Genomic DNA, 115,343 nt, shown 5'->3' on the forward strand with positions numbered 1-115,343 from the left:
GTGCGCATTCTACAGCCCTCAGGAAAACTGTCAACGACCAATTTTCAATTATTTTCCCGGACTTCGGTTTCCACCTATTCGACCGGTCAAATACCGATCAGTTCGTTCAAAAACCGTACTGGAAACACCCTGTCCCACCGGGAACTCGAAGCATCACCTACACAGGGGCGGTCAATCACACCTCTACTGTTATAGCAGCGGCTGCGTTCCGCGCCTTCGCCCTCGCCTCTTCTACCGTTTCGCCCCGGGCCAACGCCACACCCATGCGGCGCCTTCCTTTCAGTTCCGGCTTACCGAACAGGCGCAACTGGGTATCCGGCTCGGTCAGCGCCGACTGGAGATTCGAGTACGCCACCTCACCCGAATCTCCCTCAGGGAGAATCACCGCCGATGCGCTTGGGCCATTCTGGCGGATAGCCGGAATCGGCAGGCCGAGGATTGCCCGTGCGTGGAGCGCGAATTCCGACAGGTCCTGGGAAACCAGGGTTACCAGGCCGGTGTCATGGGGGCGGGGCGACACTTCGGAGAACCAGACATCATCGCCATTAACAAACAACTCGACGCCGTAAATTCCAAAACCTCCGAGGTCTTCAACCACCGCAGCAGCAATCTCCCGGGAACGTTCCAGCGCCCTGGCCGACATGGGCTGGGGTTGCCAGGACTCACGGTAGTCACCATCTTCCTGGCGATGCCCGATGGGGTCACAGAAGGAAACACCATCGCGATGCCGCACAGTCAGCAAGGTGATTTCATAATCAAAGTCTACGAATCCCTCAACGATGACTCGCCCCTTACCGGCACGACCACCGGTCTGGGCATACTCCCAGGCCGCTTCAATATCATCCTCCGTCCTGACCGTGCTCTGCCCCTTGCCAGAGGAACTCATGACGGGTTTGACCACCAGTGGCAGACCAACCTCCTTTACAGCGGCCAGGTACTCCTCCCGGCTACCGGCAAAGCGATAGGGAGACGTGGGCAGGCCGAGTTCTTCTGCAGCCAGGCGACGAATCCCTTCCCGGTTCATGGTCAGGTTCACCGCCCGGGCTGTCGGGATTACCCGATAACCCTCTTGCTCCAGCTTCACCAGCTCCGGGGTGGCAATCGCCTCTATTTCCGGAACAACCAGGTCCGGCTTTTCCTGCTCAATCACTGAGCGCAGAGCCGAAGCGTCAAGCATGTCGATCACGTGGGCGCGGTGGGCCACCTGCATCGCCGGTGCGTTGGCATAGCGATCGACGGCGATGACTTCCACGCCGTATCGCTGCAACTCGATGACCACTTCCTTACCAAGTTCACCGGAGCCGCAGAACAACACCTTGAAGGCGTTGCCCTTTAAAGGAGTACCGATGCGAACGGTGTTGTTTTCTGTCATATCAGAGCGCCACCTTTTCTTCTCTTTTTGCCACTTTGCGCAAGACTTCCCGTCGTTCATCATTACTCAACTGGGTCCAGCGCAGGATCTCGTCTCCGGTACGATGACATCCTATACAGACGTCGTTCTCGTCCAGGGCACATACACTCACGCAGGGTGAGCGGACTTTATCGGATACGTTCATTTATCGGGTTCGCAGGGTGTCAGTTGTTCAATATACCGGGCGCCATTTTCGACGTAATGGGCCGCGCTCATCTCCAGCATCTTCTTCTGGCTGTCATTGAGCTCACGTTTGATCTTTCCGGGCGAGCCCACCACCATGGATCCATCCGGAATCTCCATCCCTTCAGGAATCAGGGTATTGGCACCGATCAGGCAATGCTTGCCGATTTTGGCACCGTTCAGAACAACAGCATTGATTCCGATAAGAGAATAGTCCCCGATCTCGCATCCGTGCAGCATGACCTTGTGGCCAACCGTCACTCCCCGGCCAAGAGTGAGGGGAATCCCCGGATCGGTATGAAGCACAGAGCCGTCCTGGACGTTGGTTTCCGGGCCAATGGTGATCAGCTCGTTATCTCCGCGGATGACCACGTTGTACCAGACACTGCTCTTCTCCATCAGCTTCACATTACCGATCACGGTCGCATTGTGGGCAACAAACTGGTTATCGCCGTCCAGCTGCGGCCTGCGATCTCCAAGCTCGTAAAACATGTCAGCCTCCTACAGGGGGTTCCAGTAAATCAATCCGGGCATCGTACACTGCGTTCAGGAAGTCAACCAGAACCACGGCGGACAGGCCCCAGATCTGGTAACGCTCCCAGCGGTAGCACGGAACGTAAAAGGTGTTATTGAGAAAACTGAGAGCATCGGTGCGTTCCCGGCGATCTTCCAGAAAAAATGACAGGGGAACCCGGAACACACTCTCGATCTCGGCCGGATTGGGCTCAAGGGAGTGATCAGCGGGCACCACACCAACGTAAGGAGTAACCAGGATGCCATAGCGGGACATGACCTGGCTCAGCGGTGCAATCACTTCCACCTGCTCCGGTGGCAGGCCGATTTCCTCGTGGGTTTCCCGCAGCGCCGTCGCTACCAGGGACGGATCCCCGGGATCACGCTTTCCGCCGGGGTAAGCCACCTGTCCCCTGTGGGTACTCAGATTGGACGAGCGAAGCGTGAACACCATTTCCGGGTTGTGGGGATCGTCAGTAACCGGCACCAGGATCCCGGCTTCAGGATAGTCAAGGGCCAACTGCCTCGGTGCATAGTCAGCCAGTCGGTCTGTGAGGAAATCTCGCAAATCTGGTCTCCCGGGAACTTCTTTATGTTAGGTGAGACAGCAGCAGTCGGTATCGTTAAACTGACTACAAAACCAATTTCAGTATACGGGGCAAAACATGAAGTACTGCAGCACATGCGGCCATCCGGTGGAGCAACGCATCCCCGAGGGCGACAACCGGCACCGCTATGTCTGTGTCAGCTGCGAAACCATACATTACCAGAACCCACGGATTATCGCCGGCACCGTTCCGGTCTGGGAAGGAAAGATCCTGCTCTGCAAGCGCGCCATCGAACCCCGGTACGGCTACTGGACTCTGCCTGCGGGGTTCATGGAGAACGCCGAAACCACCATTGAAGCTGCGGCGCGTGAAACCCGTGAAGAGGCCCTCGCCGAGGTGACTATCGAGGGCCTGTTCTCAATCATCGATGTTCCGCACATCAACCAGGTACACATGTTTTACCGCGCCAACCTCATCGGAGGCCAATTCGGCGCCGGCGAGGAGTCCCTGGAGTCGAAGCTGTTTGCGGTCGAGGAGATTCCCTGGGACGAACTCTCCTTCCCCACGGTTCGCAAAACCCTGGAACTGTTCCTCGAGGATATGAAAACGGAGAACTACCAGGTCCACCTCAAAGACATCCGGCGACCGATGTCCGCCACGGGCAGGGCCTGATCAGAAATCCTCGATACGGAAAATCTCGTAGGCAGGTTCTTCGTAAGGATGGGCCTGCTTCAGCGCCTTCAGCGCGTCGCCAATGAGATTATCCTCGCACACCAGCTCCACCTTGAACTCATCCACCACCTCGACTTCTCCCTGGGAGCCCAGGTAGGGATCACTTCCCTCCAGCGGACGGAACTGCCCCTGGCCCCTGCACTGCCAGGCGCAACTATCGTAATCACCGATCCTGCCCGCTCCGGCAGCGAACAATGCCTGCTTGGTTTGCTCAAGGTGAGATTCCGGAACGAAATAGCACATCTTGTACATGAAAGCCCCCTGAGATATCGGATATTTTTTGTACAGATTAATGGCTTAGGAACTTACCCACAGAATCTGTGGATAACTCTGGGGAAAGTTTTTGGGAACATGCCCCGAACCCCCGTGATTACTGCACTTACCTCAAATTGGCGACAAATTGGCCCAACCCAACAACTCCAATATTTTCAAATAGTTATGAAGTTCGCCTAATTATTGAACCAATTTCCCGGGTTTTGTGCACAGATCGCACAGCGAAGCACCGGGAGTGTGCATAAAATAATTCAGTCAAGGAAATTTTTGCAAAATTCGGCGTATTTTCCCCTTGAAAATCGCCCCGAAAAGGAGCAAGCACTGAAACAAAAAAGCCGGCGCCGGAAAATGCTCTCCAGGAGCATCTCCGACGCCGGCTTCCGGTTCACGACAGTTTAGCCGAACCAGCGCCTCGCGTTACGGAACATCCGCAGCCACGGACCATCTTCCTGCCATCCTTCCGGACGCCACGAGTGCTGAACCGCACGGAAGACCCGTTCCGGGTGAGGCATCATGATGGTGACACGTCCGTCACGGGAGGTAACACCGGTGATTCCTCCCTCCGAACCGTTGGGATTATACGGATACCGGGTAGTCTCCTGGCCCCGATTATCGACATAGCGCAAGGCAACCAGCTCGTTCTCGGACAACGCCGCGGCAGAGGCGCCCGACGCGAACTCGACCCGCCCCTCGCCATGAGCGACGGCGATGGGCATCCTGGAGCCGGCCATTCCGTCGAGGAACGCGGACGGCGAGGGAGCAACCTCAACCATCACCAGACGGGCCTCGAACTGCTCGGACTGATTGCGCACGAAGCGCGGCCAGCCTTCACTGCCCGGAATCAGCTCATGGAGGTTGGACAGCATCTGGCAGCCGTTGCAGACACCAAGCGCCAGGGTATCCTGGCGATTGAAGAAGTGCGCGAACTGATCACGGACCCGGTCACTGAACAGGATCGACTTCGCCCAACCCTCGCCGGCACCCAGAACATCGCCATAGGAGAAACCACCACAGGCCACCAGGCTGTTGAACCGGTCCAGCGTCACACGGCCCGCCAGCAGATCACTCATGTGCACGTCCACGGCCTCGAAACCGGCTCGATCGAATGCCGCTGCCATCTCCACCTGGCCGTTCACGCCCTGCTCACGCATCACCGCCACTTTCGGGCGCGCTCCGGTGTTGATGTAGGGCGCGGCAACGTCCTCGTTAAGGTCAAAGCCGAGATCCACATGCAGGCCCGGATCTTCTGCATCCAGCAGGTTATCGAACTCCTCCCGGGCACAGTCGGCATTGTCCCTGAGGGACTGAATCCTGTAGCTGGTCTCTGCCCACAGGCGCTGGAGTTCCATACGGGACTCGTCCACAACTGTCTCGCCCTCGAAGCTCAGGCGAAGCCGATCTTCCTCATTCAGCGTGCCGATCACACTGGTGTGATCCCCCAGCCCGGCACCGGAGAATTGCTGAAGTACGAACCCGGTGTCCTCACGGCGAACCTGGATGACCGCACCCAGTTCCTCGTTAAACAGTTCGCGGGCAAACTGGGACGCATCCTCAGCGAGTCCATCAAGCTTGATATCCACGCCGGTATGGCCGGCAAAACACATCTCCGCCAACGTAACGAACAAGCCACCATCAGAACGATCGTGGTACGCAAGCAGTTTGCCATCTGCGTTCAGGCCCTGAATAACCGCAAAGAATGCCTTGACGTCTTCCGGGTCGTCCAGATCCGGTGCCACAGCACCGACGTGACGATACACCTGAGCCAACGCAGAGCCGCCCAGGCGGTTCTGGCCGGCGGCAAGATCAATCAGGATCAGATCGGTTTCACCGGAATCCGTCGCCAGCTGCGGCGTCAGTGTGCGAGCAACGTCTGTCACCGGCGCAAAACCGCTGATGATCAGGGACAACGGCGCCGTCACACTTTTCTGCTCGCCGCTTTCCTCCTCCCAGGTGGTCTTCATGGACATCGAGTCCTTACCCACCGGAATCGTGATACCGAGGGCCGGACACAGCTCCATACCGACCGCTCGCACGGTTTCATAGAGATTCTCGTCCTCGCCCGGGTGGCCGGCTGCGGCCATCCAGTTCGCGGACAGGCGGATATCGGACAGATTGGCAATCGGTGCGGCAGCCAGGTTTGTGATCACTTCACCCACCGCCATACGACCAGATGCCGGCGCGTCAATCACGGCTACCGGCGTGCGCTCGCCCATGGCCATAGCTTCACCGGTGCGTACATCGAAGGAGCTTGCGGTAACCGCCACGTCGCTCACCGGCACCTGCCAGGGGCCGACCATCTGGTCGCGCGCGACAAGGCCGGTAATGGTGCGGTCACCGATGGTGATCAGGAAGCTCTTGGACCCCACCGAGGGCAAGCGGAGTACCCGGCGGATCGCATCGTTCACATCGATTTTGGTGGAATCGAAAATCGGCTTGGTGAACGATGAACGGCTGATGCTCCGGTGCATGCGAGGAGGCTTGCCGAACAGCACTTCCATCGGCAGGTCCACCGGTTTGTCATCAAAATAGGAGTCGCCGAGCTCAAGGTGATGCTCTTCGGTGGCCTCACCAATGACGGCATACGGGCAACGTTCCCGACGGCACAGGGCATCAAACAGCTCCAGATTCTCCGGCGCAACCGCCATCACGTAGCGTTCCTGGGATTCGTTGCACCAGATTTCCAGTGGCGACATGCCCGGCTCATCGCTGGGAATATCACGAAGCTCGAATTTGCCCCCCCGGCCACCGTCCTTGACCAGCTCAGGCATGGCATTGGAAAGACCGCCTGCGCCGACATCGTGGATAAAGCAGATCGGGTTTTGATCACCCATTTGCCAGCAACGATCAATCACCTCCTGGCACCGGCGCTCCATCTCGGGGTTGTCCCGCTGGACAGAGGCAAAATCCAGGTTCTCGTTACTGGAACCGGAATCCATGGACGAAGCAGCACCACCGCCAAGGCCGATCAACATCGAGGGGCCACCCAGCACGATCAGCTTGGCCCCAACCGGAATGTTGCCCTTCTCCACGTGCTGTTCACGAATGTTGCCCAGGCCGCCGGCAATCATGATCGGCTTGTGATAGCCACGCACTTCCTCACCGGCCGGGCCCGGCACCTTTTCCTCAAAGGTACGGAAATAGCCCGCCAGGTTCGGGCGGCCGAATTCGTTGTTGAACGAGGCGCCACCGATCGGGCCTTCGATCATTATATCCAGAGCCGAGGCGATGCGGTCCGGTTTACCGTAACCGATTTCCCAGGGCTGGGGATCATCCGGCAGATTCAGGTTGGAGACGGTGAACCCGGTCAGGCCCGCCTTCGGCTTGGAGCCACGGCCGGTGGCGCCCTCGTCACGGATCTCGCCGCCGGAGCCGGTGGCAGAACCCTCGGCCGGTGCTATGGCTGTCGGATGGTTGTGGGTCTCCACCTTCATCAGAATGTGGATGTCTTCCTCGTTGTAACCGTAGACACCGGTTTCAGGGTCCGGGAAGAAACGGCCACCACGGCTGCCACGGATAACGGATGCGTTGTCCTTGTAGGCAGACAGCACGCCCTCGCTGTTCATTTCGTAGGTATTGCGGATCATCGCAAACAGCGATTTTTCCTGGCCTTCACCGTCGATATCCCACGACGCGTTGAAAATCTTGTGGCGACAATGCTCGGAGTTGGCCTGAGCGAACATCATCAGCTCGACGTCGGTCGGATCACGCTGAAGATCGGTAAAAGACTTCACCAGGTAATCGATTTCATCGTCCGCAAGCGCGAGGCCAAGATTACGGTTTGCCTTCACCAGGGCGTCACGCCCGCCCGCCAGCACCGGCACCCGGCCGAGAGTCCGTGGCTCCTCGTGACTGAACAGCAGTTCTGCGCCGCCCATCTCGTGGAAGACTTTCTGGGTCATCCGGTCGTGCAGAAGTGATGCGATCTTTTCGCGCTGATCCAGACCAAGCTTCCTGGAGGCACGAATGTAATAGGCGATGCCCCGCTCAATGCGGTGGATCTGGCGCAGTCCGCAATTGCGTGCGATATCCGTGGCCTTGCTCGACCACGGAGACAGGGTGCCGGGCCGCGGAACCACCAGAAACAGAATTCCGTCGGGCTCCTCTACAGGGACACTGGGACCATAGACCAGAAGGCGGTCGAGGATAGCCTGCTCGGAATCCGAGAGGTCAAACTCCAGGTCCACAAAGTGCATGAACTCTGCATAGACGTGTTCGACTTCAGGAACAATGTCCTGAATCCGGGAATGCAGCTTGCGGGAGCGGAAAGGCGAGAGCGCTGGTGCGCCGCGAAGTTCAAGCATGATATCAACCTGTATCGCGCGAAAGAGGAAATCCGGGTGCTATTTGAAAGGCCGCAATGATACTTGAAAGCGGAACGAGGATACAGCGCCGCTGCGGTTATTCCGGACCTGTAAAATTGACATTATTTTGCACATTAATTGAGCAGTTTTATTGACCATCCGCTGCGAGGCGGGGATCATGGTGAGTGTGGCAATGGACGCTACGCACAGCATGACAAAGGAATACGCTCGCTTTTTCTGAGCGTATCTGGCTACACAGCTGCGACGGAGTTCAGGGATTTGTCCAGATTTTTCAATCACCTCTGCGCCTCCCCGGCGCATTTTGCGTTTCTCCTAGGAGCCATTGTGGCTCTGACGGGTTGCTCGCGCCCGAGCACCGTGCAGGAGATCCAGAACGAGGGTGTTCTCCACGTCATTACCCGCGTTGCGCCCTCCATTTATTTTGAAGGTCGAGAGGGAGCAACCGGCTACGACTACGAACTCGCGAAGCGTTTCGCCGACGAACTGGGCGTTGAACTCAAAGTCCGCGTCGCCGAGGACAACACCGAGATCCTGTCGGTCCTGGAGCGCAATTATGCCCATATCGGCATAGCGGGCGTATCACAACAACCCGACTTCAAGGATAAGTATCAGTCCATCTCTACGGGGATCGAGGCCCAGTCGGTGGTGGTGTACCACCGGGATATGGAGCATCCCGAATCTCTGGAAGCCCTGAATGGACAAACCCTCCACCTGGTTGCTGACAGTGATCACGAGCACCTGCTGGGAACGTTGGCGGCTGATGCCGGCATTTCCTGGGAGGTTCACGCAGGACTGGACGCACCCGGCGTTCTGGCACGGGTGGAAAGCGGCGAATTCCCGTTCGCGGTCGTGTCTTCCAATGAACTTGAGCTCAACCATGTGTTCTACCCCCATGTGAAAGAGGCATTCGGCCTTGGCGAACCCAGGGAACTGGTATGGCTCTTTCCAAAGAAACAGGACGGCACGCTGGCGCAGGCTGCCGGCGACTACCTGCAACGCCTGGAGGATGAAGGTGTACTCGCGCAACTTTCCGAACGGTTTTACGGGCATCTGGACCGACTGAACTATGTGGGTGCGCGCACGTTCATGCACCATGTCGAGAACCGGTTGCCGAAATACGAGAAGCTGTTCCGGGAATATGCCAGAGACTTCAACATGGACTGGCGCCTGCTCGCGGCCATCGGGTACCAGGAGTCACACTGGCGGCCGAACGCGGTCTCGCCGACCGGTGTTCGCGGCCTGATGATGCTGACCCGCAACACGGCAAGTCATGTCGGCATCAACAACCGGCTGGATGCAGAGGAAAGCATCCAGGGGGGGGCCAAATACTTCCAGATGGTTCACGAAAAAATACCGGACCGAATTCCGGAACCGGATCGCACCTGGTTTGCGCTGGCCTCCTATAACGTCGGTTTCGGCCACCTGGAGGATGCCCGCAGACTCACCGAAAGCGCAGGCAAGAACCCGGACCGGTGGATGGATGTGAAAGAATTCCTGCCGCTGCTCGCCCAGAAGGAGTACTACACCAAGACACGGTATGGTTTTGCGCGCGGGCAGGAACCCGTGATCTACGTGCAGAATATCCGTCGCTACTACGACGTGCTGGCGCGTGTGATTACTCCCGCGACTCCCGACAAACCGGAGGAACCACAGATTGTAGGTCTGGAGCCTGAAACAGGTTCTGATTCGGACAAAGACCAGAAAGAGCCGGCAGCGTCGGCGCTCAGAGCCAGCCTGCCAAACGATCTGGGGCTGATTCCCCCCACCCTCTGAATACTCCATTGAATCAGTCCTCCGGCGGCTCCAGAGCGTCCAGAGCCCGCTCGACCTGAGCCGCCGAGAAGCCGCGACGGTTCAGAAATCTGGCCTGCCGCATTTTCTCATCCCAGTCCTCTCCCAGATCAGACAGGCCGAACCGCCGCTCCCGCAGCCGGATGGCAACGGCACACCATGCCTCATCGGTCATCTCATCAAGGCACTCCGGTGTCTGGTGAACACCCCGTTGCTGTAGCTCACCGAGAATTCTCAGCGGCCCGTAACCGAGATCCATCCTCTGGCGGGCATAGACATCCGCAAAGCGATGGTCGTCAAGCCAGCCCTGTTCCTCGTATTCGTCCAGTACCGTCTCGATGAGACTACTCTCGAAGCGGCGCTGTCTAAGCTTCATGGACAATTCCAGACGGCTATGTTCACGGCGGGCCAGCAATCTGAGGGCGGCCGCCCGTGCTTTGTATTCCTGATCGTCCTGATTTTCCTGTTTTGCCATTCAGACCCTTTCCGCGAACACATCCAAGACGCTAGACTAGCCACCGATTTTCAAAGCATGGCGCGGGAGCCAGGGGAAAACTGACCGATTCCGCGCTATGCCTGCGCCCGGCCCGAGAGGGCCGATGGACGGTGACGGCGCACTTTGCCGGACACCGAGGACTGGTTTCAATCCCAAAGGACACCTTCATGGCCGCATTTATCCAGAAACTGTTCAAATCCCGCAAGTCACCGGAGACTGCCGGAAAATCCCGCAAGGAAATCGCCGAACAGCCCAGGGTACCTCAGGAGGATTTGCGTGCCGATCAGAGGGAGAGCCAACTACAGTTACTCAAAGGCTCACCATCCCAGGAACAACTGGGCCAACTCGCCGTCGAGGGCGTCACGGCCGATATCCGTCTGTCAGCCGCCAAGGGCCTGAACGACCCCGAACAACTGCAAAAGGTCCAGAAACAGGCCAAGGGCCGGGACAAGGGTGTCTACCAGACCGTCAAACAGGCGTTGCAGACCCACCGCGAGGAGCTGGAACGACAGGAGAGCATTGCCCGCTCCATCGCCACGCTCATCAGCAATGCCCGGGAGCAGGCCCGCAGCGAAGACACCAAGCTTTTCCAGGCGCGGTTGGAAGCGCTGACCAACCAGTGGAAGGAACTGGAAAGCCAGGCCACCGCCGAACAGATCCAGCAATTCCTGGAGGCCATTCACCGCTGCCGGGAGCGTCTGCAGGATATTGAGGCTGCGCGTGCGGAAGAAAAACGCCACAGCGAGCAGCGCCGCCAGCGCGAAGAAACCCTTGAGCTACTCACAGGCACTCTGGAAGATCTCAAAGCCGGCTCCAGCGATGCCCTTCCCTCGCTGTCCTCCCTGGATGCGCTTCAGAGAACCCAGGAAAACCGTTGGCTCGAAGCGACCCGGGACACCGAAGTGTCGCGGCAGGAGCAAAAGGCCTACGAAAGTTCCATGCAAGCCCTGAAAAACCATCTGTCCGCGCTCCGACGTTTGACCCAGGAACGCGACCGAATCCAGGAACTCACGGGACTCCTGGATTCCGATCAGGCTATCACAACCGGACAGCAGGACCAGGCCAAGGCTCTTATCCGGGAAATCGACTGGCCCGCGGACTTCCCGAAGCCCGCACTGCTTGATCGGTTGCGCAAACTGGCAGGCAAGCGCCCGGAAAAGCCCGTGCAGAGTGAAGACAAGGGCGATCAGAAAGCACGTACCGAGCAGCTGAAAACCACCCTGGGCAAACTTGAGGCCGCACTGGAAGCCAAGCTGTTCAAAGAGTCCCGGCAACTGCTCAAAACTGCTCAGAACCAGTTCCGGGAACTGGACCAGCGCCACGCCAAACCCTTCCAGGCCCGCATGCAGCTGCTCATGGGCCAGTTCCGGGAGCTCAGCGACTGGCAGGGCTTTGCCACAGAGCCCAAGCAGATCACTCTTTGCGAACAAATGGAATACCTCGCCGAGCAGCCCATGGAGCCGGAAGCGAAGGCAGAACGCATCAAGGAACTGCAAACAGAGTGGCGAAAGTTGGGCGGTTCCTCCGACCGGACCCTGTGGACCCGCTTCAAGTCGGCCTCCGACCGTGCTTTCGAGCCCTGCAAGGCCTATTTCGAGGCGAAATCCGGACTCAAACAGGCCAACCTGGAAAAACGCCAGGCCATTTGTGACGAGCTACAGACCTTCCTTGAGCAGGCTGACTGGGACAACATCGACTGGAAAGGCGCCGAACGCATCCACCAGACCGCGCGCCAGGAATGGAAAGCGGCCTGGCCGGTAGAGTTCCGTGACAACCGGCAGGTGCAAAAACGGTTCGACGAGCTGCTGAAGCGTCTTGAATCGCCACTGGACGAGGAGCGCCGGAAGAACGAAGGTCTTAAGCAGGCCATCGTGAACAGGGCCGAGACGCTGATCGAACATGAACCCCTGCAGGAGGCGATGAACGAGGCCAAGGCCCTGCAATCCGAATGGAAAGCCATCGGCATCACCCGCCACCGCGAGGATCGCAAGCTCTGGCAAGCCTTCCGCAAAGCCTGTGACCAGATTTTCGCCCGCCGCGACGCTCAACGAAACGCTCGCCAGGAGGCGACCGAAGCCGCTGACCGGAAAGCCTCCGAGCTTCTTGGGCAACTTGCCGGCGTCACACAGGAAAGCCCTGAAGAGACCCTCCGGGACGCTCTGGAAAAGCTTCGGGAGGTGAAAGGCAATGCCCTCTCCTCCGATATGAGGGATCGGATCCAGGCCACCAGGCTGCAACTCCAGCAAGCACTCGACAACAGTCTCCTTCAGGAAAAAGTCGCCCGATGGCAGGAACTGGTCAGGGTGCGGGGCAACGGTGGCGTGGATCCGTCCGATCTGCCAGATCACTGGCGCACGCTGGCGACGGAGCAGGCCGACCTCCCGGAGCGGGAACTGGTCATCCGGGCCGAAATACTCGCGGGCACGGAATCGCCGGCGGAAGACCAGCAACTCCGAATGGAAATCCAGGTGCAGCGGCTGGCCGAGGGCATGGGCAACACCGAGCAGTCCGATGACCGTCTCGCAGAACTCGAGAAGCTCGTCGCGCAGTGGTGCCTGCAATCCTCCGAGAGCACCGCGGAACCTGCGCTCTCGGAGCGGCTCAACCTTGCTCTCGCGGGCATCACCCGCCAGTAAAACCGCCTGGCGGCGTTGCCAACCGACGGCACCCTGAGCAATTTCGCCAATGGGATTGGCAGCCCGCGTCATTACCCACCCTGCCCTGCAGGGGCTATGGTTAGTCGACTGATTATGACAATCCGACACAACCATCAGAGGAAAGGTAATGACCACCGAGGCGTATATCTTTGACGCAGTCCGCACCCCACGGGGTCGCGGCAAAAAAGACGGTTCGCTGCACAGCGTCAAACCGATCACCCTGCTGACCACCGTGCTCACATCGCTGCAGGGGCGCAACAGCCTTGATACCGCTCAGGTGGACGACATCGTGATGGGCTGTGTCACCGCCGTCGGCGATCAGGGCGCGGACATCGCCAAGACTGCAGCCCTCGCGGCAGACTGGGACGAGAAAGTCGCCGGGGTCACCCTCAACCGATTCTGCGCCTCCGGCCTGGAGGCCGTGAACCTCGCCGCCATGAAAGTGCGCTCCGGCTGGGAAGACCTGGTGGTCGCCGGGGGTGTGGAAGCCATGTCCCGAGTCCCCATGGGATCCGACGGCGGCGCCTGGGCCACCGACCCGGAAACCAACCTTCACACCGGCTTTATGCCCCAGGGCATCGGTGCCGACCTGATCGCAACCATTGAAGGCTTCAGTCGCGAGGATGTAGACGGCTTCGCAGTCCGATCCCAGCAGAAAGCCGCCAACGCCTGGGAAAAGGGTTATTTCAGCAAATCCATCATTCCCGTCACCGACCAGAACGGCGTGGTCATACTCGACCGTGACGAGCACGTGCGTGGCAACACCACCCTGGAATCGCTGGCCGGCCTCAAACCTTCCTTCCAGATGATGGGGGAAATGGGCTTTGACGGCGTCGCCCGGGAAAAATACCACTACGTGGAAAAGATCAACCATGTGCACCACGCCGGCAACTCCTCCGGCATCGTGGACGGCGCGACCGCCATGCTCATCGGCAGCGAAGCCAAGGGCAAAGCGCTGGGCCTGACGCCGCGGGCCCGCATTGTTGCTACCGCAGTCACCAGCACCGACCCGACCATCATGCTGACCGGCCCTGCCCCGGCGGCCCGAAAGGCACTGGAAAAAGCCGGCATGACTGCAGATCAGATTGACCTGTTTGAAGTGAATGAAGCCTTCGCCTCAGTGGTGATGCGCTTCCAGAGGGAACTCTCGGTTCCGGACGAGAAAGTGAACGTGAACGGTGGCGCCATTGCGATGGGCCACCCCCTGGGCGCGACTGGCGCCATCATCCTCGGCACCCTGCTGGATGAGCTGGAACGCCGTGAATTGCGCTATGGCCTCGCCACCCTCTGTGTCGGCGGCGGCATGGGCATAGCCACCATCATCGAGCGCGTTTGAACCCACGTTCCAGAACAGGAGAACCGAACATGAGTGCCATCAAATATGAACTGGGTTCAGATCAGATCCTGACCCTCACCATCGACATGCAGGGCCAGTCTGCCAATACCATGAACGCGGAGTTCCGCGCCGGGCTGTCTGAGACTGTCAGCCGGGTAAAGGCAGACCTCGACAACATCCGCGGCATCATCATCACCTCTGGCAAGAAAACCTTCTTTGCCGGCGGCGATCTCAAGGAGCTGCACAGCGTCACCCGGGACCAGGCCAAAGAATTCGAAGACATGGTCAATGGCCTCAAGGCCGACCTGCGCTTCCTGGAAACCACCGGCAAGCCCCTGGTGGCAGCCATCAACGGTACTGCCCTCGGCGGCGGTCTGGAAATTGCCCTCGCCTGTCATCACCGTATCGCCCTGGATGACGACAGCATTCAACTGGGTCTGCCGGAAGTCACCCTGGGCCTGTTACCCGGAGGCGGCGGTACCCAGCGACTGCCCCGGATGATTGGTCTGGAAGCCGCCTTCCCCTTCCTGATGGAAGGCAAGAAGGTGAACCCCGAGGCGGCTCTGAAAGCCGGCATCGTGGATGAACTGGTCAGCGCGCCGGAAGAATTGCTGAGCACCGCCCGGGCCTTTATCGAGGCACATTCGGAAAAGCAGCAGCCGTGGGACCAGAAGGGCTTCAAGTTTCCCGGCGGCGCACCACATCACCCGGCCATGGCCCAGAAGCTCGCCATTGCTCCAGCCATGCTCAAGCAGAAAACCAGGGGCTGTTATCCGGCGCCCGAGCGCATCCTGTCTGCCGCCGTCGAGGGTGCGCAGGTGGATTTCGACAATGGCAGCCTGATCGAGACCCGTTACTTCACCGAACTCGTGACCGGCCAGGTAGCCAAGAACATGACCGGCACTTTCTGGTTCCAGCTCAATGCCATCAAGGCGGGGGGCAGCCGGCCGGAAGGCGTTGATAAGGCAACCTTCAGCAAGGTCGGTGTGCTGGGTGCTGGCATGATGGGTGCCGGCATCGCCTATGCCACAGCCGTCCGCGGTATCGACGTGGTTCTGAAGGATGTGTCTGTGGCAAATGCGGAGAAAGGCAAAGGCTACTCCGAGCAGTTGCTGGACAAGAAGGTCAGCCGCGGCCGTATGACCGATGAACAGAAAGTCAGCATCCTGGATCGTATCCGAGCCACCGATTCTGCCGAAGATCTGGACGGTTGCGACCTGATTATCGAGGCCGTGTTCGAGGACAGCGACCTGAAAGGCAAGGTAACCCGCGAAGCAGAGCCAAAAATGGTGGCTAACGGTATCTTCGCCTCCAACACCTCCACCATTCCCATTACCCAGCTGGCCGAGGCATCCGGCAAGCCCGAAAACTTCATCGGCCTGCACTTCTTCTCGCCGGTGGACAAGATGCAACTCGTGGAGATCATCGTGGGCGCGAAAACTTCCGATGACACCCTGGCCCGGGCGTTCGATTACGTCCAGCAGATCGGCAAGATTCCGATCGTGGTGAACGACAGCCGGGGCTTCTTCACCTCCCGCGTGTTCGGGACCTTCGTGAACGAAGGCATTGCCATGCTGGGCGAAGGCATTCATCCCTCAAGCATCGAGAATGCCGGCCTGTTGGCGGGCATGCCGGTAGGACCACTGGCTATTTCCGACGAAGTCAGCATGACACTCATGCAACACATCCGGGATCAGAGCAGGAAGGACACCGAGGCAGCCGGAGGCACCTGGAACGCCCACCCCGCCGAGGCAATCATCGATGCCATGGTCAACGAGCATGACCGCAAGGGCAAGGCCGCCGGCGCCGGTTTCTATGAGTATCCGGACAAGGGGCGGAAATACCTCTGGCCCGGGCTTGAGAACCTGTTCGTGGACGAGGCCAAGGCCCGCAGTACGGCACTGCAGGACCTCAAGGACCGAATTCTGTTCATCCAGGCCATCGAAACGGTGCGCTGCCTCGAGGAAGGCGTGTTGAGGACCGTCGAAGACGCCAATATCGGCAGCATCTTTGGCATCGGTTATGCACCCTGGACCGGCGGTGCCATCCAGTTCATCAACCAGTACGGCGTGCGCGCCTTCACCGAACGCGCCCGGGAACTGGAAGCGCAGTACGGCGAGCGATTTGCGCCGCCCCGCCTGCTCCTGGAGAAGGCAGAAGCCTGCACCGACTTCGCCTGATCCCGACCGGCCAGCGGGTGTTGTTCATCCGCTGGCCGCCTTATCCCGTCGTTTGCCCGTTCCCGTTACCAACCTGACCATTTCATGGACAGATTGTCACGAACCGATACTCCCTGCCTATGGCAACAGGGGTAGCGCTTGCCTACAATAAATTTATCGCTCACGGGTTCAACGCCGCCAGGATCTGGCTGCGGATGACCCAGCACCGTCAGGTAAGTATTTATGACCATCGCGGAAAATATCATGTCCCGTCGCCGTTCATTCACTGGTCGAGGAAAGGGCTTGTGCCGTGCTCTGGCAGTCGCATTGCTGGTCTCAACACCGTTGGGACTGCAGGCGAAGATGGACGAGAGCCAGGTATACGAGCCGGTGGCCCCGACCATCGATCAGGCCCGGGCCAATATCCTGATCGCCCGCCAGTTGCAGTTCACCCATTTCCGCGACCTGGGGATCAGCGACGAGCTTTCCGGAGACGTCTTCGATGCCTACCTGGAGTATCTCGACGGACAGAGGATCTACCTGACCCGCGAGGACATCCAACGGTTTGACCGGGTAAAACCCCAGCTTGGCTCGGCCCTGAAGACCGGCCAGCTCCAGCCCGGCTTCGACATCTACAACCTGGTTCAGCAGCGCATCATCGAACGCCTCCAGTTTGCCCTGAAAACGATCAACCAGGGCATTGGCAGCCTGGATTTCTCCACCGACGAAACCATCCTGCTCGACCGCACGGAGGCTGACTGGGCGGAGAATACGGCTGCCCTGAATGAACTCTGGACCCGACGCATCAAGAATGCAGTTTTGGCTCAGCGTTTGAACGGCACCGACGACGAAAAGATCGAGGAAAACCTGCGCCAGCGCTATGAAGGCCAGCTGAAGCGTGCCTACCAGGCTCGCAGCGAAGACGCGTTCCAGGCCTACATGAATGCCTTCACCGGCATGTGGGATCCTCATACCTCCTATTTCTCACCGCGCACCTCCGAGAACTTCAACATCAACATGAGCCTTTCTCTGGAAGGGATTGGTGCGGTTCTGCAATCCGATAACGAGTTCACCAAGGTTGTTCGGCTCGTGCCGGGTGGTCCGGCTTCCAAGCAGGGACAGCTGCAGCCAGCCGACCGGATTGTTGCTGTCGGCCAGGAGGGCAAAAAAACCGTGAATGTGATTGGCTGGCGCCTCGATGAGGTGGTGGATCTTATCCGCGGCCCGCGGGATTCCGTGGTGACCCTGGAAGTGATTCCCGCCAACGCCTCGGACGAAACCGTTACCAAGACCATCGCCATCAAACGGGATGAAGTGAAGCTGGAGGAGCAGAGCGCCAGCAAGGACGTTATCGAGCTGGAACGTGGTGGTGAAGACTACAAGGTCGGCGTGATTACCATCCCGACGTTCTACGCCGATTTCCAGGCCATGCAGGCCGGCGATCCGAACTACAAGAGCACCACGCGGGATGTACGGGAGCTGATCCGGGAATTACAGCAGGACGGCATCGACGGCCTGGTGGTTGACCTGCGCAATAACGGCGGCGGCGCCCTGCACGAGGCCAACGATCTGGTCGGCCTGTTTATTGACCAGGGCCCGACAGTACAAATCCGCAATGCCAACAACGATGTGCAGGTCCTGAATGACGGCGACCCGTCCGTTGCCTACGACGGCCCGCTGGTGGTTCTGGTGAATCGCATGAGCGCTTCGGCATCGGAAATCTTTGCCGGCGCAATCCAGGATTATGGCCGTGGTCTGGTGGTCGGCTCCCAGACTTTCGGCAAAGGCACCGTACAGGCGGTCCGGCCTCTGAACCATGGTCAGCTGAAAATCACCCAGTCCAAGTTCTATCGGGTTTCCGGCGGCTCAACCCAGCACAAGGGCGTGATTCCCGACATCGAGATTCCTTCCCGGATCGACAAGACCCGCATCGGTGAGGATGCCCTCGACCATGCCCTGCCCTGGGACCAGATCGAAGCGGTACCCCACACCCGCTACTTCGATTTCAGCGGCATCATCGGTGAACTGCGCAAGCGCCACGAATCCCGGTTTGACACCAATCCAGAATTCAAACTGCTCCAACGGGAAATCGAATTCCTCGAGAAACAGCGGCAGCTGGAGACCGTCAGCCTGAACTTTGACAAACGCAAGGCGCAGCATGAGCAGATCGAGCGTACCCGGCTGACCATTGCCAATGCCCGCAGGGAACTTCGGGGAGAGGAACCGTTTGATTCTCTGGAGGCTCTCGAAGAATGGCAGGATGCCCAGGCGGCCGACCTGGACACCACCGATGAGGAGCTGGACTTCGTGATCCGTGAGGGTGGCCACATCATGGCCGACATGTTGGAGCTGGATCAGCAGATGGCTTCCATCCTCCAGCTCCGACACTTCGCTGTGCAGGCACCTGCCCAGTAAGTCAGTGCTCCAGAATGACCTCCAGGAAGGAAGCGCCGAAAAGCAGCCAGCAGAATGCCCGAGAGATCCGGGACATGCTGCTGGATGCGCTCCACGCCATGAAGTCGATGGAAAAAGTGGAAGCCATCGAGAAGTCCGGCACCACGGCAAAAGCGCCTGAGAGCCTCGTCGACCGAATCTACCAGCTCACCGGATCCGCCCTTCGCTTCGGCGCCCGCGCCACCGACACGTCTCTCCGTTTCGGCCGCGCCCTGATCAACTCCCAGGACCAGCTCCGGGCCATGCTACTCGCCGGCCAGTCCCTGAAGGACAGCCGTGAGGTTGCCGGCCTCACGCTGACGGAGATGAGCGAGGCGCTCAATCTGAAGGACAAATCGGTACTGGAAGCCATCGAAAATGGCACCGCCACCCTGTCCTTCGAACTGATCCTGCGTCTGGCGGCGCTGATTGCCCGCAACGATCCAATCCCGTTCATAATGCGCACTACCCGGAACTACAACCCCGAAGTGTGGAAGCTACTGAACGATTGGGGTGTTGGAAGGCTGCCCCTGCAGTTTGAACGGGAGCGGGAATTCATCAACATATTCCGCCGCCACGATGACGCCCGAAATCTGTCCGATGAGGGGTTCCGGCGGGTACTGGAATTCACCCGCCAGAGCTTCGAGATGTCTCTCCACTTCGTGGAGGAACAGGAGCAGGAGGTCCGCAGACTGAAAGACCACTACGAGGGCGGAGATGACACCTCAACCGAATAGTGCACGCATGCCGGTAATGTTCGGGTTGTGGATGACACCCTTTTCCGTGACGATGGCGTCGATCAGACTGGCCGGGGTCACATCGAACACCGGGTTGAAGACCCTTATGCCCGGCGGTGACAGAGGAATCCCACGGATTTCACGCACTTCATTGCCTTCCCGCTCCTCGATCGGTATGTCACGGCCGGAGGCGAGCGACATATCCACCGTACTGGACGGTGCCACCACCATAAATCCCACCTTGTGGTGACGGGCCAGCACCGCCAGGCTGTAGGTTCCGATCTTGTTGGCCACATCGCCGTTGGCGGTGATGCGGTCTGCCCCCACCACAATCCATTTCACCTTGCCGCTCGCCAGAATGGCCGCAGCCGCGCCATCGGCATTCAACGTGACCGGGATACCATCCCGGGACAGCTCCCAGGCGGTCAGCCGGCTGCCCTGCAACCACGGCCGGGTTTCATCGGCGTAGACCCGTCGCAACAGTTTTTTCTCGTACAGCCGGCGAATCACGCCCAGTGCAGTGCCATAACCGCCCGTGGCCAGGGCCCCGGTGTTGCAATGAGTCAGCACCGAAATCGGCTTCTCCGGATTCATGAATTCCAGCGCATGATCCGCCATGGCGAAATTGGCTTCCAGATCCTCGTGGTGAATGATCCTGGCTTCGGCGGCCAGACGCTTCTCGGCCTCGTCCAGGGAATGACACTCGTGGAAAACCTTTTCCATGCGTTGCAACGCCCAGAACAGATTGACCGCCGTCGGACGGGACTCTGCCAACTCGCGTATGGCCTGCCGGATTTCTGCCTTCCAGTCGCCACCACCTGCATGGCGGGCCGCCAACGCGACGCCGTAGGCCGCGCTGATGCCGATCGCCGGTGCGCCCCGCACCACCATGTCCCGGATGCACTGGGCGACACCGGAAGCCCCCTCCGAGGTTATCCAGTGCTCTTCCGTTGGCAGCAATCGCTGATCCAGTAACTCCAGGGAGTGCCCATGCCAACGCATGGCCACGGTACCGATGTTGCGTTCATCCGGACGGGATTCATTCGCCATAAAGCTGCTCCGTGTCAGTCCTTCAAAAGCCCGCAGTATAGCGGCGATGGTGAGGGAAGCACCCTGAAAATTCGCCCTTACCCATTACGTTGGTGCCATCCAGCACATTAAACAAGCCCCCGGGTAGTCCTTGTCGCGGCCACTGGTTATACTTTCGGGCTACATTTCATTCCGGAGCGCACACGCTGCGTCCAGCGCTGTAAGGCAGGTCCATGACGGCAGAAATCATCACCACCGCGGCTGATATCCGAATCAATGCCAGATGGGTGATCCCCATCGAACCCGCCGGAGTCATCCTGGAAAACCACGCCATCATCCTGCAGGGATCGCGGATTCTTGCCCTGTTACCACAGGAGGAGGCCGACCGTGACTACCGGGCCCGTGAAACCATTGACCTGACCGAACACGTGGTCATGCCCGGCCTGATCAACATGCACGGCCATGCTGCCATGTCCCTCTTCCGGGGCATGGCTGACGATCTGCCACTGATGACCTGGCTGAATGACCACATCTGGCCAGCCGAGCACCAGTTCATTGGCGAACAGTTCATTGCCGACGGCACCCAGCTGGCCATGGCCGAGATGCTGCGCACCGGCACCACGACATTCTCGGACATGTATTTCTTCCCGGAGCTGGTCGCCCAGGCCGCCCACGATGTCGGCATGCGGGCACAGGTGTGTTTCCCGCTTATCGACTTCCCCACCGCCTGGGGTTCAGGGCCCGAGGAATACCTGAGAAAAGGGGCGGAGCTGATCGAGGCCTGGAAACATGACGAATACATCACGCCGGCCATCGGACCCCATGCGCCCTACACCGTATCTGACGGACCACTGGCCGATGCCCTGTCGCTCTCCAAGGCGACCGGCGCGAGGATCCAGATCCACCTGCACGAGACCGCCTTCGAGGTGACAGACGCGGTCGAGAAGTTCGGACAACGGCCGACAGGGCGCATCGACGAAAAAGGGCTGCTGGGGCCGCATACCCAGTGCGTGCACATGACCCAGATCGACGACTCCGACATTGAACGGCTGACCATCAGCGGCGCACACGTGATTCACTGCCCCGAGTCCAACCTCAAGCTGGCCAGCGGTTTCTGCCCGGTGCAGAAACTTATCGACCACGGCGTCAATGTCGCCATCGGCACCGACGGCGCAGCCAGCAACAATGATCTCGATCTCTTTGGTGAACTACGCAGTGCCGCCATGGTCGCCAAAGCCGTCGCCGGAGACGCCGCCGCAGTGTCCGCCCACCAGGCACTGGCCATGGCCACGATCAATGGTGCCCGGGCATTGGGCCGCGAGCACGATCTTGGCTCCCTGGTACCCGGCAAACTGGCTGACATCATCGCCATCGACCTGAGCGACCCATTCCTGCAACCGGTCTACGACCCCGCGTCCCACCTGGTGTACAGCAACCATGCCCGGGCGGTAAGCCATAGCTGGATTCACGGCGTACCTCAGTTACAGGATGGCAAACTGACCCGGATCGACGTGGCCGACCTCATGCTAAGGGTCAATGACTGGCGCGACCGTATCCGGCAATATCAGGCCCAATAACCGATTTCAGACGTTTCCCAGGCAGAGACCGACATGACCAATCAGAACGTAGACCGGAATGAAATTGCCAAATTCGAGGCTCTGGCCAGCCGCTGGTGGGATCCCTCCAGCGAGTTCAAGCCACTGCACGACATCAACCCGCTCCGCCTCAACTACATTGACGAGCGGGTTTCTCTCGCCGGCAAGAAAGTACTCGACGTCGGTTGCGGTGGCGGCTTGCTGTCCGAGGGTATGGCCCAGCGAGGGGCCCACGTGACCGGCATCGACATGGGCGAGGCTCCGTTGTCCGTGGCCAGGCTCCATGGTATGGAGAGCGGTATCAAAGTGGACTACCGTCAAACCACCGTCGAAGACCTCGCGCGGGACGCGGAGCAGGCCGGTCAGTACGACGTGGTGACCTGTCTGGAGATGCTCGAGCATGTGCCGGATCCGGCCTCGGTGATCAAGGCCTGCGCCGCCATGCTCAAGCCTGGCGGCCACCTGTTCGTATCCACCATCAACCGGAACCCGAAATCTTTCCTGTTCGCGATTGTTGGCGCCGAGTATGTGCTGAACATGCTGCCCAAAGGTACGCACGAGTGGAAAAAGTTTATCCGCCCTTCGGAGATGTCAGACCATCTGCGCCACGCGGGCCTGGAAGTGCAGGAGCTGACAGGCATGACCTACAACCCGATTACCAAGGTCTACAAACTGGGCCGGGATGTCGATGTGAATTACCTGATGCATGCCAGGGATTCCCGTGACGACTGACCCGACGCCTTCTGTGGTGCTGTTCGATCTGGACGGCACCCTGATCGACACCGCACCGGATTTCATCCGTTGCCTGAACCAGCTGCGGGACCAACACGGTCTGGCGCCCCTGCCTCCGGAACAGATCCGCCGCTCCGTTTCCAACGGCGCGCGGGCCATGATCCGCGTGGGTTTCGGGCTGGAACCGGAACATCCGGATTACACCGAAAAACACACGGCTTTCCTGGACCTTTATGAAGCCGGTGTCGCCGTCGAAACCTCCCTGTTCGAAGGAATGGATGCCATCTTGCAGAGCCTTGAAGAGTGCGGCATTCCCTGGGGCATCGTCACCAACAAACCCGCGCGTTTTGCCGCGCCACTGGTCGAGGCACTGGGCCTGGCTGAGCGCTGCGCCGCCGTGGTGTGCCCGGACCATGTGGCCCGGCGAAAACCCCACCCGGAAGCGCTGTTCCTGGCCTGTACACAAATTGGTGTACAGCCGGAGACCGCCATCTACGTAGGTGACCACGAACGGGATATCGAAGCTGGCCGCAACGCCGGCATGAGGACCATTGCGGTGCGCTATGGCTATATCGAGGAGCCGGAAACGGTTGATTTATGGCAAGCCGACCTCATAGCCGATACCGTCAGCGACCTCGCAAAGCTGTTACAATATCGCCGCGATTGATTCCGTATCCGGCAAACCGACCGGCCACAACCTGAAACGGAGACAGGTTATGCAAGATTACCAAGCACCCGCCGATCTTCTGCAGGACCGCATCGTGATGGTGACGGGTGCCGGCAGCGGCATCGGCCGAGCAGCGGCCAAGGCTTACGCCGCCCACGGAGCCACTGTGATACTGATGGGCCGCACGGTGTCGAAGCTCGAGGAAGTCTACGACGAAATCGAAGCCGCCGGGCACCCCAAGCCGGCCATCGTGCCGATGAATTTCGAAGGTGCGGCGGTGAAAGAATACGAAGAGCTGGCGATGACCATCGAGGACAACTTTGGCCGACTGGATGGTCTGTTGCATAACGCTGCCATTCTGGGCAACCGAAGCCCGGTGGAGCTGTACGATCCGGAGATGTGGAACAAGGTCATGCATGTGAACGCGACGGCACCGTTCCTGCTGAGCCGCGCCATGATCCCCCTGCTCCGCAAGTCGGACCAGGCCTCGGTGATTTTCACGTCTTCCGGAGTGGGCCGCAAAGCCAAAGCCTACTGGGGTGCTTACGCCGTTTCCAAGTTCGCTGTGGAGGGGTTGAGCCAGCTGCTGGCCGATGAGCTGGATGACGAGCGCCATAATATTCGCGTCAACAGCCTGAATCCCGGCGCTACCCGGACCAACATGCGGGCCAGGGCCTACCCGGCTGAAAACCCCCAGCAGAACCCGGCGCCGGAAGACCTGATGCCCGTCTACCTGTACCTGATGGGCAAAGACAGCCAGGACGTCAACGGCCAACAACTGGACGCGCAGCCCAAGAAATAATGGAACTCTATTTCTACACAACATCCCAGTGCCACCTGTGCGAACTGGCAGAAGCCCTGCTGGTGAACACCCCCATGCCGGAACCGATCCCGGTGGACGTGGTGGACATTGCCCAGTCTGAAGAGCTGGTCGAACGTTACGGTACCCGCATTCCGGTACTGCGCCGTAACGACACCGGTGCGGAGCTGGACTGGCCGTTTACCAGGGACCAGTTACTGACCTTTCTGCAATGAGGATTTCCTGACATGTTGATGGTTATCTCCCCTGCCAAGACGCTGGACTACGAGAGCCCGCTGGCAACGGAAAGCTACACCCAGCCGGACTTCCTGGACGATGCCTGTGAACTGGTCGACCAGCTCAAGGAACTGGAGCCACACCAGATCAGCAACCTCATGAGCATCAGCGACAAGCTGGGCCAGCTTAACGCCGAGCGGTTCCGCACCTGGCACACGCCATTCACACCGGAGAATGCCCGCCAGGCCGTTCTCGCGTTCAAGGGCGATGTGTATACCGGGCTGGACGCCGAGAGCTTCAGCGAAGAGGACTTTGCCTTCGCCCAAGAGCACCTGCGCATGCTTTCGGGCCTCTATGGTATCCTCCGGCCGCTCGATCTGATGCAGCCCTATCGGCTGGAGATGGGGACAAAGTTCGAGAACACTCGGGGCAAGGATCTCTACGCTTTCTGGGGCAGCAAGATCACGGATGAGATCAATCGTTTGCTGGCCAAGGATGATGGCGTCCTGGTGAACCTGGCCTCCAACGAGTATTTCAAGAGTGTGAAAAAGAAACAGCTCGATGGAAGGCTTATTACACCCCAGTTCAAGGACTGGAAGAACGGCCAGTACAAGATGATCAGTTTTTACGCCAAGAAAGCCCGGGGGCTGATGTGCCGCTATGCGGTCCAGAACCGCATCACCCAGGCCGACGACCTCAAGGGCTTCAACCTCGAAGGCTACTATTTCAGCGAAGACCAGTCCGACAAGAACAACTGGGTTTTCCTGCGCGACGAACAGTAATTTCAGTTGTTATCGGAGTCATAAATGAACGAAGCAGTCTTTTCCCAGATCGCCATGCTGGTGTTTCTGACCGGCCTTATTGTCTGGATGGGTTTCATTGTGTGGGATCTCGCCAAGAAATCCGACGCCGGTCGATTTGGCACCATCGCCCTGTTCACCGTGCTTGGAGCCGGCGTGGTCGGCTTCATCGTCAAGACGGTGCTGGTCGAGATCATGCAAATATAGCGTGATACCCGTCACTTTACGGCCGCCATCCGGTGGCCGTATCATCCCTCCCCCCTTTTCGAACCATCACCGATTCAAATCAAGAGCAAGGACCGAACCTGATGTGGTTTCGTAACGCCCGTGTATTCCGTTTCACCAAGCCGTTCGACATTTCCGCCGAAGAACTGGAAGAGAAGCTGCAGGCCGATGCATTCAAACCCTGTGGTCCCCAGGAAACCAGCCGCCAGGGTTGGGTACCGCCGCTGGGCAAGCACGGTGAGCAACTGGTGCACAGCGCCAACGGCTACCACCTGATCTCCCTGCGTAAGGAGGAAAAGATCCTGCCTGGCCCGGTGGTCAAGGAAGCCGTGGAAGAGCGGGCCGAGGCTATCGAGATCGAACAGAGCCGGAAGGTGCGCCGCAAGGAAAAGGACGAAATCAAGGAACAGGTGATGCTGGAAATGCTGCCCCAGGCCTTTTCCAAAAACCGGCGCTGTTATGCCTACCTGGCGCCCCAGGATGGCGTTCTGGTGGTGGATGCCGGGTCTGCCAAGCAGGCCGAGGATCTGGCCTCGACCTTGCGTAAAAGCGTGGGATCTCTGCCGGTTCGTCCGCCTGCGGTGGAGCAGTCTCCCGCCTTCACGTTTACCGGTTGGCTGAACGAAACCATCGACCTGCCGGCCAGTATTGCCCTGGGCAGTGAGTGTGAACTCAAGGATCCCTCCGAGGATGGCGGCGTGGTGCGCTGCAAGGGGCTGGACCTGAAAGCCGACGAAATCCGGAACCACCTGGAAGCCGGCATGCAGGTCACCAAGCTTGCCGTAACCTGGGACGACAACGTCTCTTTCGTACTGGACGAGGAACTGGGCATCCGCCGCCTGAAATTCGGCGAGACGCTGCAGGAGCAGCTGGATGATGTGGACGCCGACGACGCCGTGGCGAAGTTTGATGCCGCCTTCAGCCTGATGACGCTGGAGCTGTCGCGGATGATTCCGGGGCTGCTGGAGGCGCTCGGCGGCGAGGATCGCTCGGCGATTGTCGAAGAGTGAACGTGACACCTGAAATTGGGGTCAGATGAAGGCATTCATCTGACCCCGTCTTAGGGCGTGACCGCGGGGTGGGACTTGAAAATGGGGTCACGGCACAGGGGTCTGAAGAACCCGTTCTTCTGACCCCATCTTGGCGGCCCCGCTCCGCTGCCGCCTACAAATGCGCCCCGCGCTTCTTCAACCGCTCCTTCTGCCAATCCTTCTCCGGCTCGTTCAACACCAGCCGTAGATCCATCACCTCTTCCTCGGTGTTGTACTTGATCTCGAATCCCAGGTGCTCGGCCAGCTGCAGCATCGGGCGGTTCTCCGGCAGCACGTTGCCGATCATCTCCATGGTGCCCCGCGCACGGCAGTAGTCGATCATTTTCTGCATCAGCGCCACACCCAGGCCCTCGCCTTTCATCTTGTCATCCACCATCACCGCGAACTCGCAGCGCAGGTTATCGGCGTCGGTCCAGGTGCGGACAGTGCCCAGGGTTTCCTCGCCCTCGCCATCCTCGCGCGGGGCGTTGGCGATGAACACCATCTCCCGGTCGTAGTCGATCTGCACCATTTGCGCGACGTCTTCCCGGGAAAAGTGTTTGCGGTACTGGAAGAACCGGTAGCGGATGGATTCCGGTGACTGGTGCTCGTGAAACTCCCGGTGGGCGGGCTCATCTTCCGCCAGCACCGGCCGGATAATGACCCGACGGCCGGACTTGGGCAGCACGATCCACTCTTCCAGTTCACGGGGATACGGCTGAATGATCGGCCGGGTCGGCGTGTCATCCAGATTGATGGCAATGTTGACCGCTACCGCCCCGCTTTCGTTGAACAACAGCGGCGAGATCTCCAGCCCCTTGATCTCGGGGATGTCGATCACGATCTGCGACAGGGTGACCAGGGTTTCGGAGACTGCCCGGATGTCCTCCTCCGGCTTGAGGCTGTGCTCCTTGAGGAGCTTGTACATGTAGGTCCGGCGCAGCAACTCCCGGGCCAGCACCATGTTCAGCGGCGGCAGGGCGATCTGCCGGTCGGTCATCACATTGATCTGGGCGCCCGAGGCCCCGCAGACCACCAGCGGCCCGAATTCGGAATCGCGGGTAATACCGACACTGAATTCCACCCCGCCTACATGCTGGTAGGAGCGCTGGACGGCAAAGCCGAGGAAGCCGCTGTTGGGAAAATGCTCCTGGTACTCCTCCATCAGGAAGCGACAGGAATCCATGATCGCCGCTTCGCTGTTGAGCTTTTTCACGGTGCCCTTGTAGCGACGCTGGGTGGGGCTCAGATCCAGAAACGGGTGGCACGCCTGCTCATGCACGATGGTGATGTCCACCGGCCGGCGCTCCACCGCGAACGCCTCCAGCACTTCCTCGATATCATCGCAGTAGATGGTCTCGATGGTATTGATGCCGTAATCCCGGATCACATCCCGCGCTTCCCGGTTGGACAGATGGCGTCGTCCGGAACGCAATGCGTTTGCCACCAGTCGGCGCGGCCGGGCGCGGTCGGCAAAATGATCGGTGAAGGATTCCGGTGTCTCGGTCAGCAGGCGCTGGACCCGCTGGTGCCGGACATGCTGCATGAACGCCATCACCGCCTTCTCCGGATTGAAGAAAGAGGGAATGCCGGCCCGGTAGAATTCCTCCCGGGACTCCATCACCGTGCTCTGGCCGAGCCAGCAGGTGAACACGTTCAGGCGTGTCCCCTTCGAGGCCTGCACGACCGCATCGGCGATCTGAAGGCTGTCCTCGGTCAGACTCGGGGCATACATCACCAGCACATTGGCCACCTCCGGATCCTTGGCCAGGATCTTGATGGCCTGGGCGTAGAGCTCCGGAGAGGCGTCGTAGTTCAGGTCGATCGGATTTTTTCGGGTCCAGTACGGAGGCAGTAACTCAGCCAGGGATTCGACGGTCTGCTCCGACAGCTCGGCCAGCTCCCCTCCCAGATCTGCCAGCCGGTCCACCGCCAGCACACCCGGGCCGACACCATTGGCCATGATGGCAAGGGACTCCCGACGTAACGGCCGCATGCGGGTCAGGGTTTCCAGGGCATCAAACATCTGGCCCAGACCGTCTACCCGCAACACACCGGCCCGCTGGAGCATGGCGTCATAGATGGGATCACTGCGCTTGATACCGGCAGGCAACTCGTGACGGAACCATTCCGACTCCGGCACCCGGCCGGACTTGACCGCGATCACCGGCTTGGTGCGCGACGCCACCCGCACCGCCGACATGAAACGCCGGGGGTTGGGCACATTCTCGATGTGCAGGAGAATCGCCCGGGTCTGGGTGTCCTGGGCCAGGTAATCGATCAGGTCATCGTGATCGATGTCCATGCCGTCACCCAGGGTCAGGAAGTATGAAAAGCCGACGCCGCGGGCAAACGCCCAGTCCAGTACCGAACTGGCAATGGTGCCGCTCTGGCCCACAAAGGCCACGCGCCCGGGAATGGCGCCCATATGGGCATAGGTGGCGTTCAGGCTTCGGGCCGGCACCATCAGACCGATGGTGTTCGGCCCCAGCACCCGGATACCGGTCTCCTTGGCGGCCTCCCGTACAGAGTACATCAGGGGCTGACCGGTCTTGCTGTGGGTCCGGGACATACCGCCGGTCATCACAATGGCGGTCCTCACCCCGGCCTCACCCAGGCGCTTGATGGTTTTCGCAACGGTATCGGGCGGGGTACAGATAATGGCCAGATCCGGGGTGAAGTCCATCTTCGCCACTTTCGGCACGCACGGCACACCGTGGACGTTCTCGTAACCGCTCTGGTTGATCACCAGCAGCTTTTCCGTGGGGTAGCCACCACCGAGCAGGTTCCGCAGCACCATGCCGCCCAGGTTGTCGGCGCGCTCGGAGGCACCAATCACAACAATGGAACTGGGATTGAAAAGACTTTCCAGATAACGGGTGCTCAAGGCGGTCTCCTCAGAACAGGCCCCGCCGGGCCGGTTCGGGTGATAACGTCAATAAAACAGAATACTTATCAATGTATATCCTATCTTAGGCTTTCCGGTATTGATGTAAAACGGCTATCGGCCCATAAGACCAAAGAAATACGACGGACTGCGGTTTTCCCTGATAACATTGATGAAAATACAAGCATATTCGGGACAATCAGAGACGTATGACCACGGCATTCTTTTCCCACGACGACTGCATGAAGCACAACATGGGCCCGGACCATCCGGAATGCCCGGAACGTATCTCCACGATCCTCGCCTATCTGGCGGACACACACCTGGAACAGGATCTGGACTGGGTTCGTCCGGAAGAGATCACCCGTGACCAGCTGTTGGCCGTACACCCCGAGAAATACCTGCAACAGCTCGAGCTGATGGAGCCCACCCGGGGCCGTGTGTTTACCGACCCGGACACCGCGATGATGCCTGATACCCTGCGAGCCGCCCGTCTGGCTGCCGGCGCCAACGTTCAGGCGGTGGACATGGTCATGAGCAGCCAGGTCACCAACGCCTTTATCTGTGCCCGCCCCCCGGGGCACCACGCCGAACGCGCCAAGTCCATGGGCTTCTGCTTCTACAACAACGTGGCACTGGCCGCCATGCGGGCGCTGAACTTCCATCATCTGGACCGGGTGGCCATCGTGGATTTCGATGTGCACCAGGGTAATGGCACCGCGGACATCGTCGGCGGTGACGAGCGCATTCTCATGTGCTCCAGTTTCCAGCACCCGTTCTACCCGCACTCCCACGTTCACCGGCAGGCCCCGAATATCGTGAACGCGCCGATCGAAGCGGGCTGTTCGTCGGCCGAATACCGGAAGACCGTCGAGGCGGTCTGGCTCAAGAAGCTGCAGGATTTCAAACCGCAGGTCATCCTGATCTCCGCCGGATTTGATGCCCACAAACTGGATCCGATGGCGGAGCTGAACCTCGAGACCGACGACTTCCGCTGGCTCACCGAAATGATTACCAGCGTCGCCAACGACTATTCCAATGACCGGATCATCTCCACCCTCGAAGGGGGTTATCACCTCCGGGCACTGGCCGAAAGCGTGGCAACCCACCTCGAAGTGCTGGACTCCGTCTACTGATCAGGCCGTTCTCCGGGAGGGTGAGCAACAAGGCTGTTCACCTTCTGATATAATTCGGCAAATTTTCAGGCCTCCCGGAAAACATTCATGACAGAACAGCTGACCATCACCCGCCCGGACGACTGGCACCTGCACGTCCGCGACGGGGATATTCTCAAGGACGTGGTCCCGGCCACCGCCGCCTGCTTCGGCCGCGCCATCATCATGCCCAATCTGGTGCCGCCTGTAGTCACCGCAGCCGACGCCACCGCCTACCGCGAGCGCATTCTGGCGGCGGCCAAAGGCACCGATTTCGAACCCCTGATGACCCTGTACCTGACCGAAGCCACCACACCGGAGATGATCCGGGAAGCCAAGGCCGCCGGCGTCATCGCCGCCAAGCTGTACCCGGCCGGTGCCACCACCAATTCCGCCTCCGGCGTAAAGGATATCCGCAATATTTACCCGGTGCTCGATGCCATGGCCGACTGTGGCATGCTGTTGCTGGTACACGGCGAAGTTACCGATGCCGACATCGATATCTTCGACCGGGAGAAAGTCTTTCTGGAACGGGTCCTGGCACCCACGCTGGAGGCCTTCCCCGGCCTGAAAGTGGTGCTTGAACACATCACCACCGCCGATTCCGCAAATTTTGTCCGTGACTACGACGGTGACAACCTCGGCGCGACCCTGACGCCCCAACACCTGATGTACAACCGCAACCACATGCTGGTTGGTGGCATCCGTCCCCACCTGTACTGCCTGCCTATCCTGAAGCGCAATCTTCACCAGCAGGCTCTTCGGGAGGCGGTAGCCAGCGGCGACAAGCGCTTCTTCCTGGGCACCGATTCCGCCCCTCACGCCAAAGACAAGAAAGAAGCCGCGTGCGGCTGTGCCGGCTGCTACTCTGCCTTCGGCGCCATTGGCCTGTATGCGGAAATCTTCGAGGAGCTGGGCATCCTCGACAAGCTCGAGGCCTTCGCCAGCCACAACGGTGCCGACTTCTATGGCCTGCCCCGCAACCAGGACACCATTACCTTGGTGCGCAAGCCCTGGACCATGCCCGAGCAACTGCCCCTGGCGGACGGCTCCATTGTGCCCCTGAAAGCCGGTGAAACTGTTAACTGGCAACTGGCGTAATCTGTTACGCCGAGTACACACACTGTCGACAACCGGAGTTCGAGTGACAGACGAAAACAAAGAACCGCATCCCCTCTCCAAACGCTTCCGCGGCTTTCTGCCAGTGGTGGTCGATGTGGAAACCGCCGGCTTCAATCCGGAGCGGGATGCCCTGCTGGAGATCGCCGCGGTGCTCCTGACCATGGATGACGAAGGCTGGTTACGCCGGGGCGAAACCCACGTTCAGCAGATTGACCCGTTCGAAGGCGCCAACCTGGAACAGTCTGCCCTGGACTTTACCGGCATCGACCCCTGGGATCCCAGCCGCGAAGCGGTGCCCGAGCGCGAAGGCCTGAGCGAGATTTTCAGTCCGATCCGCAAGGCGGTAAAAGCCCATGACTGCAAGCGAGCGGTTCTGGTGGGCCACAACGCCACCTTCGATCACAACTTCGTGTTTGCCGCCGCCATGCGCGCGGACATCAAACGCAACCCGTTCCATCCGTTTTCGACCTTTGACACCGCGACACTCGCCGGCCTGGCCTATGGCCACACGGTGCTGGCCCAGGCCTGCAAGCTGGCGGGTATCCCCTTCAGCAACAAGGAAGCCCACTCGGCCGCCTACGACGCCGAGAAAACCGCCGACCTGTTCTGTGGCATCGTCAATCGCTGGAAGGAGCTGGGCGGTTTTCCACCCCCGCCGGTGGAGATTCCCGAGCAGTAACCGCAAACGTTGTCCATAAAAAAACCCGCCGAAGCGGGTTTTTTTATGGAAGGGGGAACGACTGTTACCAGTAGATGCCCCGCATGATCGCCGCAAAGGCCACCTGCTCGGTGGATACCTTCGGCTTCTCACCGGACTTGCTGCCGGCGGCCGCCGGCGAATCCGGGAACATCCGGTAGCCGGTGTTCATGATGATCTCACCCATCTTCGGCGCCAGGGCATGCAGCACCTGGGCGAAGATTCCCAGGCGTGTGGCGATCCGCTTGGGCCGGTAGACGATGGCATCCGCCACCATGTCCGCGGCCTCGTCCGGGGTCAGGGTCGGCACCTGATCGTAGATCTTGGTCGGTGCAATCATCGGCGTTTTCACCAGCGGCATGTTGATGGTGGTGAAGGTCACATTCCGATCGGACCACTCGGCCGCGGCACAACGGCTGAAGGCATCCAGGGCCGATTTGGACGCCACGTAGGCCGAGAACCTCGGAGCATTCGTGAGCACCCCGATGGAAGAAATGTTCACCACATGGCCTCGACGACGCTCCAGCATGGTCGGGGCGAAGCCCATGATCAGGCGCACGGAGCCGAAGTAGTTCAGCTGCATGGTTCGCTCGAAATCGTGGAAACGGTCGAAAGACAGGTCCAGCGAGCGGCGGATGGAACGGCCTGCGTTATTTACCAGGACATCCACGTGGCCGTGGTTGTCCAGGACGGTCTTGATGAACTCGTCACAGGCATCCATGTCCGAAAAATCGCACTGGTAGGCATGGACGCTGGCTCCCCGGGACTCAAGTTCCGCAGCCACCTCCTTCAGTCGCTCGGGCTTGCGTGCGCCGATGACCAGGATTGCACCCGCGTCCGCCAGCTTCTGGGCGGTCGCCAGACCGATACCGGAGGTCGCACCCGTCACCACGCAGACCCGGCCTTCAACCGTACCCCGGAGAGTGCGATCCTTGAACAGATCAGGATCCAGGTTCCGCTCCCAGTAATCCCAGATCACCGGGGCGTAGTCCGGCAGACGCGGGACTTCGATTCCCGTGCCCTTCAACGCGCGCTCCGTCTCCCGGGCATCGAACCGGGTGGGATAGTTGATGAAGGACATCACCGAGGGCGGAATACCCATGTCATCCAGCACCGCGCTGGTAATTCGCTTCACCGGGGGCAGGTTCTTGACGCTCTGGCGGATAAACGGCGGGATGAACCCGAACATCCGGGAATCAATGCGCATGCCCATCTTCGGGGCATGGCCAGCCTCGCTGAAGATATTGAGAATCTCCCCGACCTTGTAGGGATCGGAATCCACCAGATGGAAGCAGTTGCCATCTTCACCCTCGAGATGGGCGATGTGGTCGAGCGCGTCTACGACGAAATCCACCGGCACAATGTTCAGCCGGCCGCCCTCGATGCCGATGGTCGGCACCCATTGAGGCAGTGCGTGGCGGATCTTCTGGATCATCTTGAAGAAGTAATAGGGGCCATCCACCTTGTCCATTTCACCGGTTACGGAGTGGCCGATGACCATACCCGGACGGTAGATGCGGAACGGAACCTTGCACTCTTCCCGCACGACCTTTTCGGACTCGTGCTTGGTCAGCAGGTAAGGATGGTCAAGTTTTTCCGCCTCCTCGAACATGTCTTCCCGGAAGGTGCCCTTGAAAAGGCCCGCCGCTGCAATGGAAGAGACATGGTGGAAATGCTTCGCACCCATCGCCTCTGCCGCCTGCACGGCCGCTCGCGTGCCATCGATGTTGGCAGCCTGCTGGCTCTCTTCGTCCGCGCCCATGTCATAGACGGCAGCAAGATGGAAGAAATGATCGATATTACCCTTCAGGGATGCCATGGTGTCGGCATCGATACCAAGATTCGGGCTGGTCAGGTCACCGATCACCGCCTTGACCTGAGTGTCATCCGCACCCCAGCGCTCCCGGAGTGTCTGGAGCTTGTCCTGGCTCTGTTCGCGCACCAGTACGTGAACGGTGCCGCCCCGCGCCAGAAGCTTCTCAACGAGAAAACGGCCAATAAAACCGGTACCACCAGTAAGGAAGTAGTTCATCAAATTCCACCCTGCCTGTTGCTCTGTTTTTGTCTATCCATGCCGGGAACCATTCGACTAAAGTCGTAGTCTCCCGAAAACGCCGGCATTGTACTTAATTGCAACGTTCATGTATCGAACTTTTTTAGAGCATTTACTCTTTAAGCTATTGTTTTTCATAGAGCCTTTACTCTAAACAGCCAGGCGCGCACTTGAGCTGCCTGGCAACTTTTCCGACACATTGTCTCTGAGACTAGCACAGGGCGCGTGAATTGCCGGCCTTGAAATCCACCGGACAGAAAGCCATGAAACCCTCGGCCGGCAATGCCATAATCAGGAACTTATTGCGCTTTCCGGCGTCATTTCATGTCACAGTCAACAAGGTTCCCTGAAAACCATCCTTATGCAGAAAGACAACCCGAACACTGAACGCTATATCGCCATCGCCCGGGCCTGCCTGAAGGCCATTAACGATACCGCCGCCAATTCCGGCTCCCGGGAAGAAAAAATACAGGCGGTGTACGAGGCCATCGATCAGGCCTTCCAGGCCGAGTTCGCCGAGTACCGCCAGTCCGTGGCCATCATGGCCACCGTGCTTGAACGCATTGCCTCGGGCCAGCTGGACAGTGAGAAAGCGGCCGATCTGGCGCGTAAAACCCTGGACCAGCAGCCAGAGGCCACCCGCAACGCCCTGATGCACTGAATCGACCGAACCCGCAGACCGCAGAGGCCCTATGACCCACGGAAAACTGATCCGCCAATACGTTCATGTGTTGACCTGCCTGGCGCTGTTCCTGTTCAGCAGCCTGGCACTGGCCGCCGCCGATATCCGCAAGAGCCCGAACGACGATAACCAGTACCGATACCTGGCACTGGAGAATGGTCTCAGGGCGATTCTGGTTTCCGATCCGGACGCGGACAAAGCGGCAGCCTCACTGAACGTTGCCGTGGGCAGCGGCGATGATCCGAAAGAACGCGAGGGCCTCGCCCACTTCCTGGAACACATGCTGTTCCTGGGCACCGAGAAATACCCGGAACCAGGCGAATACCAGCAGTTCATCAAGAGCCATGGCGGCAGTCACAACGCCTTCACCGCCTTCCAGGACACCAATTATTTCTTTGACGTTCAGGCGCAGTTCCTGGAGCCCGCCCTGGACCGGTTCGCCCAGCAGTTTTCCGCTCCGCTTTTTACCCCCGAGCTGGTGGAGCGCGAGCGCAACGCTGTGCATTCGGAATTCAGTGCCAAGCAGAAAGAGGATGGCCGCCGCTTTTACTCTGTGAAGAAGGCTGTCGCCAATCCGGAGCATACATTCAGCCAGTTCGCCGTGGGTAATCTGAACACACTGGAGAATACTGACGATAATCCCCTGCGCCCGGACCTGATCGAGTTCTGGAGGAACCATTACTCTGCCAACCTGATGACGCTCTCGGTTTACGGCCCCCAGTCACTGGATGAGCTCGAGGCCATGATCCGGCCGAGATTCAGTGTCATCGAGAACCGCAACCTTGAGCAGAAAAAGCACCCGGAACCGCTGTTCCGGAGCGAGGATCTACCGGCCAGGGTTACCGCCGATGCCATCAAGGATGTCCGCAGACTGACCCTGAGCTTCCCGATTCCTTCCCAGCAGGAAAACTACCGGACCAAACCGGCGAGCTATATCGCCAACCTCCTGGGCCATGAAGGCCCCGGCAGTCTGTTCGATGTACTCAAGCGTGCCGGATTGGCGGACAGTCTCTCCGCAGGGCTGGGCATGGACACCGGCGACAATGCGACGCTGGAAATCAGCATGGCGCTGACGCCCGAGGGTCTCGAACGCCAGGACGAGATCCTGCCACTGGTGTTCGACTACATCGAGCGGATTCGCCAATCCGGCATCGGTGAAGATCGCTTCCGGGAAATGCAGCAACTGGCCACCATCGATTTCCGCTTCCGGGAGCAGGGAGAGCCGCTGCACGAAGCCATGCGCCTCGCCGGCCAGCTCCAGCATTATCCGGCTGAAGATATCCTGAGCGCCCCCTGGCTGATGGAACGTTACGCCCCCGAGCAATACCGGGACATCCTCGACCGGCTGACTCCGGACAACCTGATGGTCTTCGTGCTGGCCCCCGAGCCGGAACTCCAAGAGCCGAACACCACCCGGTGGTACGACGCTGCCTGGCAGATGACCAGCCTCTCGCCATCGGATATCACCACGGACGCGCCGGAACAGCTGACTGCCCAACTGGCATTGCCCCAGCCGAACCCCTTTGTACCGGAGAATCTCGGGTTGGTTTCCGGCGACACCATGGCGCACCCGGTGCAGCTTGGCCGCCAAGACGGTTTGGAAATCTGGTTTGCCCGGGATACCCGGTTTGGCACCCCCAAGGCCAACGTGTTCGTCAGCCTGCGTACGCCAGCCGCCCGCGCCAGTGCCCGCAGTGCCGTCCTGACCAAAGTTCTGGTGGATGCCGTCAACAGCAACCTGAACGCCTCGTCCTATGCCGCCAGCCTTGCGGGCCTGGATTACAGCGTCTACTCCCACTTGCGGGGCATCACAATCCGCGTGGGTGGCTACAACGACAAACTCCACACCCTGCTTAACCGGATTCTGCTCCAGGTGGGGGATCCGCTGCTGACCGAGCAGCGGTTCCGGATCGCCCGTCAGAACCTGATCGAGAACCTGATGAACCAGGCCAAGGATCGCCCGGTGGAACAGACCTCCGAGTTCGTCCAGACGGCCCTGATCGAAGGCGTCTGGAGCACCGATGAGAAACTGGCCGCCGCCCGGGAGATCACCCTGGACGAGCTACGCTCTTTCGCCCGGAATCTGCTGACCGAGGTTGATCCGGTCATGCTGGCCCATGGCAACGTTACCGAAGCCTACGCACTGAATATGGCGAGGCAGGTGGAAGCGATCGTGCTGGATGACAGCCGACTTGCCGAGGTACCCCGCAGCCAGGTGCGCCAATTGCCCGAGAAAGAGACCGAGGTTTCCCTGGCCGTGGACCACCCGGATACCGGCTACACCCTGTACATGCAGGGAGCTAACACCAGTTTCGAGGAGCGGGCCCGCTACCGGCTACTGGGGCAGATCATCAGTAGCCCCTTCTACGAGGAGATTCGCACCAACCGGCAACTGGGCTACATCGTGTATGCCACGCCGTTTGAAATGCTGGAAACCCCGGCGCTGGGCTTTGTGGTGCAATCACCCTCGGCATCGCAAACCGAGATCGATCACGCGATACGGGAGTTTTCCCAGGGCTTCGAGGACGTGCTGTCCGGCCTGACCGAGGAACGACTGGACCGCGAAAAACAGGCCGTGATCAGCAAGCTGCTGGAACAGGATCGGCAGTTGGGCGACATCTCCAGTCGCTACTGGCGGGAAATCGACCGCGGCATGGCAAGCTTTGACTCAAGAGAGCAACTTGCCGGGGCGGTAAAGAATGTCACGAAGCAGGACCTCCTGGACGTATTCCGCAAGTCCGTACTGGAACGAGGCCAGACGCTGCGGGTAGTGACAGGCGGCAACGGTCTGGAGGCCGATCGCGCCCTGGGTACGCTCACGGAACTGCCGCCGGTGCCCGCCGGCTGACAGCATCAGCAATTACTGAGGAAGCGGGCCCAGTCCTCGGGCTCGTCCACATCCCAGCGGGGTTCCAGCAGGAAGTAGCGGAGCCCCGCCTGCTTCAGGCGCTCACAGGTCTGACCCAGCACTTCCGGCGTGCCCCACTCGATATCATCCAGCATGCCCTCGACTACCCGGGACGCACCGATCAGGACATACCCGCCATCGTCTGAGGGGCCCAGTACCACGTCATGATCCGCAAGGCACGCCACCGCATGCCGGGCATAATCCGGATCCACCGAAGGACAATCGCTGCCAACGATCAAAGCCCGGTCATACTCACACAAGGATTGACCCAGCGCAGCCTCCATTCGTTCACCGAGACTGCCGCCCTGCTGCACCATCTGAACCAGGCCCGCGCCTTCCACCTCTTCGAGAACGGGCAAGGCCTCGTCGGTTGGTTCGTCCACCTCCCGATCCCACCAGAACTCGACCGGATAACCGGTGGCACACAGATTGTCCAGCACGTTCAGGGTCAGCCGGATGTGAGCTTCGAGCGCGCCGACAGGCCCGAGTTCCGGCATGAGTCGGGTCTTGACCCGGCCCGCCTCGGGCCACTTGGCAAACTGGAGAAAGACAGCGGAGGGAAGATTACTCTGAGGCATTTCGCACGTCCGTTCGATAGGCCTGCGCCAGGGATTCCGGCGAATCGCCCCGCCAGTAACGCCAGCGCAATCGCCACATCAGCAGGATAGTACGCCAGGGGCCGTTCTGTTCCCAGCGCCGGCTGTCGGTTACCACCGGATCGGCGATGCAAAAGGGGCGGGACACCAGGCGCAGCCGCCGGGAAAGCTCCACGTCTTCCATCAAGGGAATTTCATGGAACCCGCCAAGGGCCTCGAACACATCCTGCCGAACAAAAATGGCCTGATCGCCCGTGCAGATCCCGGTCAGGCGGGACCGGCGGTTCATGAACCAGGCAATGACGCGAAAGAGTGGCCGGCGCCCGCTCAGGGTTACGTCGAAACGCCCCCAGCCACACCGGCTCTGGCGAAACCGCTCAAGCTCGACGAGCGCCGATCCGGGCAATCGGGTATCGGCATGGAGAAACAGCAGCACATTTCCCTGCGCCACCGAGGCACCGGCATTCATCTGCACCGCTCTTCCCTTGCCGGAGGCCACGACCCGGTCACACCAGGCGTGGGCGAGCTCGGCAGTTGCATCCGGGCTGCCGGCATCCACCACAATCACTTCATGGCCGGAGTCGCGCAGCGGCTGAAGCGCCTGCAAGGTTTTGACGATGGTACCGGCCTCTTGCCAGACCGGAACAATCACGCTTAACGACAACGGCTCGGACAAAATCGAACTCCCGGAATAGTCGCGTCCCGCCTGGTCAGCGGGACAACACCTTGAGCCACAAGCTCTTGCCCGCTATCATACCGGCCTTCTCGCAGATTTGCCCCCGTAGCTCATCTGGATAGAGCGGCCCCCTCCTAAGGGGCAGGTAGCAGGTTCGAGTCCTGCCGGGGGTACCAGCCTCACTTCCACCAAGCTCCACGGAATGCTTTAACCAACCGTTTTTAAAGGAATTATCTTTTACAGCAAGTCCATCAGCATCCACGAAAGTCCACCCTTATCTATAACTCTTGGGGGTACATTCAGGGGTGCAAACTAAGATCGCGCCCGCTATAGTTTCTTTTATACCCCCAAGCCAAGCAGGAAACTATCAATGGCTACGGACAAGCTGACTGACAAGCAGGTCAAATCCGCAAACTTCGCCAAATATGGTAAACGCAAAAAGCTCTCTGACGGCGGAGGGATGTACCTGGATATTCAACCATCGGGCAAGTACTGGCGAATGAAGTATCGATTCGATGGCAAAGAAAAAACACTTGCTTTGGGCGTATACCCGGACGTTTCCTTGAAGCTGGCTCGCCAGAAGCGCGCTGAGGCACGAGCTCAACTTGCTGAGGGTGTGGATCCAAATGAAAGCAAAAGGCAGGCGAAAGCCACTCAGAAAGAAAGAAGCGACACGTTCAGGATCGTCGCTGAAGATTGGCTCAAACTGAAAAAGGGGGAGCTTGCAGACAGCACACTGGAAGTAGCTCGAAAAAGGCTGGAGACATGGGCTTACCCTAAGCTAGGCCACCTTCCTATCGCCCATATCAAGCCAGCCCAAGTTCTTGAAACGCTTCGCGAGATTGAAGCCCAGGGCAAACACGAAACAGCCCACCGCATCAGGCAACGAATTGGAGAAATCTACCGGTATGCTGTTGCAGAAGGCCGCGCTGAAACAGATCCCACATCGACGTTGAAGGGGCTACTTAAAACCGTCCCTACGAGACACAGAGCCGCCATTACGTCTGAGGAAAAGCTAGGCACACTGCTAAGGGCTATGGATGCCTATGGCGGCCATGCCTCTACCAGAGCGGCCTTAAAACTCGCGCCCCTGCTATTCTTGCGCCCCGGTGAATTGCGTAACGCCGAATGGACTGAAATTGATCTCCAATCCAGAACGTGGGTCGTGCCCGGAAAGCGCATGAAGGGGACTCTAAAAGCAAAACGGGCGGGGCAAGTACCAGACCATATTGTTCCATTGTCTAAGCAAGCGGTCCTGATTCTTAAGGAGCTCTACGCACTTACTGGCCACCAGCACCTAGTATTTGAATCTGTAAGATCTGGAAGACCACTTTCAGAAAACACGATCAATGTCGCGTTAAAATCTATGGGGTTTGATGGCACCACAATGGTCGGGCACGGATTTCGCGCCACCGCCTCAACCCTTCTTCATGAACAAGGATGGCAACCGGAAGTTATTGAACTTCAGCTTGCCCACAAGCAGCGCAACCAAGTTGCCGCTACTTATAATCGCTCTGCTCGACTCAAGGAACGAACAAAAATGATGCAAGCTTGGGCAGACTACTTATTCGACCTCAAAACTGACAAGTAGCCTTATACACGAAACCATATGCCAACTTTTAAACTCAAAACTTTCGTAGCGCATCACTTACCAGCTTATCCACTACCTCTCCACCGCTTTTGAGTCCGTATTGGTCTCTTAATACTTTTATACCCGATTTAGTTTCCGGAAGAACTAAAACATTAGACTGAACTCTATCTTTGCTTTTTTGCCTACCTCGCGACTTCCAATCTGATTTCAATTTGTCAATAAATAATTTTTTTAAATCCAATGGCAGCATTACCTGATCCATCATGCACTTAAACTTAACTACTCTCTCTTTTGAGTCTATCGGATCATTAACTTTCCCATATAAAGAGGTTGGAAAATTAGCTTTCCTTCCCCTCTCTAACAGCCAAAAACTCAAATCCTCGTCGTCATTTTTTATCCAGGCATAATGAACGTCAAACTCCAAAATCGATGACCATTGATTGCGAAGACGCCCCATTATCTCTCTCTTTTCGCTAAGTGATCGGGGATCATAGTCAACTGCAGCCAACAGTACCTGCCGATCATTCAAACCACCCATAGGCCATTCAGGCTTAAACTCAAAATCAAAATGATGACCAAAAGAAAAATAGAGCCAACTTATAAGTCGACTACTTGCAACGGAGATCAACGAAACCTCATCCTTGGTCAACATTGAATATTGCCTAGCAACTCTTACTTGTTCAAAAAAGAAATCATCAGCATTTACGAGCAATCTCGACACTTCCGTTGCTATTGCCTCATTATTACGAAGCAGTGCTTCATTTAAAGGATACCCCAAATTAACCATATAGTTCCAAAGCCACACAAGATCTCGATCGCCAAAGTCGGATAACGCCTTTGGTAATTTTTTCTGAAACCCAAACTTCAATGCCAAACCACACCTCAATAACTCTGCATTCGTTCCCAAAATACCGATTCTTTGAACTGAACTAGATCAAGAATAGACCAATACTAGCATTTTTTTAACCTTTTAATAGACTAAATATAGCTTTTTTCTAACCCTATTCTAGACAACCTATTGTACCATGAATACTCGAAAAAACAGCCACTTAATAGCATTATCAGTAAGCTTAATCTAGATGAGAACAGTCCAAGATCAAAGTCTCTTCATGGCACACCAACTCTCCAGAACCTTATGGGCGCGGAATTCATGCGCCAGAACGAGCCTCATTATTCATTATCTAGTTTGCCTAAAAAGAAATTAAAGCAATAAAAATTTATGTACCAACACAGATCTTCTGAGATGAAAAATGCAGGAGATCAATAATGCGAATTCTAAGACTCAAAGAGGTAACTAAAAAAACAGGCCTCGCGCGCTCAACTATCTACAAATATGTCGACGCCGGGACATTCCCAAAACCGATTGAACTTGGAGGAAGGTCCGTTGGCTGGGTTGACTCAGAAATCAATGATTGGATTTTGGGAAAAATTCAAGAAAGAGATATGACTAAGTTAGATTTAAAGTAGCCTGAAATTCACTCCCTTAATTTTTTTTGCAGACTGACAAATCCTCGACGTAATCAATAAAAACATTACCTCTCGGTTCAAAAGGCGTAGATTCCTAAAATTATGTGTAGGTTTTAAATACTATTAAACCCCAAGAAAAATACTCATACAAAAGACTCATACCACTAGAAGGAGCACAAACTCCCATGAGTGATAACAACATCAACAGACACCTGAAAAATTCCAACCTAATACTTACTCAGGAGGCAGAGTTTAATGACAAGCAACTCATACCTCGACACCATCCATTCATCGTTAACTACCTTCAAAGAATCGAAGAAACGATTGACGATGTTCTAAACGAGCACCTCCATGCCATTGCAATTCGGGTAGACTTGAGACTCCCTCAAAACTTTAACTGGGAAAACCCAAAAGGTCGCCCACTTTTTAATAGATTCATTGATTCACTAAAGGCAAGGATAGATTCCTACGGCCACTCGTTAAAACGAAACGGAAAGAGGTTTCACCCTACCAGTATACGGTTTCTCTGGTGTCGGGAGTTTGGCGAGAGCGGTCACCCGCATTACCACTGTATTTTGTTTTTCAACAAGCAAACTTTCCGAGGTCTTGGCCGACTGGGAGTCGATAGCACAGGGCTTTATGGGATGATAAGTAAGGCGTGGTGTAGTGCATTGGGCTGCACTCAGATGGAGGGCGATGGGCTGATTTTCGTACCACAAAATCATCTCTATCACCTCCGCAGAGGCGAGCCCTGCACAGACTTGTTCAGACGAGCCAGCTACTTGGCAAAATATCGATCCAAGGTGTGGGGCTTGAGGAGCCACAACTTTGGGGCAAGCAGGCGGGGACTAGCAGATTCAAAGGCTATATGACTTAAGATCAAAGGATTGAGAACCAACTAATAGCACCCTCTTTCAAACAGTAAGTGACTCGTGACATTTATCAATCATCGATTTAGACTCAAGCTGATAGCGGTTGATCAGGTTACGATATGCTGAATGCCGAACCTATAAAAACAAGAGTGATGGTACGCACCTCTCAGACGGGAGAGGTCCTGCCGTTCATCGACAGCTTTGACATCAAAGCATCTAGCCATGGAGCCCCGTGGGACGACCTTCTTGCGGTTGAACATGATCTTCTGCCGGCATCAGAAATGAAGGGTGGGTACATAGAGCGCACAACCATCGTTCAACCCTTAGTTAAATATGACGTCCCCGCTTTTCGCCTTGAGGATCAACGGCATACTCAGCCAACCTCATTGAGGAATGTCATTCACATCGATCCCTCCGGCTCATTAACAGGCGCACGATGGACCAAACCGGCAAACGTTCTGTTCCTGATGCCCTCAGACACTGTTTTTGAGCGTGTCATCGAGGATATGGCAAAAACGCCATCGCGACTGGAATTAACCAGGGCAAGCTTCATTCAGGACATTCACATACAACAGATTGGCAATGCAATTTTGACGGAGTGTCAGGAAGGTTTCCCGTCGGGAAGGCTTTATGGCGAATCGCTTGCTATGGCATTAACTGCCAGACTGGTTAACAACTATTCCGTTCGCCACCTTCACACAAATGACACAGGTCTCGGGCTCCCCTCGTGGAGACTGAGGAAAGTGATCGACTTCATCGAAAGAAACATCGATGCCGACCTCGGCCTTGAAGACCTTGCCAACCTCGCCGGTTTCAGTGAGTTCCACTTCAGCAGGATGTTCAAAAAAAGTACCGGATTCACACCTCACAGGTATGTCACTGAACGTCGTATAGCTCGTGCCAAAGAGCTCCTCCTGCGGACCCAGATGCCAATCAAAGACATCAGCAATCAGCTCGGGTTCGGGGACCAGGCCCACCTCTCAACCGTCTTCAAACGGTTGACTGGAACTACCCCCAAGCGTTTTAGAGAGCAGAATAAATAATCTCTCGTCTATACCCAGTTTTGTAAAACAGCACTCGCCCCAAGCGATTCCTGTTCCGCTCCCCTGAATAAAATTCCCTCGACTCGGCCAACATTTAGCAGGAATCTAAAAGGCCAGCATAAATCCACAAGAAAGCCTCCCCTCCCCCAAATAACCTGTCGACATAGCGTCTCGGCCCTTTTGGTCACGAGACCATACCTAAAACAAACATAAAAACATGTCGTTTCAGGAGAGTCCGATGTCAAATCTTCCATCAGTATCTCGCCGCGCCTACTACAAGGAAATCGAGAAAAACAACCTCTCCCCTTTGTGGGAATCGCTTCATTCCCTCGTCCCGGAATCGCCCCAACCAAAAGCGGTTCCCGCAATCTGGAAGTACGATCAGCTTAAAGACCTGATCATGGAGGCAGGGTCCCTCATTAGTGCCGCCGAGGCGATCCGGCGTGTTCTAGTGCTTGAGAATCCAGGCCTCCCCGGACAGTCGAGCATCGCTTCCAATCTTTATGCGGGTCTACAGCTGATCCTTCCGGGCGAAATTGCACCCAGCCATCGACACACGCAATCCGCACTCAGATTCGTTGTTGAGGGCCGGGGCGCTTGGACCGCCGTCGATGGCGAGCGCACAACCATGGAGCCAGGTGATTTTATTATCACGCCTTCCTGGACCTGGCATGACCACGGTAACCCGGAGGAAGAAGCGGGCGGCGAATCCGTTGTCTGGCTCGATGGCCTCGACATACCCTTGATCCAGCAACTAGACGCTGGTTTCGCGGAACCCTATCCGGAAGAGACCCAACCACTGAGTCGCGCCGAAGGGGACAGTTTTGCTCGCTATGGCTACAACATGTTACCGGTCGATCACACGGTTAAAAACAAAAATTCTCCCATCTTCAACTACCCGTATACGCGAAGCAGAGAAGCCCTCGAAAAGCTGAGCCGGAATAGTGAAGCAGACCCGTTCGACGGTTTCAAACTGCGCTACGTCAATCCGGCCACGGGCGGCTATCCGATGCCGACCATGGCTACCTTCATGCAGCTCTTGCCCAAAGGCTTCGTCGGAAAGAACTACCGGAGTACGGAATCCACGGTTTTTAGTGTGGTCGAGGGCACCGGTACTGCCCAGATTGGTGATCAGAGCTTCAGGTTTTCACCGAGAGATCTGTTTGTAGTGCCGTCCTGGTTGCCGGTATCGCTGAGCGCCGACCAAGACGCCGTACTGTTCAGTTATTCCAATCGTCCTGTGCTCGCAGCCCTTGATCTGCTGCGTGAGGCTCGCGACTAAGTCGCACCCTGAATTTCCCTATACCCCAGATAGAAAGTGAGGAACTTATGGCCTTTGTGTTCAAGCCCGAAGCCCCTGTGGCAGCCCCTGTTTTTGGAAGTGATGACGCCGTAGCGATACGACGCGTCTACTGTGTGGGCCGCAACTATGCCGCCCACGCCAGAGAGATGGGATTCGACCCGGATCGGGAACCGCCCTTTTTCTTTATGAAGCCAAACAATGCGATCGTCTCCGTTAACTATGAATCACCACTCACCCTCGAGTACCCGGCTGAAACAGAGAATTACCACTACGAAGCCGAGCTGGTTGCAGTTGTGGGTAAAGGTGGCTCCAACATCCCGGTTGAGAGTGCGCTGGAGCATGTCTGGGGTTACGCAGTAGGTCTGGACATGACTCGTCGTGACCTACAGGTAAAAATGCGGGAAATGGGTCGTCCGTGGGAAGTCGGCAAAGCTTTTGACAAATCCGCACCCATGGGGCCGATCCACCCCGCAGAGACAGTGGGCCATCTAGAGGATGCAGCCATCTGGCTCACAGTAAACGGTGAAACCAAGCAGAAAAGCAGTCTGGACCATCTTATCTGGTCCGTCGCTGAAACCGTTGCCTACCTTTCTAAATTCTTTGATCTGGAACCCGGCGACCTGATCTTCACAGGCACTCCGGAGGGCGTTGGCCCCGTTGTAGCTGGAGATTCAATCAAGGTAGGCGTGGAGTCTCTCGGTGAATTAACCGTCGATATCGTCTGATTCCTTCTCAAGCTACAGGGTACTGAAGTGGATTTATACAGCTTCTTCAACAGTTCAACGTCTTACCGTGTGCGCATAGCACTGGCACTCAAAGGTGTGGACACCGAGTATCACGGCGTGAACATCCGTACGGGCGAACACTGTGTCCCCGAATACGTTGCAGAAACCAACCCGTCGGCCTGCGTTCCGGCCATTGTTGAAAAGGGATTCAGCCTGGGTCAGTCACTCGCCATCATCGACTGGTTGGATTCGGCTTATCCCGAGCCCAGACTGATTCCGATGGATCCGGTACGTCGCGCCAGGGTGCTGGAGTTCTCACAAGTGATCGCCAGCGATATACATCCAGTCAATAACCTTCGGGTTCTGAAATACCTGCAGGACGCGTTGAAAGTCACCCCAGAACAGAAGCAAGCGTGGTACCAGCACTGGGTCGACGAGGGCATGAACTCAGTCGAGCGGCTCTTACTGCGGAGCGCAAAAGAATACGCCGGCCCGTGGACGTTCGGGGACAGTCCATCCCTCGCGGATTGCTGCCTGATCCCACAAATTGCTAACGCCCTGAGGATGAACTGCAACTTGAGCAAATATCCGGAGGCGATGAGGGTCTATGAACATGCAACGAGTCACCCGGCATTTGTGAAGGCAGAGCCAAGCAACCAACCAGATTATATCTCTCCCTGAGATTTGCCTCCTCAACCCAAAACAAAGGGACACGAACAATGACAAAAACCATCAATGTAGATGTTTTGATAGCAGGCGCAGGCCCGGCAGGTGCGTCCACCGCCGTTTTCCTGGGCAAACAGGGAATCAACACCATGATGATTTCCCGTAACCGGGGGCCTGCAGACACCCCACGGGCACATATTGTGAACCAGCGAACCATGGAAGTGTTTCGCGATGCGGGTCTGGAGGAAGACTGCCGGGAAGTCGCGTCGTCTGCAGAAAGCCTCGCCAATACATTTTTCGTACGTGGCTTTGCCGGGGAAGAACTGGCTCGCCAGTGGGCCTGGGGCAACAACCCTGAACGTATGGGTGATGTACTGACGGCAAGCCCTTGCAGCTTCGTGGATCTCCCCCAGCACAAGATGGAACCCATCCTCCTTTCCGAGGCTACGCGCCTGGGCGTTCATGTGCGGTTTGACACGAAACTGTTATCCCTGACCCAGGACGAGGAAGGTGTTACGGCAAGGATTCTGGACTGTCTGACCGAAACTGAATACGACGTTCGGGCCAAATACCTTGTGGGGGCCGATGGCGCCAACAGTACCGTGGTGAAGGAACTGGGCCTTCCTTTGGCCGGCGAGGGTGGCCTCGGATCCGCCTACAACATCTTTTGCGATATGGATCTCTCCGCCTACACAACCCACAGGCAAGGGTCTCTCTATCTGATACTTCAATCCGGCGTGGCCGAGTGGTCTGGAGTCGTTGTATTCCGCATGGTTCGTCCCTGGAATCAATGGCTGGTCTCGATCTATATCCCACCGCATTATGATGGACCGGATGCAACAGAGGAGCAGCTTGTCTGGCGCATCCGTGAGGCGATTGCAGACCCCGCTGCCGCCGATCTGGATATCAAGATTCGCTCCGTATCGAAGTGGTCTATCAACGATATCCACGCCGAAAAAATCTCCTCTGGTCGGGTCCACTGCATGGGTGACGCAGTGCACCGACATCCCCCGGCGGCGGCGCTTGGCTCCAATACTTGCATCCAGGATGGTTTCAACCTCGCATGGAAACTCGCGCTGGTCCTACAAGGTAAAGCGCACCCACGGTTACTCGACAGTTTCAACGACGAGCGCCAGCCCGTTGCAAAACAGATCGTGCAGCGTGCAAACGCCAGCATGTGGCAAGCAAACGGCTTTGCAGACTATCTGGGCGCCTGCCTTTTTAACGTCTACAGCGACGAAGAAGTCGATGCCAAGCTGGCAACGCCAGAAGGGCGAGATGGGTACAAGGAGCAACTGCTCGATACGCGATACAACGGTGAAGCCCATGGCGTCGAGCTTACCCGACGCTACCGCTCCGTCGCTGTTATGGACGACGGCTCACCAGAGCCGCAAGCGCCTCAGGACCCCGAGCTCTATTATCAGCCCTCGACTCACCCCGGCTCCGCCCTGCCTCACGGCTGGCTGAGTACTCGTAAACCCGGTCCGGTGAAATCAACCCTTGATGTCGCAGGTAAGGGCAAATTCCACATTTTCTCATCCCATGGCGGTGAGAAATGGAAAGAGGCCGCAAAGAAAGTTACGGAACAGACCTGCGTTGCGATTGGCGTCTCACTCATTGGCACCGGCCTGGATTACGAAGATCCCTATCTTGATTGGGAAAAAATTCGCGGTGTTGAAGAGAACGGCTGCGTGCTCGTTCGCCCTGACCTCATCGTCGCATGGCGATCCGACAAACTCCCCGGCAACCCAGAAAAAACCTTGCTGCAGGCCATGAACAGTCTGCTTGGTTGGGATTAATTAAAAAACGTCTGAACTTGACCCCGATTTAAGAGGATTTGTCATGAGCAATTCAAATCTGATTACCCATCTCCGCCATGTTGGTTTCGCAATGCCTCAGATAGAAGAGCAGAGAGCATTTTACAGCAAAGAATGGGGACTGACAGAAGTCGCCGAGCAAGACGGCGTGTACTTCTTTGCAGCAGAGGGCTCACCGGAACCTTACGTCATTCGGCTTCGCAAAGACGAAAAGAAACGCGCAGATGTCATCAGCTTTGGCACCGGCAGCCGTGCAAATGTCGATTCGCTTGCCGAGCAACTGCTGCGTGATGACGTCGAGTTGATCCACGAACCCAAAGAGCTATCCACTCCAGGCGGTGGTTACGGCGTCCGCTTTTTCGATTTAGACGGGCGAGTCATTGAGGTTTCAGCCGACGTCGAGCCTAGGACATATCGTGAACTTGAGCCTGGAGAATCCATTCCGGAAAAGATCTCCCATTGTGTCGTCAATTCACCAACCCCTGAGGCAACAGTGGAGTGGTATGAAAAATACCTCGGATTCCGAGTTGTCGAAACACTGCACGCACATGAACGGAAACTCATGTGGTTCATGCGTTGTGCTAACCCGCAACACCATGTGTTCGCAGTGGGGAGTGCCCCGCACGTCGCGATGCACCATGTGTCGTTTGAAATGAGAGGCGTAGACGAATTCCTGCGGGGCGTCGGACGCCTCCAGCGCGACGGGCATGAGCTTATTTGGGGACCCGGCCGGCACAAAACCGGTGACAACGCCTACGGCTACTTCTCGGACGCTGTCGGAAACACCGTCGAATACACCGTGGGCATGAGTGATGTCGAGGATAACTGGGAAGTGAATAACGACGATGTGACAGACCCTGAAGTACTTGATACCTGGGGCGTATCCAATGCCTGGGGCGAGCACGTGGTCCAAAAGCATTTCAACACACCGGATGAGGGGCTGTTTGTTGCCCCCCCGCTTTGAGGAGACGACCCATGAAAACGCTGATTAAGAATGCTCAGATTTTTGATGGAACCGGCAGTCCTCGATACCCATCCGACGTGCTGATCGAGGGCAAACGAATCGTTCAGATAGCCCATGCAATCGACAGCTCCGTTGCTGAAGCCGACGCGGTTATCGATGCGACCGGTGCCACGTTGATGCCCGGACTGATTGATGGCCACACTCACCTCGGCCTCGGTTCGACAGTAGAGTACCGCTCGCCGCGGACAGAACCTGAAGAAACCCAGGTCATGATCATTGGCCATAATGCAAGGGTCATGCTTGATCATGGCTATACCAGCATCTACTCGGGCGGTAATCGGCGTCCGAAAGTTGAGGTCGCGCTTCGAGATGCCGTCAAAGATGGCTGGATGCCAGGCCCGCGTATTCGGGCCGCCTCCTGGGAAGTAAGTGCGGATACCATGAAAGCCCCTTCTGCGACGCTTAACCCGGGGTCACCAAACGAACACCGGGGGGCGTATGACCGGCCGGCCATCACTCAAAAGGTCCGCGACTTCGTGCATGAGATGGCTGACGTTGGAGTAGATATCGTCAAAATGCCTCTCACCGGTGAAAGTGCCCTTGTGGAGTACACCTCCCGCATCCTCGAATTCCAGGAAGAGGAAGTGGCTGCGGCGGGTATAGCGGCGCGTGAAAGGGGCATCTGGCTGACAGCTCACGCCCATTCCTCCGAGGGTATTCAGATGGCCCTTCGCCATGGTTTCCGAGTGATCTATCACGTCAGCTACATGGACGACGAAACCATTGAAATGGCTGCACGCCTTGCGGAACCAGTATTTATCGCGCCCTCCCCTGGAAGTCTGTGGATGATGGGCAATATGGACAAGCCGCCCACGCCGGGTATGGAAGTTGAAGAAGCAACACAGAGCCTGCGGCAGGTCGTGCCGAAACTGGTCAAGGCAGGCATCCACGTTGTACCGGGTAGTGATTACGGATTCGGATTCAACCCGATCGGCCTCAATGCCAAAGATCTTGAGCTATTTGTTGACTGGTTCGGAATGACGCCCTCGGAATCCCTGCGCTGCGCCACTGAAGTGGGCGGGCACCTTATGGGCATGAGTGAGGAACTTGGTCTGGTGAAAGAAGGTTACCTGGCAGACCTGCTGATCGTTGAAGGTGACCCGACCGATGATGTTTCGATCCTTCAGGATAAAGCCAACCTTTCGATGATCATGAAGGACGGAGAACTGTACAAGTTGGCGGGCCATCGGAGTCCGACCAGACATCGGGGTGCAGTGGCCGTATGAGATCAGAATCTTACTCCATCGAGAGCGCGCCGTTCGTGCTTATTAATACCAACGATGGCTGGGTTCTTGGCCAGAACAGCATGGGAGTGAGAACCTTCAAGGGTATCCCCTACGCTGCGCCGCCGGTTGGTGAGCTGCGGTGGCGACCACCGCAGCCACCAAAAAAATGGAATGGCATCCGCCCCGCACTGCAATTTGGTCCAGCGCCCTTACAGGCTCTGCCCCCATCGTCGAGCCTGATCTACAGGATGAACAATCACGACGCCCATGCTCTGGTTATGAGCGAGGATTGTCTCTACCTAAATGTCTGGACGCCTGCGGAGTCTTCGGGCACGAACCTTCCCGTTCTGGTCTGGATTCATGGAGGTGGTAACAAATCCGGCCACGGAGGCCAGGATTTGTTTGACGGCCATTATCTCGCCACAAAAGGCGTTGTTGTCGTTACGATCAACATGCGACTCGGCGCGCTTGGTTTTTTTTCGCATCCAGAATTGATTGAAGAAGACGATCTGAACGCATCAGGTAATTATGGTCTGCAGGACGTCGTCGCTGCATTGCGATGGGTACAGGCAAACATCACTAATTTTGGTGGCGACGAGAAAAGAGTGACATTGGCCGGCAATTCGGCCGGCGCTGCAAGCATCACGCATCTGATGGCTGCGCCAGCGGCAAAAGGGCTATTCCAGCAGGCCATCGGCCAAAGCGCTTCCGGGGTGTTTCGACCCGAAGGCCGAATGACAGACCAATTGGAGGCCAGCAAAGCAGGCGCCCAGTCTGTCTCAGAGCTGGGAGGTTGCCTGGACCAACTCAGAAAGATGGACGCAACCCATTTTCTGAAAATCCCGCCTCAGGGAATCATTGTTGATGGCCGCCTTCTTTTCGAAGATACGACTGGCGTTTTCCTTGAAGGTAGGCAGGCCGACATCCCCCTTATGGTGGGCTGGAATTCCGACGAAGGGACACTCTTCAACTCACCCACCGCAGTTGAAGCGCTCAGACCAAGCCAGAGCACGCCAGAGCAACTCGCGGTACTGGCGGGCACCTATCCAGCGGTATTCTCTGAGAATGGAATAGGTGCCGAACGGGAATTTGTCGGTGACAGGAAGTTCGTTTACCCAGTCTGGAAATGGGCTGAGACCCATGCAAAAACATCGACGTCCCAAACTTGGGTGTATGAATTCAATCATTCGCTGCCACTGCCTTCTGACATCCCTTCCCCGGCTGATGGCCAGAGTCATTACGGGACCTTCCATACCGCAGAACTGCCCTACGTCTGGGGCAATCTGTGGGCTCGCCGGTGGGACTGGACCGATCAGGACCATGCCCTGGCCGCTCAACTCTCAGGAGCCTGGGTTCAGTTCATCAAAACCGGAGAGCCGGTTCTGGAGAACGCGCCCAAATGGCCGGCTCTCGATCCGTCAGCCCCTCGACAGTTAATGGAACTGGGGGGATCCCCCAAGCCAAAGACCGTGGCGCGTCTGGCCGCATTCAAGGTTTTTGACGAAATGTATTCCCGATAAAAAGCACCCAGCATTTCCACACGGCAATGAGGAAATAATCATGGTATTCGATAAGACATCCCCCGAAAATTTCGTTTCTTACCAACAGAGTAATGTGCTCAACGCCCTGCCCTTCGATCCGTTTGCAGCAATTATCGGGCCCCGCCCGATTGGCTGGATGGGCACGCAATCTGAAGAAGGTATCGCCAACCTTTCACCCTACAGTTTCTTTAATGCCTTGAACCATGACCCGGCACTTCTGGGATTTGCGAGCATTGGCTACAAGGACACTGTAAAAAACATCGAGCGCAGCGGAGAATTCACCTGGAATCTCGCCTCACGAGACCTGGCAACACAAATGAACGAATCCAGCGTCCCGGCCCCGAGCGATATTGATGAATTTGAGCTGGTCGGGCTCACCAAAGCACCGAGTGAAATGATCAAGGCACCGAGGGTCGCGGAATCACCGGTCAGCCTCGAGTGCCGTCTGTCGCAAATCATTCAGCTGCAGGATTCAAATGGCAACAAGACAGACACCTGGTTTGTATACGGCGAAGTGATCTACGCGCATATCAGAAAAGACATGTTGAATGACGGAATTTACGACACTGTGAAAGCCGCACCAATACTTCGTGGGGGCGGTCTGTCAGATTATTTCGAAATCATCGAAGAATCCCGTTTCGGAATGACGAAACCCAGCGGATATACCCCGAAATAAGACAGTAACCTCTCCGGGGCCAGCTCCACCAGTAGGGCACCTACACCTTCAACTGAATGATGGATTATTTTGCAGTGCCCCACCTTGCCTCTGATCGATGCCGGAATTGATCAGAGGCCTTTTTGTCATAGTGACGAGGAAGGTAAAAGTGATAAGAAAAATTGCAGCGGTATCAATGGCGGTATCGTTTTTGGCAGTGGCAACCAGCGGAATGATGATGTTCGTTATAGAAGAACCATCATTTACTATTCAAATGCATCCCGTGCACAAACTCTTCGGCCTGCTGATGGTCGTCGCAGCCGTCATACACATTTCATTTAACTACCTGGCCCTCATCAATCACCTGAAATCAAAGTCCATATCCATCTATGGCGGCGCACTCGTCGTTTGCCTGGTTCTGCTTTACGGTGCGGCAATCAACAATAAGGTACCCGCCGACTTGGCTAAACAAATGGATTCAGCGGCGGCAGAACTCGATTCCAGGGACTGAATAGCAAACAAAGCTCACTCTATTATTACAGTTCCCTACCAACCGTCTCAGGGTGCCAGAGCGGCCAGATCCTGGCTGATGTTCCCCATGTAGTAGGCAGTAATACCTGGCACCCACTTCTGCGAATGGTCCAGTAGCCGCGGTCGAACAAAGGCATATTGATTGGCCAAACGTTCGACCGAGTCGGTCAGCCCGGGAGCATCCTCAATAATCTTACTGAAACCCTTAGTAATCGAGGCATCCAGATCCTTGAAGGCGTTTTCGTCCATTTCCACTGCAAACACGCCAAGGGTACCGATTCCAAAAGTACGGGTTTGGTAGAGAAGTAAAAGTTTGCTGAGTTTCAGATTAAGCTCATGCTGTTTCGCCACGTTCCCAGCCACAGCCTGCATTTGATAGCGCTGATCCGCTAAACGGTCCAGCGCAGCATGAGCCTTTAGCATCGGATTAAACCAGTGGGCATAAAGGTAGGCCGGCGTTTCGCCGGCCTCTGCCTCAAACTCGGCCAGGTACTGCAAGAGATTTTCCAAGGCCTCGCGCAATTCGCCCTGCGCAGGAACCACCTGTATTAGCTGAGCCCGGGCCGCCTGATAGCGATCTTGAAACCGAGGATCTACACCATCGCTGTTGGGATTGTAGTAAGCCAGCAGGTTATTGATCAGCGCAAAGCCCTGCAGGCGAATCTGTTGTAGTTCTGCTGCCTGATTACTGGCCTGAGCGGGCATACTCAGGCAGCCGATTAAGATAAAGAGTAGTCTTGCTGTTTTCATTTAACGTCCTTTAGTTTGCCTGTCGGCTGTGCAATCAATCGGAACACACCGCCTTGTATTGCAACTGACTGGCACTTTCTCGCCTTCGCTGCTGATTTGGGTTGTCATTCACATCTTTTGCCACTTGTGGCGATGCCGACTCTGTGGGCAACACCTGCGGTTTGAGCAGGAAGCGCGCCAGCGCCGGTAGCAGGATCAGGGCCGCCAGCATGTTGCCGATGAACATGAAGGCCAGCATCAGGCCCATGTCGGCCTGGAACTTGATCGGGCTGAAGGTCCAGGTCACCACGCCGATGGCCAGGGTGGCACCGATCAGCATCACCACCTTGCCGGTCAGCAACAGCGCCCGGTAATAGGCTTCGGACAGGCTGCGGCCATCCCGCAACTGGTTCAGAGTGACCGACAGGATGTACAGGGCGTAGTCCACGCCGATACCCACACCCAGGGCAATCACCGGCAGGGTGGCCACCTTGACGCCAATACCCAACGCCACCATCAGTGCCTCGGCGAGGAGGGACACCAGGAACAGGGGCAACATTGCCACCAGAACCGCGCGCCAGGATCGGAAGGTCAACAGGCACAGCAGGAATACCGCACCGTAGACCAGCAGTGTCATCTTGTCCCAGGCATCGCCGACAACGATGTTGGTCGCGGCCTCGATGCCTGCGGTACCGGCGGCCAGCAGGAACTTTACATCGTCGGTGTTGTTGGCCTGGGCGAAGGCCTGTACATGGTCGACCACACGGTTCAGGGTCTCCGCTTCGTGATCACTGAGGTAAACGTACAAGGTCAACAGCGAACAGGCGTCGTTATAAAGCCCCCGGGGTGCACTGGAAGTCACCAGGTTGAGCATCTGCTGGTTGCGATTGAACTCGTACCATTTGGGGTTGCCCTCGTTGAGGCCCGCCAGCATGCGGCGGTTGAGCAGGGACAACGTATTTGTACCCTCCACGCCTTTGAGCTGGCGCAGCTCCCACTCCAGCGCATCCACCTTGTTCAGGGTCTCGTAGTCGGCACAGTAACCCGCCGGCGTTTCCACCATAACCGCCATGACATCGCTGGACGCACCGTAAACACCATTCATGAATGCGATGTCCTTGTTGTAGGCGCTGCTGGCCCGCAACTCCGGCGCGCCCGGATCCAGATCGCCCACCTTCAGCTGGGTAGAGACACCATAGGCGCCAACCGCCAGCACGAGGGCGCAGGCAATCGCGCCCACCGCCCAACGGCGGGTCGTGAACAGGTCCAGGAACCGCCAGACCGGGTGACGGGTCTCTCCCGCCTCGTCCGCTTGTTCGGCTTTCAGGCTACGGGACGCTGCATTGGGGCTGACGCCGATGTAACTCAGCAGCACCGGCAACAGGATCAGATTGGAGAAGATCAGCAGTCCCACACCCAGAGAGGCCGCCAAAGCCAGCTGTTGGATGGCACCGATGTCGATCACCAGCAGTACGGCGAAGCCCACGGCATCAGACAGCAGCGCGGTCACACCTACCAGGAACAACCGGCGGAACGTTAATCGTGCGGCCACCAACTTGTGCATGCCTCGACCCACGTCCTGCATGATGCCGTTCATCTTCTGAGAACCGTGGCTCAGGCCGATGGCAAACACCAGGAACGGCACCAGGATGGAATAGGGATCCAGCACATAGCCCAGCGTTGGCAGCAGGCCCAGAAGCCAGGTCACCGCCACCAGGGATACCAGTACCACCAGCGAAGTCGAGCGCCAGCAACGGGTGAACCAGAAAATGAACAGTGAGGCGGTCACGATGGTAATGGCAAAGAACACCATCACCGAGCTGACCCCTTCGATCAGGTCGCTGACCAGCTTGGCAAAACCGGTAATGTGAATTTCCACACCCTGCTGTTCGTACTTGTTACGCAATTCATCCAGTTTTTGACCCAATGCACCGTAGTCCAGGGGCTGGCCATCGGAGGTTTCCGCCAGCAGGGGCACGAAGATGATGCTTGAGCGATAGTCCTCGGCCACGATCTGGCCCACTTCCCCGGACCGGGCAATGTTGGCCCTGAGCTGACCGAGGCTACGCTCGGAACCATCGTAGCCGTCAGGAATGACCGGGCCGCCTTCCAGGCCATACTCGGTGACACCGGTCCAGCGGGTGTTGGGCGTCCACAGTGATTTCATCTGACTGCGGTTGACGCCCGGAATCAGGAATACCTCATCGTTGAGCTGACGCAGGGTTTCCAGATAGTCGGCGTCATAGATGGTGCCATCGGGATTCTCCACCGCAATGCGCACAACATCGCCCAGACCCATCAGGTCATTCTGGTGCTTGTTGAAGTTCTGAATGTAGGGGTGCTCCTGGGGAATCATCTTCTCGAAGCTGGCCCCCAGTTCCAGCTTGGTTGCCTGGTAGCCCAGCAACACTGTTGCCAGGGCGCAGAGTGCGAGCACCAGCCAGCGGTGATTGAAGATCACGCGCTCCAGTACCGACCCGCTTTTCAGGTCAAACTCGTGCAGGCTTTTGTCAGAGTCGTGTGTTGTTTTTGTCATCTTCGCTCACCTTGCTTAGCGGTCTGTCGCGGCCAGCCGGATACCTTCCATCGTCAGAACGACGAGTCGGTCTCCGGCTGGAACAAAGGTATTGATCGGCGAGAAACGCTGTTCATTGGCTGGCACCAGCCGGCCCCCATTCAACTTCAGCAGCAGGCCTGCCTGATTGCCCAGCATCACATCACCTGAAGGCAGCAGCCTGGAACTGGTGATGGAGGCATCGATCTGGCTGGGAAGGGGTTCCCAGAGACCACCGCTGTTTTCGCTGTACCAGATATTGCCCTTGAGTCCGGCGGCCAGGATGTCCTTGCCGGAGGGCAACTCGACCGTAAAGAAACTGCCGTTATAGGGCGTAACGATCTGTTCCCAGGTCACGCCATTGTCATCGGACAGCGTCACGAGGCCCCGCTCCCCCACGGCAACCACGCGGCTGCCACGCTGACGAATGGCGTAGAAATGGGACATTTCAGGGTTGGCCATGCGATCCATGATCGGTTGCCAGGACTCGCCGCCATCCCGGGTTTCAAAAGCCAGGCCGTAGGCGCCGACGACAATGGCCCGCTCCGGGCTCTGAAGCAGAACATCCAGAAACGGTTTGTCCGGCCCTTCATCTACCAGTCGTCTGGCTTCCCATATCGCACGCTCGTCACCACGCTTCTCGGCCGCGGCAAGCGCGAGCTCGGCGGCACGGCGGCCGTCAAGCAGCAATTGCCAGGTCTCACCCCCGTCGGAGGTGCCGAGTACGACACCCGCATGACCGACCGCCATGCCTTCCTTTGCATTGGCGAAGCGGACAGCCGTGAGACCGGTGCTGACCGGCACCGCTCCCTGGCGCCAGCTCTGGCCGTTGTCGTCGGAAAGCAGCGCCAGGCCCCGCTCACCCACGGCAACGATGGTTGATCCGGCCTTGGCGGCGCCGATCATGAACGCTCCCTGCGGGTTGCGGATTTCAATCGCCGACCGCTCCAGAGGCTCGACAACCGGCTCAGCACCCAGGGCAATCGGGGCGGCACCGGCCAGCAACAAGCCAGTCGCCGCTAGTACGCTCCTGAGGTTTCTGCTATCCCGACTCATACCAACGACTCCTTACCGGAAGCTATTACCAGCCATGGATGAAGGACTGAATTCCACTGGCGAACGCCTCTCTAGAAATTCAAATTGCTCCTCTTCTTCGTTGTACAGGTTGGCAATAAAGGCGCTGCCATCCAGGTGATCAAATGCTCCATAAGCGCCGATAAGCGTGGCGGGCCGATCAGGTGCCACAAACGTTTGACTCCAGACCGTCTTCCATAATTGGCCGTCATCACCCCAACGATCCCCCAGAACACACAACCAAGTGTCTTCATCACAGTAGTAACGACTACGCGCTACCTGGTGGCGCTCACCATCACGACGTGTTGCATCGACCACCCATACGCGGTGTTTTTCCCAGCGCATGTGGTCTGGATCCCAGTGGTGATCATTCAGCACTTCAGCATCGGATGTCGGTTGCAGGAAATTGTTGGCGTTATAAGGGATGTACATTTCCTTCTTGCCAACCAGCTCCCAGTCAAACCGATCGAGCGTGCCAACCCAGGTGTACAGTTCATCGAAGAACAGTTCCCCCGCTGCAGCCGGTGTTGGCGTATCGCAGCAGGCATTAGGCAGGCGACGTACCCGGCGTTGTCCAGTAAGGTAAACCCAGGTCTGCAATTTGCTCTGATCCAGGTATTCGTGGGCCAATACCGCCTGACCGGCCCGAATGGGCGGACCATAATTTCGGTAAATCAGCTTCCAGAACAGCCCATCTTCCTCCTGAAACTCTTCCAGGTTGCTGTCTTCAAAGTAATAGGGAACCTGCTCATCAGTCACACCATCACTGATCAGCACCCGACGGCCATCTGGTAACAACTGATACCAGTTTCCCCCATGGCTGAAATCCTCGCCGCCCCGCCAGCGCAGCATATGGTTCCACATCACCTCAGCTCCGGTTTTGGCTAACGGAAAAGGGACGCCCCCATACACATTTTCCGGCACGTTATTGACCATGGTCCCCCGGGTGGCGTTGGCATAGGTGTTGTCATACACCCACTGCGGCGCGGCTGCCGTACGATGCGTCGGATAGACATCAATTCGGAACGTATCCGGATACCGCTCCATGAGAAGTTTGGTGCCTTCGGTCAACATATCTGCATGCTCTTCCATATTGTCGACACTGACCGAAAACAACGGCTGTTCATCTGCAAAAGGATCACCTCTACGACCGCCCGGCTCGTCTCCAGGAATATCCTTGGTATAGCCACCGGTCCATTCCGGAATACTACCGTCGGCGTTGCCAGCGCGCTCAGCACCAAACGGGGTCAGCTCACCCTTCAGGCGCCCGGCCTCCTGGGCCGATACAGCTGCTAAAGCACCATTGCTCAGGGCGAAAGCAGAAATCATGGCAATCAATGCGTGTTTTCTTGTCGTCATCATGATCGTTCTCCGTTGTTGTTATCAGAAGCGGCGGCTGACAGTGAAGGATGCAAAATCACGGTCTTTACGGGCCTGCTGGTAACTAAAGGTGGGCCCGGGATCACCCGGTCGCTGGACCAGAAAGGCGTCGGTTTTTCCGAAGAAGTGGGTATAAGCTAAGTTGATCTGCCAGCTATTCAGATAAGTGCCGTTCAACCCGATGGTGGCGTCGCCGCCGTTCTCTGGCGGATAAGCCAGACTGAAGCCAGAGCGGGAGCCTTTCGGGGAATAGCCGACACCAACGGGTACGCCCAGATCCAGGCCGGTGACAACTTGCCGATACACAGGTTCGAAGACGAAGCGCATGGCCAAAGCATCGCGGGAAGCATTCGGAGCAGCGGCATCGCAACTCTCGCTGCAACTCAGCACCCTATTCCAGGCAAGCTCGCCAGTGAAAGTCGCTTCGTTCCAGAGGGTGCCAGGGTCGAGCAACCAAATTGTGGATAAGTTGATGTGCGCCGTATCGCCTACGGCGTATGCGGGGTTCTCGTTATTATCGCTCGGAGGTGCCGGGGTAAAGGCGGAAATGTCAGCTGCGCCCGGTGACACCAATGCCTGATCCTTCCTGATCGAGGCCTCAGCCGCGAGATTAACAGAACCAAAGCTGTGGCTGGCACTGACACCATAGGCCGTTGTGTCTTCGTGATAGGTCAGATAGTAGCTTTCTGGCCCGACCGGCTCACTCAACGGCGTATCGAACCCAATATTAATGACTTGCTGGTAGTTCTTGTCGTGAAAGCGCACTGCATAGAAGCCAAGATCGGTGTAACCCAGGCGCCACCGCAACTGAAAACCGAACTGTCCATCGTCATCAGCTTCTTCAACACCCGTCAGGGGAACCGACAGATAGGGCCCCACCCACAAGTTGGTGGCACCTCGAACCCCAGCATCTTGGGTCGAAAAGTAGCTACCCACAGGAGAGAGACGGTTCGGTTCATAACCGAACTGGTAATAGGCCGCGAAAGTCACATCCTGATTCAACTGGAAATCAACGCCGATCTGAGGTACCGGCAGCACGAACTCCTTGGCTTCAGACGTTGGATCCCGCACCAGGCGATCGATATCAAAGGCATTCTGAGCGCCAGAAATGGCATTGTCGGCGAAGAAAAGACTCTCGCCCCAGACCGAGGCGTACTGTCCAGCGCGGAATCGCAGCATCGAATTACCAATGCCGGCTCGACCAAAAACAAATGCATCCCTGAGCTCAGCGTCTTTGCCCTGCGCTTCCTTAGTTTCGTCAGTAAACTCATCGGCGTCATAGCCGGAAGGAATGTGATTAGGAATGGCGTTGCCGGCTGGAGGGAAACCCGAATTATCATTGCTTCGGTTGTAAACGTCATCGTACCAGGCAATGCCGCTTACTCGAGCCCCCCAGCCATTATCAAAGACCAGGTCTAACTCACTGAGAAGCTCAATGCGATTAGAGACAAGGCCAGTTTCGAAGTTGGCGTTACCATCATCCACGTTGGCACTCATGTCGTTGTAGTCGTTATACAGAAGCTCGGCATCTGGGTCCTGTAACCGATAAAGCAGGTTGTACTGGATATTGTTGGTCCAATTGACTCTGGGCTTGGTAAACCCCTCCAGGACAGACGCCTGAGTCAAACCAGAACTAACCGTCATAGCCGCCATGACCAGTGACAGGGGTACCGCACTGCGCCTGACCTCTTTGCCTTTTTGTTTCATCTGACACCTCTCTTATTTTTGTGTTTGTCCAATTTCATTTCGCACAATCATGCGGTGGGGAAACAACTAACGTTATTGCAGGGCTCGCAAAGAACCCATTTGCACATATAAAGGCCCCTCCAATGAGGAGCCGTGAGAAACACGGAAGAGCTCATCACTCGGTGAGCTACTGGTAAGCGTCCAGTTCGAGGCTTTCGCCAAACACTGGCCTGAGACCCGAGTGATGCAGGGAAGAACAAGAAGTTGGGTTACTTGGTCGCTGGAGGACCGGCGAGAAAACAGCGGTGTTCAGCATGAGGAAATCCCGTGTATATCTGGCTTTTGTTATTGAATCGACACCCCGCCCTGCGGCGACATGCCTTAGCCATTGACAATAGGGACTTACTCATTCTCGTTATTGCACGATCTTGCTGTGGTTTTCAGATTCCTGCCAAAACCTGACACGGATCAATCCCTAATCAGCGAGGTCGAACTCAGGAATGTAATTAGGTGGGGAGGACAGAAATTGACTATCAAGGACTTGGTTTCTACCCCGCTTTCACCGACGGTTTAATAACTGCCGTGGACTTCGGCCATTCTAGTGGCCGAAGTCCACAAACAACGCTCTCTACTGCAAAGCCCTTCGTACGACTGCTCTCAGCTCCATCACTGCCCTTTTATGGCTAGGAGACGTGGGGATAACCACAAACCGATTTCTCTTCGGAGTAAAAAGCTTGCCATGCTTTTTACCCCACTCGAAATGCCATCCATCGCGGACCATTCCCTGGACTAACTGGTTCACGTCTTTGTCCGACGAGTATTTCATACGCTCCTCCCAATCCCGGTGGGGTATCGGGAGGAGAATTTACCGGCATCGAACTCAATCTGGCTGAATGCCTTCTCAGCCCCCACCTCCAGGATCGGCTGACTATACTGATAGCCGGATGCACAAGGTGAGGAGTTCTGGAAAAACCGGCCCTGTGGGTCAACCATGATGTACGACTCCACCATGTCCGCATTGTCTTCTGCGACAACAATGTTCCGGTGCTTTCGGTGGCGATCGAGAAAAAACCGAAATTGCTCATCTGAAACCGTCATGGAGTCATCGGTCACAGGCAAGACCCTCAACACCTTCCATTTATCGGGTTGTACAAACGATATCAGATCCGAGAAGTCATCTTGCCAGTTGACCCGATTAACGACGGTGTTCAACTTAATCTTAATCGCGGGATTCCGTTCCCTGATCGCTTCAACAGACTTTTCCAGCTGTCTTAAATCCAGGTATGTACCCCGCGAATCAACTCGACCAATAAGCTGGTTACTCAACGGACGGGCTGAGTCAATGCTAATGCCGAGCACCTCCAAACCCGCCCCAATCCTGCGAGCAAAATGTTCAGTAAGCAGGGATCCATTCGTTATCATGGAGGCCCTGAGCCCGACCCGTCTCGCATATTTAAGCGTTGCCTCCACAACCGAGGGGAAAAGAAGTGGCTCGCCTCCCGCAATATTCAATCGTGTATTCGACCATGCCATTTCCCACGCCAAAGGGTTCCGGGAATTGATCGGGTCGAAGAACTCCCGGAGCTCCAACAACAGTTGATGTATCTGATACTCTTGGTGAATCAGGTCTTTTATCGACTGATGACGTTGCCAGTGCGCATAGCAATACCGGCAGGAATAGTTGCAGGCCTCTGTCAGATGCCAGTTGATGACCAACTGTTTCGGATTGTGAGCGGTGTACTGCAGCATCGTTAACTCTCCTCGATTTGACGACGTGAGAGCCAACAATAAGTTTTGAGTGGTTGGGTTAGTGGAAAACGCTTTCCCTCCCCCCTCTATTAGGGAGAAAATTTGGCCAACATCCCCTCAAGAGAGTCTGTCCTCGCCTTTATTCGCGACATCCTCCAGGCAGGCCCAGCCGATAAAAAAAGAAGACAATTCGAGGAGCTTCGACGACAGAGCGACACCCAGCTGGCAACCATGGAAGATTATATCGAGGAGATACTCTCCTCCCTCGGGATTGATGAAGTGGCTCAGTCACAAGCTCGACAACTCTTCGCCGGGTGGTCCGAGGTCAATAATTTCCTCGAACGCAATATCTGGGTTTCACACTCAAGCCCTAAACATGTCATATGGCTCATGGCCACACATGTATACGCTCCAGGCCTTGGTCGACATCTCGCTTTATGGGACTCAGTCCAAAGAACGGATCCCGGAATGCCAGGGGGACGATTCTGGTATCTTCCAGCGGTAATGGCCGAGAGCGATCAAACGCTGACTATGCCGGTGCCCCAGGTTCTCGACTGGCTTCTCGACTTGCTCTCGTATTCGTTGGATGAGTTTGCACAAACCCTCGCAGCGTCTACTACCATAACCGGTCGAGAAAAGGACGCAGCTGCTGACGTAAAATCCATACGAAAAACACTAGTGAACTGGCATACGGGCACAAGGACCCCCGGAATCAACAAAATTCTGGAATTCTTTCCTAACAGGCTCAATTTAAAGTTCAAAGGAACCTTCGATTGGAACACCAACAACAGCCTCGATGAAAACTTCAACAAGGCTCGAGCTTTCATCAATCAGAAGGGACTCACCGCCCATTCGTTGAGTGTTGAGACCCCAATCCCTGAAAGCAAAGCAAGAAAACTCCTCGAAAACGACCAGTTCAGCCCCGAAGAAAAGCATTACTTTTGCTACCACTTATCCCTGCGGTATCACACACCAACTCTTCAAACTATTCGAAAGCGTCTCCTATACGCCAGAGCATTCCAAACAACTTATTTCAAGCTCGCGGAGGCTATCGGAGTGCCTGAGAAGGCCCAAAGACTACCCAATCCTTCAGTCAATATAACTATGCAGGTAGTTTCGATCTATCAGATCGCGTACAACCTGACGATCGATAGCCGCAGGCAATCTGAAGATGAAGTGACAGAGTATCGATTGTTCAGAAAGTCCCTTGAGGAAGGCTATCCACTGGAAGCTCACACAACATTTCTGTCAGTGAAGCAGCTAGATGACGGTCTCCACTCTCTCGCCAATCAAGTAAACAAGAGATTGATGTACTTGGGCGATACCGATTCCATCGAGCATGAGCTGCCCTTGGCGTTCTCCAAAGAGCAGTTTTCGGCTCTGTGCAAGCGAAAATATGAACTTCTCCGGGCATGCCAGACTGATCAAGAAGAAAGCTACCGACTGAACACCACCCCAACAGATGCCGACCTATACCAACTTATCGACCACACTCAGAATTGGTCTGCTCTTAACAGCGTGATCAGCTCTGACACGATTTCATTGGCTGCAAGAAGGGCTGCTGCGTGGCGGATGGTAGATGTGGCGTGCACAGACCTTGAACAAGCCTATGGACTGGTTGCTTTGCTCTCGCAACTGCTGAACGATCCGGACAAACGAAATAGACCCACCGATGCGAAACACATAGCAGACAACCTATTTAGCCGCCTCAAGCACATCTCGACAGCAAACAATCTAAAACCTGTGATACTCCAACTGGAGGCGAAACACGAGTTGGCAAATAACCGCCTGAAAGAATCTAAGGCAAAGTTCGATCAGGCACTGAGTGCACTCCGTAGACAAGGCTTTGGCACTCTCCGCGGAGAAGTCGCGAGAGATGCCCTTGCAGTCTTTGCCAGCGGGCTCTATCCCGGCTTCAACCTAGGAGCATGCGATCAATACAAACTTTCTATCATTTACTATGGAGGGCTTGAAGAACCAGTTTTGCAACTGCCTTCGACAGAAGAAATGGCAGGGAAAGTGAGAAACTACTTCTGGGAATGCCTGTATCAACCTTACGACTGCGTGCCAAAACTTTCCCTAGGTGAAGATCAAAATACCAATGCATGATCCCCATGACATCAAAACCATTCAGGAAATTTGCTCAGCGCGTAAAATCGATTTGCCGCATGCTGCTGGCATCTATGCATTCTGGTGGGTCGGCGATAGGCACCAGCTTCTAAACTCCAACCGATCCATTGTTCTCAAGGGACCGGGAGGAAACCCAGTCACAGTGCAGTACGAGGACTGGTGGCCAGAGGAGTTGGCGTTCCCATGCCTCTACGTAGGCAAAACCACGAACATACGAAGAAGGTTCTCCCTTCACCTAAAGCGTGGATGCCCACAGCAATTACACAAGCCAATGTCTGAAAACCAGAAAGTCCCACCCAACACCACATCCTGTCAGCTTCGATGGGGTATAGAGCACATCTTTCCGAACGACCAAAGCCCACTGAAGATAATTGAATCCTCAGTGGGTTTCTCGTACCGAACTGATTTCGGTGAAAACGCCATAGCAGAGCGCTTTTTCGAGGAGGATAGGCTCATTGGTACGTGGCGGCCTTGGTTCAATATAGACTCCGAAAGGTAGTCCAGGCTCTGCTCAAGCAGAGGCCGATTGCTTGGAGTGCGCCCCGATAACATCCCGCACCTGGCTAGGATCAAACACAGTATCAAAGCACCAGGATCCAAACCCACCTTGCTCGTTAACCGCCTTGATCCACGTATCCATCGCGGCTCGCTTGGCCCGGTTCTGCTCTGAATCCTTGCCTTTCACCTCCAGAACAAGGGTCTGTCCGTTCTTCAATCGAACGAGGTAGTCCGGCACAAAGTTACGTGAGGAGCCATTCCACAGGTATCGGACTTTGAAACCAAGATGATCGTTCTTGGCCCAAGACTGAACCGACTCATCTTGTTCACAAACATCTGCCACCAGCTTCTCCCAGGAACTGTCATAAACAACATGGCTGATCTGTGAACGCTCGGTCGGCCGGCAGGGTTTGGTAGTCAGCCATGGACGCATTTGTGAGGTCGCACCAATCGGCTGATGTTCATCGAATAATGCCTCCAGGCGCTCAACGTTCTGCTTGCTCACAAAGCGGTTTACATGAGTAACCACGTTGTCCATATTCAGAGCAAACAACAGTCTGCGACGCACCGGGTCCTGGTGCCATAGGCTTGGGATATCGAGCTTGTCTGACTCCAGGAATTGCTCAACAATTCGAATCAGCTGCACCGCCAGATACTGCTTGTCTCCCTCAAAACCGTCGCTACTACTCAGGAACAGCTTTCGCGCGGCCCGGAAAATCAGGTGTTGCAAACGGAAGTCTTCTACAGCTTTCTCAAGGTCTATCTGAGAGGCCTGCGCGAGGTTCGGAATGCCAGTCAACGCAGGTGCAATCTCAGCGTTGAGGGGTGTCTGAGCGGGATCTAGGGTCAAAAGCTCCACAGCACCCCAATCCATTTTCAGTTCAGGTTTCAAAACGGTCTGAACGCGGTCGATATTGGGCCAGCGTATTTCGAAGTGATTTCTGCCAGCCTCCACTTCAACACGTACACTTGGTTTTGGCGGGGGAGGTGTTTCGCCGCCCTCACCGACTTCCTGAAATATAGAAAGCGGCACACCGAATACGTTTACGTACTCCGGAATAAACTTACCGCTTTCGTCCATGTCGTGAGCGACACGTCGAAGGCCTCGACCAATCACCTGCTCACAGAGAAGCTGACTACTGAACGCCCTCAGGCCCATAATGTGAGTTACATTAGCGGCATCCCAACCTTCGGACAGCATGGCCACTGAAATCACGTTCTCAAGGTTCTGTCCCGGCTTGCCTCGCTTCCCTACAGTATCAACCAGTGCCCGTAGCTGGTCCTCTTGTTTTGCCGCCAACAGAGCTTCTTTCTTGTCAGCGGGCAAACCGGATGCCTCTATAATTTCCTCAAGCCGAGCAACGTAATCTTTATCTTTCGTGATGCTCTCACCTCGCTCTGCTTTTTCCAGAACCTTTGAGTCCACCCGTAAAGTGGCCTTTGGGTTCTGGGTATCGGAAATCAGGCAATCACCGCTGTTAAAAAAATGTTCAATACGAGAAGCGGTTTCCGTCCGGTTACAGACAGTCAGCAGCACCGGTGGGATGGTGTGCCCGCTTTCTTCCCAGCTCTTCGCCGTCTCCCTCCAGTCATATGCCAAAATCGCATAGGCTTTCTGAACCAGATCCGGAAGTGGATCGGTGGGCTGAGCCTTCCTGGCCAGGTCCTGCTTTACAGCGTCATCTCGATACAAATGGTAGAGCTTGCTGGCATAGGTCTTCGCATCAGGCAACGCATCATCCCGGACCACAATTCGAGGCGTTTTGACCAACCCCGCCTCAATCGCATCGTTCAACCCAAAGTCCGAGATAATCCACTCGAAGAGCCCTTTCTCAGTATTCTTTTTGCCGGTTGGCGAAAACGGAGTGGCCGTCACATCAAAGCAGCGCCGAATGCGACGGGTCTTATGAATACGGTCCAGCCCCTCTATCCACCGAGTGGCTTCCTCCAGATCGATCCCCATTTCTTCCGCTTCTTTCTTACTGACCTTTACTTCGGCTTTCTGACGGTAGGCGTGATGAGCTTCATCATTTATGACCAAAATGTCTTTGAAGGAGGCCAGCTTGCCAATTACCCGGCGGGTGAAAGCTTCATCGCTTTCCTTGCCCTTTTTCACCACAGAACGAGTTTGTTCCTTCAGAGGCATCAGGCTATGCCAGTTCTCAATTACCAACGCTACCTGGTTCAGCTTTTGGCGCATTGCTTCGTTAGGGCACAACACAAACTCGTCGTAGACGTTACTTTCGTTGCCTGGGTTCAGCACCTGAAGTCGACTTTTAACTGTCAGGCCAGGTGCCACCACAAAAATAGCTTTGGAGTAGCGTTTGTCTTTCGGATAGGTGACGGCATTGAGGGTTTGCCAGGTAATGATCAGCGCCATGAGGGATGTCTTACCAGACCCGGTGGCCATCTTATTGCAGATACGCTCCCACGGCCCGCCATCACCTTGCAGGAATATACCTTGACGGTATTCCTCCGGAGCCTCCAACCACCAGATCAACGACTCGATCGCTTCGAGCTGACAATAATAAAACGGGTATGGTCGCGGACCACCGTTCCAGCGTTTTGAGTCGGGATCCCACTCACCCCTGGAATACCAGTGGTCGAGCAACTCCCGGGATACGCTAGTTACACCAGGCCATCCGGCATCGCGCCACTCATCTACTCGCTGGCGGATTCGGTTGACCGTTTTTAGTTCCTCTACCCTTCTAGTGTTGTTACGCGGGTCGTAAAGCTCGTAGGCGGCAGGCCTGCGACCCTCAACTACCCCAGCAACCCGACCATTATCGTCCTGCGACCAGTACTGGTTGGGCTTGTCATAAGGTGAATTGATCACCAGGGAATTCGGTTTATCTGCCATGAGACCCCCTCCTCAATCCAGCCTAATGACTTTTAGTGACTCGATACCTCGATCGTCGACAATCTTGACCGCAATACAACGGTTATCACCTGGCTCAAATGGAATTGACTTGGTGCCGTGGAACTTGTCCAACAGGTCCTCATTGAGTTCTGCACGAATATCTTTCTTGAGCTTGTACCAACCGTCTTTTTTACCAGCCATGGGGAAGAAAACCTGACGGGCATAGAGTGAGCGGTTGTCGTAATCCGTATCGAGCTGCCACATGGCAATATTCTTTTTGCCGCCAGATTTCAGCTCACCGGTTTTGGTATCAAAGTAATCAAAGCCGTGGACCTCGACCTGCAACTTACCGCCCTTAAGTTTATGCAATTCAATATCTGGTTGCCCCATGAGCCAGAAGGACTGGTTGCTCGCGCGACCTTTCTTGAGGTCTTCCGTAAGGAGGTCCGTGTTCATTTGCACTTTAAGTGCCTGAATACCTTTAATATTACCAATGTCCTTTGCTGCCTCGGGGTCGAAATTAAACGCACAAAACACAAGCATCTTCGGGAGCGGGAAAAGCTCACCAGCTTCGCGCATCGCGATCTCAACTTGGCGTTGCTCCAAAGCCGCATGTTCAGGACCAAAGCTAACAGCGACTCGATCACCACTCTCTGCAATCGTCCCGACAGCATGGATATAATGGGCACCTGGGAGTGTTTCGAGATCTTGAAGCTTTATATGCTGCCCCCCCTTACCTCGAATTCCTGCTGAAATCAGCTCTTGCTGCCATTGGTTTTTACGAGAGGTGGCTCCTGAGCGCGCGACCGCGACATCAGCTTCTTTTGGCTGCTCAGCTTCATCAAGCCCCAACACTGTCGCAAAGGGTACGGCCTCTACTGTGAAGGGACCGGTAATTCTCAGTTTTTCTCGACTGATCTCTGGCTGATCGTAAAGCACTTCCTGATTCGCATGACTAGAGATGCTCTCGTCTATCCGACCTTGCATTGCGATGCGAGCTTCGTGGAAGTAATCAAATCGAGCCTTGGCCTCGCTTGGCCACTCATTCGGAAATTCGAATGGGACTTCCCACTCTAGGAGCTCATTGATATGAGCAGTCTCTCCAGAGGGTAAAAGCGCAGCCTCCCCTTCTGATTTAGAAAAATCGATTCTAGTCCCCTTCCTAGCCCCTTCAGTAACAAGATATGAGACTGGTTGGCCTTTGAGCGCTTCATTCAGTTCGCGAAGGGCTTTTTTAATTGCTGGGTGATACTGCTCGTAAATATCATCGATTTCAGGATTATTGGCGATCGACCTCAACGTAACGTGAGGTACTGATTTATATATGAATCCGCCACCGAGTCCCTCTTGGGGATACTTAAGCTCGAAGTAGTCGTAGCTGGCGGTCATGAGGCGCTGCTTAGCCAATGTGATTGCTACCCGAGAAGTGTCGCAGGTGATCCAACGGCGCCCCCATTTTTCAGCTACAAATGCAGTTGTGCCGCTACCACATGTGGGATCAAAAACCAGATCGCCAGGATCCGTAGTCATTTGTATGCAACGCTCAATTACTCGCGCATTAGTCTCGACTACATATCTCCTATCTGGTGCACCACCTGTATCGGTCCAGATGTTGTGTATTGAGTACACTGGAAAATCGTCGAAAAACCGAACGTACCTTAAGGCCGTCGCTTGCCCCAAGACTCTGTTAGAACGAACAACTCTCCGTACCCCCTGTTCATTTGTTTTCCATCGGTTTTTATTATTTGGAAGAAACTCCACCCCTTGGTGAGGGACCGGAAACCAACATGCTGCGCCTTCTCCCTTGTCGCGGCCAACCGAAGCAGACTGCAAATTATCTGCAGTTAGCCTACGCCCATCCAGCAGTTGATCTGCTGAAGCCTTTGACGATGGAATCCTTTCTCCGAGCTCTGTCTCTAGTATCTTGTAGTGGCCGGCACCAGCTCCGTCGGTAACTTTTTTTCTGTATAGTTGTCGATACTTTAGGTTAGGGTAGCTTTTTCCGTACCAAAGTAGGTAATCAGAAACTCCGCTTAGATAAGGATTAGTGGAGCTAGTTGTTTTCTGCAGAGTGATTACTGAAACAAAATTTTCAACACCAAAGATTTCGTCAAGTAATTCACGCACATGATGTAGGTTTTCATCCGAGATCTGAACGAATACCGAACCGCTGCTGCTCAGAAGCTCTCGCGCCAGAAGCAACCTATCTCGCAAATAGGTTAAATAAGAGTGAATTCCTAGTTCCCATGTGTCCCGAAAAGCCTTAATCATTTCGGGCTCTTGAGTTAAATCGTCATCGTTACGATCTTTAACATCGCGCTTGTTGGTAAAGGGTTGGAAATTCGATCCATATTTAATGCCGTATGGCGGATCTATGAAGATCATCTGCATATGTCCGGCCATGCCCTCTTTTTGTAAGAACGAATTCATGACCAACAGTGAGTCCCCCGCAATCATTCGATTGGCCCAGTCCCGCTCATGTTTATAAAAGTCAATAGCATCCCGGAGGGGCAAATTCTCGAACGGAGCGTGAAATAGATCTGGCTGAAGCGAAGGTGATGACTTTCCTTTTGCATCTTTAATACGTTTCTGAACTGCCGCCAGAATAGTTGCTGGATCAATTCGCTCGTGCACATGAAGCGAAACGGTATCCACCTCGAAACTGGTGCGCTCGGCTTTACCAGTCCAATTCAGATAGGGAGCCTGCATGCGTTTGAGCTCGGTAAGATCTTCGCGCTCCCGCTCCAAAAATTCCTTATCAGCCACCCTTTGGCGCAGATTGGTAACCACCTCCCGAATGGCCGGCTCGTCGTCAGCCGCCAAAGCATGATCAAGCCACGTCAACAAGTCGTCTTTAGCCTTTTTTGCTTCGACCTCTCGGGCGTGGAGTGCGTCCTCAATCAGATCTTCGACTTGAGACCTGCTTGAATCGAACTGTAGCTCCGGAGATAGATGCGGGTCATATTGCCAGGTCGTTTTTTGCTCCTCTCCGTCAGAATGGGTATCCACCATGCCGACGTGCGGATTGTTCTTCCGCTTCTCGTCGTACCGGTAGGACAAAACCTGGCTATGCTCGCCCTTTTTCTTTGCAGGCTGGCGAGACGCTTTTGGTGAAGCTGGCTTCTGACTGGAATAGACGAGATCTTCCTGTGAAGGCGCTTGCTGGGCTTGCAACTCAAAACCATCGGGCATCGCCTGTTCGCCTGCCGCAGGCTGGCTTAGATAGGTTGCACCACCGCGTCCACGTCCTTTCCAAATGACCCCCTCATCGAGGAGCTGGTTTCGAGCCGCATCAAAATCCTCGTCGCTGATAGCAAATTGATGGTCTTTGCGAATCTTGTCTTTGAGGCTCATGTTGCCGACGGTTGATCCATCCTTGGGTAACAAGGAAAGCAACAGGGATTTGATCTGCTCGATATTGGTGCTCATGGAATGCTCGCTGCGAGTACTTGGTTCCGTCCTCCCCATCGTTGCGACAGGGCTGGCAAGTGGCCAAGCTGATGGGCTCAGGCTTCAACCACTCTCTTCAATGTTGTCAGCTGGTAAAAGTAGCAGAAATGGACATAAACATCAGGTGTTTATCTCATCCATCCGGAGCATTGGAGATCTTGCGGGTAGTCGTATTGAAGGACCGCCTACTTCAGGGCACCATTTGACCTGAAGTTCATCGCCGAACCAGGACTAAGCCCGTCTTATGAGATTTGAACCGCCCGAACTGCAAATCGATCAGGAATCTCCTTGGTCTGCCAGTGCTTTTAACCTTAGCGATACTGGACAAAAATTGACCCACCTCGTAAAACGCGTGGAAGGCCCGGCCGTCATTTCATTGACCTCGCCTTGGGGTACCGGGAAAACAACGTTCCTCAACATGTGGGCCGCGTCTCTCAAGCAGAAAAAAGCGAAAGTCGTCAAGTTCAGCGCATGGGAGGTGGACTATACCCACGATGCGTTAGTTGCGCTGATTCAGGAACTGGGAAGCCAGTTGCAAGCTGACCAATCGAAAAGCCCCAACTTTAATGCAGTGAGAAAAAAAGGTGTGGAGCTCGTGCGCACTGTCGCGCCCTTCGCAGTGAAAATAGCCACTAGCGGTCTGATTGACCTCGAAGGTGTTGGCGAGCTGTCGAAGGAGCTGGTCGAAAAGAAACTTCAGGCCCACGAAAGCGCCAAGAAGTCCGCGGAAGGTTTCCGGGACTGCCTTAAAAAATACGCGGAAGAGCTTCAGGACAATGACAATGAATTCCCGTTGGTCGTTATTGTCGACGAATTAGACCGATGCAGGCCAAGCTATGCAGTGGAACTTCTGGAATCAATCAAGCATTTCTTTAATGTTCCTGGTGTGGTCTTTGTGATTGGGATCGATGGAGACCAGCTCGGTGAGGCAATCAAAGGGCATTATGGACAGGGATATGATGGGCACCGGTACCTTCGGAAATTCTTTCATCTTCAGCTTCGTCTGCCGGAACCTGATCTGGAAAGTTTCTGCGCAAACCTTCTCAACCAGTTAGGCATCAAAGAAGGCTTCGACGGTTTGGGCCGCTCGTCAAGAACCGAAAGTAGCTTTCCAAATGACTTCATCGTCAATCTTGCCAGAACCTACAAGCTTTCACTTCGAGACATTGAACGATTAATGCTCGAAGCTGGGGCCATACATTCCGCCAATCCCAAATTCCCGCCAATCCTGGCCGCTCCTATTCTCTGGTTACTGGTGCAAAGGCATGAGAACCCTAGCCTGTTTGATGAAGTCACCTCGAAGAGATTGACCAGCGAGGCTCTCTGGAAACAGGTTGAGAACGATCGAAAAACTCTTTTCAGAGGCTCGGAGGTTCTGGAAATCAGATTTCGAGTTATCGTCACTTACCTGATTGAGGGCAAAGTAGGTGTCGGTCATCTATACAGCCGAGCCAAGAAAATAACTGAGGCCGACGGCGCAAAAGATCCCGAAACAAGGTATTGGGGGCAGATAATTTCCAAATGTCTGCATTTTCTGGAAATCGATAGTCAACGCGATTTTATGGATGACGCCCTATCAACGATGAGCTTGCTGGGTTACCGACGGTTAAATGACATTTACTATTGAGATCGCGAGGGAAGTCACGACTATTCAGTGACTTGATGCTCCCAAACCCAATCGACATGACCTGCCCGCAGGCTTCTAAAAACTAGAAGCCTGCACCAATTAGCTCGATGAATTCACCATGCAAAGCAGCCTACTAAAGGTTCTGCTCTTCTCGTTCCTCTTCTTCGGTTTTTCCACAATCGGCACAAACCTGCCCCCAGGACGGGTCATAACCTTGATCTTGAACCACTGGCGAATCTTCTGTTCCAGGAGTCATTGCTTCGTAACAGTCGTCACAGAAAGTTTCTACTGGATACGCCTCGCTAGATTTATCCGAAGTCATATCCCCCTGAATCATACAAGTTCTCATCTCATACCTCGTCTCGTTGAGAGCAGACTATGCGCCATCAGAAGGCTAGACCAATAGGGCTTCTTCTACCAATCCAAAAAAATTAAACGGCAGTTGAGAGAATGTTGGGCGAGTGACCATCGTTTGGTCACTCGCCCAACATTCAAACCTTACCTCGCTGAATCCAAAGTCTTTCTCAACTTCGAGACAGAAGAAGAGCTCAACTGACTACCTTCCGGATTGGGTACCGGAAAAAACTCCTCGACCACTTGCTCCATTTCATCCTCGTCATACTCAAACAGCGCATTACCGAATCCCTTCGCCGCAGCCGCATCCAATGCAGCCTGATCAACGCCTTCATCCTTTAGCTGACTGGATCTTTCGCGTGCTTCAGCCACTGCATCCTGCAGTGACACCCCCTCTTTGATCGCAAGATCCACATAGTAAATCGGCGTGCGATGACTCTGCGTCGTGCTCTTCCCTCTTAGCTTCAATTCCAAAGGCATGAACGCCAATAAACCACCCGAGACTGCTTGGTAGTAGTTCAGCCTGGCCGCAAGCGTCCGGATGCTGTTGTAGCTAGTCGTGCGGAAGATGAAAGTGCCGAGATCATCGTCGTCACCAACCTTCACATTCAGACGGCCATAGGGCTTACACAAACCACCTTTGCCGAACTCACACAACGTTGGCCCTGGGCATGGCAAAGACTGCACCCCTGACTGCGTCAGACGCATACATGTGTCACCGTTACCAACGCACATGGGTCTCCCGCTCTTGCGGTCGAACATGGTGTACTCAGCGCGCAGATTCAGATCCGCGTCATTGAAGAGCATGCGCACCGGGATAGTCCGCAGCTTGCCGTTTGGCGTACCCTTTCTAAGTTCTTCGTCCATGGGATGTAAAACCCATCCGGCGTCTTTTTCCTGGATTTGTGAGGTGATGGTGAATTGATCATCTTTCTGCGGAAGCCGGATGCCGTTCTTCTCAACAACCCTACCAATGCTGATACGCCCCAACACGGGAGGCGTGATGGCTAAACCTTTAATCATGATGACTCTCCTGTAAAAAGGTCCACGGGGCTCTCGTCACGCCCGCGTGGCCAATGGGGTATCTAGGCTTGAATAAGGAATCGCCGGCTGCCCGGCTTGGTGAGTGGGTACTGCTTCAGAAGCTCTGGCTGATCCTTAAGCAGTTGTTTCACGTCGAGCCCCACGGAATCCTTGCTCCGTTTCCAGCTCACGCTGCCATTCGGGAAGGTTGCCTTTGAAGCTTCGCCCATCTTGCTTTCAATTCGCTGTTTCAGGCGGGATTCGGTAGAGCTGAGGGTTTCCATTTCCTTGCGGATTGCCAACAGCTCGTCGAACGCATCCGACAGTTCCTTGCTCTGGCTGAAGTCCAGCGTCTCCCCTCGATCAACCGGGTACAGGTGGCGTAAGGCGCGTTCCGCAGAATCCGTACCGTCAACGGGTGGCGGCGTATCCGTTTCCACGAAATCCCAGAACTGGCGCTCCAGCACATACAGCGCTTCGATGAGCTCCTCATTCCGTTCAACGCGGTAGATCTTCAACTCCTGGCCACACAGAAGAACGCACACGTCCGCCGCCTGTTTGCCGGTAACAGCCAACTGGTGCTGCACCTGACACTGAATGTAGTCCGGCACGCCCTCTTTCCAGAGACGCGAGCCGAACTCCCCTGCCGTTTTACACTCCAGGATCTGCACGTCGTCATCAGCCACCACGGAGTAATCGAGGTTGGCTAACATCCAGTGCTTTTCGGGGTCTGGATGCTGCAATACAGCATTCACCCGGCGCACTTTCCGGCCTGTCTGCCGGCTGTACTGCTCAGCTACAATCGGTTCCAGGATATGGCCCCAGTAGACCGGAGATGTGGGATCGTCGGAATCCGGTTTGGGCAAGCCAGCATCCCTGCCAGTTTTTACCATCCAGAGCTCGAGCTGCGATTGATAAGGGCTCATGCCGACGGCTGCAGCTGCATCGCTACTACCAATGCCCTGCTTGCGAACTTTCAGCCATTCATCCCGGCTGAGTCCCTTGGTGGAGACCAGGCGCAATGCCGGTCGCTGTTTCTGAATCGTGTTTGCACTTATTCCCATGGTATTTTCCTCCAGACATAAAAAAGCCCACCAGAGCATCAGGCTCCGGTGGGCTTTATGGCGTTTTTTTCGATTTATAGGATCGACTCAGGCCACAAGTGACAGAGCCTGTTCTAATCCACGGTTCTTCAAGGCCGCACCGGTTCCGAACCAGGCTGAATCCAGCCGGTGATCTACGGTTTTGGCCCGGCGTTGGTGATCAACGAATTCCGTGACGGCATTGAGGAGCCCGTAGGCTGTGCCATCCGATGAGGCCAACGTGGCACCCATACCCTCGCCTTCGTAGAGGGACAGCGCTTTGGCCATGGATCGCTCGTTCGTTTTGCCAACACCACTTCCGGAATCATCAGTGAATACCTTCAGGAAGTAGTTCCTGACTTCGGTGTTCTTCACCTTTCGCTCACTCAGGGTCTTCAATCGATACATGAAGTCATCCCATGCACTAACCGAAATACCGAGCTGTTTCTTCACCAGGTCTGCATCAAAGGCGGTGTTGTGTTTCACCTTCACAGCATTTTCGGTCGACCCTTTCAGCGCCACTGCGAGGGTGTTGTTGCACACCACACGGATGCTGGTGAACTGAGCCGTCGTGGCCATGGTGCCGTCACAGGCGGTTGCCAGCAGCACGTAGGCATTGGTCTGGTCGTTGCCCTTGAGCATGCCGGATTGGCCGGTGCGGGCCAGAGCCCACATTTTCCGACCACCTTTCAGCACACCGGCGGTCTCCAGCTCAAAACCAGACACCTCGGTCAAATCCCGATAGAACTCCAGGATTTCCTCAGGTTGGACTACTTTGAATCGATTACCGACGACAGACAGTGGAGCCTTGGTATCGGAGCGGTAAAGCACTTTGGAATCCGGGTAGGACAGGATTTCACCCAGGGTGCTATTGCTGTTGGTGACATATCGGACCGGGCTTTCCTGAATCTGCCAATCCAGACCAGCTTGTTTTGCCCAGATCTCCAGGGGCTGGTTGGACGTCAATTCATTCCCCAGGCCATGCCAGGGAGTTTGACCAACGTAGGCCATTTGCTCGATTAGATGAGCCATGGTTGTTCTCCTATGGAATCTGCGAGGGGGATTAGCGGATATAGTCGCGGGATTCAGGATCGGGACTGAAGGAATACCCGCAATCAAGGCAGCGAAGGTTGTCCAGCACACGGTCATCCAGGACATCGCCGAGAATTACGCCAGCGGAGGCGCCAGTGGCGCCACCCAGTAGCGCACCAATGACGGCACCGCCGATACCGCCCACAGTCGCAGCTACGGGACCAGCAACGATTCCCAAGCCAGCACCCACTCGGGCACCGGCAGTGGCAGCGGCATAACCGCCGTAGGTACCGGCAGACGCACCGACCACCCCAGCGGTTTTCTTACCGTAGTTTTTCTTGCCAATCCGTCGGGACAGGCAATTGGGGCATTGTTCAGACATTTGGAATTACCTCTGTGTATTGGGAGGGAGGGCACTGCCAGTGCCCTGGTTCACAGAGGTGATGTAGGTTTGAAATTATCTTGAAGCGAAGCTCAGATTGAACTGTTGTTGAGGAAGCGCGTAATGGTAGAAACTTAGTTCGAGATATCACCTGTTTAAGTGAGGAATAGGGTATTGCCCCGGAGACCGAACCGACAACCAGCCTAGATTTCTTGGATGATGCCGCTTCCCTCGACTCGACACCCAAAGTAACATTAGAACTTGGTATTTCAAGCTCCTACAGATCCTCTCAGGTAACTATTCAGCTTCGATGGCTATCAGTTTTTACGAAAAAGGTCAGTTATCCTCTGGTTTTTATGGATGGCGCGTAGTAGCCACAATCAGAGGGAAGCTCTATCAGAAATATTTTTCATTGCATCGACCGACATCCGACATCCCTTACCAACTCTGGTACAAGTATCAAAAAACTCGAGCACGATACTTTGAGGCGCGATGGATGGCTCGCTCCGCCGCCACACAGTATTTAGATTTTATTAACAAGAATCATCCAAATACGAAACCTAACCGGGGAGTGGGATTTCAGGGAATCACTATCGGAATTGGGCCCTCAGCCGAAGAGATAAGACCAATTTGTTACTTCTCCGTAAACAAAAAAGGAAAAGCTCGCAGATTTTATATTGACAACAACACAACTATAAGTGGGGCATGGAGAGATGCAGTAACTTATTGGGGAAATATTTATGAAATAAGACCCAAAGACATTAGCATAAAATTAGGTAGAACACCCAGCCCTGACATTTTTAAAGCATTACGTAAACATATGAACAGCTCTGAAGGGCATAACCTTCCCCCCAGCGTTTTACACTATGTTTACAGTGAAAAAAGGCTACAAATAAAAAGTTTGAAATCTCAAAAATATAATCAAGAACATAAAATAAGTGACGACTTGTTATCAGTGAAAAGTCATCTTGAAAACGAAATCGAAAAATTCCAAAAAAAATCAGAATAGAAAGTAGTACTGTACGGCAAAACTGAACAAATCAATAGAGTTATGTTTTGATAATATATAAACACCTAAAGATAGCACGGCCTTCGATCATTTCTTCGAAAAAGCAAAAAAGCCCAGAAAGCCTGGGCAAAAATGCGGAGACAACCGCATAAAAAATAAATAAAACCAAAACAAAACCGAACACTTAACAGTCAGAGTGCGAATATTTAATCGTCACCATTTCATTTGAAATTATTCTTGTAAAACGTCCCTGTTACAAGAAAGGCAATCTAAAAAACACCTATTTCGATACTCTAGACTTTGATTGATCTGGGCGTATCAAAAAATACGCTAGCGCGGGCAGTAGCCAAATTGCTCCAACCATGTTCCAGAGAAACATGAAGAACAAGAGAAAGCCCATATCCGCTTGGAATTTTATCGGCGAGAAGATCCAGGTCACTACACCAATCCCTAAAGTCACACCCGTAAAAATCACCGCTTTTCCGGTCGAACGTAGAGTTTCGTAGTATGCGTCCTGAAGTGTTTTACCTTTCTTTAGATACGACTCCAGTTTGCTGTAGATATAAATGCCATAGTCAACACCAATCCCGACGCCCAAGGCTATCACCGGCAAAGTCGCCACCTTTATACCGATACCCGAAACAGCCATGATCGCCTCACAGAGAATCGAGGTAAGGCCCAGGGGAATCACAATACACAGCACTGCACGCACCGATCGGAACGTAACGAGGCAGAGCAAACTCACCACTCCATAGACCAACACCAACATCTTGTCCTTGGCGGCAGAGATAACCTCGTTCGTTGCAGCTTCTACACCTGCGTTGCCGGCGGCAAGCAGGAACGTATGATCTTCGGCATTATTCTTGTCGGCAAATTTTTCGACGCGATTCACAACAGTTTGTAGCGTCTCTGCTTTGTGGTCCTCAAGAAACACCAACACAGGTGTCAAGCTGCAATCGGTATTGATCAAACCCGAGGGTGCACTTCTGATAGAGGCATTGATGATTGTCTGGTTTCGGGAGATTTCATACCACTTCCAGTTGCCCTCATTCAGCGCCTTGGTGACAGTTTTTGAGACATCGGCCAGAGAGGCGGATGACTGAACACCTGGCGTATTTTCCAGTTCCCATTGAAGCGCATCCATGGCACGCAGCACTTCATAGTGAGTGCACTGCTCCACCGGAGTTTTGACCATAACCACCAGAACATCCGCACTTGTCGAGTAATTATCGATAATGAAAGCGTTGTCTTTGTTGTACCTTGAGTCGGCACGAAGTTCCGGAGCACCGCGATCAAGGTCTCCCACTTTCAAGTTCTGCTTGTAATAGAGGCCGAGACCGAGACCAATCACCGCAATCAAGATAGAAACAGGTGCAACCCCGGGATGGGCGAAATAAGACATGATACGCCACTTTCGATCCTGCTTTTCACCGTGGTTCTGAACATGCCGAATACCGCCTTTAGAGATCCCCAGATACGACATAATCACCACATGCAGTACCAGGTTGGTGATAATAACAAAAGCCACACCAATACCCGCTGCGACAGCCAGATCTCGAATTACGTCAATCTCGATAAAGAATAACGTAAGGAATCCGAAGGCATCTGAAATCAGTGCCAACATCCCTGGAATATAAAGCGCTCGGAAGGCGAAGCGAGCAGAAGTGCGTGTATCAAAACCCTTAGCCGCCTCAACGGCAATGGCATTTACGATCTGGACACCATGACTGATACCGATCGCAAAGACCAAAAATGGCACTAGAACGGAATAGGGATCGAGACCGTACCCGAGCAACCTGAGAGTACCCAGCTGCCAGAAAACCGCAATGATCGAAGTAAGGACTGGAACCAAAGTTCCGGTAATACAACGGGAATACCAGAACAGCAACAGTGTCGTGAGAACGATCGTGATTCCGGCAAACCAAGCGATCGAACCAATGCCTTCAATCAGATCGCCTACTTTCTTCGCGAAGCCGACAATGTGTATATCGACATTCGCATTCTGCGCCTCGTATTTTTGTCGGATCTTCTCTTCCAATTGGCGCGAGAACTCACCGTATTCGAGTGGTTCACCTGTTTCTGGGTTCTTTTCATAAAGAGGAGCGTAGACAATGGTTGACTTAAAGTTATCCGCAACCAAACGACCGACTTCATTGGAACGCAATACATTTTGGCGTAGCTGTTCCAGGCTTACTCCAGAGCCGTCATAGGAATCAGGAATAACCGTGCCACCCTGGAACCCCTGTTCGGTGACCTCCACCCATCGAACGTTTGACGTCCACAAGGATTTGAGCCCGGATCGGTCCACACCATTCAGGTAGAAAACCTCATCCGTAATCTGCTTGAGAGTTTCCATGTATTCTTTGGTGAAAATATCACCCTCTTCGACTTCCACCGCGATTCGCACAAAGTTTCCGAGGTTCTGCAGATCATCCCGGTTCTCCAGCATATTCACGATGTAAGGATGCTGCAGAGGAATCATTCGCTCAAAACTAGCGTCTGGCTGAATTTTAATTGCGTTGTAACCAAGAATCAGCGTCAGCAGTAAAAACGCGATGAGGATGATGGCACGGTTATTAAAAATCAGCCGTTCCAGAAATGGTTCCGCTTTGGGCGTCCCGTGGTAATAATCGCCCTTGTCATACTTCGGATTGGACATTCAAAAGCCCCTTCACTTTCGATTCTGTTATTGCCACATCAGGGCGTTATTGGAGGTTTTTTCCACGAGCGTCGGTCAACGTCGCGCCCCCTTCACCCACAATTAGGAGCCGGGTATCAGAGACAGGAACAATGCTCATGACGCCTTCGCGATCTTCCCGATAATAATCTCGGAAGGAGTCTGAGCTGCTACCGCTTGTTAGGATAGCGCCGCCATTACCGACCACGATGATACGGCCATCTTCAATTACGATCCCATCATTAAGAGTCGCATCGGCGGTGCTAGATACCACCTTCCAACTCTTGCCAAGATCGCTTGAGAACAGCATATTTCCTCGCAGCCCGAAGGTTAGAATCTCATTTACTCGACCAGTGCCCGTCACACCGAATAACGAACCTTCATAGGGGCTTTCGCGCGGCTCCCAGGTTTGTCCGCCGTCCTCGGATACATGGATCTGGCCGGCCTCACCAACCACCAACAGCGCGCCACCCTCGATCTCCTCCACACCGTTCAGATGAAAGTTCATTGGATTGTCAATGCGGGGCCCCCAATCCTGCCAAGTTTCCCCACCATCAGTGGTTCGCAGAATCATACCGTAGGCACCAACTACGAAGCCGTGGTTTTCGTTTTCGAACCACACATCAAGTAACGGATTCACAGGCCCTATCTCCAGATCTGACCGAATGTTCTCCATTGCAAATAAAAGATCATCCAGAGCCCATTCAAGGTCCTTCTTCTCACTCTCAGGAGCCGTCGCAATCCGCTCTTTGATCGCCGCTATCTGGTTCTCCTTGGTCTCCAGAGCAAGTTGAAGCGCCTGAATGCCGGTGAACTGTATAGCCCATGTTTCGCCAGCATCTTCGGAATGGAGAATCACGCCGCTATGACCGACCGCCCAGCCATTGGACGCAGTGCCAAAATCCACTCCGGTTAGAGTGACCGAAACGGGCACTTCGCCTTGATTCCAGGTCTTGCCTTCATCGTCGGAGTAGATAATGTGCCCGCGCTCCCCCACCGCAACAATGCGTTCCCCTAGTTTGGCGACATCATTGAGTAACCGGTGCGACGCCAGTGTAGTCGAGCGGGATTGGGTCTCCATAACATCCTCAAGTCTCGACATTTCAGGATATGGGTCATTAGCGCTCTCATTAACTGCATACGCTGTCGATGCCGAAGATAAAATTGAAAAACCAACACATATTGAACCGAGTCCCTTGTTCTTCAATTTTCTAGTCATTTGGGTTCCCCTTTTTACCGCTCGGGCCATTTAAATACCAAGCGCTGACGAATTCAGAAATATTTTCAATGAAAATATAAAGCCCGCACCAAACATGTACTGTTATTCAAACGTTTGATGCAGGCTTTACAGTCAGTACTTAACGTCCTGCCTGGCGGAGTGCGCTAGGAGAGAAATCCCTAAGTTCAGTTTCAGTGCCGAAGGTTGGGCCGTGAGCCTCTTCATTAGTGAACCCCATTGCCAAATACCGACCATTTAGAAGATCGTACAGAACCTCTCCGGCATAGCCAGGAACTTGAGCATGGTAGAACTGGACGGCATGCCCTTCTGCTACCCTCCAGAGGTTCCCCCGACCGTCGTACATATCCTGCAAGACAATCTGCCAAGTATCTTCATCCAGATAAAAGGTCCGTTCGGCGTAAACATGACGATCACCATCTTTAAGCGTCGCCTTCACCTCCCAAACTCTATGCAGTTCATATCTAGTCAAATCTTGATTGATATGTCCTGCTTTAAAAATATCCTTATATTTATGATTGGGTGACCCAAGCTCATAGTTGTTGTAGGGAATATACATTTCTTTTTTGCCAACCAGCTCCCAGTCGTAACGATCCGGGGCGCCATTGTACATATCCAGGTTATCGGCAACGCGTTGACCATCTGCCGCTTGGCCGGGACCATCATAAGCAACTTGTGGGGCCCGACGAACCCTTCTTTGTCCAGAGTTGTATACCCAAACTCTCCGTGGATCCTTAACTTGATCAACGGTTTCATGTGCCATCAAAACACTGCCAGAAAGCCGTGATGGACTAAGAACTCTTTGCAAATAAAAGAACAGAACACTTTCCATATGTTCGTCAGTAGCACCATCAACAGTTTCAGGGAAGGAAAAAATATCATCGAACCGAACTAAGGAGTAATCTCCGTTTGCGTACGGTGAAACTTGAACCATGGTGCGTTTCATACTCCCGCCACGGTACCGTGTCATGTGATTCCAAATGACCTCCACACCTTTATCGGGAAGTGGAAACGCGTAGTACCGGCTATTGCTTAGCCCTTTAAGTCCGTTACCGTCATTAACGGTTTCAACACCTTTTACGCTTCTCTTAGCTGCTGCCTCGATCTCCTGAGGTACATTTGCCGTCCTTCTACTTTCATATACCGGAATCTTATAGCTTTCCGGGTATTTAGTTAGCATGGCAACTTGCCCTTCAGAAAGCTTATTCTCATACTCTTTGTAGTTTTCTGAATTAATTACAAATTTCGGTTCCTCACCTTCAAATGGATTAGACATAAACCCATCAACAACTTTACCTGCATCGATGGGTAAACCTCCTTTCCATTCCGGAATAGTCCCTTCGGGGTTACCGGCCTTCAGCCCTCCCAGCGGTGTTAACTCTGCCCCGAGCCTAGTTACATCGTCGTTAGCACTTGCTGTAAAGCAAACTGAAAGCGCCACCGAGATCACTGCTGTTTTAGCTAGCTTCTTAGAAATTTTTGAAAACATAAAACGCTCCTTAAAAATCGACACCGAAACTGAGGGATACAAAGTCACGATCTGATTTGGTATTAAAATCACCACCAAAGAAGTCTGTGTAATTCAGGCTTGCGGAATATTTGTATTTATAGCTTGCAGAAATTCCGGCGCCGAATGCTTTATTACCCTCGGTGAAGGTAGGACCATAACCATTAACATCGTGAGCAAATGACATACTTGGCTTTAACGTCACCCCTGCCATGACATTCGGGTACTCGAGATTGCCCCGTACCCGGTAGCCCCAGGAGTGTTCGGTATAAAACCCATCAGTCGTGCACTTGGCGTTTCCACCACACGAACCATCAACTAATGGGCCCGTACCAAAGACTGTGTCTCGTCCAAAGCGAATGTCAGTTCCATTCGCGCTACCAAGGTCGTCGATCCTGCTGACGCCAACCTCACCAATCAGCGCTAACCGGCTCGCGCCTAGTACCTGGCTAAACAAGTGCACTGCAGTGATCTGAGCTTGAGTGAACGGTTTTTCCACCCATCCGGTTATTTCATCGCCAGGATTCAGAGATGCATATCCGGTGAGATACAATGGATTTACTGACGCCGAGCGGGCCTCAGCCGGAGTTAGAGTGGCACCTACCAAGTCAATGCCATTGATTTGCATAGGCATGTTGGGACGGTGACTTATTTCACCTGCTACCGAAGTTCCAGTTGAAGGAAGGAATGTTTGGAAGCTCACCCCATATAGCTCAATGTCTTCCGGGTAATCCACGAAGTACCGAGCACTAAGTTCAACTCCAGGATCCCCAGGAACAGGGGCACTCCCATCAACACTTAACGACGAGAGGTAAGGTGCTCTACTATGATAATTCATCGCATAAAAGCCAAACTCAGTACTATTGAGTTGCTCTGCGAACCATTTCAGGGCTATGCCATACTGCCCATTATCACTGGGACTTCGATCACCGATACGCGGGAAAAAGACTTGAGTCTCTGGATCTAAATCTCCTCCGCCACCAACAACCGCTCGGTCACATCCTTTTGGAACTAGGTCTGTTCCAGAAAAGAACGTTCCGCAGTTATCTAGAACAATTTCTCGCCAGTTAAGCTGATAAAAGGCCTCGAACGATAAGGACTCATTCAGTGAATGGGAAATAAAGGCCATGTTAACTGGGATCAGTGCTTCCTTAAGTTCAGCACCTGGCCTTCGAAGAGCGCTTAAGTTGACCGGATTAATAGAGTTAATCGAGTTGGGAATGAACGTACTTTCGCCCCAACTGACTACTTGTTTTCCGAGACGGGCACTACCAGACATCTCAGCGAACGAGTAATCATGATAAACATATGCATCAAGTATCTGCGCTCCTGCAGACTTAGCAGCCGTTAGTCGGCCTTCATCACTAATGTTATATAGCTCTTGATCCCCATCCTTTAGTTCAAAGTCGTACCAATAGTTTCCCCTAACGAACAAACCACTGTCTCGCCAAGATAGATTGAGATCATGCACACCCTTGAAGACATTCGACACCAGATCACCAGAACGGAAATTTAGGCGACCATCGTCACCAACCATTGTGACGCCATCGCCACCATTTCCTGCGCCAATCAATGCAGGATCAGGAGACTCTGTAGACCACAAAGCGCCTAAAGATAGGGATGAATCGAGCTGCCCTCTCACTTCACCGCTCTGAAATGTCAAAGCTTGACTAAAATCAGCGCTACCAAGTGCAAGGACAGAGAATCCTAATGAAGGAACTAACCTTCTCATCTTGTTCTTACTCATCATTTACCTCATTATTTTTGTGCTAATCAGGATGTTTTTTTATTTAAAATGATTCTCAATCGACCTAGGTGAAATCTTGCTCGCGATACTCTCTGCTTACATTCAGCTCTAAGCTCTCATCTCTTTTCTCAAATTTTCTTAAGTCCACCCTCCTTATCTTGCCCGATATGGTTTTTGGGAATTCATCAATAATTTGAATAAATCGCACTCTTTTATAGGGGGCCATATTTACGGATATAAAATTAAAAATATCTTTTACGACATCCTTTTCTTTTTCCGATGCAGTTTCCGAAAGCACCAAATAGGCTTTCGGCAAATACAACCGAACCGGATCCTCAACTGGAATGACAGCAACCTCTACAACGGCAGGATGTTGCATCAAGATACTTTCAAGCTCGAACGGGCTTATTCTGTAGTCTGATGACTTGAAAACATCATCTGCCCTACCAATAAAAGTGATGTATCCTTCCGAATCCCTAGAAGCGGTATCACCCGTGCGATAAAAACCCTCAGCCATGACCTGATTGGTTTTTTCGGGGCTGTCCTCATAACACAACATCAAGCCGGTTGGCTTATCATCTATCTTGAGAGCGACCTCACCCTCCTGGGCAGGAATCCCTTGCTCGTCTAGGAGAACAACCTCATATCCAGGCAACGGCCGCCCCATTTTTCCGGGCTTGACGCGTTGCCCCGGAGTGTTACCAATGAGAGCTGTGGTTTCTGACTGGCCATACCCATCTCTTACAGTAATTCCCCATGCCTTCTGAATTTTCTGAATTACCTCAGGATTCAAAGGCTCGCCAGCTCCAACCAATTCCCTCAGTTCAAGTCGAGACTTAATAGCACCTAGATCTTCTTGAACCAGCATCCGCCAGACCGTCGCTGGGGCACATAAAGTATTAACGGGATATTTCGTTAATACGCTCAAAAGCGACTTAGCACTAAAACGACTGGAGTTGTATATAAAAATACATGCTTCCGCGTTCCATGGAGCAAAAAAACAGCTCCAAGCATGCTTTGCCCATCCTGGCGATGAGATATTCATATGTACGTCATTAGGCTTTAGCCCAATCCAGTACATAGTGGTCAAACTTCCTACCGGGTAACTTTGATGCGAATGAAGAACCAGCTTAGGCTTGGAAGTTGTCCCTGATGTAAAATAAAGTAAAAGGGGATCCTGCGATAAAGTTTTCTCTTTTGGTTTAAAGTCTCCTTTGAATTCACTCGCTAATTTATATGAAATCCAATCATCGCGGGTCAAATCTGGATCGACACAAATCGCAGAGGTAATTCCATCCAAGCAGCGCTCAAACTTATTGAGGTGTTTGGAGTTTGTAATCAGAAACTTCGCACCTCCACGGTGAACTCGATCTAAAAGATCTTCTTCAACTAACAGTTCCGAAGTTGGAATTATTACGGCGCCGATTTTCATGGACGCTAACATAACTTCCCATAGGGCTACTTCGTTCCCGAGCATCAGCAAGACTCTATCGCCCTTGCTTACTCCATGGGCTTCAAGGAAATTGGCCACCTGATTGGAGCGACGCGATATCTGGTCGAAGCTATAAACATCGTCATCTCCTTCATCATTTATGATGTGGAGCGCCGGATTATGGTTGCCGCTCGCAATATAATCGAAATAATCTAAAGCCCAGTTAAATTCGCCAAACTGTGGCCATTTAAATTGATCAACGGCATTTTCGTAATTAATTCTTTGTGAGATCAGAAAATTTCTTGCTTCCAGAAACGTATTGTTTTTGTTCATGACAAATATTTCCTATTCAGCTCACTTCAGGAGATCTAGCGCCACATCCACAATCATGTCTTCCTGACCACCCACCATGCGGCGGCGGCCAAGCTCTACCAGAATGTCCACGGTTTTCAGGCCATACTTCTGCGCCGCCACCTCGGAGTGACGCAGGAAGCTGGAGTAGACACCGGCGTAGCCCAGCGCCAGGGTCTCGCGATCCACGCGAACCGGACGGTCCTGCAGCGGGCGCACGATGTCGTCGGCCGCGTCCATCAGGGCGTACAGGTCGGTGCCATGCTCCCAGCCCATCTTGTCGAAGGCGGCGATGCACACTTCCAGCGGGGCGTTGCCGGCACCGGCGCCCATCCCGGACAGGGACGCATCAATACGGTCACAGCCCTCTTCCACCGCCACGATGGAGTTGGCCACACCCAGGGCCAGGTTGTGGTGGGCGTGCATGCCGGTCTCGGTTTCCGGTTTCAGCACGTCTTTCAGCGCCCGGAAGCGGTCGCGGATGTCGTTCATGTTCATGGCGCCGCCGGAGTCGACCACGTAGAGGCAGGTGGCGCCGTAGTCTTCCATCAGCTTGGCCTGCTCGGCCAGGCCCTGCGGGGTCTGCATGTGGCTCATCATCAAAAAGCCGACGGTGTCCATGCCGAGTTTTCTGGCGTGCTCGATGTGCTGCTTCGAGACATCCGCCTCGGTGCAGTGGGTGGCCACCCGCACGATCCGGGCACCTGCGTTGTAGGCGTTGTCCAGGTCGTGGACGGTGCCGATGCCGGGCAGCAGCAGAGTGGCGATCTTGGAATGGGTGACCACTTCCGCAACCGCCTCGATCCACTCCAGGTCGGTGTGGGCGCCGAAGCCGTAGTTGAAGCTCGAGCCCTGCAGGCCGTCGCCGTGGGCCACTTCGATGGAATCCACCTTGGCCTTGTCCAGGGCTCGGGCGATGTCCTGCACGTTCTTGATCGAGTACTGGTGGCGGATGGCGTGACTGCCGTCGCGCAGGGTCACGTCGGAGATGTACAGTTTCTTGCCGGGGTTATAAGTCATGAGTCAGTCTCCTCACTTGACCAGCGATTCGGCGATGCGCTCGGCGGTGCCCAGCGCGGCGGAGGTCATGATGTCCAGGTTGCCGGCGTAGGCCGGCAGGTAGTGGGCGGCGCCCTCCACTTCCAGGAAGACGGAGGTCTTCAGGCCGCTGAAGCGGCCCAGGCCCGGGACGTTCATGGGCTGGTCTTCGGGGATGTCGTCGAACTGTACCTTCTGCTTCAGGCGGTAGCCCGGCACGTAGCTGTTCACCGCCTGGACCATCTCCTCCACGGAGGCTTCCACCTCGGCCTTGTCGGCGGCGTCGGAGAGCACGTAGACGGTGTCGCGCATCAGCAGCGGCGGTTCTGCCGGGTTCAGAATGATGATGGCCTTGCCTTTCTGGGCACCGCCGACCACTTCGATAGCCTTGGAGGTGGTTTCGGTGAACTCGTCGATGTTGGCGCGGGTGCCCGGGCCAGCGGACTTGGATGAAATGGACGCCACGATCTCGGCATAGTGCACCTTGGCGACCCTGGAGACCGCCGCCACCATCGGGATGGTGGCCTGGCCACCACAGGTGACCATGTTGACGTTGCCTTCGGACAGGTTCTGCTCCAGGTTCACCACCGGCACGCAGTAGGGGCCGATGGCCGCCGGGGTCAGGTCAACGATCTTGATGTTTTCCTTGTGACCGCGCAGGAACACCTCGTTGTGCATGTGCGCCTTGGCGGAGGTGGCATCAAAGACGATGTCGATGTCGGCGAACTCCGGCATCTTCACCAGGCCGTCTACGCCCTCGTGGGTGGTGGCCACGCCCATGCGCTGGGCGCGGGCCAGGCCGTCGGATTCGGGGTCGATGCCCACCATCACACCCATCTCGATGTGCTGGCCGTTGCGCAGGATCTTGATCATCAGGTCGGTGCCGATGTTGCCCGAGCCGATGATGGCGGCTTTGATTTTCTTGCTCATGATTCTTTCCTGTTGCTTCTATCAGTCGAACCGCACGGAGCAGCTGCCGATACCCGCCAGCGTCATCCGTAAATTGTCACCGGCAGTGACCGGCACCATGGCGGACAGGGCTCCGGACAGAATCACTTCTCCGGCTTTGAGAGACATGCCAAGCTCGCCCAAGGTATTGGCAAGCCAGGCGACGGCTATGGCTGGTGACCCCATGGTTGCTGCTCCAGCGCCGGTACCTACTACCTGACCGTTTTTTTCAAGCACCATGCCAGTCGTGGACAACTCAAGATCTCGGTGATCGACCAAACGGTCACCCAGCACAAAGACACCACAGGAGGCGTTGTCAGCCACCGTGTCCTGAATCCGGATCTTCCAGTCGCGAATGCGTGAATCGACAATCTCAAAACACGCCATCACACCTTCGGTGGCTCTAAGCACATCAGCCACACTGACGCCAGGGCCGCTCAGGTCCTGTTTCAGGACAAAGGCGATTTCACCCTCGGCTTTCGGCTGGATCAGGGACTTCATGGCAATCGACTCACCCTGGTTAATCACCATCCGGTCCGTCAGCTGACCGAAATCCGGTTGGCTAACGCCCAGCATGTCCATGACAGCCTGGCTGGTAACGCCGATTTTCTTGCCAATAACTTGTTCACCCAGGGCTAATCTCTTACCAAGAAACAGTTTCTGTATTTGATAAGCATCTTGGACGGTTAGCTCTGGGTATCGATCTGTAATACTGTCAATTGGCATAGAGCCCTGATAAGCAGAAAACAGCTCTTTTGCAATCTGCTCACAATTGTTGGCACTAGAATTCATATTTGCGCCTCAACTTACTCTACTTTTCCAAACTTGAAGAAATTCGTTGTTACCTCATTGAACTCTTCTGGCGCTTCATACTGCGGCCAATGAGCAGACTTTGACTTCATCAAATAAACGTGGCTTCCCTGAATCTTTTCTGAGGCAGAACGCGCGGTTTCAATATCATGAATAGGGTTGTCTTCAGTCCAGAGAAAAAGTGTTTGGCACTTTATTAGATCCAGCGGAATCAAAAAATCATCATGCTTTTCAATGATTTTTGTGATTAGCGGTGCGACCTTAACTGTTTCTGGTTTTAGATAAATTCCGAGCCTTAGGTTAACCAGTTCCTCATTGATCAAATGATGGTTACTTTCATGCATCAGCCAATGCATTCGAGCTTCAACAGACTCATAATTTGGAACACTATTTATATTTCTTTTGTTTAGCTCTATAAGTTTTTCAAGATCATTTCTTCCTTTTTCTGTCGCAATTGGTAAACCTGCTGCAGTATTGAGCATTAAACGATCAACACGATCCGGATACTTTGCTGCAAAGTGGGCTGAAGTCCAGCCTCCTAAAGACTCCCCTGACAAATGCGCCTTTTCGATGCCCAAGGTGTCCATCAATTCCTTCAGCTGATCTGCCAAAACGATTGGCGAATATTCCATTTCTTTCTTGGTGGACAAACCGTGACCAACATAATCAAAAGCTATGACATGAAAGTCCTCTGACAAAGCGATGATATTTTTTGCATATGCTTCGAGGTGACCGTTTATCCCATGCTGAAAAAGAATAACCTCTTTATTTTCCTTGCCAGCCTCTGCAATTCGAATATCACCGAAACTGGGAGTTGAAACAAAACGAATCTCAGTGCCCAACATGTCTAGCCATAAGCTCATATAAAAATCTCCTAAATTCGACGCACGACGGTATGCCCCGAGCTTCAACAAGCCCAGGCTGGTTCATCTTAAAAGGGGAGTAATGTAAGCGCCCCGTTTTCTAGAGGCGCCCCAAGATTGAAACTTTACGCTTTCTGTTTGAGTTCTTTTCGGAGTAGATTTCCCCAGAACTCTGCTTGCTGTTTTACGTGCTGTGGATCTACGTGCAAGAGCTGTCGAACAGCCAAGCCACGAAACAAACAATAGGCTGAAGAAACAATATTTTCCGCCAAGCTCTGATCTATCCCTCTCTCCACAAAAACTTTGACCCACTCTATCTCCAAGGGCCTTCGGTTTTCCCTGGATAATTCCTGAACTTGTTGACCAAGAGACGCGTTGCCCTCTCCCACATTTAGTAAGCTTAGTGCCATAGAAAAATAGGGACCAAGAAAGAAATTCTCGCCATCCTGAAACAACGCTGCAATGAGATCGCTCTCCGGTCCAAGCGAATTTATTAGCTTGAATGTATCTTCTCGCGAATCTGAATAAACCTGCTCCAAAGCAGCTAACAAAAGGCTTTCTTTGGTCGGAAAATGATGCGTCTGCGCCCCCCGGGAGACCTGCGCTTTCTCCGCGACTTCGTTTATCCGGAAGCCGGCATACCCTTTCTCCTGCAAAAGAGAAATGGCCGCCGCTAAAATTTGTTTGCGCGTAGCCTTGCGCCGCTGCTCCTGGGTGCGTCGTGGCGAAGGTTGCTTGGTCTTCGAAGCGTTTGAATTTGTGCTGGTCGTGCTCATTCGCATCCCACTCTCTAATATATAAGGACTCGGTAACGTCACCTTTCACCTCGGTCAGTGTAGTTAGCAAAGCACCGACCGCGATGCGAATCTTAGCATCAACCAATACGTAGGTTCTGCGTAGCCACGACAATCCAACGTTATTCACCCCCGCCTTCATGCCCAGACCTCACTCTCAGACGGAAACGCCAGGCTTTCATCCAGGGGCTCCGGATCATCTGCAGTCAGGTATTCCCAGAGTCTTTCAAACACTCTCCCCGACGATACCTGGCGAGCCAACACTTCATCCTTTGAAAGCAGCGATTGGCTTAAATCATCAGAAAGGTCACTGACATATCGCTCAATCCTAGCTGCGTCCTCAAGACACCAGGCTTTACACATGGCCTCTTCAATACTTCCACCAACAGTCACCGCGCCGTTTCCACGCATAACCAACGCATCTTCATTAGCTATCTCCATTGCCAACTCGTCTGCCAAGGAATCATCACGAAGGAGACGTGGATCATCCCAAAACTGACAATCGGCAATGAAAGCCCCAACCCCATGACGAGGCTTAGGAACGCGCCTTAACGTGGATAAGGCCATCGTAACGGGAGGCATAACCCGACATATCCCGCCCACATCTTGACGCCGGGCATAAATTCTTTGGTGAATTCTGACCTCACCGAGAACGCCTTTGGGCAAAGGTTGATTGACATTCACAATGACCCCATCGTCATGTGAGCCAATCTGCCCCATGGGTTTTGCCGCACAGACCAAAAAAAGGTTCTCATCTATTCGGGCACTACAGTGGCCCCAAGCCCCAACCAGCCCATGGCGGGCAAGCGCCCTCGAAACAAGACGAACACGCTGCTGCAAAACCGCAAGTGGTTGGCGCCCTGCAGGTAGACTCATGACCGATCATCCTCTACAAAAATCTGGTCACCCTGAACCTCAACATTCCATGTTTTAAGGGGTACCGTGCAGGGCATTCCACAGGCCTTACCTGTTCGAATGTCAAATCTACCAAAGTGCCAGGTGCATTCTATTTCCTCACCCTCGACCATGCCGTCTTCCGAGAGCGATGCCTCACCATGCGTGCATCTGTCATCGGTCACATAAATATCACCGTCGAGGTTATAGACAGCAAGTTTATGACCATCCGGTAGCTCGGCCTGCATAACGTCTCCGGGCTCTACCTCGGAGACAGAACAAATCGGAACCCACTTGTTAGTATTATTGGTAGCTATTATCTGCTGATTCATAGCATTGTGCTCCCACCGTTTACACTCAGAACTTGACCAGTGATAAAAGATGCATCTGGCAGCGCGAGATAAGTCACTGCTGAAGCGATCTCATCCAACTCACCCGCTCGACCCAAGGGAATTACATCGATAAATTTTTGAGCCAACTCTGGCTGTGACTCCAGAAAATGGGCTAGCTGGGGCGTTGCAACCGCACAGGGAGCAACGGTATTTACCGTTACGCCATATTGTGCAAACTCCCTTGCTAATCCAGTTGTCAGTCCGTGAACACCGCCTTTGGCCGCGTTATATCCAGCGTGGTCGGGCAATCCATTGCGAACAGAATCAGCTCCAAGGTTGATGACGCGACCGTATTTACGGTCCCGCATGTCGGGAATAAATTCCCTGGTGCACCAAATCACGGTCCACAGGTTACGGTCTACCGTCTGCTTCAACGTCTCGGCTGTGTGCTCAAGGAAAGGAAGAATCACACCCCCACCAGCACAGTTAACCAATATATCCACGGGCCCCAGTTCCGCTCTTGCGCGATTCCCAAGCTCTTTCACCGTTGACTCATTAGAGAGATCCCCAACGAAATGGGCACAGTTAATGCCATATTCCGATGTTAACTCCCCACTTAACTTGTCAAGTTTCTCTTCAGAGAGGTCGGCCAGCATCAGATTGACGCCTGTGTAAGCTAGCTGCTCCGATATTGTTCGCCCAATCCCTTGGGCGGCTCCGGTAACAACGGCCACTTGTCCCTGAAGACAACCTTTCGACCAAGAATGCGCCCTCATAGCGCCTCCTCGATTGGGCCACCCACACCAAATAGCGGGTCAGGCACTGCCCCCCAGGTATCCAATGACTCAGGAACTGCCTCAAGCATACGAGGCTCCCTAGCATCGACCTCTGGAAATTCTTCCATCCCGAAGCTGTATTCGAGTGTCGTGCCATCGGGATCAAGAAAATAAATGAACACACTGTTAGAAGGAGGATGCCGTCCCGGGCCGTAAACTATCTTGACGTCATTCTTTTTGAGTCGATAAAGGGCCTTACCAACATCATCAATATCCGTCACCATAAAGTTGATGTGGTGAAGACGATTCTTGCTAGAGGGGCCAACCGCAAATGTGTGATGGAATGGATTTGGAAAACACCGCATAAAGCAGATTCGGTCTTCTATGAAATCCGAAATTCGAAACCCGAAATTCTCGACAAATGACTCACAAGCTGAATCAAAGTTCTTACTTCCAATGACAACGTGCCCGAGGCGAGCGATCTTCGCCACTGTAGGGACAAACTCAGTCGCCATTTGTGTAATGCTGCTAAAAAGCTCAACTGTTAAACCACTGACGGGCTCCTTTACCCTGAAGGTTTTACCTTGCTTATAAAACTTTCGCTCCTTTTCCTCTACCCATTCGGGTGACATGTTCGATTGATCAAAGTATTCAAAGGCGGACTCAAGATCAGAGTCTCTCTCAACTTCAAATGCAACTCTCTTAAGCCCTGGTTCCTGCGATTGGCACAAAACAATATTGTGATGATCTTTACTACACCTAAAGAATGCAACCTCTTCAAATTCATCTACGAGGTCGAGGCCAACAATATTTTTATAAAATTCTACGGATCGTTTTACGTCCGTGACGTTCACCGCAGCATAAGCTAGCTTTTTATATCGAAATGGAACAGACATACAGAGAACTCCGCATCCTAAAGAATGATACTTACACGACCATGAGGCCTAAGGCCGTCCAGATCCAAGCGGCAAAGTTTTTCCCGTATTTTCAAAACCCCATTTTCTCGACATATACGGTAATAGTTACTTCCAATGTACGGATCAGTATTTCCGCCTTTTGTCCTAAATGTTACAACTGCTGCGGAAACTTCAGCTTCGTCATTATCCGTATCAATACTTCGGATCCTTACATTGCTCACTAAATGACGGGTTTTGGATCTCGGATACTCTGAGTGAGCCGTTTTCTTCATCAGCCGAGTCACTCGCTCCTCCATTCTCAGCCTGTCATCAGCAATGTAGAAAAGGGAGTCGTCTGCTTTTGCGTCTTTCGGCAAATCAGTGGATGGAACGTAGTAAGATGCGTCCTTCGTATACAGGTCTAGCCACTCCTTTAGCTTCCAATCATCCAGCAAGTCTGCCTCAAGGAACAACAAATCTTCGATTTCGTTTCTATTGAATTCTTTTGACATAAACGCCTCACACAATCTTAAAAGCGAAGAAATAATTTAGGACTCAGCTTTCATGTAGTTATTCCACTGACTCCAGAAAACCCTCATCTGAAGCTCATCGTCATAGGAAGGTGATTCCAATCCCATTCCCTTTGAAATATCATTCCATTCCACCAACTTAAAATTTCGATACCCCGTTTGGCAGGACTCAAGTGCTTCAACATCATCAGGGGTAGCAAATCCACCAGGACCAAGAAATTCAAGGAAGTTATATAAACGATATTTCCTAGCCCACTCGGTTTCCTGATTGGGCGCCAACGCCCATCCATTGACTACCATATAGCCGGGTTCCGAAGGATAAAAAGTACGAACAGTCACAGCCATGATGTCGTTAATGACGAGGTTGGGAAAAATCAAAAGGTTTCTATTTTTATTGGCGATTCGATGTGCAATATCCTCACCATGGAGCTCGACCAGCCGGCCATAGATCTCCTGCATTTCTTTTTTCCCTTCTTCTCCAAACAGAGGAACCCATTGAGCAATTGGGCGTCCCCACGGAGCTGAATATTCAAGAACCGCATGGCCATTGCCCAAATCATGGCTCTTACCTTCGAGGGCAACGTCCGTTAGACCGCCGTTAGTATTCATCAGGTAATCAAGGTAACTTGCGTGAGTTGTTACTGCGTGATAACCATCGATGCTATTTTCGACGAGAAGTTTCCAGTTCGCCCGGATTGCATACTCTTGGGAACCATCAACGACACCCATGCCTGATTCAGAGTGGCTCGCAATTAGGTCTAAATACTCCCTCGCACCCGCAAGATACTCAGGCAATGGAATAATGTCCGGGTCAAAACTAATAAAACAAAATCCAGCGTAGACATCGAAACGCGGAACTGATGCAAGGTCACTACTACCATCATCATTAAATTCTGTGTCGTAACTCTCTTTACCAGGTTGATTTTTCAATTTTCCATCACAACCAAAAACCCAACCATGATAGAAGCATTGGAAGTTTTTACTATTGCCCGAAGATTCCCGGCAAACGGTAGCGCCACGATGAGGACAGGTATTCAGTAGCGCATTCAGATTTCCTTTAGTATCGCGCGTCAGAATGATGTTTCTCTTTGCGACCGTCCTTGTAACGAAGTCGCCTTTTTTCTTCACTTCAGACTCGTGTCCAAGATAGAGCCAACACTTATCGAATACTTTTTCATATTCCTGATCGAAAACATCGCTTTCTACAAAAGCCGACCTGGATACATGGAACGTATTTCTATCTCGGTCGATTTTTACGTATTCTTTTTGATCTTTCATGACTTTAACCTCAATAATTTATCTAATCTCACACTGTTTAATATTGACGGAAGAATCCGCCAGAAGATTGGCGTCAAGCTTTGAACCCTTTTGGATCCATTTGCGCGCAAAAGCTATATCTTTAGGACTATTGAAAGAAATACACCCGACGAGCTTCGAATCTTTATCCAATGCGAATTCGGAAAATTTCTGAGACTCTGAGGACAATCGAGCAACTTTATGATCCGAAGCACATGTCCCGACGACTTGTAGATTCAAATCACCTTGGTCCGACCAAAACCAGGTTAATTTGTCGTATGGTTCTTCTTTTCCAATGATGTTTCTTGCAACGGTAACAGCATGTTGTTGTGCATTAGCCCACGTTTCGACTCTCCCGAAAGAGCTGTATTGAGGCTGAGAGGCGATATCACCAGTGGCAAAGATATTGGGAATCAAAGTACGACCATAACGATCAACTCGAATTCCGAATTCATCAGTGATCCCCAAAGCTAAAAATGGCTCACTGTTTGGAATAACACCTACAGCGACCAAAACCTTGTCAGCCATTAGTGTTGTACCGTCCGACAGAATTAATTCACCTTGATCGTCGACTCGTTCCACAACGACACCAAGCTTGAATTTAATCCCTTTTTCAGAATGAATTTCTTGCAGAAAATTTGATGTTCGATGGGTGAGGCTTCTGGCCATCAACCGATCTGAAGCTTCGATGACTGTTACATCACACTCCTTGACTAACGCAGCGGCTGCTACCTCAAGCCCGATTACGCCACCACCGATAATTACTAGCTTTTCTCGATCATGGATGAAGGATTTGATCTTCTGGGCTTCTTCAAACGTGCGTAAGTAAATGATGTTCTCGCCCTGGATATTCGGCAGAGCTCTCGGACGCACGCCAGAGGCAATGATCAAAAAGTCATACTGCAGGCTCTGCCCGCTGTTCAGGACAACAGTTTGTTGGTCCGACCGGACATCAATGACCTTGCGCCCAAGAATCAGAGTAATGTCTGACTGCTCAAATTCAGCGTAAGTATGGATCGACTTAAGATCGTAGTTGTCTTGAAGGAGCAGCTCTTTCGATAACTGTGGCCGCTCGTATGGCAAGTGACGCTCTTCCCCTATAAGGGTGATAGCTCCCTTAAAGCCATCTGCTCTTAGCTGCATTGCTGAGGCTGCACCTGCTTGCCCAGCGCCGACGATAATTACATGTGCATCTTTAGTGCTCATCTCGCACTGACCTCTGTTTTTATCTTTATAAACTTACAGACCGTACAGTCTGTTTGTTTTGGTAAGATTCGCATCGGAACTGATCCATGTCAAGAATTCTCGAGAAAAAAGTTGACGGATTGACTTTGTCAGTCGCGCGGAGCCCGCTTTTCAGCCACTAACCGATTGATTTCCGGACTTTTTCGGCCCCAATCTGCCCCTAAGAGTCTAAGAAGCTCATGGAATCGGGGCTTTGAAGCTCTGTTGTGCGACCGGAGGAATACGCCGCATACACGTCAACAATTTGGGTGGTTCGGAGCGGCTGCGCGCTTAAGGCAGTAGCTGGTTGGTATGATGAATGAGCTTTATCCTGGCACTGTGGGTAGGTCGAAAGTGAAGAGAGGAACTCCCCCTCCTCACTTTGGCGTGCACCATTCGCCGTAATCGGCATCTTTCCAGAATGTAACGTTTTGGGGGAACAGAGGAGGTTTCGAGGCGGGACTAATCCGAATCACATGGAGTGGATCAAATTTTTGGAAGCGACTCCAACCCCGCAATTTGAAAATCCGCAAGTGGATTATTGATATAGAAATCAAAGTTTGGTTGGGCTAATTCCCCGTTCGGTGTCAGAAGACTTTTTGTTTTGTGTACCCAAGCCCTGTCTCGATTCAAGCATGTGAAAAGGGGGTATATTAGGGGGTACCTTTTTAGATTCCTAAAATTTTACGCGTACTTTCATGAGCTTATATTAGAGAAGGAGTCCTGCCGGGGGTACCACAATCCTTTCCAGCCAATTTGAATCAAGCCCTCCCCTTCGTCCAGAGCCACCCCGCAACGTCACTCAGCGTTCGGCAAATACCTGCTTAACCACCGGCATTGCCGAGAACACATTCGGCCAGCCCGCATAAAACGCAAGGTGCGTGAGTACCTCAGAGGCCTGCTCCTTGCTCAGACCATTGTCCATCGCCTTGTTCAGGTGAAAAGGAACCTGCTCAACCTTTCCGGCAGCGATCAGTGCACTCACTGTGACCAGGCTGCGGTCTCTTGGTTCGAGCCCCGGCCTTAACCAAAGATCCAGAAAAAGTGTTTTTTCCGTGTAATCAACAACACCCTGTGATACTTCACCATAGGTGTCCTGTACAAACGCCTGTCTTTTGGCCTCGGCTTCCTTGTCCAGCGGCAACAGCTCTGGCGAAACCGAAGGCAGCCGGGAAGCCTCGATCCCTCGCTTTGCAAAGACATCAGCCGTGACCGCGACCGCAGACATGGCGTTTCCCCAGCCCGAGTAGAAGGCAAGGTGGGTAACCAGTTCGGAGATCTCTGAAGGTTTTACCCCGTTATCCAGGGCCAAACGAACATGGTAGGGCATTTCAATTTGCTGGTTTCGTGAAATCAGGGCGGCCAGGGTGACCACGCTCCGATCTCGGGGTGACAGACCCGGCCTGCTCCAAACCTCCTCAAGGACAAGGTTTTGCGTATAAAAGGCGAGCGCGGGCGACACCGACTGGACTTCCGCGGTCGTGGGCGCACTTGATGGTAATTGAAGGTTGGGGTTTGCAGCCGAGTCCTGAGCAGTCGCTGGGCCCGACATGCAGAGCGCGAGTGGAAACAGAGTTTTGGTCAATCTTTTCATGACAGTTTCTCTCTTCAAGTAATATTGGAATGTCCGAACTCTGGGAGAGTGAGCCCTGATGCCGGGTCAGTCGGCTCGGGAAATGGTCGCAGTGAAGGTTTCTGTGTGCGTGAGCCGCTCAAGCCCCTTGGTCACTGTCCCAAGATTAATGAGGGATCTGGCGTAGCCGAAATCCCGGTAAAAGATCGCCAGATTTCCCCAGGGCGCGTAGTAAGTGAAGCTACCCACCGCCGGGTCGAACCCCTTCGGTGAGCCCTCGGTCGACAGACGGTTCGGAAGGTCACTGACCTTTTCAATACCGTGATAATCCTTGAATGTCAGCGTCAAAGGCAGTTGCGCCACGAAATCTCTGGTAGCGGCGGAATCTTCCAGAGCGACTTCGACGGTCTCACCATCAATTTCCATAATGATCTGCGTTTTACCAGTCATGGATTCACTCCCTGAGGGTTCCGGGTTGGCGTCAGCGGAAACCATCCCCGAGTAACGGATGCAGACAAGCAGAAGGAAGACCTTCGAGACGCTCGATGGAGATATCATTGATCGCCCCTCCAAACGCTACGCTGTCATTTCACAGGTCAGTGGGTTCGTTATTGCAAGGAATCTGCTAGGCAGATTGCTGCACCAGTTTCCGTATATCCTGCATAGGAGGGGCACCAAACATGCGGCTGTATTCGCGGCTGAACTGTGATGGGCTCTCATAACCGACCTGGAATGCCGCTCTCGAAGCATCCAGGTGTTCTGTCAGCATTAGTCGCCGAGCTTCACTCAGGCGCATCCGCTTCTGAAACTGCAGCGGCGTCATGGAAGTCATTGCCCGAAAGTGGTGATGAAAAGCAGAGACGCTCAATCCCGCCCTGCTTGCCATATCCTCGATTTTCATAGATTCACTGTAGTGCTGCTTCAACCACTCAATGGTGCGAACAACGCGATAACCGTGCTGGCCCGAAGCTGCGATCTGACGAAGCCGGGCGCCCTGGTCACCCATCAGTAAACGATAGAAGATTTCGCGCTGGATCAATGGCGCCAGAGCAGCAATGTCTTCGGGATGATTGAGCAAGTCCAACAACCGGTTGAAGGCGTCAAGCAAAGGCGCGGTGACACCACTGACAGCGATACCGAGCGAATTTGCTCCCGGGCGCCCCGCTGGCGCCGGATGCTCCAGCACAAGCTGGGAGAGAGTCCTGAGGTCGATTTCCATTGTCAGCCCCAGGTATGGACTTTCAGGGCTGGCGTCAATGATCCGCGATACGACAGGCAGATCAATCGACGTGATCAGGAAATGGCTGGCGTCATAGACGAACGTATCTTCACCCACAACCACCTGTTTGCGCCCCTGTCCGATCAGGCAAATGCTTGGCGCGAGCATATAACTGGTTGGCTCGGTAGGGTGTTCCCATCGATGAAGGCTCAGCCCCTGCACTTCCGTATCCAATCGATTGCTGCCGGCCGTTAAGAGGTCAATCTTACTGGCCAGGCCGATCGCTCCTCGGTCCTCTCCTGAAACTATTTTCGAGGATTCAGACGGTCTGATGCTGCCCATTTGTTTCTGTCCTCCGACTCTGACAGTTGCACCCCGAACGTGCATTCGCTCCACACGCTGTAGGAAACCCTGATTCAACCTCATTACGTCGCCCGATTTCACCTGTTTCCAGTTTAGCGCGGAGAATCAGGCAAGAATTCGACAGAATCGAGATAAGTCCGCGCAGGCCGAGAGTATTGGGCAATAAACCAACAGGATCTTGATAGAGGCGGAATAACGCCAGTGCTCTAATCAATACACACCGCTTAAAGACCCTGCAACGCACTTACGGAGACTGCAACATGCACAGAAAATTGCCCCTCAAAGCAGCCCTGTTGGCCACGCTCAGCCTGACAGCCGGATCAAACGTCATGGCTGAGCAGGCTCACTCTCAAATCCATTACTCAGCCGATTCGCAGAAATCCTTCGCCGGCCCCCCGGATCTGTTTACCGGTGACGTGCAAGTGGAGATTGTTTTCCCGAGCAATGAGGTCGCCCACTATTCCGGTGCCTACGTCACTTTCGCGCCCGGCGCCAGAACCGCCTGGCACCTGCATCCTGCTGGTCAACACATGATCATCACGGATGGCACGGCATTGACCGGTACCCGCAATGGAGAGGTCATCAGGTTCCAGGAGGGCGAGGCCGTCTGGTGCCCACCCGAACTCGATCACTGGCACGCTGCAACCCCGGATGCGCCGATGACGCATTTTGTCGTCACCGCCAGTAAAGACGGTGAGAACGTCATCTGGAAAGAACCAGTTACCGATGAACACTACGAGGCAGCTGTGGCTGCAAGCGAGTAACCGCAAAGCCCCCTCCTGCTCGGAAGGGGGCATTTTTACAGTCGATTCAATAGAACATCAGTCCTGCCGGAAAACCGGAAATTCGCTGGCTTCGCCGTAATCCTTGATTTTCTCCAGACCACCAAGCGTCTCCATGTCACGCTCATCGATAACAAAGTCGACGTCAGCATTGTTTTTCATGTGGTCGGGCTTGGCGGTTTTAGGCAGCGGCAACAGCCCCAACTGCAAGTCATAGCGGATACACAGCTGCGGCACGGAAACATTATATTTCGCAGCCATGCTGACGATCGCCTCATTCTTGAACAACTCCCCGTGACCAACCGGCGAATAGGCCTCAACCAGCATTCCTTTCTCACGCGAATACTGAATCAACTCAGTCGGCACATTGCTCACATGGGCCAGAATCTGATTGACCATAGGCGGTACGGTGCAGGCATTCAGAATATTGTCGATGTCCTGTGCCTGGAAATTCGAAAGGCCAATCGCGCGGAGTTTACCGGCTTTATAAGCGTCTTCGAGCGCGCGCCACGCGCCCTGGTTCCCCTCGATAAACCGGTCATTTCCGCCAAAGTCTCCCCAGGGCTGGGGACTGTGGATGATCATCAGGTCGATGTAGTCGAGCCCCATTCGCTCGAGGGAGGCGTCAATTGCGGCGGCCGCGCCCTCATAGCTCTTATATTGTGCTGCCAGCTTGGTGGTAACAAAAATCTCTTCACGGCTGATGCCGCTGGCCTTGATACCGGCCGCAACCTCGGCCTCATTTCCGTAATCCTGGGCAGAGTCGATGTGCCGATAACCAATGCTAATGGCATCCTTGACGGCTTGTGTGGCGCTCTCCCCCTCAATCATCCAGGTACCCAGCCCAAGCTTCGGAATCTCAACGCCGTTCGAAAGTGTATAGGTCTCTTCAACAATCATATTTGTGGCTCCTCGGTATCACCTGAAAAAAATCAGTATTTGCTGATCGACTGGATTACAACCAGACCAAATCGGGCGCAATTCATCGTCCAGATTTTCAGCAAGATTCGGCAATTCCTGAAGACACAAAACTCGCGCTTTTTTGCCTAAAACTCCTGGTTCAAATACTTCTGCGTTTTCTGAAAACCAACAGGCACACCCGTCGCATTCTCCACTCAGCGCCCGCATTCATTTCCTTTCATCGGCCTAGCCTGATCGCCAGCCCTCGGTCATTTACTGAGGTTGGCCGCATGGAAGCGCAGATGCTCTTCGATAAAATTGGCGATGAAATAGTAGCTGTGGTCATAGCCTTCGTGCCGACGCAGCTTCAGTGGGTAATCGCTGACCTGCGCGGCCGTTTCCAACATCTCTGGCCTCAGCTGTTCAGCCAGAAACCCGTCTGCTTCGCCCTGGTCTACCAGAGCAGGAATCTTCTGTACCGCTTCACGCATGAGAACACTGGCATCGTAAGCGCGCCAGCTCTGGGTATCTTTGCCGAGGTAAGCGGCGAAAGCCTTTTTTCCCCAGGGGCAGTTCACCGGGTTACTGATGGGGCTGAAGGCTGACACTGAACGATATTGCTCCGGGTTGCGCAAGGCGACCATCAACGCGCCGTGCCCCCCCATTGAATGCCCGGCGATAGCCCGTTGATCGCTGACCGGAAAGGTCGACTCAATCAATTGTGGCAGCTCGTTAACCACATAATCGTACATCCGATAGTGACGGTTCCAGGGGGCCTGAGTCGCGTTCACGTAGAAACCGGCACCCTGCCCCAGATCATAACCCTCATCATCAGCGACGCCTTCACCACGGGGACTGGTATCCGGCGCCACGATTGCGATACCCAGTTCCGCGGCGACCCGCTGTGCGCCAGCCTTCTGCATGAAATTTTCATCGTTACAGGTCAGCCCTGACAGCCAGTACAACACCGGCACCTTCTGGCCCCTGGATGTCTGTGGTGGCAGGTAGATAGCGAACCGCATGCTGCAGCTCAGGGTCTCCGAGTGGTGGCTGTATTGCTTGTGCCAGCCGCCAAAACTCTTATTACAGCTCAGATTTTCGATACTCATGGAAGATTCCCGGGAAACGATGTGCTCACAGCCCTGCCCGGTGCCGGAGAGCGGCAGGGCTGTGATGGCGATTATTTGTCGAAATGGATCACGCTGCGGATGCTCTTGCCCTCGTGCATCAGTTCAAACGCTTCATTGACCTCGTCCAGCCCCATGGTATGGGTGATGAAATCATTGAGTTTGAACTCACCCTGCAGGTAACGTTCGACAATACCGGGAAGCTCGGAACGGCCTTTGACACCACCAAAAGCGGAGCCTTTCCAGACCCGACCCGTTACCAACTGGAACGGGCGGGTGGAGATTTCCTGGCCGGCACCGGCAACACCGATGATGACGGACTCACCCCAGCCCTTGTGACAGCACTCCAGGGCCGAGCGCATGACATCCACGTTGCCGATGCACTCGAAGGAATAGTCCACACCCCCGTCGGTCAACTCGACAATCACTTCCTGAATCGGTTTGTCATAGTCTTTCGGGTTGATGCAATCGGTGGCTCCCAACTGGCGGGCGAGCGCGAACTTGCTCTCGTTGATGTCGATACCGATGATGCGGCTGGCCTTGGCCATCGTCGCACCAATGATGGCAGACAAGCCGATACCGCCCAGACCGAAGATCGCCACAGTGGCGCCCTCCTCTACCTTGGCGGTGTTCATTACAGCCCCCATGCCGGTAGTGACACCACAGCCCAACAGACAAACTTCTTCCAGTGGCGCGTCCTTGTTGACCTTGGCCAGGGAAATCTCGGGTAGCACCGTGTACTCGGAGAAGGTGGAACATCCCATGTAGTGGTGGATGGGCTTGCCGTCTTTATAGAAGCGGGTAGTGCCGTCCGGCATCAGTCCCTTGCCCTGGGTTTCACGCACCGCCTGACACAGGTTGGTCTTGCCCGAGGTACAAAACTTACACTCGCCACACTCGGCGGTGTACAGCGGGATCACATGATCTCCTACCTGCACACTGGTGACACCTTCACCCACCTGCTCGACAATGCCGCCGCCTTCATGGCCGAGAATGGCCGGGAAAATACCTTCGGGATCATCACCGGAGAGCGTGAAGGCGTCGGTATGACAGACGCCGGTGGCCACGATGCGGACCAGCACTTCTCCGGCCTTCGGCGGCATCACGTCCACTTCTTCGATGGACAGGGGCTGACCCGGTCCCCAGGCTACGGCGGCTCTGGATTTGATCATCTCGGTCATCAGGACTGTTCCTACCTTTTATCAGTGAATTAACGCAGCAGTCATGCCGTGTTTTGGTAAAAAGGTATGGTATCCATGCCACCAGAAATGATAATCCGGTAAAATATAAAATGACTTTTTCCATACGGTAATAATCAAGCCCGGCACAATCGCCTGGCGCCCGGCGGGCGTTATCTGGTTTTATCGGAAGCTATGCCGTGCCGATCTCAATCTCTGGTGTGTGGTGGAAACAATGTTCAACTGGGAAGGCGTCAGTGAATTTGTCGCGGTTGCCGAGGCGGAGAGTTTCACGGCTGCAGGCAAACGATTGGGGATATCAACGGCCCAGGTCAGCAGGCAGATCAGTGCACTCGAGAACCGGCTCTCGGCCAAACTGTTCTACCGGACCACCCGCCGAGTGTCAGTGACAGAAGTGGGCAATATTTACTACCAACACTGCCGGCAGGTATTGGACGGTTTGGAGGAGGCCGAGCGCGCCATCACGAATCTGCAGAGTACGCCAGCCGGAAAACTGAAAATAACCGCTCCGGTCACTTACGGTGAAAGTACCGTCGCCCCTCTGATCAACAATTTCGTGGCGAAATACCCCGACCTGGATGTCAGGTTATACCTGACCAACCAGACTCTGGACCTCGTTCACGAGGGCTATGATCTGGCCATCCGCCTGGGCAAGTTGACCGACTCAACGATGATGGCAAAGCGACTGGGCTCACGAACCCAGTATGTCTGCGCATCACCCGACTACCTCTCAGCCCAAGGGGTACCCCACTCGCTGTCAGAGCTGGCGCAGCATAACTGTCTGCGAGGGACCCTGGACTATTGGCGTTTTCAGGAAGATGGAAAAGAACGCAACATCAAGATCAAGGGCAACATGGGCTGTAACAGTGGACGTGCCCTGGTTGATGCGGCACTGAAAGGCATCGGCATCGTCCAACTGCCGGATTACTACGTCTTGCCTTATCTCGAATCCGGTAAGCTGGTATCGCTGCTGGACCATCTTCGCGAACCGGACGAAGGTATCTGGGCGCTGTACCCGCATAACCGATACCTGTCCCCCAAGGTGCGCATGCTGCTTGATTACCTGGGTGACGAGCTGAGGTAACTGCTCCCGCCCCCTCCAGCCATGACAAATCGTCGCAGCCCTGCCCTGGCTCAAGCCCGCCCACCGATCATGTTATATACTTATTCCCTACCAGTAATCGCAACAGGGAGGAGCCCCAATGGCCAAAAAAACTATCGCGGCGGCCACATTACTTTCGATTCTTTCAATACCTGTTATGGCCCAGTCACCGGCACCAACGACCGATGAACTGGTTTCCGAAGCCCGCTCGAAGGTAAAGGCATTCGGGGGCTCCCTGAAACAGGCCCTTCAGGCCGCCATCAAGGAAGGCGGCCTCACCAACGGGATCGGGGTCTGCAACACTGTCGCGCCTGAAATTGCCGCCAGCAACAGCAATGAGGCGTGGACTATCAGCCGGACCAGCCTGAAGGTCAGGAACCCGGATAACGCACCAACGGAATGGCAGAAGTTGCAGCTGCTGGCAATGGACAAGCAGCCGATGAAGAACGGCAAGCCTGTAGAAGTCTGGCAGGTTTCGGAGGCCGCCGGACAGCCACCCTTTCAGTACATGAGCGCCATTCCTACCCAGGAGCTCTGCCTTGGCTGCCACGGCAAATCAATTGATCCTGGCGTCAAAGCAAAACTGGCGGAGCTGTACCCGAACGACCAGGCCACCGGTTTCTCCGCGGGTGACCTGAGAGGTGCTTTCGTGGTGACCTATCAACCATCCACGAAGTAATCCTCAAGCGCATGCTGCCCGTCTGGCAGCATGCGCACTCGTTATCCCAGGCAACGGTTGAAGAAGCGGTCCAGATCCCTGACCTCTTCAAGACAGAGGCTGTGTTCCATCGGATAACGATGGTATTCCGGCTTGAAGCCCAGCTTTTCCAGAGTGCCCGTGGCCGCCTGTCCTAATGACTCCGGGACCACCGGGTCATAACTACCATGACCGACAAAGACCGGGATCTCACGGTTGGCTTCTGCCAGGCGGATGCTGTCAGCCGTGGCAAAATAGGTGGAGAGCACGAACAAGCCGCCCAGCTTTTGCGGGTAGCTCAGCGCCAGCTCATAGGCCACCGCCCCACCCTGCGAGAAACCACCAATCAGGATGTTCTCACCAGGGATTCCCTTTTCCAGTTGCTGCTCGATCAGTTGGGCAACCGCATCGGCAGACGCTTTCAACTGGGGAGTATCCACTTTCCGGTCGATATCCATGGCAAGGATGTCGTACCAGGCGGGCATTACCATGCCGCCATTCACGGTCACCGGCAGCTCCGGCGCGTGTGGAAAGATGAACCGCACGGCCTGCTCCCTGGCAAACGCAAGTTCCGGAACCACCGGCTCGAAATCATGGCCACTGGCGCCCAGGCCGTGCAGCCAGATAACGGCCACACGGGGATCTTCTCCGGTTTCGATTTCCAGGGTCTGCAAGTCTTTCATGTTTTCTCCATCGGATGAATGCTTTGGTCACGCACAGGGTAACCGATGGCCAAGTCTATATGGAAAGTTTCCAGTGTGGGCGGATTGCCAGCTTGGCCCGGCCCGCGCTACGCCCGGAAACTGGTAACATAGTGCCATCATCAATATCCGAGACTGTTCGAGAAAAGGTATGTCCCTGAAGTACAGAATTATTCCCGTCACGCCGTTCCAGCAGAACTGCTCCCTGATCTGGTGCGAGGAAACCCGCAAGGCCGCCGTGGTGGACCCGGGCGGAGACCTGGACCGGATTCGCGCCGCAGTCGAGCAGGAAGGCGTGGTGGTGGAAAAGATCCTGCTGACCCACGCCCACATTGATCATGCCGGCGGCACGGCGGAACTGGCGAAAGATATGAACTTGCCCATCGAAGGCCCCCAAAAGGAAGACCATTTCTGGATCCAGGGTTTGCCCCAGCAGGCCCAGATGTTCGGCTTTCCGGCGCCAGAGGTGTTCACGCCTGATCGCTGGCTGGAGGACGGCGAAGAAGTGACGGTCGGAAACCAGATCCTGGAGGTACTGCATTGCCCCGGACACACCCCGGGGCACGTCGTGTTTTTCCACCGGAAATCCGGGCTGGCACTGGTGGGGGATGTACTGTTCCATGGCTCTATCGGCCGGACCGATTTCCCCAAGGGCGACTACAACACCCTGGTCCGATCCATCCGGGAAAAGCTGTTCCCACTCGGAGACGGGGTCTCGTTCATTCCCGGTCACGGCCCCATGTCCACCTTCGGCGAGGAGCGGGCCAGCAATCCTTTCGTATCCGATCACCGGGGCTGAGCGCAGCCCCGGATCTTCCGGAAAGGACTCAATCAGACCCGGAAGGGTTCCGGATCGCCCTTGCCCACCCGAGTCACTTCCGGCACTTCCCCGGTGAAGTTCACCACCGTGGTGGCTTCCATGCCGCAGAAGCCACCGTCAATGATCAGGTCCAGGTCGTGCTCCAGGGCATCCCGGATCTCCTCGGGATCGGTCATGGGCTCGGTGTCGCCCGGCAGAATCAGGGTACTGCTCATAATCGGCTCACCCAACTCCCCCAAAAGCTCCTGGACAATGGCGTTGTCCGGCACCCGGACCCCGATGGAACGGCGCTTGGGATGCAGCAACCGGCGCGGCACTTCACTGGTGGCATCGAGAATGAAGGTATACGGTCCGGGCGTAAAGTTCTTCAGCAGCCGATACTGCGTGTTATCCACCTTGGCATAGACACCGATATCGGAAAGATCCCGGCACACCAGGGTGAAGTTGTGCTTGTCATCCAGCTTACGGATCCGCTTGATTCGATCCGCCGCCTGCTTGTCGCCCAGGTGACAGCCGATGGCATAGGCCGAATCCGTGGGATAGACGATCACCCCGCCCCTGTGAAGAATTTCCACCGCCTGTTTGATCAGGCGCTTCTGCGGCGTTTCCGGATGAATCTGGAAAAACTGGCTCATGAACTTTCTCCCTGACCGGTTTTCATCGCCATTGCCGGATCACCCTTTGACCCGCCCATGCAGTTCGGTGAATCCGGCGCAGCCTGACCGGTGGCCTTCCACTCCTCCGGCGTATAAAGATGCAACGCCAACGCATGGACCGGCCCGGCCAGTTCGTCCGCCAGCACCTTGTAGATTGTCTGGTGCCGCTTTACCTTCATCTGGCCCTCAAAATCCGGCGACACCATGGTCACCTTGAAATGGGTCTCCGAATTCGGCGGCACACTGTGCATGTGGCTCTCGTTTTCAACCTGAAGGATGCTTGCATTGAATGCATCGTTCAGTTTCGACTCGATCGCTTGCTGTACTTTCATCAAAAGCGCTCCAGCTGCTTTTCGTCATGGAATTGAAGACAGTCTACTACACGAATCGAGAGCCTTGACACCAGAGCCCCAAACCGCCACATTCCATCGCCAATCACCAAACACCCGAAACCATGTTCCTGTACATAGCCGAAAAACCCAGCCTCGCCCGCGCTATCGCCGCCGCGCTACCCGGCCCACACCAGAAAGGTCAGGGCTGGATCCGCTGTGGCAAGGGAGAAGATGCGGCCACCGTCAGCTGGTGTATCGGCCACCTGCTGGAGCCCGCGGAACCGGCCCGCTATAACCCCGTTTGGAAAAAGTGGCGTGCCGAAGACCTCCCGCTGATTCCCGAGCGCTGGGAAGTCACCCCCAAAGACAGCGTCCGCCAGCAGCTGACGGTCCTCGAATCCCTCATTCGCCAGGCCGACACCATCGTCCACGCCGGCGACCCGGACCGCGAGGGCCAGCTTCTGGTGGATGAAGTGCTGCGCTACGTAGGTACCCAAGCGCCGGTACAGCGGCTGCTGATCAACGACCTCACGCCATCTGCGGTGGCCAAAGCCCTCCGCAGCACCCGGGACAACCGCGAGTTCCGACGCCTGTCCCATTCTGCCCTCGCGCGACAGCGTGCCGACTGGCTCTATGGCATCAACCTGACCCGGTTTTATACCCTGAGCTACCAGCAGCAGGGAGAACAAGGGGTGTACTCCGTGGGGCGGGTACAGACTCCGGTGCTCGGCCTGGTGGTGGAGCGGGATAACACCATCGAGAACTTCGAACCGAAACCCTATTTCCGCATCGAGGGCCAGTTCCGGGCCCATGAGGAGGGCGCGGACCCGAAGCCGTTCACCGCCCGCTGGCTGCCGGACGAGCAATTCCAGGACCACCTGGACGAAGAGAACCGCCTGATGGACCGGGCGGTGGCCGAGCAGATCGCGGCCAGTGTGCGGGACAGGCCGGGGACCATCGTCGAATCCCGCTTCCGGGACCGGCCCGAAACACCGCCGCTGCCACTGTCACTCTCTGCCCTGCAGATCGAGGCAGGCCGACTGTTTCGCATGGGCGCGAAGGATGTCCTGGACACTGCCCAGAACCTGTACGAACGGCACCAGCTGATCACCTATCCGCGATCCGACTGCCGGTATCTGCCGGAAGAACATTTTGGCCAGCGCCAGCAGGTGGTGCAGGCCATCTCCCGGGTGGCAGCGGACCTTGCCGGCTACTGCGAGCAAGCTGACCTCGAGCGCAAGAGCGCGGCCTGGAACGACAAACAGGTGGATGCGCACCATGCGATCATCCCAACCAATCGGCCTGCACCCAATGGCAAGCTGACCAAAGCCGAGGAAAACATCTACGGTCTGATCAGCCGCTTCTACCTGATGCAGTTTGCACCGGACGCCATCCACCGTGAGGGCCGGCTGACCGTCCGGGTGTCAGACCACCGTTTCCGTGCCACGGAGACTGCGATTCTGGAACCGGGCTGGAAGACCCTCGAGCTGAAACTTCGGGAACAGCGCCAGGAACCCCAGAAAGCACCGTTGCCACGGCTGGAAAAGAACGAACCGGTGCATTGTGATTCGGCCACGGTTACCGAACGCAAAACCCAGCCACCGCAGCATTTCACCGACGCCACGCTGCTCTCGGCGATGACCAACATCGCCCGCTTTGTCAGCGATGCAGAGCTGCGCAAGACACTGAGGGAAACCGATGGCCTGGGTACGGAAGCCACCCGCGCGGCCATCATCGAAACGCTCTTCAAACGGGACTACCTGTTCCGGGAAGGACGTCACATCCGGGCCACGGCCAAGGGCAAGACCCTGATCGAGGCGCTCCCGGAATCCGTCAGCAAACCGGACCGGACGGCAGTGTGGGAAGCGACCCTGGAGAGCATTCGCCGTGGCGAGGATGACCCGCGCAAATTCCTCGATACCCTGAAGCAGGAAATCCGGGACCTGATGGACCGGCCCCAGGGAAAGGCCAGTCCGGGTACGGAAACGACGCCGGCCGGCGAGGCGATCCACTGCCCAAAATGCCGGGCGCCCATGGTTGAGCGGGACGGCAAGTTCGGCCGTTTCCATGCCTGCACGCGCTATCCGGACTGCAGGGGTACACGCCCCATCGAGGATAACGCCCCTGCCGATGGCACCGGCCAGAAACCCATCCCTTGCCCCCACTGTTTTTCCCCGCTGGTACGACGGCAAGGCAAGAAAGGGTGGTTCTGGGGCTGCAGCAATTTCCCGGCCTGCCGACAAACCGTCGACGATGACGACGGAAAACCCGCCCTGCGTTTACGCAATACTACATAACGATACTGAAATCGACCCTTGCTTTTTGCCATAATCGGTTGATATCGAAGGGAGAAGACCACCATGCGCATTGCTCTGCTTGAAGACGAACACGAACAGGCGCAGAACATTCAGAATATCCTGGCTGAACGTGGGCACCACTGCGACAGTTTCCCGACCGGCCAGAATTTCCTCAGCGCTGTTTTGCACCGCAGCTACGATCTGCTGATCCTGGACTGGCAGATTCCCGACATGACGGGCATCGATGTGCTGAAAAACGTACGGGCGCAGCTGAACTGGCCTGTGCCGGTCATATTCCTGACCCAGCGTGACAGCGAATCCGATATCGTCCAGGCGCTGGACGCCGGTGCCGACGATTACCTGCGAAAGCCTGCCCGGGCCGCCGAACTGTCCGCTCGCATCAACGCCCTCGCCCGCCGTACCAACCCGGACAACGAGAAAGAGGTTCTGGTTTACGGGCCGTTCGAGATCAATACCCAGCAGCGCACCATTTCCCTGCACGGTGAGGAGCTCACCCTGACCGACAAGGATTTCGACCTGACGCTGTTCCTGTTCCAGAACCAGGGCCGCCTGCTGACCCGGGAAATGCTGCTTGAGCGCGTCTGGGGTCTGGCTCGTGACATCAACACCCGTACCGTGGATACTCACATGAGCCGCCTGCGCCGACGCCTGGGCCTGAATCCGGAGAACGGCTTCCGGATCAAAACGATTTACCAGCGGGGCTACCGCCTTGAATCCATGAAAGCCCCGGAACAAGACGAACTGGAAAGGCCGCTCGCTGCCAATGAGTAACGCCCTGCTCCGCCGCGCCCTGATGCTTCCATTGGCAGCCCTGCTGTCAGTGGCATCGACACACACGACGGCGGACACCAGCCGGGTCTCCTACACGGCAGGCAGCGTGGCTCTCATCTCCAGTGAGTCGGAGCGGCCTGCGCCTTTGAACCAGAGCTCTTCCCTGCAGCCCGGGGATGAAATTGTTTCCGGGGCGGGTACCGCAACGATCAGGCTCAACAATGATACCGAGCTGCGCCTGTTTCCCGGCACACGGTTGCAGATTGTCGACCTGACGGCAAACAGCGGCGATTCCACGGTATCGCCAAAGGTGCGCCTGCTTGAGGGCAAGGTACACGCCCGCGCCCGATCAACCGACTGGAATCCCCTTCCGGTATACATCGAGACCGCCACCGCTGTTGCCCTGACCCAACATGCCACCTTTACCCTCCAGACCTCGACTGAAGCAACGTTCGTAAGGGTCACCGAGGGCGCGGTGGACTTTGGCGCCCCCGGCAAGGCCCAACGGATTCCGGCAGGATACCTCGCCGATGTGGGTAGTGATGGTCATACCGGCGTCACGATCCGACAACTGCCGGACGCTCCGGATGTCGCTTCCCTCCCCGAAGTTGTAACCAACCTGCCAGTTGCCGTCAGCTGGGGTGGCGACGAGGCGCCAGCCTATCGGCTCGATATCTTTGAAACGGCCAGTGGTGAATGGATCGGCAGCCGGGAGATCAAAGGCAATCGCTTCGAGCTTCAACTGCTCGACAATGGCGGGTATCGGATCGAGGTGGCAGCTCTGGATTCAACCGGACTGGCGGGCATGCCGGCCACGGTACCGCTGGAAGTCCGCCTGCAGGCGCAAGCGGCCACGCTGTCCTACCCGGCGGCCGGAGCCAGCGCCAATGACGACATGCCCGAGTTCCGCTGGCAGCTCAACGGGCAGAACGAAATCGCAAGAGTGGAGGTTGCCAGCGACAAAAGCTTCCGGAATCTTGTTGCCACCAGTGAGTGGGCACCAGAGACCCGGGCCCTGCCCACGAGACCGCTGGAACCCGGCCAGTATTACTGGCGCGTGGTGACCGAAGCGGGGGGTAAGTCCGTCGTTGCGACGGAACCCCGGGCAATCACCGTCTATCCCAATCGCATCGCCAATCCGGGCAAGCAGGGCGATGTATCCGGCCAGCAGGTTACTTCTCTTCCCGACCGCGGCAATCGCGGCTAGAACAATCCGATTCAAACCTTGGAACTCGTCCCTGAAAACGGTATTTTGTCCCGCTGAGAGTTCTTTCTGGAACAATAACTTGAACGACCAATACAGACAGCAGGGCGCATGAGCCGGGACTTGCCAATCATTCGAACAACTCCCTGGAATCTGGGCCTGATCCTGCTGGCGATACTGCTGCTGATCCAACTGTCAGTACTGCCCGAGATTCTTGACCAGGGCCTTCTGGAAACCGCCCTTTCCAGCAGCCAGCTCGTCTTCCCGGAACAAGACAAAGTGCTGTTTATCCGGCCGGCCCCCGCGTGGGCCGGCGCCGGCCTGAGCCTGATTGTCCTGGTGCTGGTGTCCCTGCTCCTGCCCCGTGTACGCCCCAGTCGAACGCTGTTTACCTGCCTTGGCATCGCCGGCGCGGCCACGGCTTTGTGCGCGGTATTGCTGTTCAGTTCGGGGATCTGGGTGCCGGTGGCCAATGCCATCCTGATTCCCCTGGCGGCCTTTCCGGTCTCAAGCGGTCTCAGGCTCGCCACGGCGAACCGGTTCCTGAACCAGCAACTGGACAAGCTGGTTACCAGCCCGAGGGTAAACCTGCAGGCTCCGGCCCGGAGTCATCCGTCCCAGTTGCTGAATTATTTCCGTGTCCTGTTCCAGCCGGACGGCTGGCTGCTGACCGACGGGACAGACATCCTCTCCGCCCGGAATCTGGGCACGGCGGACATCCCGGCCTCGCTGCCAACCGGCCAGTGGCTGCATCAGCCCCAGGTAAGCTGGATTCAGCTGGAGCGGGGCGATACCCGGTACACTCTGGGTTTCACCATGCCCAATGACCTCAGCCGCGAGGCGATCCAGCGCTACCTGAGGCGACTGCGCCTGGATGAAGTCCCGGACGTCGTCGACCGCTCCGAGATCCGGGAGAACATCTCGGCCCGCATCGAGCGCCTGCGCACCGCAACCGAGCGCATGAACCGGATGCAACAGTTTATTCGGCGCAGTTTCGAACACATGCCCGACGGCATCATCGTGACGGACGAACTGGGCGCGATCCGCTTTGCCAACGGCCATATCGAGGAATGGTTCGGTGATCCCATGCCCAGCCTGGACGGGATGCCTCTGGCCCGTCTGCTCGAGGGCCACGATCCACGGGACATCCCGCCCTGGCATGAAACCGTCTCAGATACCCTGACCACGCAGCAGACCCGCACGGTGGACCTGCGCATCCAGGCCAAGGACTTCCTGATCCATTTTGCCCCCTTCGCCCTGCCGGACAGCGATCAACACGGCATCATCGCCAACGTCTCGGACATTTCCGAGCTGCGGGAGCAACAGCGCCAGCATCGGGAGGCCATCGACTTCATCTCCCACGATGTACGCTCGCCGCTGGTCTCCCAGCTGGCCCTCATCGAGCAGTTGAAACGGGACCCCTCCAACATCGAGCCGGCGCAGCTGGAGCAGCTCGGCAAACTCGCCCGGCGTAGCTACAACCTGGCCGAAGAATTCGTGCAGCTGGCCCGGGCCGAACAGCTGACCGAGACCCGCTTCTACGAGTGCGAGTTCCTGGCCATTGCCGAGAATGCCCGGGACAGCGTCAGCGAACAGGCCGCCGAGAAACACATCGAGTTCTCACTGCAAGGCACCGAGGATCTCTGGTTAAGGGGCAATGCGGAGC

Annotated in this window: 96 protein-coding genes and 1 tRNA gene (1 of these 97 running past the window's edge); 45 read left to right on the forward strand and 52 right to left on the reverse strand. The window is 55.0% G+C overall.

Annotated elements, in window-relative coordinates; all coding sequences use genetic code 11:
- Positions 1 to 175: 175 nt before the first annotated feature.
- The 4 genes from purT to MD273_RS16980 are packed head-to-tail and all read right to left on the reverse strand — an operon-like array spanning position 176 to position 2,675.
- Positions 176 to 1,372: a formate-dependent phosphoribosylglycinamide formyltransferase gene (purT, locus tag MD273_RS16965; RefSeq protein WP_239038983.1), complete on the reverse strand. Its 1,197-nt coding sequence runs from the start codon at positions 1,370 to 1,372 to the stop codon at positions 176 to 178.
- Position 1,373: 1 nt separating this feature from the next.
- Complete coding sequence (locus MD273_RS16970) at positions 1,374 to 1,556, reverse strand: DUF1289 domain-containing protein (protein ID WP_239038984.1); 183 nt, start codon at positions 1,554 to 1,556, stop codon at positions 1,374 to 1,376.
- Positions 1,553 to 2,086 (reverse strand): gamma carbonic anhydrase family protein, encoded by a 534-nt coding sequence (locus MD273_RS16975; protein ID WP_239038985.1) that lies wholly within the window; start codon positions 2,084 to 2,086, stop codon positions 1,553 to 1,555. The genes MD273_RS16970 and MD273_RS16975 overlap by 4 nt, the downstream gene beginning before the upstream one ends.
- 1 nt (position 2,087) lies before the next feature.
- The gene (locus MD273_RS16980) at positions 2,088 to 2,675 is read right to left on the reverse strand and encodes an NUDIX hydrolase (protein WP_239038986.1); all 588 of its coding nucleotides are present in this window, start codon (positions 2,673 to 2,675) and stop codon (positions 2,088 to 2,090) included.
- A 97-nt stretch (positions 2,676 to 2,772) separates the two neighbouring features.
- Here MD273_RS16980 and MD273_RS16985 point away from each other — a divergent pair, with 97 nt between their 5' ends.
- Complete coding sequence (locus MD273_RS16985; protein ID WP_239038987.1) at positions 2,773 to 3,327, forward strand: NUDIX hydrolase; 555 nt, start codon at positions 2,773 to 2,775, stop codon at positions 3,325 to 3,327.
- Here MD273_RS16985 and MD273_RS16990 read toward each other — a convergent pair whose 3' ends face one another.
- A complete protein-coding gene (locus MD273_RS16990) occupies positions 3,328 to 3,639 on the reverse strand; it encodes a YqfO family protein (RefSeq protein WP_239038988.1) in 312 nt (103 codons plus the stop codon).
- Positions 3,640 to 4,055: 416 nt separating this feature from the next.
- Complete coding sequence (gene purL / locus MD273_RS16995; protein WP_239038989.1) at positions 4,056 to 7,961, reverse strand: phosphoribosylformylglycinamidine synthase; 3,906 nt, start codon at positions 7,959 to 7,961, stop codon at positions 4,056 to 4,058.
- A gap of 279 nt (positions 7,962 to 8,240) precedes the next feature.
- Here purL and mltF point away from each other — a divergent pair, with 279 nt between their 5' ends.
- Entirely contained in the window at positions 8,241 to 9,755 is a 1,515-nt protein-coding gene (mltF, locus tag MD273_RS17000) for a membrane-bound lytic murein transglycosylase MltF (protein WP_502846072.1), read from the forward strand.
- Between the two features lie 13 nt (positions 9,756 to 9,768).
- On the opposite strand, the gene MD273_RS17005 is transcribed toward mltF, so the two are convergent.
- Positions 9,769 to 10,248 carry a regulatory protein RecX gene (locus MD273_RS17005; RefSeq protein WP_239038991.1) on the reverse strand — a complete coding sequence of 160 codons (480 nt, stop codon included), beginning with the start codon at positions 10,246 to 10,248 and terminating at the stop codon, positions 9,769 to 9,771.
- Between the two features lie 188 nt (positions 10,249 to 10,436).
- Here MD273_RS17005 and MD273_RS17010 point away from each other — a divergent pair, with 188 nt between their 5' ends.
- The 5 genes from MD273_RS17010 (at position 10,437) to MD273_RS17030 (ending at position 19,591) form a co-directional block, all read left to right on the forward strand.
- Complete coding sequence (locus MD273_RS17010; protein WP_239038992.1) at positions 10,437 to 12,905, forward strand: DUF349 domain-containing protein; 2,469 nt, start codon at positions 10,437 to 10,439, stop codon at positions 12,903 to 12,905.
- A gap of 148 nt (positions 12,906 to 13,053) precedes the next feature.
- Positions 13,054 to 14,262 carry an acetyl-CoA C-acetyltransferase gene (locus MD273_RS17015; RefSeq protein WP_239038993.1) on the forward strand — a complete coding sequence of 403 codons (1,209 nt, stop codon included), beginning with the start codon at positions 13,054 to 13,056 and terminating at the stop codon, positions 14,260 to 14,262.
- Positions 14,263 to 14,291: 29 nt separating this feature from the next.
- Positions 14,292 to 16,442, forward strand: coding sequence for a 3-hydroxyacyl-CoA dehydrogenase NAD-binding domain-containing protein (locus MD273_RS17020; RefSeq protein WP_239038994.1), 2,151 nt, complete (start codon positions 14,292 to 14,294; stop codon positions 16,440 to 16,442).
- 222 nt (positions 16,443 to 16,664) lie between these two features.
- Positions 16,665 to 18,836 (forward strand): carboxy terminal-processing peptidase, encoded by a 2,172-nt coding sequence (locus tag MD273_RS17025; RefSeq protein ID WP_239038995.1) that lies wholly within the window; start codon positions 16,665 to 16,667, stop codon positions 18,834 to 18,836.
- Positions 18,837 to 18,850: 14 nt separating this feature from the next.
- The gene (locus MD273_RS17030; RefSeq protein ID WP_239038996.1) at positions 18,851 to 19,591 is read left to right on the forward strand and encodes a helix-turn-helix domain-containing protein; all 741 of its coding nucleotides are present in this window, start codon (positions 18,851 to 18,853) and stop codon (positions 19,589 to 19,591) included.
- Here MD273_RS17030 and mtnA read toward each other — a convergent pair.
- On the reverse strand, positions 19,580 to 20,641 hold the full coding sequence (mtnA, locus tag MD273_RS17035) for an S-methyl-5-thioribose-1-phosphate isomerase (RefSeq protein ID WP_502846073.1): 1,062 nt from the start codon (positions 20,639 to 20,641) through the stop codon (positions 19,580 to 19,582). The two genes, MD273_RS17030 and mtnA, sit on opposite strands and share 12 nt — an antisense overlap.
- Positions 20,642 to 20,853: 212 nt before the next feature.
- Between mtnA and MD273_RS17040 the strand changes: the two genes are divergently transcribed.
- The 8 genes from MD273_RS17040 to rdgC all read left to right on the forward strand — a co-directional run bounded on the left by MD273_RS17040 (position 20,854) and on the right by rdgC (position 26,685).
- The gene (locus MD273_RS17040) at positions 20,854 to 22,197 is read left to right on the forward strand and encodes a TRZ/ATZ family hydrolase (RefSeq protein ID WP_239038997.1); all 1,344 of its coding nucleotides are present in this window, start codon (positions 20,854 to 20,856) and stop codon (positions 22,195 to 22,197) included.
- 33 nt (positions 22,198 to 22,230) lie between these two features.
- Positions 22,231 to 22,947, forward strand: coding sequence for a bifunctional 2-polyprenyl-6-hydroxyphenol methylase/3-demethylubiquinol 3-O-methyltransferase UbiG (ubiG, locus tag MD273_RS17045; protein ID WP_239038998.1), 717 nt, complete (start codon positions 22,231 to 22,233; stop codon positions 22,945 to 22,947).
- Positions 22,937 to 23,614 carry a phosphoglycolate phosphatase gene (gph, locus tag MD273_RS17050; protein WP_239038999.1) on the forward strand — a complete coding sequence of 226 codons (678 nt, stop codon included), beginning with the start codon at positions 22,937 to 22,939 and terminating at the stop codon, positions 23,612 to 23,614. Before ubiG ends, gph begins: the two co-directional genes overlap by 11 nt.
- Positions 23,615 to 23,663: 49 nt before the next feature.
- On the forward strand, positions 23,664 to 24,416 hold the full coding sequence (locus MD273_RS17055) for a YciK family oxidoreductase (RefSeq protein ID WP_239039000.1): 753 nt from the start codon (positions 23,664 to 23,666) through the stop codon (positions 24,414 to 24,416).
- On the forward strand, positions 24,416 to 24,649 hold the full coding sequence (locus tag MD273_RS17060) for a glutaredoxin family protein (protein WP_113863769.1): 234 nt from the start codon (positions 24,416 to 24,418) through the stop codon (positions 24,647 to 24,649). Before MD273_RS17055 ends, MD273_RS17060 begins: the two co-directional genes overlap by 1 nt.
- A 12-nt stretch (positions 24,650 to 24,661) precedes the next feature.
- Complete coding sequence (gene yaaA, locus MD273_RS17065; RefSeq protein ID WP_239039001.1) at positions 24,662 to 25,432, forward strand: peroxide stress protein YaaA; 771 nt, start codon at positions 24,662 to 24,664, stop codon at positions 25,430 to 25,432.
- A gap of 24 nt (positions 25,433 to 25,456) precedes the next feature.
- Positions 25,457 to 25,657, forward strand: a complete 201-nt coding sequence (locus MD273_RS17070) for a DUF2788 domain-containing protein (RefSeq protein ID WP_239039002.1) — start codon at positions 25,457 to 25,459, stop codon at positions 25,655 to 25,657.
- A 101-nt stretch (positions 25,658 to 25,758) separates the two neighbouring features.
- On the forward strand, positions 25,759 to 26,685 hold the full coding sequence (gene rdgC, locus MD273_RS17075) for a recombination-associated protein RdgC (protein WP_239039003.1): 927 nt from the start codon (positions 25,759 to 25,761) through the stop codon (positions 26,683 to 26,685).
- 154 nt (positions 26,686 to 26,839) lie between these two features.
- Here the strand turns inward: rdgC and MD273_RS17080 are convergent, their stop codons facing one another.
- Positions 26,840 to 29,593, reverse strand: a complete 2,754-nt coding sequence (locus tag MD273_RS17080) for a bifunctional acetate--CoA ligase family protein/GNAT family N-acetyltransferase (protein ID WP_239039004.1) — start codon at positions 29,591 to 29,593, stop codon at positions 26,840 to 26,842.
- A gap of 209 nt (positions 29,594 to 29,802) precedes the next feature.
- On the opposite strand from MD273_RS17080, the gene MD273_RS17085 reads away from it, so the two are divergent.
- From MD273_RS17085 to rnt, 3 genes are all read left to right on the forward strand, one after another.
- Positions 29,803 to 30,729 (forward strand): histone deacetylase family protein, encoded by a 927-nt coding sequence (locus MD273_RS17085; RefSeq protein ID WP_239039005.1) that lies wholly within the window; start codon positions 29,803 to 29,805, stop codon positions 30,727 to 30,729.
- Positions 30,730 to 30,816: 87 nt separating this feature from the next.
- A complete protein-coding gene (gene pyrC, locus MD273_RS17090; protein ID WP_239039006.1) occupies positions 30,817 to 31,848 on the forward strand; it encodes a dihydroorotase in 1,032 nt (343 codons plus the stop codon).
- A gap of 43 nt (positions 31,849 to 31,891) precedes the next feature.
- The gene (rnt, locus tag MD273_RS17095) at positions 31,892 to 32,548 is read left to right on the forward strand and encodes a ribonuclease T (protein ID WP_239039007.1); all 657 of its coding nucleotides are present in this window, start codon (positions 31,892 to 31,894) and stop codon (positions 32,546 to 32,548) included.
- A 64-nt stretch (positions 32,549 to 32,612) separates the two neighbouring features.
- Here the strand turns inward: rnt and MD273_RS17100 are convergent, their stop codons facing one another.
- Entirely contained in the window at positions 32,613 to 34,598 is a 1,986-nt protein-coding gene (locus MD273_RS17100) for an SDR family oxidoreductase (protein ID WP_239039008.1), read from the reverse strand.
- 382 nt (positions 34,599 to 34,980) lie between these two features.
- On the opposite strand from MD273_RS17100, the gene MD273_RS17105 reads away from it, so the two are divergent.
- Positions 34,981 to 35,280 carry a hypothetical protein gene (locus MD273_RS17105; protein WP_239039009.1) on the forward strand — a complete coding sequence of 100 codons (300 nt, stop codon included), beginning with the start codon at positions 34,981 to 34,983 and terminating at the stop codon, positions 35,278 to 35,280.
- Between the two features lie 31 nt (positions 35,281 to 35,311).
- Entirely contained in the window at positions 35,312 to 38,149 is a 2,838-nt protein-coding gene (locus tag MD273_RS17110) for an insulinase family protein (protein ID WP_239039010.1), read from the forward strand.
- A gap of 5 nt (positions 38,150 to 38,154) precedes the next feature.
- Here MD273_RS17110 and MD273_RS17115 read toward each other — a convergent pair whose 3' ends face one another.
- Together MD273_RS17115 and MD273_RS17120 are read right to left on the reverse strand one after the other, a co-directional pair.
- Positions 38,155 to 38,787, reverse strand: coding sequence for a TIGR04282 family arsenosugar biosynthesis glycosyltransferase (locus MD273_RS17115; protein WP_239039011.1), 633 nt, complete (start codon positions 38,785 to 38,787; stop codon positions 38,155 to 38,157).
- A complete protein-coding gene (locus MD273_RS17120; RefSeq protein WP_239039012.1) occupies positions 38,774 to 39,481 on the reverse strand; it encodes a TIGR04283 family arsenosugar biosynthesis glycosyltransferase in 708 nt (235 codons plus the stop codon). Before MD273_RS17120 ends, MD273_RS17115 begins: the two co-directional genes overlap by 14 nt.
- Before the next feature lie 99 nt (positions 39,482 to 39,580).
- Between MD273_RS17120 and MD273_RS17125 the strand changes: the two genes are divergently transcribed.
- Together MD273_RS17125 and MD273_RS17130 are read left to right on the forward strand one after the other, a co-directional pair.
- Positions 39,581 to 39,657: transfer RNA gene (locus tag MD273_RS17125), tRNA-Arg, on the forward strand.
- A gap of 194 nt (positions 39,658 to 39,851) precedes the next feature.
- Positions 39,852 to 41,072, forward strand: a complete 1,221-nt coding sequence (locus tag MD273_RS17130; RefSeq protein ID WP_239039013.1) for a tyrosine-type recombinase/integrase — start codon at positions 39,852 to 39,854, stop codon at positions 41,070 to 41,072.
- A gap of 34 nt (positions 41,073 to 41,106) precedes the next feature.
- Here MD273_RS17130 and MD273_RS17135 read toward each other — a convergent pair whose 3' ends face one another.
- Positions 41,107 to 41,946 (reverse strand): hypothetical protein, encoded by an 840-nt coding sequence (locus MD273_RS17135; protein WP_239039014.1) that lies wholly within the window; start codon positions 41,944 to 41,946, stop codon positions 41,107 to 41,109.
- Positions 41,947 to 42,338: 392 nt separating this feature from the next.
- On the opposite strand from MD273_RS17135, the gene MD273_RS17140 reads away from it, so the two are divergent.
- From MD273_RS17140 to MD273_RS17195, 12 genes are all read left to right on the forward strand, one after another.
- Positions 42,339 to 42,539 carry a helix-turn-helix transcriptional regulator gene (locus tag MD273_RS17140; RefSeq protein ID WP_239039015.1) on the forward strand — a complete coding sequence of 67 codons (201 nt, stop codon included), beginning with the start codon at positions 42,339 to 42,341 and terminating at the stop codon, positions 42,537 to 42,539.
- A gap of 185 nt (positions 42,540 to 42,724) precedes the next feature.
- Positions 42,725 to 43,411: an inovirus Gp2 family protein gene (locus MD273_RS17145; protein WP_239039016.1), complete on the forward strand. Its 687-nt coding sequence runs from the start codon at positions 42,725 to 42,727 to the stop codon at positions 43,409 to 43,411.
- Positions 43,412 to 43,530: 119 nt separating this feature from the next.
- Positions 43,531 to 44,454 (forward strand): helix-turn-helix domain-containing protein, encoded by a 924-nt coding sequence (locus MD273_RS17150; RefSeq protein ID WP_239039017.1) that lies wholly within the window; start codon positions 43,531 to 43,533, stop codon positions 44,452 to 44,454.
- A gap of 238 nt (positions 44,455 to 44,692) precedes the next feature.
- Positions 44,693 to 45,736 carry a gentisate 1,2-dioxygenase gene (gene gtdA / locus MD273_RS17155; RefSeq protein WP_239039018.1) on the forward strand — a complete coding sequence of 348 codons (1,044 nt, stop codon included), beginning with the start codon at positions 44,693 to 44,695 and terminating at the stop codon, positions 45,734 to 45,736.
- Between the two features lie 47 nt (positions 45,737 to 45,783).
- On the forward strand, positions 45,784 to 46,482 hold the full coding sequence (locus MD273_RS17160) for a fumarylacetoacetate hydrolase family protein (protein ID WP_239039019.1): 699 nt from the start codon (positions 45,784 to 45,786) through the stop codon (positions 46,480 to 46,482).
- A gap of 27 nt (positions 46,483 to 46,509) precedes the next feature.
- A complete protein-coding gene (gene maiA / locus MD273_RS17165) occupies positions 46,510 to 47,163 on the forward strand; it encodes a maleylacetoacetate isomerase (protein WP_239039020.1) in 654 nt (217 codons plus the stop codon).
- A gap of 38 nt (positions 47,164 to 47,201) precedes the next feature.
- Positions 47,202 to 48,947 carry an FAD-dependent monooxygenase gene (locus MD273_RS17170; RefSeq protein WP_239039021.1) on the forward strand — a complete coding sequence of 582 codons (1,746 nt, stop codon included), beginning with the start codon at positions 47,202 to 47,204 and terminating at the stop codon, positions 48,945 to 48,947.
- Between the two features lie 43 nt (positions 48,948 to 48,990).
- Positions 48,991 to 49,929: a VOC family protein gene (locus MD273_RS17175; protein ID WP_239039022.1), complete on the forward strand. Its 939-nt coding sequence runs from the start codon at positions 48,991 to 48,993 to the stop codon at positions 49,927 to 49,929.
- An 11-nt stretch (positions 49,930 to 49,940) separates the two neighbouring features.
- On the forward strand, positions 49,941 to 51,215 hold the full coding sequence (locus tag MD273_RS17180) for an amidohydrolase family protein (protein WP_239039023.1): 1,275 nt from the start codon (positions 49,941 to 49,943) through the stop codon (positions 51,213 to 51,215).
- Positions 51,212 to 52,735, forward strand: coding sequence for a carboxylesterase/lipase family protein (locus MD273_RS17185; RefSeq protein WP_239039024.1), 1,524 nt, complete (start codon positions 51,212 to 51,214; stop codon positions 52,733 to 52,735). The genes MD273_RS17180 and MD273_RS17185 overlap by 4 nt, the downstream gene beginning before the upstream one ends.
- 40 nt (positions 52,736 to 52,775) lie before the next feature.
- Positions 52,776 to 53,432 (forward strand): flavin reductase family protein, encoded by a 657-nt coding sequence (locus tag MD273_RS17190; protein ID WP_239039025.1) that lies wholly within the window; start codon positions 52,776 to 52,778, stop codon positions 53,430 to 53,432.
- Between the two features lie 148 nt (positions 53,433 to 53,580).
- Positions 53,581 to 53,922 carry a DUF4405 domain-containing protein gene (locus MD273_RS17195; protein WP_239039026.1) on the forward strand — a complete coding sequence of 114 codons (342 nt, stop codon included), beginning with the start codon at positions 53,581 to 53,583 and terminating at the stop codon, positions 53,920 to 53,922.
- A gap of 47 nt (positions 53,923 to 53,969) precedes the next feature.
- Here the strand turns inward: MD273_RS17195 and MD273_RS17200 are convergent, their stop codons facing one another.
- From MD273_RS17200 to MD273_RS17225, 6 genes are all read right to left on the reverse strand, one after another.
- Complete coding sequence (locus tag MD273_RS17200; RefSeq protein WP_239039027.1) at positions 53,970 to 54,692, reverse strand: hypothetical protein; 723 nt, start codon at positions 54,690 to 54,692, stop codon at positions 53,970 to 53,972.
- A 34-nt stretch (positions 54,693 to 54,726) separates the two neighbouring features.
- Positions 54,727 to 57,207 carry an efflux RND transporter permease subunit gene (locus tag MD273_RS17205; RefSeq protein ID WP_239039028.1) on the reverse strand — a complete coding sequence of 827 codons (2,481 nt, stop codon included), beginning with the start codon at positions 57,205 to 57,207 and terminating at the stop codon, positions 54,727 to 54,729.
- Positions 57,208 to 57,222: 15 nt separating this feature from the next.
- Positions 57,223 to 58,281 (reverse strand): WD40/YVTN/BNR-like repeat-containing protein, encoded by a 1,059-nt coding sequence (locus tag MD273_RS17210; protein ID WP_239039029.1) that lies wholly within the window; start codon positions 58,279 to 58,281, stop codon positions 57,223 to 57,225.
- 12 nt (positions 58,282 to 58,293) lie between these two features.
- Positions 58,294 to 59,661, reverse strand: coding sequence for a DUF1329 domain-containing protein (locus MD273_RS17215; protein WP_239039030.1), 1,368 nt, complete (start codon positions 59,659 to 59,661; stop codon positions 58,294 to 58,296).
- A gap of 21 nt (positions 59,662 to 59,682) precedes the next feature.
- On the reverse strand, positions 59,683 to 61,386 hold the full coding sequence (locus MD273_RS17220) for a DUF1302 domain-containing protein (RefSeq protein WP_239039031.1): 1,704 nt from the start codon (positions 61,384 to 61,386) through the stop codon (positions 59,683 to 59,685).
- 801 nt (positions 61,387 to 62,187) lie between these two features.
- Positions 62,188 to 63,114, reverse strand: a complete 927-nt coding sequence (locus tag MD273_RS17225) for a viperin family antiviral radical SAM protein (RefSeq protein ID WP_239039032.1) — start codon at positions 63,112 to 63,114, stop codon at positions 62,188 to 62,190.
- A gap of 102 nt (positions 63,115 to 63,216) precedes the next feature.
- Here MD273_RS17225 and MD273_RS17230 point away from each other — a divergent pair, with 102 nt between their 5' ends.
- Positions 63,217 to 65,223 (forward strand): hypothetical protein, encoded by a 2,007-nt coding sequence (locus MD273_RS17230; protein ID WP_239039033.1) that lies wholly within the window; start codon positions 63,217 to 63,219, stop codon positions 65,221 to 65,223.
- Positions 65,224 to 65,755: 532 nt separating this feature from the next.
- Here the strand turns inward: MD273_RS17230 and MD273_RS17235 are convergent.
- Together MD273_RS17235 and MD273_RS17240 are read right to left on the reverse strand one after the other, a co-directional pair.
- Entirely contained in the window at positions 65,756 to 68,602 is a 2,847-nt protein-coding gene (locus tag MD273_RS17235; protein ID WP_239039034.1) for a BPTD_3080 family restriction endonuclease, read from the reverse strand.
- 12 nt (positions 68,603 to 68,614) lie between these two features.
- Positions 68,615 to 72,031, reverse strand: a complete 3,417-nt coding sequence (locus MD273_RS17240) for a site-specific DNA-methyltransferase (protein WP_239039035.1) — start codon at positions 72,029 to 72,031, stop codon at positions 68,615 to 68,617.
- A gap of 265 nt (positions 72,032 to 72,296) precedes the next feature.
- Between MD273_RS17240 and MD273_RS17245 the strand changes: the two genes are divergently transcribed.
- Positions 72,297 to 73,679 (forward strand): KAP family P-loop NTPase fold protein, encoded by a 1,383-nt coding sequence (locus tag MD273_RS17245; protein WP_239039036.1) that lies wholly within the window; start codon positions 72,297 to 72,299, stop codon positions 73,677 to 73,679.
- 498 nt (positions 73,680 to 74,177) lie between these two features.
- Here the strand turns inward: MD273_RS17245 and MD273_RS17250 are convergent, their stop codons facing one another.
- From MD273_RS17250 to MD273_RS17265, 4 genes are all read right to left on the reverse strand, one after another.
- Positions 74,178 to 75,056 carry a recombination directionality factor gene (locus MD273_RS17250; RefSeq protein ID WP_239039037.1) on the reverse strand — a complete coding sequence of 293 codons (879 nt, stop codon included), beginning with the start codon at positions 75,054 to 75,056 and terminating at the stop codon, positions 74,178 to 74,180.
- 62 nt (positions 75,057 to 75,118) lie between these two features.
- Positions 75,119 to 76,120: a YqaJ viral recombinase family nuclease gene (locus MD273_RS17255; RefSeq protein WP_239039038.1), complete on the reverse strand. Its 1,002-nt coding sequence runs from the start codon at positions 76,118 to 76,120 to the stop codon at positions 75,119 to 75,121.
- 87 nt (positions 76,121 to 76,207) lie between these two features.
- Positions 76,208 to 77,170: a DUF932 domain-containing protein gene (locus tag MD273_RS17260; protein WP_239039039.1), complete on the reverse strand. Its 963-nt coding sequence runs from the start codon at positions 77,168 to 77,170 to the stop codon at positions 76,208 to 76,210.
- Between the two features lie 31 nt (positions 77,171 to 77,201).
- Positions 77,202 to 77,552 (reverse strand): hypothetical protein, encoded by a 351-nt coding sequence (locus tag MD273_RS17265; protein WP_239039040.1) that lies wholly within the window; start codon positions 77,550 to 77,552, stop codon positions 77,202 to 77,204.
- Positions 77,553 to 77,862: 310 nt separating this feature from the next.
- Here MD273_RS17265 and MD273_RS17270 point away from each other — a divergent pair, with 310 nt between their 5' ends.
- Positions 77,863 to 78,561, forward strand: coding sequence for a hypothetical protein (locus tag MD273_RS17270; protein WP_239039041.1), 699 nt, complete (start codon positions 77,863 to 77,865; stop codon positions 78,559 to 78,561).
- A gap of 280 nt (positions 78,562 to 78,841) precedes the next feature.
- Here MD273_RS17270 and MD273_RS17275 read toward each other — a convergent pair whose 3' ends face one another.
- The 20 genes from MD273_RS17275 to MD273_RS17370 all read right to left on the reverse strand — a co-directional run bounded on the left by MD273_RS17275 (position 78,842) and on the right by MD273_RS17370 (position 101,047).
- Complete coding sequence (locus MD273_RS17275) at positions 78,842 to 81,220, reverse strand: efflux RND transporter permease subunit (RefSeq protein WP_239039042.1); 2,379 nt, start codon at positions 81,218 to 81,220, stop codon at positions 78,842 to 78,844.
- 46 nt (positions 81,221 to 81,266) lie between these two features.
- Positions 81,267 to 82,457, reverse strand: a complete 1,191-nt coding sequence (locus tag MD273_RS17280; protein ID WP_239039043.1) for a WD40/YVTN/BNR-like repeat-containing protein — start codon at positions 82,455 to 82,457, stop codon at positions 81,267 to 81,269.
- 139 nt (positions 82,458 to 82,596) lie between these two features.
- Positions 82,597 to 83,964 (reverse strand): DUF1329 domain-containing protein, encoded by a 1,368-nt coding sequence (locus MD273_RS17285; RefSeq protein WP_239039044.1) that lies wholly within the window; start codon positions 83,962 to 83,964, stop codon positions 82,597 to 82,599.
- 10 nt (positions 83,965 to 83,974) lie between these two features.
- Positions 83,975 to 85,729, reverse strand: a complete 1,755-nt coding sequence (locus MD273_RS17290) for a DUF1302 domain-containing protein (protein ID WP_239039045.1) — start codon at positions 85,727 to 85,729, stop codon at positions 83,975 to 83,977.
- A gap of 64 nt (positions 85,730 to 85,793) precedes the next feature.
- On the reverse strand, positions 85,794 to 87,494 hold the full coding sequence (locus tag MD273_RS17295; RefSeq protein WP_239039046.1) for an AMP-binding protein: 1,701 nt from the start codon (positions 87,492 to 87,494) through the stop codon (positions 85,794 to 85,796).
- A gap of 21 nt (positions 87,495 to 87,515) precedes the next feature.
- Complete coding sequence (gene dmpG / locus MD273_RS17300) at positions 87,516 to 88,532, reverse strand: 4-hydroxy-2-oxovalerate aldolase (RefSeq protein WP_239039047.1); 1,017 nt, start codon at positions 88,530 to 88,532, stop codon at positions 87,516 to 87,518.
- 12 nt (positions 88,533 to 88,544) lie between these two features.
- On the reverse strand, positions 88,545 to 89,480 hold the full coding sequence (locus MD273_RS17305; protein WP_239039048.1) for an acetaldehyde dehydrogenase (acetylating): 936 nt from the start codon (positions 89,478 to 89,480) through the stop codon (positions 88,545 to 88,547).
- Between the two features lie 21 nt (positions 89,481 to 89,501).
- Positions 89,502 to 90,290: a 2-oxopent-4-enoate hydratase gene (gene dmpE / locus MD273_RS17310; RefSeq protein WP_285229176.1), complete on the reverse strand. Its 789-nt coding sequence runs from the start codon at positions 90,288 to 90,290 to the stop codon at positions 89,502 to 89,504.
- 14 nt (positions 90,291 to 90,304) lie between these two features.
- On the reverse strand, positions 90,305 to 91,171 hold the full coding sequence (locus MD273_RS17315; RefSeq protein WP_239039049.1) for an alpha/beta fold hydrolase: 867 nt from the start codon (positions 91,169 to 91,171) through the stop codon (positions 90,305 to 90,307).
- Positions 91,172 to 91,296: 125 nt separating this feature from the next.
- Positions 91,297 to 91,947 (reverse strand): TetR/AcrR family transcriptional regulator, encoded by a 651-nt coding sequence (locus MD273_RS17320; protein WP_239039050.1) that lies wholly within the window; start codon positions 91,945 to 91,947, stop codon positions 91,297 to 91,299.
- Positions 91,948 to 92,103: 156 nt separating this feature from the next.
- Positions 92,104 to 92,841: a class II aldolase/adducin family protein gene (locus tag MD273_RS17325; protein ID WP_239039051.1), complete on the reverse strand. Its 738-nt coding sequence runs from the start codon at positions 92,839 to 92,841 to the stop codon at positions 92,104 to 92,106.
- Complete coding sequence (locus tag MD273_RS17330; protein WP_239039052.1) at positions 92,838 to 93,191, reverse strand: non-heme iron oxygenase ferredoxin subunit; 354 nt, start codon at positions 93,189 to 93,191, stop codon at positions 92,838 to 92,840. The genes MD273_RS17325 and MD273_RS17330 overlap by 4 nt, the downstream gene beginning before the upstream one ends.
- Positions 93,188 to 93,967 (reverse strand): SDR family NAD(P)-dependent oxidoreductase, encoded by a 780-nt coding sequence (locus tag MD273_RS17335; RefSeq protein ID WP_239039053.1) that lies wholly within the window; start codon positions 93,965 to 93,967, stop codon positions 93,188 to 93,190. Before MD273_RS17335 ends, MD273_RS17330 begins: the two co-directional genes overlap by 4 nt.
- Positions 93,964 to 94,863, reverse strand: a complete 900-nt coding sequence (locus tag MD273_RS17340; RefSeq protein WP_239039054.1) for a VOC family protein — start codon at positions 94,861 to 94,863, stop codon at positions 93,964 to 93,966. Before MD273_RS17340 ends, MD273_RS17335 begins: the two co-directional genes overlap by 4 nt.
- Positions 94,864 to 94,880: 17 nt before the next feature.
- Positions 94,881 to 95,375 carry an aromatic-ring-hydroxylating dioxygenase subunit beta gene (locus MD273_RS17345; RefSeq protein ID WP_239039055.1) on the reverse strand — a complete coding sequence of 165 codons (495 nt, stop codon included), beginning with the start codon at positions 95,373 to 95,375 and terminating at the stop codon, positions 94,881 to 94,883.
- Between the two features lie 36 nt (positions 95,376 to 95,411).
- Entirely contained in the window at positions 95,412 to 96,671 is a 1,260-nt protein-coding gene (locus MD273_RS17350) for an aromatic ring-hydroxylating oxygenase subunit alpha (RefSeq protein ID WP_239039056.1), read from the reverse strand.
- Between the two features lie 18 nt (positions 96,672 to 96,689).
- Positions 96,690 to 97,895 (reverse strand): NAD(P)/FAD-dependent oxidoreductase, encoded by a 1,206-nt coding sequence (locus MD273_RS17355; protein WP_239039057.1) that lies wholly within the window; start codon positions 97,893 to 97,895, stop codon positions 96,690 to 96,692.
- Between the two features lie 820 nt (positions 97,896 to 98,715).
- A complete protein-coding gene (locus tag MD273_RS17360) occupies positions 98,716 to 99,507 on the reverse strand; it encodes a carboxymuconolactone decarboxylase family protein (protein ID WP_239039058.1) in 792 nt (263 codons plus the stop codon).
- Between the two features lie 66 nt (positions 99,508 to 99,573).
- On the reverse strand, positions 99,574 to 99,936 hold the full coding sequence (locus MD273_RS17365; protein WP_239039059.1) for a cyclophilin-like fold protein: 363 nt from the start codon (positions 99,934 to 99,936) through the stop codon (positions 99,574 to 99,576).
- 175 nt (positions 99,937 to 100,111) lie between these two features.
- Positions 100,112 to 101,047, reverse strand: a complete 936-nt coding sequence (locus tag MD273_RS17370; RefSeq protein WP_239039060.1) for an AraC family transcriptional regulator — start codon at positions 101,045 to 101,047, stop codon at positions 100,112 to 100,114.
- Positions 101,048 to 101,328: 281 nt separating this feature from the next.
- Between MD273_RS17370 and MD273_RS17375 the strand changes: the two genes are divergently transcribed.
- The gene (locus tag MD273_RS17375) at positions 101,329 to 101,832 is read left to right on the forward strand and encodes a (R)-mandelonitrile lyase (RefSeq protein WP_239039061.1); all 504 of its coding nucleotides are present in this window, start codon (positions 101,329 to 101,331) and stop codon (positions 101,830 to 101,832) included.
- Positions 101,833 to 101,889: 57 nt separating this feature from the next.
- Here the strand turns inward: MD273_RS17375 and MD273_RS17380 are convergent, their stop codons facing one another.
- The 4 genes from MD273_RS17380 to MD273_RS17395 form a co-directional block, all read right to left on the reverse strand.
- On the reverse strand, positions 101,890 to 102,750 hold the full coding sequence (locus MD273_RS17380) for an aldo/keto reductase (RefSeq protein WP_239039062.1): 861 nt from the start codon (positions 102,748 to 102,750) through the stop codon (positions 101,890 to 101,892).
- A gap of 18 nt (positions 102,751 to 102,768) precedes the next feature.
- On the reverse strand, positions 102,769 to 102,978 hold the full coding sequence (locus tag MD273_RS17385) for a hypothetical protein (protein WP_239039063.1): 210 nt from the start codon (positions 102,976 to 102,978) through the stop codon (positions 102,769 to 102,771).
- 41 nt (positions 102,979 to 103,019) lie between these two features.
- Positions 103,020 to 103,859, reverse strand: coding sequence for an S-formylglutathione hydrolase (gene fghA / locus MD273_RS17390; RefSeq protein ID WP_251068349.1), 840 nt, complete (start codon positions 103,857 to 103,859; stop codon positions 103,020 to 103,022).
- Between the two features lie 71 nt (positions 103,860 to 103,930).
- Positions 103,931 to 105,049, reverse strand: a complete 1,119-nt coding sequence (locus MD273_RS17395; protein WP_239039111.1) for an S-(hydroxymethyl)glutathione dehydrogenase/class III alcohol dehydrogenase — start codon at positions 105,047 to 105,049, stop codon at positions 103,931 to 103,933.
- 241 nt (positions 105,050 to 105,290) lie between these two features.
- On the opposite strand from MD273_RS17395, the gene MD273_RS17400 reads away from it, so the two are divergent.
- Positions 105,291 to 106,160, forward strand: coding sequence for a LysR family transcriptional regulator (locus MD273_RS17400; RefSeq protein WP_239039064.1), 870 nt, complete (start codon positions 105,291 to 105,293; stop codon positions 106,158 to 106,160).
- A 118-nt stretch (positions 106,161 to 106,278) separates the two neighbouring features.
- A complete protein-coding gene (locus MD273_RS17405; RefSeq protein WP_239039065.1) occupies positions 106,279 to 106,857 on the forward strand; it encodes a Tll0287-like domain-containing protein in 579 nt (192 codons plus the stop codon).
- A 41-nt stretch (positions 106,858 to 106,898) separates the two neighbouring features.
- Here the strand turns inward: MD273_RS17405 and MD273_RS17410 are convergent, their stop codons facing one another.
- Entirely contained in the window at positions 106,899 to 107,558 is a 660-nt protein-coding gene (locus MD273_RS17410; protein ID WP_239039066.1) for an alpha/beta hydrolase, read from the reverse strand.
- Positions 107,559 to 107,727: 169 nt separating this feature from the next.
- On the opposite strand from MD273_RS17410, the gene MD273_RS17415 reads away from it, so the two are divergent.
- Complete coding sequence (locus MD273_RS17415; protein WP_285229177.1) at positions 107,728 to 108,375, forward strand: MBL fold metallo-hydrolase; 648 nt, start codon at positions 107,728 to 107,730, stop codon at positions 108,373 to 108,375.
- 32 nt (positions 108,376 to 108,407) lie between these two features.
- Here the strand turns inward: MD273_RS17415 and MD273_RS17420 are convergent, their stop codons facing one another.
- Both MD273_RS17420 and MD273_RS17425 read right to left on the reverse strand, forming a co-directional pair.
- A complete protein-coding gene (locus MD273_RS17420; protein ID WP_239039067.1) occupies positions 108,408 to 109,031 on the reverse strand; it encodes an L-threonylcarbamoyladenylate synthase in 624 nt (207 codons plus the stop codon).
- Positions 109,028 to 109,384, reverse strand: coding sequence for a BolA family protein (locus tag MD273_RS17425; RefSeq protein ID WP_239039068.1), 357 nt, complete (start codon positions 109,382 to 109,384; stop codon positions 109,028 to 109,030). The genes MD273_RS17420 and MD273_RS17425 overlap by 4 nt, the downstream gene beginning before the upstream one ends.
- Before the next feature lie 122 nt (positions 109,385 to 109,506).
- On the opposite strand from MD273_RS17425, the gene MD273_RS17430 reads away from it, so the two are divergent.
- From MD273_RS17430 to MD273_RS17445, 4 genes are all read left to right on the forward strand, one after another.
- Positions 109,507 to 111,681, forward strand: a complete 2,175-nt coding sequence (locus MD273_RS17430; protein WP_239039069.1) for a DNA topoisomerase III — start codon at positions 109,507 to 109,509, stop codon at positions 111,679 to 111,681.
- A 63-nt stretch (positions 111,682 to 111,744) separates the two neighbouring features.
- Positions 111,745 to 112,473 carry a response regulator transcription factor gene (locus tag MD273_RS17435; protein ID WP_239039070.1) on the forward strand — a complete coding sequence of 243 codons (729 nt, stop codon included), beginning with the start codon at positions 111,745 to 111,747 and terminating at the stop codon, positions 112,471 to 112,473.
- Positions 112,466 to 113,680, forward strand: a complete 1,215-nt coding sequence (locus MD273_RS17440) for a FecR domain-containing protein (protein ID WP_239039071.1) — start codon at positions 112,466 to 112,468, stop codon at positions 113,678 to 113,680. Before MD273_RS17435 ends, MD273_RS17440 begins: the two co-directional genes overlap by 8 nt.
- Positions 113,681 to 113,800: 120 nt before the next feature.
- On the forward strand, positions 113,801 to 115,343 hold the 5' portion of the coding sequence (locus MD273_RS17445) for a sensor histidine kinase (protein ID WP_239039072.1). 338 nt of this gene lie beyond the right edge of the window; only the first 1,543 of its 1,881 coding nucleotides appear in the window; its start codon is at positions 113,801 to 113,803; its stop codon lies beyond the right edge, outside the window.

It is taken from the genome of Marinobacter sp. C7 (assembly GCF_022343555.1).
Taxonomy (GTDB): domain Bacteria; phylum Pseudomonadota; class Gammaproteobacteria; order Pseudomonadales; family Oleiphilaceae; genus Marinobacter.

Bases quoted from the DNA above. Each gene is read 5' to 3' on its own strand.
- purT (WP_239038983.1), bottom strand. From the start codon at position 1,372: ATGACAGAAAACAACACCGTTCGCATCGGTACTCCTTTAAAGGGCAAC.
- MD273_RS16970 (WP_239038984.1), bottom strand. From the start codon at position 1,556: ATGAACGTATCCGATAAAGTCCGCTCACCCTGCGTGAGTGTATGTGCC.
- MD273_RS16975 (WP_239038985.1), bottom strand. From the start codon at position 2,086: ATGTTTTACGAGCTTGGAGATCGCAGGCCGCAGCTGGACGGCGATAAC.
- MD273_RS16985 (WP_239038987.1), top strand. From the start codon at position 2,773: ATGAAGTACTGCAGCACATGCGGCCATCCGGTGGAGCAACGCATCCCC.
- MD273_RS16990 (WP_239038988.1), bottom strand. From the start codon at position 3,639: ATGTACAAGATGTGCTATTTCGTTCCGGAATCTCACCTTGAGCAAACC.
- purL (WP_239038989.1), bottom strand. From the start codon at position 7,961: ATGCTTGAACTTCGCGGCGCACCAGCGCTCTCGCCTTTCCGCTCCCGC.
- MD273_RS17005 (WP_239038991.1), bottom strand. From the start codon at position 10,248: ATGGCAAAACAGGAAAATCAGGACGATCAGGAATACAAAGCACGGGCG.
- MD273_RS17010 (WP_239038992.1), top strand. From the start codon at position 10,437: ATGGCCGCATTTATCCAGAAACTGTTCAAATCCCGCAAGTCACCGGAG.
- MD273_RS17015 (WP_239038993.1), top strand. From the start codon at position 13,054: ATGACCACCGAGGCGTATATCTTTGACGCAGTCCGCACCCCACGGGGT.
- MD273_RS17020 (WP_239038994.1), top strand. From the start codon at position 14,292: ATGAGTGCCATCAAATATGAACTGGGTTCAGATCAGATCCTGACCCTC.
- MD273_RS17025 (WP_239038995.1), top strand. From the start codon at position 16,665: ATGACCATCGCGGAAAATATCATGTCCCGTCGCCGTTCATTCACTGGT.
- MD273_RS17030 (WP_239038996.1), top strand. From the start codon at position 18,851: ATGACCTCCAGGAAGGAAGCGCCGAAAAGCAGCCAGCAGAATGCCCGA.
- mtnA (WP_502846073.1), bottom strand. From the start codon at position 20,641: ATGGCGAATGAATCCCGTCCGGATGAACGCAACATCGGTACCGTGGCC.
- MD273_RS17040 (WP_239038997.1), top strand. From the start codon at position 20,854: ATGACGGCAGAAATCATCACCACCGCGGCTGATATCCGAATCAATGCC.
- ubiG (WP_239038998.1), top strand. From the start codon at position 22,231: ATGACCAATCAGAACGTAGACCGGAATGAAATTGCCAAATTCGAGGCT.
- MD273_RS17055 (WP_239039000.1), top strand. From the start codon at position 23,664: ATGCAAGATTACCAAGCACCCGCCGATCTTCTGCAGGACCGCATCGTG.
- MD273_RS17060 (WP_113863769.1), top strand. From the start codon at position 24,416: ATGGAACTCTATTTCTACACAACATCCCAGTGCCACCTGTGCGAACTG.
- yaaA (WP_239039001.1), top strand. From the start codon at position 24,662: ATGTTGATGGTTATCTCCCCTGCCAAGACGCTGGACTACGAGAGCCCG.
- MD273_RS17070 (WP_239039002.1), top strand. From the start codon at position 25,457: ATGAACGAAGCAGTCTTTTCCCAGATCGCCATGCTGGTGTTTCTGACC.
- rdgC (WP_239039003.1), top strand. From the start codon at position 25,759: ATGTGGTTTCGTAACGCCCGTGTATTCCGTTTCACCAAGCCGTTCGAC.
- MD273_RS17085 (WP_239039005.1), top strand. From the start codon at position 29,803: ATGACCACGGCATTCTTTTCCCACGACGACTGCATGAAGCACAACATG.
- pyrC (WP_239039006.1), top strand. From the start codon at position 30,817: ATGACAGAACAGCTGACCATCACCCGCCCGGACGACTGGCACCTGCAC.
- MD273_RS17100 (WP_239039008.1), bottom strand. From the start codon at position 34,598: ATGAACTACTTCCTTACTGGTGGTACCGGTTTTATTGGCCGTTTTCTC.
- MD273_RS17105 (WP_239039009.1), top strand. From the start codon at position 34,981: ATGCAGAAAGACAACCCGAACACTGAACGCTATATCGCCATCGCCCGG.
- MD273_RS17110 (WP_239039010.1), top strand. From the start codon at position 35,312: ATGACCCACGGAAAACTGATCCGCCAATACGTTCATGTGTTGACCTGC.
- MD273_RS17115 (WP_239039011.1), bottom strand. From the start codon at position 38,787: ATGCCTCAGAGTAATCTTCCCTCCGCTGTCTTTCTCCAGTTTGCCAAG.
- MD273_RS17130 (WP_239039013.1), top strand. From the start codon at position 39,852: ATGGCTACGGACAAGCTGACTGACAAGCAGGTCAAATCCGCAAACTTC.
- MD273_RS17140 (WP_239039015.1), top strand. From the start codon at position 42,339: ATGCGAATTCTAAGACTCAAAGAGGTAACTAAAAAAACAGGCCTCGCG.
- MD273_RS17145 (WP_239039016.1), top strand. From the start codon at position 42,725: ATGAGTGATAACAACATCAACAGACACCTGAAAAATTCCAACCTAATA.
- MD273_RS17150 (WP_239039017.1), top strand. From the start codon at position 43,531: ATGCTGAATGCCGAACCTATAAAAACAAGAGTGATGGTACGCACCTCT.
- gtdA (WP_239039018.1), top strand. From the start codon at position 44,693: ATGTCAAATCTTCCATCAGTATCTCGCCGCGCCTACTACAAGGAAATC.
- MD273_RS17160 (WP_239039019.1), top strand. From the start codon at position 45,784: ATGGCCTTTGTGTTCAAGCCCGAAGCCCCTGTGGCAGCCCCTGTTTTT.
- MD273_RS17170 (WP_239039021.1), top strand. From the start codon at position 47,202: ATGACAAAAACCATCAATGTAGATGTTTTGATAGCAGGCGCAGGCCCG.
- MD273_RS17175 (WP_239039022.1), top strand. From the start codon at position 48,991: ATGAGCAATTCAAATCTGATTACCCATCTCCGCCATGTTGGTTTCGCA.
- MD273_RS17180 (WP_239039023.1), top strand. From the start codon at position 49,941: ATGAAAACGCTGATTAAGAATGCTCAGATTTTTGATGGAACCGGCAGT.
- MD273_RS17185 (WP_239039024.1), top strand. From the start codon at position 51,212: ATGAGATCAGAATCTTACTCCATCGAGAGCGCGCCGTTCGTGCTTATT.
- MD273_RS17190 (WP_239039025.1), top strand. From the start codon at position 52,776: ATGGTATTCGATAAGACATCCCCCGAAAATTTCGTTTCTTACCAACAG.
- MD273_RS17200 (WP_239039027.1), bottom strand. From the start codon at position 54,692: ATGAAAACAGCAAGACTACTCTTTATCTTAATCGGCTGCCTGAGTATG.
- MD273_RS17205 (WP_239039028.1), bottom strand. From the start codon at position 57,207: ATGACAAAAACAACACACGACTCTGACAAAAGCCTGCACGAGTTTGAC.
- MD273_RS17210 (WP_239039029.1), bottom strand. From the start codon at position 58,281: ATGAGTCGGGATAGCAGAAACCTCAGGAGCGTACTAGCGGCGACTGGC.
- MD273_RS17215 (WP_239039030.1), bottom strand. From the start codon at position 59,661: ATGATGACGACAAGAAAACACGCATTGATTGCCATGATTTCTGCTTTC.
- MD273_RS17220 (WP_239039031.1), bottom strand. From the start codon at position 61,386: ATGAAACAAAAAGGCAAAGAGGTCAGGCGCAGTGCGGTACCCCTGTCA.
- MD273_RS17225 (WP_239039032.1), bottom strand. From the start codon at position 63,114: ATGCTGCAGTACACCGCTCACAATCCGAAACAGTTGGTCATCAACTGG.
- MD273_RS17235 (WP_239039034.1), bottom strand. From the start codon at position 68,602: ATGGCAGATAAACCGAATTCCCTGGTGATCAATTCACCTTATGACAAG.
- MD273_RS17240 (WP_239039035.1), bottom strand. From the start codon at position 72,031: ATGAGCACCAATATCGAGCAGATCAAATCCCTGTTGCTTTCCTTGTTA.
- MD273_RS17245 (WP_239039036.1), top strand. From the start codon at position 72,297: ATGAGATTTGAACCGCCCGAACTGCAAATCGATCAGGAATCTCCTTGG.
- MD273_RS17250 (WP_239039037.1), bottom strand. From the start codon at position 75,056: ATGATTAAAGGTTTAGCCATCACGCCTCCCGTGTTGGGGCGTATCAGC.
- MD273_RS17255 (WP_239039038.1), bottom strand. From the start codon at position 76,120: ATGGGAATAAGTGCAAACACGATTCAGAAACAGCGACCGGCATTGCGC.
- MD273_RS17260 (WP_239039039.1), bottom strand. From the start codon at position 77,170: ATGGCTCATCTAATCGAGCAAATGGCCTACGTTGGTCAAACTCCCTGG.
- MD273_RS17265 (WP_239039040.1), bottom strand. From the start codon at position 77,552: ATGTCTGAACAATGCCCCAATTGCCTGTCCCGACGGATTGGCAAGAAA.
- MD273_RS17270 (WP_239039041.1), top strand. From the start codon at position 77,863: ATGGCTATCAGTTTTTACGAAAAAGGTCAGTTATCCTCTGGTTTTTAT.
- MD273_RS17275 (WP_239039042.1), bottom strand. From the start codon at position 81,220: ATGTCCAATCCGAAGTATGACAAGGGCGATTATTACCACGGGACGCCC.
- MD273_RS17280 (WP_239039043.1), bottom strand. From the start codon at position 82,457: ATGACTAGAAAATTGAAGAACAAGGGACTCGGTTCAATATGTGTTGGT.
- MD273_RS17285 (WP_239039044.1), bottom strand. From the start codon at position 83,964: ATGTTTTCAAAAATTTCTAAGAAGCTAGCTAAAACAGCAGTGATCTCG.
- MD273_RS17290 (WP_239039045.1), bottom strand. From the start codon at position 85,729: ATGAGTAAGAACAAGATGAGAAGGTTAGTTCCTTCATTAGGATTCTCT.
- MD273_RS17295 (WP_239039046.1), bottom strand. From the start codon at position 87,494: ATGAACAAAAACAATACGTTTCTGGAAGCAAGAAATTTTCTGATCTCA.
- dmpG (WP_239039047.1), bottom strand. From the start codon at position 88,532: ATGACTTATAACCCCGGCAAGAAACTGTACATCTCCGACGTGACCCTG.
- MD273_RS17305 (WP_239039048.1), bottom strand. From the start codon at position 89,480: ATGAGCAAGAAAATCAAAGCCGCCATCATCGGCTCGGGCAACATCGGC.
- dmpE (WP_285229176.1), bottom strand. From the start codon at position 90,290: ATGAATTCTAGTGCCAACAATTGTGAGCAGATTGCAAAAGAGCTGTTT.
- MD273_RS17315 (WP_239039049.1), bottom strand. From the start codon at position 91,171: ATGAGCTTATGGCTAGACATGTTGGGCACTGAGATTCGTTTTGTTTCA.
- MD273_RS17320 (WP_239039050.1), bottom strand. From the start codon at position 91,947: ATGAGCACGACCAGCACAAATTCAAACGCTTCGAAGACCAAGCAACCT.
- MD273_RS17325 (WP_239039051.1), bottom strand. From the start codon at position 92,841: ATGAGTCTACCTGCAGGGCGCCAACCACTTGCGGTTTTGCAGCAGCGT.
- MD273_RS17330 (WP_239039052.1), bottom strand. From the start codon at position 93,191: ATGAATCAGCAGATAATAGCTACCAATAATACTAACAAGTGGGTTCCG.
- MD273_RS17335 (WP_239039053.1), bottom strand. From the start codon at position 93,967: ATGAGGGCGCATTCTTGGTCGAAAGGTTGTCTTCAGGGACAAGTGGCC.
- MD273_RS17340 (WP_239039054.1), bottom strand. From the start codon at position 94,863: ATGTCTGTTCCATTTCGATATAAAAAGCTAGCTTATGCTGCGGTGAAC.
- MD273_RS17345 (WP_239039055.1), bottom strand. From the start codon at position 95,375: ATGTCAAAAGAATTCAATAGAAACGAAATCGAAGATTTGTTGTTCCTT.
- MD273_RS17350 (WP_239039056.1), bottom strand. From the start codon at position 96,671: ATGAAAGATCAAAAAGAATACGTAAAAATCGACCGAGATAGAAATACG.
- MD273_RS17355 (WP_239039057.1), bottom strand. From the start codon at position 97,895: ATGAGCACTAAAGATGCACATGTAATTATCGTCGGCGCTGGGCAAGCA.
- MD273_RS17360 (WP_239039058.1), bottom strand. From the start codon at position 99,507: ATGAAAAGATTGACCAAAACTCTGTTTCCACTCGCGCTCTGCATGTCG.
- MD273_RS17365 (WP_239039059.1), bottom strand. From the start codon at position 99,936: ATGACTGGTAAAACGCAGATCATTATGGAAATTGATGGTGAGACCGTC.
- MD273_RS17370 (WP_239039060.1), bottom strand. From the start codon at position 101,047: ATGGGCAGCATCAGACCGTCTGAATCCTCGAAAATAGTTTCAGGAGAG.
- MD273_RS17375 (WP_239039061.1), top strand. From the start codon at position 101,329: ATGCACAGAAAATTGCCCCTCAAAGCAGCCCTGTTGGCCACGCTCAGC.
- MD273_RS17380 (WP_239039062.1), bottom strand. From the start codon at position 102,750: ATGATTGTTGAAGAGACCTATACACTTTCGAACGGCGTTGAGATTCCG.
- MD273_RS17385 (WP_239039063.1), bottom strand. From the start codon at position 102,978: ATGCGGGCGCTGAGTGGAGAATGCGACGGGTGTGCCTGTTGGTTTTCA.
- fghA (WP_251068349.1), bottom strand. From the start codon at position 103,859: ATGAGTATCGAAAATCTGAGCTGTAATAAGAGTTTTGGCGGCTGGCAC.
- MD273_RS17395 (WP_239039111.1), bottom strand. From the start codon at position 105,049: ATGATCAAATCCAGAGCCGCCGTAGCCTGGGGACCGGGTCAGCCCCTG.
- MD273_RS17400 (WP_239039064.1), top strand. From the start codon at position 105,291: ATGTTCAACTGGGAAGGCGTCAGTGAATTTGTCGCGGTTGCCGAGGCG.
- MD273_RS17405 (WP_239039065.1), top strand. From the start codon at position 106,279: ATGGCCAAAAAAACTATCGCGGCGGCCACATTACTTTCGATTCTTTCA.
- MD273_RS17410 (WP_239039066.1), bottom strand. From the start codon at position 107,558: ATGAAAGACTTGCAGACCCTGGAAATCGAAACCGGAGAAGATCCCCGT.
- MD273_RS17415 (WP_285229177.1), top strand. From the start codon at position 107,728: ATGTCCCTGAAGTACAGAATTATTCCCGTCACGCCGTTCCAGCAGAAC.
- MD273_RS17420 (WP_239039067.1), bottom strand. From the start codon at position 109,031: ATGAGCCAGTTTTTCCAGATTCATCCGGAAACGCCGCAGAAGCGCCTG.
- MD273_RS17425 (WP_239039068.1), bottom strand. From the start codon at position 109,384: ATGAAAGTACAGCAAGCGATCGAGTCGAAACTGAACGATGCATTCAAT.
- MD273_RS17430 (WP_239039069.1), top strand. From the start codon at position 109,507: ATGTTCCTGTACATAGCCGAAAAACCCAGCCTCGCCCGCGCTATCGCC.
- MD273_RS17435 (WP_239039070.1), top strand. From the start codon at position 111,745: ATGCGCATTGCTCTGCTTGAAGACGAACACGAACAGGCGCAGAACATT.
- MD273_RS17440 (WP_239039071.1), top strand. From the start codon at position 112,466: ATGAGTAACGCCCTGCTCCGCCGCGCCCTGATGCTTCCATTGGCAGCC.